The organism is Gordonia sp. OPL2, assembly GCF_003797825.1.
Classification (GTDB): Bacteria; Actinomycetota; Actinomycetes; order Mycobacteriales; family Mycobacteriaceae; genus Gordonia.
Window position 1 is genome coordinate 115,343 of sequence record NZ_RKME01000006.1, and the last position, 113,986, is coordinate 229,328.

The window sequence follows — 113,986 nt, forward strand, 5'->3', positions numbered from 1 at the left end:
ACGCGCGATCGTCGTCGGAGAGCACGGCACGCTGGCCGGGGAGACCCGGTCCCATGTAACCCATCTCGCGTCCGCCCATGGCGTTCGGTTGACCGGTCAGCGAGAACGGTCCGCTGCCCGTCCGGCAGATCGCCCCGGTCGCCAGGTGGAGATTGATGAGTGCGTTGGTGTTCCAGGTGCCATGCGTCGACTGGTTCAGTCCCATGGTCCAGCAACTCATCCAGTTGTCCGCCGTCCCGATGAGGTCGGCGGCGCGGCGGATGTCGGCGACCGGGATGCCGGTGATGTCCGCGACGAGCTCGGGCGGATACTGCGCGGCGAACTCCGGCATCTGCTCGAAGCCGTCGGTGTGGGCGTCGATGAAGTCCTCGTCGGTGTGGCCTCCGGTGACGAGCAGATGGAGCAGCCCGTTGAGCAGGGCGAGGTCGGTGCCGGGTTTGATCTGCAGGAAGAGGTCTGCCTTCTCGGCGGTGGTGGTCCGGCGTGGGTCGACGACGATGAGCTTGGCGCCGGCCTTGATGCGGTCCATCATCCGCAGATGCAGGATCGGATGGCAGTCGGCGATGTTCGATCCGATGACGAAGAAGACGTCGGCGTGGTCGAAGTCCTGGTATGAGCCGGGCGGCCCGTCGGCGCCGAGCGACTGTTTGTAGCCCGTCCCGGCACTGGCCATGCACAGTCGCGAGTTCGACTCGATCTGATTCGTCCCGATGAATCCCTTGGCGAGTTTGTTCGTGAGGTACTGGGCCTCCATCGACATCTGGCCCGAGACGTACAGGGCAACCGCGTCCGGACCGTGCTCGTCGACGATGCCACGCAGGCGGTGCGCGGTGTCGGCGATGACGTCGTCCATGTCCGCCGGCTGCGCGGGTGCACCCCGCTCCGTCCGGATCATCGGGGTCAGGAGCCGGCCGCCGCCCGCGAGCATGTCGACCGTCGTCGACCCCTTGGTGCACAGACGACCGAAGTTGGTCGGATGGTCCTTGCGGCCGGTGGTCTTGACGACCTGGCCGCCGGCATCGACGGTCAGGTCCATGCCGCACCCCACGCCGCAATAGGCGCACAGCGAATGGATGACGTCGAGGGACTTCACGCTCCCAGCGTGCGGCGGGTGTGTTTCCTGATGCGAAGCGTCCAGTTACGCGACCGTCAACTTGGCCTCACAGCCTCACCCGACCGTTGTGCGCGGACCGTTGGCCGGTGGCGTGATGGAGATCTGCGCGTCGATGCGGCTGATCCGGCAGGTCGACCGGGGGATCCGGAAGGTCTCGTCGGTGGGGGCGTCGACGATGTGTGCGCCGCCGATCACGACCGGGACGATGAACCGGTAGCGGAGCACATCGGGATCACGCGGATCGGCCGCCCGCGATGTCACCACCGGTGCTGTCATCACCGAATACTGGATGTGCAGGTCGAGGTCACGGCGCATCTGATCGCCCGAGAACCCCGTCTGCAGGCCGTTCTCGAACCGGACGGCGTCGCGAGCGAAGGGCACGTCCGACGCCTTGGTGCGATCGCCGAGAGCGGTCAGATACGCGTCGGCCGCCGCCAGCTGACGTCCGGTAGTACACGGAGTCGGCGTGGCGGACGCGGCCGGCGGGACGAGGCACACCGCGACGGCGGCCCCGGCGACGCCGGCGGTCAGGACTGCGCGGAGGAGCCGATGGCGCGAGGTGATCACCGGCGAATGGTACGTCACCGGCGCACCGGACGGGATCGGTCGCACCGCGCGCACCTGCGCAGATGTCCTCGAGACACACTGGTCGTCCTCAGACACATCTCAGCAGTTCACGATAAGACTGTAGGCATGCGCATCCTTGTGGTCGACGACGATCGGGCGGTCCGTGAGTCGCTTCGCCGGTCGCTGACCTTCAACGGGTACTCGGTCGACACCGCGGCCGACGGCCTCGAGGCCCTCGAGAAGATCGTGGCCGAGCGGCCCGACATGGCGATCCTCGACGTGATGATGCCGCGGCTGGACGGTCTGGAGGTGTGCCGGCGACTGCGGTCCGCAGGCGATGACCTGCCGATTCTCGTGCTCACCGCGCGCGACTCGGTGTCCGAGCGGGTGTCCGGACTCGACGCGGGAGCCGACGACTACCTGCCCAAGCCCTTCGCCCTCGAAGAGCTGCTCGCCCGCCTGCGGGCGCTGCTGCGGCGAGCCGCACCCGACGATGCCGCGGAGTCGGAGGCGCTGACCTTCGCCGACCTCACGCTCGACCCGGTGACCCGCGACGTGTCCCGCGGTGAGCGCAGCATCAGTCTCACCCGCACCGAGTTCGCGCTGCTGGAGATGCTGATGGCCAATCCGCGCCGCGTCCTCTCGCGCAGTCGCATCCTGGAAGAGGTCTGGGGCTACGACTTCCCGACGTCCGGGAACGCTCTCGAGGTCTACGTGGGCTATCTGCGACGCAAGACGGAGGCCGACGGTGAGTCCCGGTTGATCCACACCGTCCGTGGTGTCGGCTATGTGCTGCGGGAGACCCCGCCCTAGTGCCCGCCGACACTCCGGGGGCCGCGCCGACACCGTCGTCGCCGCGGCGTGGGTTCCTGCGTCGTCGGCGCGACGAGATCACCGAGATGCGCGCCCCGATGCCGCTGACGCGGGCGGTGTCCCTGAAGACCCGCGTCACCCTGCTGTCCGCGACGGTCGTCCTTGTCTCGGTGAGTCTGATGGCCGCCGCCGCATATTTCGTCGTCTATCGGGCGATGTACAACGAGGTCGACTCACAACTGGAGAGTCGCGCTGACGGCATGACCGCGCTGGCGCGCACCGGTCTGCTCAACGAGCGCCCCGAGTCCCTTGTCACCGGTACGGTGTTCTCCACGAACATCTCCCTGGCATTGGTGCGGCCCGACGGGCGCAGCTACCTCATCGGTGAGGTCCCGTTCGAGGACTCCGAACGCAGCATCGCGCGGTCCACCTATCGCCCGGGCAGCGTCAACCAGAGTCTGCGTACGATCCACAATCAGCGTGTGCTGGCGCGCAAACTCGACGACGGCAACACACTTGTCCTGGCGCAGAGCCTGTTACACACCGACCGGGTGCTCAAACGGTTGGCGTGGGTCCTGTTGGTCGTCGGTGGCGGCGGTGTCGCGCTGGCCGCGCTTGCCGGCACCACGGTCGCCCGCGCCGGACTGCGCCCCGTCGGCAGACTCACCCGGGCCGCTGAAAGGGTCGCGCGTACGCAGGATCTCACGCCCATTCCGGTGACCGGCAACGACGAGCTCGCGCGTCTCACCGAGAGTTTCAACACCATGCTGGCCGGTCTCGCGGAGTCTCGGGACCGACAGTCACGCCTTGTCGCCGACGCCGGCCACGAACTACGGACACCGCTGACGTCGTTGCGGACGAATCTGGAGTTGCTGATCGCGGCGAGTGAGCCGGGCGCGCCGGCGATGCCGGTGCAGGACATGGTCGAGCTGCGATCCGATGTGATGGCACAGATCGAGGAATTGTCCACGCTGGTGGGTGATCTCGTCGACCTCGCCCGCGAGGACGCGCCTGCCGTCGTGCACGAGGAGGTGGACCTGACCGAGGTGATCACGCGATCGCTCGAGCGGGTCCGTCGCCGCCGCAGCGATGTCGACTTCCACACCAACCTCACCCCGTGGTTCGTCTTCGGAGAGGAGCACGGTCTGAACCGCGCTGTGCTCAACGTGCTCGACAACGCGGCGAAGTGGAGTCCTCGGGGCCGTCCGGTGCTGGTGCGGCTCGCCCAGATCGATGCGACGACCGCCGAACTCACCGTTGCCGATGCGGGCCCGGGCATTCCGGACGAGGACCGCGAGTTGGTGTTCGAACGGTTTTATCGGTCGACGCAGTCGCGTTCGATGCCCGGGTCGGGTCTCGGCCTGGCCATCGTGCGGCAGGTGGTGTCGCGGCACGGCGGCCAGGTCCGCGCCGAACACTCGGAGCTCGGTGGGGCACTCATCCGAATGACATTGCCGGGGAGTCCCGCACCCGAGGAACCTTCGCCGCAGGTCGTTCGTCAATAGTGTGAGCAGGCCCGTGACCGGATCGGCTGGGTCGCACCTCGGCGAACACCGCCGGAGTACTCGGACCGCGACTTCGGTCATCGCGGCCGAGGGCAGGACACTAGGGTTGTTCATCAGCAGTTGTGGCCGCCCCGGTCGTGTCGGCCGCGGCAGCAGTCGGGACATTCGCCGGACAGGCGACGGTGAGAGCTAAGGAAGACGACATGACGAGTGGCGGTTCGCAGGGCGATCCGTACGGCGCCGGCCCGGGTCAGAATCCCTACGGCGCTCCCGGACAGTACGGAACGCCCGGGTACGGCGGGACTGCCGGCCAGAACCCCGGCCAGAACCCCGGGCAGAGTCCGTACGCGCCGGGTCCCGGTTCGTCGGACGCGAACACCTATGGCCACCACGCGGCGTCCACCCAGCGCTACGCCGACCCCTACGGCCCGCCTGCGTCGGCGCCCTTTCCGGCGCAGTCGCCCTATCCGGTGGGCCAGGCCGGTCCCGGTGGGCCGACCGGTGGCGGGCCGGTGTACGGCCCGGGGCCGCAGAAGAAGAGGTCCGGCGGGCTGAAGACGGCTCTCATCGTCGGTGCGGTCGTCCTGGCACTCGTGGCCGGGGCGGTCGGCGGCGTCGTCGGCGCGCAGGTCATCGACGACGATTCGTCGTCGTCGGCGCACAACGGCCCGCTCGGTGGTGACCCCACCAGCGACTCGCAGGGGCAGGTGCAGGCGCCCGCGGGATCGGTCCAGGAGGTCGCGGCGAGCGTGTTGCCGTCGGTCGTGTCGATCATCGTCCGGTCGGGCAACGCCGAGGGCGGCGGTTCGGGAGTGGTGCTGTCCGCGGACGGCGTGATCATGACCAACAACCACGTCGTGTCCGAGGCGGGGTCGGCGCGGGCCAGCCAGGTGCTGGTGATCTTCTCCGACGGGTCACGCGCCCCCGCGCGACTGCTGGGAGCCGACCCGGTGTCGGACATCGCCGTGATCAAGGTCGAGAAGACCGGCCTCACACCGATGAACGTGGGAACGTCGAAGAACCTGGCCGTCGGGCAGGACGTCATCGCGATCGGTGCGCCGCTGGGTCTCGAGGGCACGGTGACCACCGGCATCATCAGCGCGCTCAATCGTCCGGTCTCCACGTCCCGTGAATCGGGGACGACGTCGGTGATCGACGCCATCCAGACCGACGCCGCGATCAACCCGGGCAACTCCGGCGGTGCACTGGTCAACGCGCGCGGTGCCCTGATCGGGGTCAACACGGCGATCGCGACGCTGGGAGCCTCCGCCGAGCAGCAGGGCGGCAGCATCGGTCTGGGCTTCGCCATCCCGATCGATCAGGCGATCCGGGTGGCCCGGGAGCTCGAGCAGACCGGGAAGGCGACGCAGGCCGGGCTGGGGGTCTCGGTGCGCGCCAACACCGAGGTCGATCAGCCGGGTGCCTACATCTCCGACGTGACGGCCAGCGGACCTGCCGCCAAGGCGGGCATCCCGCAGGGGGCCGTGGTGACCAAGGTCGACGACCGGACCATCGCCACCGGCGATGCACTCGTGGCCGCGGTCCGGTCCCACGCGCCGGGCGATACCGTCACCATCACATACGTGGCCGGCGGGCAGACGCGGACCGCTCAGGTCACGTTGGAAACCCTCCAGGTCGGTTAGTTGCATGATCCTCGCGCATGGGAGCAGAAAGGCTTGAGAATGAGCGACCCCCGATCCACCGCCATCGATCCTGACGACGTGGTGGCCGCAGACGCGGCCGCCCGAGAGTTCGTCGCACGGCACAGCGATGACGACAGCCGCACCTCTCCGACCGGTGATGAGATCGGCCGCGCCCTCGTGGTCGTCGTCGACGACCGCGCGGCGCACGGCGAGGATCAGAGCCTGCTCGGGCCCCTCGTGGGCGAGTTGCTCGGTGAGGCCGGATTCCATGTCGACGCGACCGTCGCGGTGTCCGGCGACGAGGTGGAGATCCGCAACGCCCTGAACACCGCGGTGATCGGCGGCGTCGATCTCGTCATCTCCGTCGGCGGTGTCGGTGTCGGGGCCCGCGACGTCACACCGGAGGCCACCGAGGCTCTGCTGGACCGTCGCCTGCGCGGTATCGAGGAGGCCGTCCGCAGTTCGGGTCTGGCCGCCGGAGCCACCGACGGCGGACTGTCCCGCGGATTGGCGGGTATCTCCGGGCAGACGCTGGTCGTCAACATCGCCAACTCTCGGGCGGCGGTCCGCGATGGCATGGCCACGGTCGCACCGTTGGCCAAACACGTCATCGAGGCGATCAGCGAGTTCTGATCAGCATGCACACGATCAACCATCACCGCCGGGAGCGGTGATGGGTGAGACGTCCGACCGATCCCCGGAATCGCCGATGACCAGCGAATCCGGGGATCGGTCGCGTCCATCGAGGAATTGGCGTGCCAAACGCCGGATCGACGATGTGTTCGGCGACGACCTTCCTGAGCAGACAACCGACGATTGTGAGCAAGGTCACTCAGGGCGCTCTCAGGACTGGTACGAGGCCAACCGTCCACCGCATCACGAATAGCCCGGCACGCTGCTGACATAGCTGACGCAGCGTGTTTTCCTTCCGTTAACATTCGCACTTCGAGAGATTTCGAATGTGATCTTTGGGATGGTGAGAGGCGGCGTTGAGACACGTCGGATTGCATCTGTTGCTCGTCTCCATCTCGCTCCGATAACGTTCGCAGCGACGAACTCGGTACTTGGCGACGAGCACCGGCGGGGAGTCCTGCGATCTGTCGCGACTGACGACGCAGCAGTGACCAGGGGTCTGCGGAAGGCAACTTCCAGGGAACCGAAGCCGAAAAGGGTTCGGTTGCGGGGCGGGGGTCCGCAGCCCATGAGGGTCGACTCGGACAGCACGCGGTTGTGCTGTGCGGGATAACAACCGAATCCTGTGAGAGGGAACGAATGAGCAAGTTCAGCAAGCTTGGACTGCGTCGCGTTGTGGGCGCGAGCGCCGTCGCCGCGGTCGCGGCAGTGGGCCTGGCCACGATGGGGGCGGGGGGCGCCGCGGCAGCTCCGCTGCCCAACGGCTACAAGAACGCCACCGGTATCGATGGCGAGTCGCTGCAGACCTGGCGTACCGGTGAGTCGGCCCTGCCGGCTCCGTCGGTCGCGAACAACGGTGCAGGCCGTGCTGCTGTGGTCTCGGGTACCTACCGGGCCAAGGCCAGCGCCGGAGTCAACGGCAACATCGCGGTCAAGGTCCTCATCGGCTGCCAGATCGACATCACCGGCCTCGAGGGCGGCATCTCCGGCAGCATCACCGAGGCGCTGAGCCCCTCGCTGTCGGGTTCGTTGACCATCCCGCTGAACCCGGGTCAGGTTGCGGTCGTGGACGTGACCGACAAGGACATCAAGGACGGCGGCGTGGCCGCGATCCAGCTCGATCAGTTCGGCATCAACGTCGAGAGCTGCGGTGGCTACGCTTCGGCACGCACCATCGTCAAGACCGTGGGCGCCAAGGGCTACAACACCGATGACGGCACCGTCAACGGTGAGGGCACCTACCTGCAGTCGACCCTGTACGGCAAGCCCTTCAGCCTCAACTGAGCGGCACGCAGATAAATCCAGTCACAACTCTCTGACTTATCTGCCCCGAGCAGATTGATATTCCACGAAGGGGAATCATGAAGAAGATCAACAGCCGCGTGGCCGCCGGTGTCGGCCTCGCCGGTGCCGCGGTGATGGGCCTGACCAGCCTCGGTGCGGGTGGCGCCGTGGCCGGCCCGCTGCCCGGTGGGTTCGTGTCCAAGACCCTGGTCGACGGCACTCCGGTCACCGTTCGTCTGAGCAATGAGTTCGTCAACGTCCAGAAGGCCGTGACCAACGTCGCCACCAGCCGTGAGGTCTGGATGTCGGGCAAGGTCACCGTCACCGTCGGCGGCAAGGCCGAGGGCGGCTCGATCGCTGCCGGTTACCTGGTCGGTTGCCAGGTGAACTTCGGTGCCGGCGCCGGTGCGGGCGCGGGCGTCGAGGTTGCGCCGAACCCGGACGGTGGCGCCACCGCCACTCCGTCGGGCAACGCCGACGCCGGGTTCACCCTCGGACCGGGTGAGGCCTCCTACGTGCCGATCATCGACACCACCTCCGGCGACAGCACTGCCTACAAGGACTACAACGTCAGCGACTACACCTTCAAGGGTGCTCGCGGCGGCGTGGCCTACAGCCAGGAGAAGTTCGGCCTCGACGGCTGCGCCGGATACGCCTCAGCCAAGGCCAAGGTCAAGGTGACCGTCAGCACCGATTCGGTGAAGGGCGTCATCACGCTGTACGGCAAGCCGTTCAGCCTGGGCTGATCGGGCCGGTTCGTCTCTGACGGGCACAGCACATACCGCACGGGGCGGGATCGGATATCCGATCCCGCCCCGTTGCTTGTTGTCACCGGATTTCGCCAGTGCTGTCCCGGTCAGCTTCCGAAGAAGGGGAACGGGAAGGTCCGCGGCCGCGGGCGGGGCCGGGGCTGCGGACGAGGTGACGGGCCCGGGCGACGGTTGCTGTGGCCTCGTGGGTTCTGGTTGTGCGGCATGCTGATGCCCCCTCCGTGTCGTTCGGATCTCTGTGAGCCGGTGGAAGTCTCCATCGACCTGACCGACGCTAGGGGTGCAACCTTGCGGTTAGCTGGGGGGCGCCCTGGCAACCGGCTGGGAGTCGTTGCGCGCGCTCCGCATTCGTCCTCGCCGCCCGCACCCGGGCTCTTCGAATCCGGCAGACCGGACAGATCGGGCCACGCTCCGTGATGGAGCGTGGCCCGAAGAGGTTGTGGGTCAGCGTGAATGACGTCCGGGGGCGTCAGGGCCCTCCGGGTACTCGCCGGGGAACTGACCGGGCTGAGGATATGGACTGCCCTGGTGCTGATTTCCCTGGGGCGGATAGTTGGCGGGAGGCGGATAGCCCTGCTGCGGGTAGCTTCCGGGCGGGGGATAGGAACCCGGTGCCGGTTGTGGCGTCGGATACGGCGGGCCCGTCTGGGGTGATGGCTGCTGTGGTTGCGGCGCCGGCTGTGCCGGTGCGGGCTGACCCGTGGAGTCGCCCGGCGCGCTGAAGCGGTGCGTCACACCGGGATCCACTCCGGTGGCCGGGGCGGCAGGCTCCTGCAGGTGCGGCGGGAGATCGGCCTCCGCCGCGGCCTTGGCCTTCGACGAACCGTTGGGATCGAGGAGATCGCGGATCTCGGTCAGCAGCGCGACCTCGGTGACCTCGGCCTTCTTGGCGAAGCCACCCAGTTCGACGAGCTTGTTGTACGGCGCGATGATCAGGAAGTACACCACCGCGGCGACGATCAGGAAGTTGATCAAGGCGGTGATCACCGCACCGATGTCGACGAATGTCGACGGGTTGTCGGTGATCTGGAAGCCCAGGCCCTCGGCGGCGTCCGTCCCGACGGGGATGGCGTTGATCAGCGGCTGGATGATCTTGTCCGTGAATGCCGTGACGATGGCGGTGAAGGCCGCACCGATGATGACCGCGGTGGCCAATTCGATGACGTTGCCCTTGAGTATGAATTCCTTGAATCCCTTGAGCACGGTGTGCGGTCCTCTCGTATTCGGCTTACCGCTCTTGTCCAGGTATTCGCGAGGGCGGATGGACACAGCCCACGGAGCATCGAATTCTCTGTGTGAACACGACAACCCTATCCAGGATCGTAAACGACCGTTGCAGCGATTTCCGGAAACCGCGCCCGGGTAGCGGACACGTCAATGCATGACGACGGCCAGCGATGCGTCGAGACCTGCGGCGGCAACCCGATGTGCCGCCGATTCTTCCATCGCGAGAAGCACCGGGCGCCGGTCGGCACGGCCGCTCATCAGCGAGCCGTCGGCGGACGCGTGCACCGACAACGCCACCACGGCGGCGCGGGCGAGGACGGTCACCTCGGACCGGTCATCGTCGGCGGCGGTCAGGACGTCGACGACATCGCCCTCGCGTAACAGGGATGTCGTGGTCTCGTCCGACAGACGTACCGGCACCAGACGGGCGTCTCGACGGCCGGTCAGCTGGGCGGGGAGGCGCGGCGACAACAGTCGGGCGTCGGTCACGATCTCGCCGGCGTGTACGCGGCCGACCGTCGCGCGGCCGATCCCGTCCGCGGTCAGGCGCAATGCGCCACCCGGCACCAGGCCGCCGGTGACCTCCCGCAGCGCGAGATCGTCGGCGACGACGGCATGTCCGGGAGTCAGGTCCCGCGCTGCGACGACGACGGCCCGCGACTGTTCGCCGCGATGGCCGGTGACGGTGGTCGCGACCGCGACGATCACCAGCAGAACCGACGCGAGGCGACGGGTGATCACCGATCGGGACCACCCTGGCCGGAGCGCGTGTCGGACGCGGTCGACGACGCGGGGGGACAGGGTGTCACGGGTTATCGGGCGCATGCCGGGGACCGTAGCCGCGGGCGGGGCCGGTGTTGCGGGCCGACGACGGATCTGTGGATGACGTGCCCGGCGAGAGAACGGTGTGGATCACCGAAGCGCCGGGCCCGATTGGACCCGGCGGCGGTGATCGGGGAGAATGGGCCGCGGTGTGCCGGGAAGTCTGGTCGGCCCCCGCCCGCGGGCGGGGTCAGTGATCGCACGTGATCAAGCCATTCACGACGACCAGGAGTTCGCACATGTCGACCCCCGCCGCCCCCGATCCGACAACGACGTCCGCCGGCCATCAACCGTCCGCGAGGCAACGGTTTCGACGCTGGGTCTCCCTCGATGTCACCAGTGGTGCGCTGCTGCTCGTGGCCGCTGTAGCCGCCGTGGTGTGGGCGAACTCGCCGTGGCGTGAGGCCTACGAGTCCTTGATCTCCTTCGAGTTCGGCCCGGAATCGCTTCACCTGCATCTGTCGGTGGCGGAATGGGCGGCCGACGGCCTGCTCGCGATCTTCTTCTTCATCGTCGGTGTCGAACTCAAGCAGGAGTTCGTGGCGGGGAGTCTGCGCGATCTGAAACTCGCTGGTGTGCCGATCGTCGCCGCGATCGGCGGGATGATCGTGCCGGCACTGTGTTACGTCGCGGTCGTCGCGGTCTGGGATTCGGAGGCGTTGCGCGGCTGGGCCATTCCCACTGCCACCGACATCGCGTTCGCGTTGGCCGTATTGGCGATCTTCGGACGTGGTCTCCCGCTGGCACTTCGCACTTTTCTGCTGACGTTGGCCGTCGTCGACGATCTGCTCGGTATCACCGTGATCGCCACCTTCTACACGGAGACCATCGATTTCGTGATGTTCGGTGCGGCACTGCTGGTGATCGCGGTGTTCGGCGTGCTGGTGCGGCTCCGGCGACCGCGGCAGGCGTGGTTGATCCCCGTTGTACTGGTGCCCCTGGCGCTGGTGGCCTGGACGCTGATGCACGCGTCCGGAGTCCACGCCACGGTTGCCGGTGTCCTGCTGGGCTTCACGGTTCCCGCCATCGCCAGGTTCGGTGAGTCGAGTTCGCGGACACACCAATTCGACGTCGCGATCAGACCGACGTCGTCGGCCATCGCGTTGCCGGTGTTCGCGTTCCTGTCGGCCGGCGTGACCGTCGTCGGAGAATCCGGCATCGTGCAACCGGTCTCGATCGGCATCTTCCTCGGCCTCGTCGTCGGCAAGGTCGTCGGCGTGATGGCGGCGACGGCGGTCATGACCAGGTTCACGCCGCTGCGCCTGCCCGACTCGATCGGGGTCCGCGATCTCCTGCCGGTCGGCATGCTGACCGGCGTCGGGTTCACCGTCGCCCTGCTCATTGCCGAACTGTCCTTCGAGCACGGGTCCGACGACCACGCGTCGGCGGCCAAGGCGGCGATCCTGTTGGCCAGCGTCGTCGCCGCACTGGTCGCCGCGGCCCTGCTCCGCTGGGATGCCCGTCGGCAGCGGGACCCGGACATGAACCGCGACGGCGTGGTCGACAGCGACATCGCCGTCATCGAATAGCGCTGCTCGGCGAACGCGTCACGTGCGACTGGTGACGCGTTCCTTCTCGCCCGTCGGGTCGTAGTCCTCCCAGAACGTGGCGCCGGTGATGTCGAGTGCACGCGGATCGAACACGGGGTCCTTGCCTGCCTTCTGTTGCCGTTCGTAGTCGCGCAGCGCCTTGAACGCCGGTTGCTGCAGGATGATGATCCCGATGATGTTCAGCCAGGCCATCAGGCCGACACCGATGTCGCCGAGCGTCCACGCCTCGGTCGCCGTCGATACAGCGCCGAGCACGACCGACACCAGGATCAGCGCCTGCAGCGCCATCGTCAGATTCGAGCCGAGGGTGCTGCGGAGCGGGCGGATGTAGATCGTCGCCGACTTGCCCAGCAGGAACCGCAGATTGGTCTCGGCCATGTAGTAGTACGCGATGATCGTCGTCAGGCAGAAGAAGGCCAGCGACACCGCGACGAAGGTCGATCCGGCGCCACTCCACAGCGTGTCGAAGCCGGTCTGGACGAAGGTCGGACCGACGGCGACGTCGGCGGGCAGCACCCCACCCTCGGCGATGACGCGGCCGTCCTCCGTCTCTCCCTCGAACACCCGGTAGGCGCCGGTGGTCAGGATGAGGAAGCCGGTGGCCGAGCAGACGAACAGTGTGTCCACGTAGACGGCGAACGCCTGGACGAGACCCTGTTTGGCCGGATGGGACACCTCGGCGGCGGCCGCGGCATGCGGCCCGGTGCCCTGGCCCGCCTCATTGGAGTAGATGCCGCGTTTGACGCCCCACATGATCGCCGAGCCGACGATCGCGCCGAACGCCGCGTCCAGACCGAACGCGCTCGCGAAGATCGTGCGGATGACCCCGGGTACCTCACCGGCGTTCATCAGGACGATGACGAGGGCGAGCACGATGTAGACGACGGCCATGAACGGGACCACGATCGAGGCGAACGCGGCGATCCGCTTCACTCCGCCGATGATGACGAAGGCCAGGATGATGACGGTGCCGACGGCGACCACCCAGGTCGAGATCCCCCATGCCTCGCTCATCGCCAGCGCCATCGAGTTCGACTGCACGCTCGGCAGCAGCAGCCCACAGGCCAGGACGGTCACCGCGGCGAACACCAGACCGTAGACCTTGAAGGCGCCCGCGGCGCGCGTGTGCGCCAACGCCCGGCTCAGGTAGTACGCGGGACCGCCGCGGTACTCACCGGTGAGGCGATCCCGGGTCTTGTAGATCTGGCCCAGCGTGCATTCGACGAACGACGTCGACGCCCCGAGGAAGGCGACCGCCCACATCCAGAACATCGCGCCCGGGCCGCCGAACGCGATCGCGGTCGCGACGCCGGCGATGTTGCCGGTGCCGACCCGACCCGCGAGGGACATGGTCAGTGCCTGGAACGACGAGACACCCGACGGCGACTTCTCGCCCCGGAACATCAGTCGGATCATCTCGCCGACCTGCCGAACCTGGACGAATCGGGTGCGGATCGAGAAGTAGACACCGGCCGCGAGACACAGATAGACCAGAGCGTTGCTCCAGATGTAGCCGTTCACGGTGCTCAGGAAGTCGGACATGGCTGGCTCCTGGTGGATCGTGCGTGGACATCGTTCACGACATCGTGCATGGACGTTGCTTTACCGGAGCCTTACTTTTCCATGACCGGCGCGTGGCCGCAGGATTGTCGACGGACAGCACGGGAGAGGAGCATGGCATCGCCCTGACGAGCACGTATTGGCACTCGGAATGGTGGAGTGCCAATATCGGTTACACTCAGCAGCGATTCACTACTCTTCCGGAGGTTGTCGGTGCCCACTTACTCGTATGCATGCACGGCGTGTGACAACAAGTTCGACATCGTGCAGTCGTTCTCCGACGACGCGCTCACCGAATGCCCGCAGTGCACGGGCCGTCTGCGCAAGTTGTTCAACTCGGTCGGCATCGTCTTCAAGGGCAGCGGCTTCTACCGCAACGACTCGCGGTCGACGTCGTCGTCGAGTGAGAGTTCGTCCTCCTCGTCGTCGGACAGTTCCTCGTCGAGCAGCAGCAGCACGTCGTCGGAGAAGTCGTCGGGTACCTCGTCGTCGTCGGACAGCAAGCCCGCCGCACCCGCGGCTGCCGCGTCCTGACCCTTCGAGACGCTCGCAAGCTCGCTCCTCAGGGATCGGGTGCCGCGCCTCAGCCCAGCTGCTGAAAACCCCCATCCGGGGTGAGCGCCCAACCGACACGGACATCGTGCGGGGCGGCGGGGAGAGACTCGACCAGCTCGTCGTCGTAGATCACCGCGACCGTCTCCGCGGTCGATCCGGCCAGGGTGCGGTCGTAGTAGCCGGCACCGCGTCCCAGACGCGTACCCGACTTGTCGACGGCGTAGGCCGGCACGAAGATCACCGTGGCCGCGCGGATGGCGTCGCGGCCCAGGTGATCACCGGTCGGTTCGAGCAGTCCCCAACGTCCGCGCGCCAGCGAGTCCGAGCCGTCGTAACGCACCCAGTCCAGCGCCGTCGGTTCGCCCGCAGGTACCACCGGCACCAGCACGGTGACCCCGCGGTCGGCCAGCGCGTCCAGCAGAGCGACGGAGCCCGGCTCGGAGCCGAAGGGGACATACGCCGCGACCGTGACGTCGTATTCGAGGCGAAACGGTGCCGAGAGGATCCAGCCCGCGAGGTCGCTCGCGGCCCGCTGTCGCGCCGCGAACGGTCGCGAGACGCGACGCTCCTCGAACTCGGCCCGCAGCCGTCTCTTCATCGTCCGCACCCGTCCGTCCTCGCCTCGCCACCCGAAAGACTGAGATCTTCTCAACAGGATCTTCGCAGAAATCGCCATTAGGGTGTTCCCATGAGCACCAGTGACGCGAGCCAGACTACCGAGGCGTTCACCGAATACGAGTCCGTGCCCAACACCCCGCCGATCCCGCGTACCGCGGTGGTCCCGGCGGCGGGTCTGGGAACGCGATTCCTGCCGGCCACCAAGACAGTGCCGAAGGAACTGCTGCCCGTCGTCGACACCCCGGGCATCGAGCTCGTCGCCGAAGAGGCGAAGTCTGCAGGCGCAGAACGACTCCTGATCATCACCTCGCCTGGCAAGGACGGCGTCGTGGCGCATTTCGTCGAAGACCTGGTGCTCGAGAACACCCTCGCCAAACGCGGCAAGGCCTCGATGCTGGCGAAGGTCCGCAAGGCGCCGTCGCTGCTCGAGGTGGCCTCGGTGATCCAGGAGAAGCCACTCGGTCTCGGACATGCGGTCGGTTGCGTGGAGGACTACCTCGACGACGACGAGGATGCGGTCGCGGTACTGCTGCCCGACGACCTCGTTCTTCCCGGCGGTGTCCTCGAGGTGATGGCGCGCACCCGTCAGCGCCGCGGCGGCTCGGTGCTGTGCGCCATCGAGGTCCCCGGCGACCGCATCAGCGCCTACGGCGTCTTCGACGTCGAGGAACTACCGGACGCGAACAACCCGAACGTCAAGAAGCTGAAGGGGATGGTCGAGAAGCCGAAACCGGAGGACGCGCCGTCGAACCTCGCGGCTGCAGGACGATACATCTTGGATCGCAAGATCTTTGACGCACTCCGCCGAATCGAGCCCGGCGCCGGCGGGGAGTTGCAGCTGACCGATGCGATTGCCCTGCTCATCGACGAGGGCGAGCCCGTCCACGTCGTCGTGCACCGCGGCACGCGGCACGATCTGGGCAACCCCGGCGGATACCTGAAGGCCGCCGTCGACTTCGCCCTCGATCGTGACGACTACGGACCCGACTTGCGTGAGTGGCTCGAGAAGCGACTCGCCGACGGCTGAGTGCCCACCTCCATCGCCGATTCGACACATTTGATCGCAGCGACATCAGCGCGCCTCGGGCATCCGGCGACCTGCGGCGGCTACCGTCGAGCGGAAATCTGTCAGCCGACATGGGGCGAGAGGTGAGATGCGTTCGGTCGAAGATCATCTGACCCGGGTGACCGCCGCCGCGGTGGCCCCGCGACCCGTTCGGGTGGCGATCTCCGAAGCACAAGGCCTGATGTGCGCGGAGGAGGTCGTCACGGAGCGGCCGATGCCGGGCTTCGATCAAGCCGCGATCGACGGCTACGCGATCCGCGCGGTCGATGTCGACCTCGCGGGCACGATCGCGCCGGACGACGTGGAGGACTTCGACTCCGGAGGGGCCGACCTCGCCGAGCTCACCCCGGGCGAACCGATGATCGTGCAGCTCCCTGTCGTCGGGGAGGTCGAGCCCGGAGCCCGGACGCCCACCCGACTGCAGCCCCGCCAGGCGGTCCGCGTCGACACCGGTGCGCCGATGCCCACCCTCGCCGACGCCGTGGTGCCCGTCCGCTGGACCGACGGTGGCGAGAAAAAGGTCAAGGTCGGCCACGCCGTGGAGAGCGGGGAGTACGTCCGCCGGGTCGGCGACGACGTACAGCCCGGCGATGTCGCCGTGCGGGCCGGATCGATCATCGGACCGGCGCAGGTGGGTCTGCTCGCCGCCGTCGGACAAGCGCGGGTGATGGTGCACCCGCGACCTCGGCTGTCGGTGATCTCGATCGGCAGTGAGCTCGTCGACATCGACAGGTCACCGGGCCCCGGGCAGATCTACGACGTCAACAGTTACGCACTCGCCGCTGCCGCACGCGATGCCGGCGCCGACGTGAACCGGGTGGGCATCGCCGAGCGAGAGACCTCCCGGATGCGCGAGGTCGTCGAGGCCCAGCTCATCCGGTCCGAGATCGTCGTCATCTGCGGGGCCATCGGCGGGAAGGCGTCGAAGGCGGTCGCCGACGCGCTCAGCGACCTCGGGGAACTGGAGATCGTCCGGGTCGCCATGCACCCCGGCTCGGTCCAGGGCTTCGGCCGGCTCGGCCGAGACGAGGTCCCGACCTTTCTGCTCCCGGCCAACCCGGTCAGCGCGCTCGTCACCTTCGAGGTGATGGTGCGGCCGCTGATCCGGATCGCGCTGGGCAAACGCCAGCCGATGCGCCGTGTGATCACGGCACGCACCATCGGGCCGATCGCGTCCGTGCAAGGGCGAAAGGGGTATCTCCGCGGCCAATTGATGCGCGACGAGAGGTCGGGGGACTACCTGGTGCAGGTCATCGGCGCATCTCCGACGGGGAGTTCCCACCTCCTGGCCGAACTGGCCGAGGCGAACTGCCTGATCATCGTCGAACCCGATGTGGAGGAACTGGGCACCGGCGACGAGGTCGAGGTGGCATTCCTGGCGCAGCGGGGCTGACACCGAAATAAACTCGTCATCGTGTTGAGGTGGTTGACCGGGGCGCAGATCAATCCGGGCTGGCCCGCGACCCTGGGACCGCTGATCACCCAGGCCGGCGCGGTGACCTTGCGGCCGGTGAAGTTGCGTGACGCGAAATCGTGGAGCGAGTTGCGCATCGCGAACCAGAACACCCTGCTGCCCTGGGAACCCACGGGAATCGGCTCCTGGGCCGAGAGGCACCATCCGAGCGCCTGGCCGCCGCTCTTCTCGGTCCTGCGGTCCGAGGCCAAACGAGGGACCGTCCTGCCGTTCGTCATCGAACTCGACGGCACCTACGTCGGCCAGTTGACCGTCGGCAACATCCAGCGTGGCGCGGTCCGCAGCGCCTGGATCGGATACTGGGTCGACTCGCGACACGTCGGACAGGGAATCGCCACCGCCGCAGTCGCTCTCGGCGTGGATCATTGCTTCGGGCCGGTCGGTCTGCACCGGTTGGACGCGACCGTCCAGCCCGCCAACGTGGCGTCGCAGGCGGTGCTCACCAAGATCGGGTTCCGGCGCGAAGGGCTCCTCGAGCGGTACATGGACGTCAACAAACGCTGGCGCGACCACATTCTCTTCGCCCTGACCGCAGAGGAAGTGGTCGGCAGCGCCGCCGAGACGCTCGTGCGGGCTGGCCGGGCATCGTTCCACTGACGTCGTACCGAGGACGTATGGTCGCCTGCATGACACCGCTGGAGATCGTCGTCCGGGGACGTGCGAACCGAAAATACCGTCCCGAGAGGGCAATTCTTCACCTCACCGTGCACCTCGAGGGCGACACCAGGGAGACCGTTCACCGGGATTCGGTCGCCGTGCACGCCACACTCGTGGAGGACATCACCGGGCTGGCCGCCGCCGGCACCGTCACCACCTGGTCCAGCGATTCGGTCCGTGTCACCAGCCACCGCCCGTACGACCGGGACGGTGAGCAACGAGAAATGGTGTATGTCAGTCGTATCGGACTCGACGTCGAGTTCGGCGACTTCGACGCGCTCTCCGAGTGCACCGAGCGATGGGGTGCCCTCGACGGCGTCGACATCGGCGGCGTGCACTGGGATGTCACCGACGAAAATCGCCGGATCTACGAACGTGACCTCCGGCGAGCCGCCGTCGACGACGCGGTCGCCAAGGCCCAGGCCTACGCCGACGCCGTCGGACGAGGCGCCGTCGTCGCCACACAGCTGGCCGATCCGGGCATGCTGGCCGAGCCGAGTAACGCCTCGATGGCGGTGCGCGCCATGCCCCTTGGTGCTCCACCTCCCGGCGGCGGCCCTTCGCTCGAACTGCGCTCCGACGACATCGAGATCGGGATGTCGGTCGACGCTCGTTTCGTCGCCGAGTAGCAGCGCTCCCAGCGCCTGAGCCGAGTCGGCCCGCTCGCTGCGCTCCCGGCGCCTGAGCCGACCCTGTGAATCCCACCAATGTCACCGCGGCTCGGCGCGTCTGCACCGGCCGAGACCTGCTCGCCCCTAGATTGTGAGGTGGCCTCGTGTAACCAGAGTGAAAGAAGGGAGAGTCGCATGCCGAACTCAGTCTTGTGGGTCTGCCTTGTGGCCATATGGCTTTTCGTCCTGGTTCCGATGGTCATCAAAGGTCGCCCGCAGATGCGGAAGACGACCGACGCCGCCAAGGAGACCCGTCTCCTCCACCGCGGCGGAACCCGTGCCCGGCCGACCCGGCGTCGTGCATCCGGTGCACACCCACACGACCCGTCGTGGAAGTCCGACCGTGCCCGATCCACCCGCGCAGGCCGCACCGCCGTCCTCGACAAGGACGATGAGGGCGAGACCGACGAGGTGGAGACCGACAGGCCGACCACCACAGCGGATTCCGAGACCGACGAGACGTCGACGGTCCGGCACGCGACCGGTGAGACCGTGACCGCTCCGTCCGCCGACGACTCCGACGACGACTCCGTGGACGAGTCCACCGACACCCGCGGCGAGGATGACCTCGTCGCCACGAAGGCCGCAGATGCCCCGGCCGACGACAGCGCAGACGTTTCCGCGACCAGCGACGACGAGGTCGACGAGGAAGTGACCGTCGACGGAGAGTTCGTCGATCCGGAACACGACGACCTCGAGGACGAACTCGACGATGTCGAGGACGCCGAGATCGCCGAGGCCGACGACCTGGACGACAACACCGGTGCCGAGTCCGAGGACACGGCGGAAGTCGACTTCGATGACGAGTACGACGATGCCGATGCCGACGAGACCGACGAATACGACGACGGTGAGCGCGTCGACGACGAGTACGACGACGATCTTGAGGACGATCTCGAGGACGAGTACGACGACCTCGATGAGGATGTCGATGCGGTCGAGGACGAGTACGACGATGCGGTCGAGGCGGAGATCGACGACCCCGCCGTCGTCAGCAGGCCTGCACGGTCCACCCGTCGTCGGACCGCTTACTCACCCGACGCACGGGGCACCGAACTCCGCTACCGGGAACGCCAGCGCGTCCTGATCGCCCTCGTGATGCTGACGATTGCTGCGGCGGCGTCGGGGATCTTCCTGGGGATGATCGGCTGGGTCGTGACCGGCGTCATCGGGGTGATCATGGTGGCCTACCTCGCCTACCTGCGGCGCAGTGCTGCCACCGAAGCCCAGATCCGTGCGCAACGCGCTGCTCGGGCCCGGCGCGCCGAACGTGAACGGACCGAACGTCGTCGTCGTGCCGAAGCGGTTCCCGAGTTCGCCGCGACGCCCCCGCCGCCGCGTCTACGTCGTCCGGGCGGCGCCATCGTCCTCGAGATCGACGACGAGGACCCCGTGTTCGAGCACCTTCCGCCGTTCCAGCGCCGACGCATGATGCGCGAGGACGACGGATTGCGCCGCGTCGCAGGCTGATCCAGACGCCGAGGCAGCCGAGCTCGCAGGAGACGGAGCAGGCCGCCGGAGCCACCTCATCTGTCGGTTCTCACCTTCGCACCTACGAAGGTGAGAACCGACAGATGAGGTTTCTGTAGCGCCCGCTGACACGTGCGGTCAGGAAGTGTGAACTGCCTCTGGATGATCGGCGATCCACGCGCGGCCAAGACGCGCGGCCCGCGACAGCGCGAACCATTCGCCCACATACATGACCGGTGCGCCGACGATGGGAATGTACGCCAGCGTGCGGAGCGGGAGAGCAGGCTGTGGCCGGCGTTCGAACTCGTTCGACAGGCTGCGCAACGTCATCGCGGTCTCCCAGACCGTCCCGATCAGAGTGCGTTTGCGTGCGGAGTCCTCGATCGGCAACACCGCGTCGTCGGTGGCTCCCGCGGTGTCCGCCGACGTCTCGTCGCCGATGTCGCGGCCGCACAGCACCGATGCGAGCAGCCGCACCTGATGAGCCCTGTCGGTGACGCCGTACTCGCGCGCGACCGCCACGAGCACCATCGCCTGGTTGGCGAACCCGAGAACCGAGGCCAGAGGCAGCCGGCGAGTCCAGCCACCGAACAGGCCGGGGTAGGCGACAGCCACCGTGTTGACCGTCCCGATCCGGGAGACCCACCAATCCGCCCGACTGTTCATCGACCGCGACGACCAGCCCTTCGTCCCCGGCCAGTCCGTCAGGTTCAGTCCCTCGGCCACCAGGTGCAGTGCGTGCTGCAGTCTCGAATCATGGTGCGGATCGTCGTCGAAGGTGTGCTTCTTGAGCCCGAGCGGATCACGCTCCGAGAGCGTGTCGAGCACCGGGTTGATACCCGCGACTGCGCGGTCCAGCACTGCCGCGACCTGGGCATCGGACATCTTAGCCATGGTCTGAGGCTAGCGAACCCGCGGGCGCGACAGCGTCTGCGGTCCGCGGACGACAGGGCCCGAACGGCGGTTTGGAGGTACCGGCCGCCCAACTGCTACAGTGGCCAACGGCCGGTCACTCGTGACCGCCCGGGGCTATGGCGCAGTTGGTAGCGCGACTCGTTCGCATCGAGTAGGTCAGGGGTTCGATTCCCCTTAGCTCCACCATCGTGAGACCCCCTTCCATCTGTGACGGAGCAGGAGGAAGGGGGTTTCGTCGTCTTCCGGGACGTCGGTCCCTGCCTCTGGGCGTCACCGATCAGTGTGGGACCGGAATCCTGCATCGCCGGCCTGTGGCACGGCCGGCGGCACACAACCGTGTTTCCCCAAGAAACCCCTGTCGTCTGCTCAGCCGACACGACTGTGACCTGCGCTTCTTTTTGATGAAACGGCTGAATCGTACGCATGCGGCGTCCACCATCTATGGACGATGTTCTCTCTTCGCAGTCACGGCACGTGAGTTTCGATTACGGTCGCGAATGTTCGGCGACCGACAGACGGGTATGGACCGACAGGCGGCAAGGGAGGTGGCGATGACCGACGGTGACCGCGTCGACGACGACGCCCCCATGCCTGCGGTGACGCCGATCGGGGCTCCCGGCGACGTGTCCGAGATCGAACGTCAGCGTCGCCTCGTCGAGCGGATGCGGGCGATCTTCGACTCTCTCGAACGTGCGGTGATCGTCGTCGGCCGCGACGGTGCCGTCGAACTGGTGAATCCCTCGGCCATCGCGCTGCTCGATCTCGCCGACGACGCGGTCGCCGGACTGCGACTCACCGACCTCGCCCTCGACTTCTCCTCTCCGGAGGAGTCGCCCATCGAGGTCTGCCTGCGGACGGGTGTGGCCACCGACGACCACATGGCGACCATCGTCGCGCCGGCGGGTCGGCGCTGGATCTCCTGCAGCTGCCGTGCGATCGGTGATGGCGACGACCGCGCCGTGGTCGTGTCGATGGACGACATCACCGACCGTCATCGCGAGACGTCGCGCCTCGAGTGGGAGGCCAATCAGTACGAGTGGGAGGCGTATCACGATCAGCTGACCGGTCTGCTGAGTCGTGCGGGCATCATCCGGGCCATCGAGACCTACTCCGACCGTCTGGAGGCCCCCGAGGACTGCGTCGTCGTGCACTATCTGGACCTCGACGACTTCAAGCTCGTCAACGACGCACTCGGACACATGATCGGCGACGAGATCCTGACCGAGATCGGCAACCGCCTTCGCGAGGCCATGGGGGAGGACTCGGCGATCGGCAGGCTCGGCGGGGACGAATACGTGATCGTCCAACTCGTTCACAAGGACCATGCGACCCGCGTGGACGACCTCGTGTCCCACATTCACGAGACAGTCGGTGTCCCCATCGAACTGGCCACCCACAGCGAACGGATCAGCGTCAGCGTCGGGGTGGCCGTCGCACGCTTCGGCGACGTCCGGCCGACGCCCACCGATCTCCTCCGTGACGCCGACATCGCGCTGTATCAGGCGAAGACGATCTCGCGCGGCCGTCCCTACGTGCGGTTCCGGCCGCAGCATCGCCTGGATCTGCAACGCCGACAGCGGATCGAACGGGAGCTCCGGGAGACGATCGACTCCGATCCGGCACAGGTCTACTTCGACTACCAGCCGATCGTCGACGTCAAACGCGGCCATCAGCCGGTCGCCCTCGAGGCCCTGATGCGGTGGCGCCACCCCGAACTGGGGCTCATCTCGCCCAGCGAGTTCCTCGCCGTCGCCGACCGCAGCGACCTCATCGAACTCCTCGGTGCCCACGTGCTCGATCAGGCGGTGCGCGAGTTCATCCGGCACGACGGCACCGCCGAACTCACCCTGTGCCTGAACTTCTCCCGGCGCGAACTCGCCGACCGACACTTCATGGCGCGGCTGGAGATGACCCTCGCCGAGACCGGTCTCGCACCCGGGCGACTGTGTATCGAGATCACCGAACGCGTCCTCGCGGCCGGGGACCACGACGGTGTCGTGGCCACCCTGGCCGCGGTCCGGGCGCTCGGATGTCAGGTCGCGATCGACGACTTCGGAACGGGCGCTTCGACGTTGAGCGAGTTCTATCGGCTGCCGATCAGCATCATCAAGACGGACAAGTCCTTCGTCGACGCCCTCGACGACGGGGATCGCGCGGAGATCATGCTCTCCGGCATCGTCGCGACGGCGCACGCGACCGGTGTGCAGGTCGTCGCCGAGGGTGTGGAGACCTCCCGGCAGGCCGCGGCCATCGAACGGGTCGGATGCGACTTCGCGCAAGGCTACTTCTACGCATTTCCCCAGCGGCTGGCCAACATCCACTGAGCCGCGCGGCCGGGCCCCGTCGCGGGACCCGGCGTCGTCAGCACGTGATCCGTCGTGAGGACCCGGCGTCAGGAAGCCTGACCCAGTACGCGGTGGGCAAAGCCGCCGAGGTGATCGCGCAGCACCGCGATCCGTGACTGGCGGACCGCCTCGGGGTCGTCGCCGGCGAAGATCGCCGATGGGCGCACCCGGACGTTCGCCGAGCATTCGAATCCCGAGCAGATCAGCGTCCCGACGGTGTTGCCCTTGCGTCCTGCGGCACCGGCGACCTTCGCGCTGTAGAAGGCGACCTCGTTGGGCAACTGGACGTCCTGGCAGAACGAGCACTGGGGACGGGTCCGTGGCTGACGTCCGCCGAGACGCAGCATGATGCCGACGAGCCGGTCATCGGTGGGGATGACCATGTAGCCGGCCAGCGGAAGCTTCGGATCGCGCCAGCCGAGGAAATCGATGTCCTCCCAACGGATTCGGTCGAATCCGGAGGGGAGGGTCGCGGACTTCCGTTCGCGGACCGTCGCGTTGACGAAAGACGTGCGGATCTGTGATTCGGTGAGGGACTGCATGAGAGGTGACCTAACGGGTCGTCGTGGGCAGGGTACGTCTCGACCGACGCGGCCGCCTGCGGCGGGACACGCGTCTGTCGGGGCGGGAACCTCAGTTGTCGGCGTGCACGACGCCGACAACCTCCCCACGCCCTGCGGGCGACGACTCGACAAAGCTCACGGTAGGCATGCTCCCGTGCGGGCAGAAGCATGTCAACGTGGTTTCGCTGTCGCCCGCGACCGTGTCGTGAGACGTCCTCGTGCCGCCGACATGACGCTGGTCACCATGATTTGGCCGCCCACCCCGGCCTCGCGTACCGTAGAGACAATTGATGCACCACATGCTGGGCGTCAACGCGTCGTAGAACGCTTCTTCGACAGGCCAGTCCATTCAGCGCCTGATCATCGACTTCATACGGCGAACGAATGCGCGACAGACGCGCCTTCGCCACCGAGACCGTGTCAGAGCCCTGTGCTGTTGCGCGCGTCCACAACAGAGAGAACGGACCTTGTCCACCACATTCGCTTCCCTCGGCGTGCCCGCCGAACTCGTGAAAGTCCTTGCTGCCGAAGGCAAGACCGAACCTTTTCCCATTCAGACCGAAACCCTGGGCGACACCCTCGCCGGCAATGACGTGATCGGTTCCGGCAAGACCGGTTCCGGCAAGACGCTGGCATTCGCCCTCCCCCTCGTCGCCGGGCTGGCCGAGATGGGTGTCACCCGACGCCCGGGCCTGCCGACGGGGCTCATCCTCGCGCCGACGCGGGAACTCGCCACTCAGATCGCGGCCGTCGTCACGCCGCTGGCCCGCGCCATGGATCTCACCGTGACCACCGTGTTCGGTGGCGTGAAGCAGAGCCGCCAGGAAGAGGCCTTCCGTCGAGGCGTCGACATCGTCGTCGCGTGCCCCGGGCGCCTGGAGGACCTGATCCGTCAGGGCATCGTCAAGCTCGGCAACGTCGAGATCACCGTGCTCGACGAGGCCGACCACATGGCCGACCTCGGCTTCCTGCCCGGCGTGACCCGCATCCTCGCGGCCACCCCTGCCGACGGACAGCGGATGCTGTTCACCGCCACGCTCGACAACGGGGTCGACAAGGTCGCCAAGCGCTTCCTCGACAAGCCGACCGTGCACTCCACCGAGGAGACCTCTGCCCCGGTGCAGATGACCCACCACGTGTTCGAGGTGTCCCCGGGTGACAAGAACGCACTCGTCCAGGAACTCGCGTCGGGGCAGGGGCGTCGCATCCTGTTCACCCGCACCAAGCATCAGGCCAAGAAGCTGGCCAAGAAGCTCACCGATACCGGGATCCCGGCCGTCGACCTGCACGGCAACCTGAGCCAGGCGCAGCGTGACCGGAACCTGAAGGCGTTCGGCGGCGAGGGCGTGCGCGTGCTCGTCGCCACCGACGTCGCGGCCCGCGGCGTCCACGTCGACGGCGTCGAACTCGTCGTGCACGTCGATCCGCCGGCCGAGCACAAGGCCTATCTGCATCGCTCGGGTCGCACCGCGCGTGCCGGCAGCAGCGGTGACGTCGTCACCGTCTGTCTGCCCGACCAGCGCCGCGACCTGTCCGGTCTGCTGCGCAAGGCCAACATCAATGTGGCGCCGACCCGCGTCGACGCGTCCTCGGCCGAGGTCGACACCCTGGTCGGTCCCCGCGCCGAGTTCGTCGCCCCCCAGCCCAAGCCCGTCGCGGCTCCTGCCCGCTCCGGGTCGTCCAAGCCGCGTCGCGACGGCCGTCCGGGCGCACGCACCGGTGGGCAGCGCGGCCAGTCCGGCACGGCGCGCGGTGAGTCGTCGGGGCGCCGTCACAGCGGCGGTCGTGCCGCGTCGGCCGGGCGTTCCGGCGCCGCACAGTCCCACGCCGGCGATTCGGCCTCACGCGGCCGGCGCCCGTCGGGTCAGCAGCGCCGTCGCGGTCAGGGCGCGCAGCGCTCGGGTCACGGCGCCGCCGCCGCGACACGCTGACCTCCGAGTCCGTCGGCTCCTAGGCCACGCCGAGCGCGCGCAGTCCCGCTGCGGCGCCGGCGGCCAGGACGACGACCACGACCAGCGGCGCCTTGAACAGCGCCGCGACTACACCGACCGCCACCCCGGCCGGTCGCGCCCAGCCGACGAAATCGGGGCCGTCGTACAGTGCGCCGGTGGCGGCGACACCGACCAGCAGCACGATGGCCGCCCGGTCCATCAGCGCCGCCGCCTGCGGGCCGACCTCGTAACGACTACGCAACGCCGGTCCGGCGAATCGGATCAGATAGGTGCCCACGGCGAGGATCGCCACGCCCATTAGCAGTCCGGTGCCGGTCATCGGGCCTCCTCCAACACGGGTTCGTCGGCGCGGCGGTTCGCTTCGTCGGCATCGCGATCGACCCCGCCGGCCCGTCGACGACGGATCACCTCGACGACGACGAGCCCCAGCAGCGCCATCAGGATCGGGAGACCGGCCGGCAGGAACGGGGACGCGGCAACCGCGATGCCCCCGCCGACGACTGCCGCGGTCAGGGTCGTGCGGTCGCGCAGTGCCGGAATCGCCAGCGCGGCGAGAAGCGCGGGGAATGCTGCGTCCAGTCCGAGGGCGGCCGGACTGGCCACCACTTCGCCGATCGCCGCTCCGAGCATCGACCCGAGCGGCCAACTGATCAGCACACCGAGTCCGCACAGGAAGAACGCCGCACGCGCCCGACGCGGATCGCGCTCGGCCGCCGCCATCACCGCGGTCTCGTCGTTGATGAAATGTGCACCGATCGCGCGCGGCAGACCCCGCCCGAGGTGCCGTCCGACCGACAGGCCATATCCGAAGTTGCGGGTGTTCACCAGCAGGCCCGCCAGCGCCGCCACGATCGGTGCCCCGCCCGCGGCGATGATGCCGACGAACACGAACTCCGACGAACCGGCGAGCACCACGGTGGCAATGACCAGAATCTGCCACCACTGGAGCCCTGCGGTGTGCGCGGCGACCCCGTACGACGCGCCGATGACCAGCACCGACACACTCATCACCAGGACGGCGCGAACCGTGGTGACGTCGAGTGTTCTCCAGATGGAACGCATGACCACTATGATGAACACTATGGACAACGTTCGTCAAGATGGACGATCGTCCGGCGAATCGAACGAACCGTCCGGTGGCGCCGCGTCGATCAATCCGAAGCAGGTCGTCGCGGCCGCCCTCAAGCGTGAGCGAACCCGGGCGGGGCTCTCGATCGGTGAACTCGCACGACGGGCCGGCGTCGGCAAATCGACTCTCTCGCAACTGGAGTCAGGTGAGGGGAATCCCAGCGTCGAAACGCTGTGGGCGTTGTCGACTGCGCTCGGCGTGCAGTTCTCCGCATTCCTGGATGCGCCCGTCCAGCCCGTCGAGGTGATCCGGTTCGGTGACGGACCGGTGATCCCGGCCGCCGCTGCCGACTACTCGGCGACCCTGCTGTCGACCGCACGACCGGGAACGCGTCGAGACATGTTCCTGATCCGCGCGGAACCCGGTGAGCCGCGGATATCCGCACCTCATGCTCGTGGGGTCGTCGAGTTGGTGGTCCTCAGCGCGGGACGGGCAAAAATCGGGCCGACGGGTGCCGAGGTCGAGCTCGCCCCCGGTGACTATGTCTCGTATGCCGGCGATGTGGAACATGTCTTCGCGGCACTGGAACCGGGCACGGTGGCCGTGATGATCAGCGAGTCGACCTGACTCAGGCCGGGACGAATCGGCGGCTGAGCGAGGTGGCGAGCCAGGGGCGTGGCCCCCAGGCGAACGCCCGGCCGGTCAACATCGCCCAGGTCGGCGACATACGGCCGTACGAGGCGAACAACGCGACGGCAGGATCGGCGCTGATGTGGACATCGGCGGCGCGTGGCTGATCGGGGTCGATCTCGAGGTGGCCGTCGGTGAACTCATAGACGAATCGCTCCGAGCAGCCCCGGAGCCGGATGTCGTACGTTGCCGTGTGATGTTCGCAGCTGGCGTCGTCGACCCACGCCGGCAGGATCTGGTGGCGACCGCGGGCGATGAGCGCGGCGACTTCGGGGTCGACCTCCCAGGGTGCTCCGATGACGTGGGCGATGTCGTGACCGTGGACGACGAACTCACCGATGAGGATGCCGAGAGCGGCGTCCGAGCGGATGCGGGTGTCCCCGTCGAAATCCATCATCGGGACGCAGGCGCCGAAATGGCAGACCGTGTCCAGCAGGGTGTCGAGGTCGTCGAGGAGCCGATCGGTGAGCAGCGTGACGTCACGGGTCGCGAGGTTGGCGATCTGCTTGGCGTTGAGGTCGGGTACATCGGTCGCGCAGGCGGCCCACGTGCCCTTCCCGCGCGCGAGATCCAGATAGCGGGAGGGTGCGCAGGCGACGTGGCCCACGCAGTCGGCGACCGTCCATCCGGGCGTGTGCCGTAACCGGGTCTCCGGTTCGTCGACACCGCGCACGAGTTCGACGAACGCGGCACCGGCGGATCGTGCGGCGTCGACGTAGTCGAACCGAGAGAACATCGTCCTCACCCGTGGTCACCCCCCCCCAGAATGGCGAGGGCCTCAGGATAACCCCGCTTACGGTGCCGGTGGGGGTGATCGTGACTGAACTGTTTCCTGATGCACTGCTCTGTATTCGATTGTGATCAGGGACATTTCCCGTATCGGCGGATGTGCGACAGTGGGTCGGTCGTCCCAGCCGGTGACGGTCGAGGGCGGCACTCACGCGTTCTTGGCCGCGGCAACGGCGGCGCGCACCGCGTCGGCGCACTCCCGTCCTGCCGGTTCGGGGCCGAGACCGACGTAGAAGCTGCCGGGTCTGCCCGCGTCGCCGGGCAGACCGGTGATCGTGAAACCGGGCTCGTCGGGACCGACGCCGCCGACTGCAGGTCCGTCGCTGATCGAGGCGACCGCGAGCGGTGCCGACAACACGCTCACCCCACGCTCGGCGCCGGAGATCACCACGATCACATGCGTCGGGTGCACGATGACCGCGGTCTGATGCTCCGAATCCCTGTCGGTCGGATTGGCGCGACGCCGAAACAGCTTGCCCACCATCGTGTTCGACGGCGGATTCACGCTGCGCGTGCACCATGCCGGCAGTGCTTCGGTGAACGTGAGCTGGTGGGCGAGGCCGTAGGCGTCCAGCGACGCCCGCATGTCGGTCGGCAGGTCGTCCAGGTCGGTGGCGACGGTGGAGCGCTCGTAGAGGGGTGCCATGGCGTCAATCTACGGCGCCACGCGGCCTCCGCACACCTCTCGTCCTGCACACCATCCTGGGGTGACACCCACGGTGGTGTTCGAGATCCACGGTGCCGACTCGCTGCGCTCAGCCGACTCGCGCGGCTCAGCCCAGCCGGTCGAGCAGCCGTCGTCGTCGGGTCGTGCGTCGCACGGGGAGCAGACCGCTCTCGAAGTCGGTCAGCAGCGACGCGACGGTCTCGGCGGAATCGGTCTTGTTGGTGCCGATGAAGCCCGACGGTCCGCGCTTGATCCAGCCGGTGACGTACAAGCCCGGGATCGCCGTCTCGTCGTCGAGGACGCGTCCAGCGTCGTGCGGGATCACGCCGCGGGTGTCGTCGAACGGTAGTCCGGGCACCGCGACTCCGCGGTAACCGATCGAGGTGAGTACGAGCGAGGAGTCGATGGTCTCGGTGACACCGGTGGGCTCCATGGCTCCGGATTCCCCGACCCGGGTGTGGTCGACGACGACGCCGACAGCCCGGCCGGTCTCGTCGACTCGGATCGATGCGGGGGAGCGGTGGAAGGCCAGTCGGATACGCCGGCCGGCGGCCGTGGGACGCGCTGCGACCTCAGCGAGGAGATCGAGCTTGGCCCGGGTGGTCGGGTCGTCGATGACCATGCCGGCGGCCGACTCGAGGTCGGCGGGATCGACCACGACGTTCGCCCCGTGGTCGACGAGGCCGACCAGTTCGGGGAGCGTGAAGGCCGCGTGCACGGGGCCGCGGCGACCCAGCACGACGACCTCGTCGATGCGGGAGCGCCGCAACTCCGCCAGTGCGTGCCGAGAGATCGTGGTGGTGGCGAGTGCATCCGGATCGGAGGTGAGAATCCGGGCGACATCGAGGGCCACGTTGCCGTTGCCGATGACCACGGCCCGTTCGGTGCCGAGGTCGACCGGCAGGCGGTCGTGGTCGGGGTGATCGTTGTACCAGCCGACGAACGCCGTCGCGCTGAGAACCCCTGGCGCGGTGGCGTTGTCGACGGTCAGACGACGGTCGGTCGGTGCTCCACCCGCCCAGATCACGGCCTGATGCCGATCCCGGAGCTCGTCGAGTGTGACGTCTCGGCCGATGCGGACACCCAGCCGGATGTCGCAGCGGGGATGACCGGCGATGTCGTCGAACAGGCGCATCACCGAGCGGGTGGCGAGGTGATCGGGTGCCACTCCGTAGCGCGCGAGCCCGAACGGACGCCGCAGGCGCTCGTAGATCGTGACCGTGACCTGCGGGTGGCGGAGTAGCTCGTCGGCGGCGTACATGGCCGACGGCCCGGACCCGACGATGCCGACCGAGAGGGTTTCGGTCACCGCGAGCCGTCGGGGATTGTCGATGGGCGCCAACGGGAGTCGGTGGGCCGGGTCGACCGGGAAGCGTGCGGCACCGGTCGCGGTGACATCGAAGTGTGCGGCGTTGATGTCGGCGAACCGCGACTGCTGCTCGTCGAGACGGTGGCCGGGCACGATCGCGCCGACCGGGCACGCGCTGACACACGCGCCACAGTCGACGCAGGTCGACGGGTCGATGTAGAGCATCTCCGATGTGCCGAACCCGGGCTCTTCCGGTGTGGGATGGATGCAGTTGACCGGGCACGCGTAGACGCACGAGGCGTCGCCGCAGCACGCCTGCGTGACTACGTGGGGCATGTTCTTCGATCCGATGTGACGAGGAGCGACCGACCGTGGGGGACGGCGTCGATCAGGCTGCGGTGTAGGTCGGTTCGCTGCGGAACCGCGACGGGCGGCCGCCGATGCCGAGGATCTTCCACAGCATGCGTGACACGGGATTCATCAGGCCGCACTGGTCACCCAGCATGCGGACATCACCGAAGACGTTGCGCAGGAACTTCTTCGATTCGTCGGAGCGCCAGAAGATGTCGCGCATCACCTCGTCCGGGACGTCGAAACGCTTCTGGAAGCTCTTCGGCGGCACGACGATCGCGCCGCACAGGATGCGCATGGTGAGAGGGAACATGAGCGAGAGCAGGAAGCGCTGGAAGCGACCCTTGCGCGGGACGGTCTCCCGCAGGAGGTGATGCGCGAACGAGATGTGGCGGGCCTCCTCGGCCACGTGGAGCTGCATGACCGCCGCCATCGTCGGGTGCAGGCTCGCGCGGGTCCGGAGGAAGTCCTTCTGGATGTGGTCGATGGGTTCCTCGCCGCCGAGGACCCCGAAGAAGAAGATGGTGGGGAACAGGGTCGACGCGAGCGGGACGAACGGCGAGATCAGGCGGTAACCCACCTTCGCGCCGGGCACGTCCATGCCGGTGCGGTTGACGAACTCCTGGAACATCAGGGTGTGGTTGCACTCCTCTTTCGATTCGTGCGTGGTGTACCGGAATTCCTTGGCGCCGTTGGGCAGCTTGAAGCTGTACTGCATCAGGCCGCGGATGAGGATCGACTCGAACTGCAGGCCGACCTTGGCCACGTTCGCCTGCCGCCACATCCCGATCTCGATCTGCTTGGCCTCGGGCAGCTGCTGGTACCACGGGTGACGCCCGATCGGGTCGACCTCGTAGGACAGGATCCAGCGGGTGTCGTCGTCGGTGATCGCCATGTGCGGCGCGTCCCAGTCGATGTCGACGTAGGGGTCGAAGTTGCGATGCACCGATGCGGCGGACAGGTCGTCGAGGACCTGGGTGTAGTCGTCATCGGTCGTGGACTTCGCGTGCTCGGGAACGTAGGTGTGTCCGGTGCGCTCGAGGGCGTTCGTCATGATCGGCTGACCTTCTCGTCGGCGGCGGTGTGGGCGGTACCGGGCGGTCTGCCGGCGATGATCCGACGACGCTCCGGTGACACTCTGGTGATGTCACGAACGTAAGTCGGCGGCCGTTCATTTGTCAACACTCAATGTCACAATCCACGATGGCACTGCGTGCCGGGCCCTGACTCCGACGCGTACGTCAGGATGGTCGGCATGGAGAAAATCCTCCTCGTGATCCTCGCCGTCCTCGGTGTCGCGGCGGCCCATGTGCTGGGCCCGCGTATCCGTATCGCACCGCCGTTGTTGCTGGTGGTGGCCGGTGCGCTGATCGGCATCCTGCCGTTCGTGCCGGACATCGACATCGACCCCGAGTGGATTCTGATCGGGGTGCTGCCACCGCTGCTCTACTCGGCGGCGGTGTCGATGCCGACGATGGACTTCCGGCGCGACTTCACGGCCATCAGTGCGCTGTCGGTGGTGCTCGTGCTGGTCAGTGCGGTCGTGCTGGGTGTGTTCTTCCACTGGGTACTGCCCGACATCAGCCTGGCGACGGGCATCGCCCTCGGTGCGATCGTGTCGCCGACGGACGCGGTGGCGACGTCGATCGCCAAGCGACTCGGGGTGCCGGGCCGGGTCATCGCCGTCCTGGAGGGCGAGAGCCTGCTGAATGACGCGACCGCACTGGTGTTGTTGCGGGCCGCCGTCGCCGCAACCGCCGCGGGGATCTCGTTCGGGGTGGTCGCGCTGAGCTTCGTGTGGGCGGTCGTGGGGGCCGTCCTCCTCGGCGCGGTGATCGGCTGGTGCAACCTGTGGGTGCGCAGGCGCCTGCCCGACGCGACGGTCAACACCGCGATCTCCTTCACCGTGCCTTACCTGGCCTACCTGCCCGCGGAGGAACTGGGCGCGTCGGGTCTCGTTGCCGCGGTGACCGCGGGTCTGATCACCGGTGCCGGCGCGGTGAAGTACCTCTCGCCGCAGCATCGGCTGTCCGATACGCAGAACTGGCGCACCGTCGAGTTCCTGCTCGAGGGCGGTGTCTTCCTGCTGATGGGGCTGGAACTGTCAGCGCTCATCGAGGCGGTGCGCAACGAACACGGGGGCGTGACCACCGCCGTCTGGATCGGACTGGCCGCACTGGGGATCACGATGCTCGTCCGCGCGATCTACGTGACACCGCTGATCTGGTGGCTGGACCGGATCGCGCGGCGGGGGACAGCGATGCGGCCGTATCTGGAGAACATGGACGCGAAGATCGCGGAGAAGGTGCAGAAGGTGCCCGACCCGTCGCCGGGCGCCGCGGATCGTCGGCCTCCACGCCGCCTTCGGTTACGGCCGGGACGCAAGCGCGGCGAGCCGGGTGGTGAGCCGCACATCTCCACCGAGGCGTTCGCGGCGAACCCGGCGGCGGCGCAGCGCATTCAGGGTCGGGTGACCCGGGCCATCGCCGACATCGACTATTACACCGCCGCCCCGATGGGACCCAAAGAGGGAACGATCATCGTGTGGGCCGGCATGCGTGGCGTCGTCACGCTGGCCGCCGCCCAGACACTGCCCGACGACACCCCGTCGCGTGCCCTGCTGGTGCTCATCGCATTTGTCGTGGCGGCCGCGTCGCTGATCCTGCAGGGCGGCACTCTCGGCTGGTTGATCCGGTCGCTGCGGCTGACCGATGTGACCGACGACCGTGCCGCCGAACATGATCGGCTGCGCGCGGAGCTGAGTCGAACGGCACAGGAGGTGCTCGCCGGCTCCGATCTGGCGGCTCGCTATCCCTGGGTGCGTGAACGGATCGAACGCATGGAGGAACAGGCCGAGGAGGACGGCAGCGCCACCGGCATCAACCTGGCCTATCGGGCCGCCTTCGAGGAAGTGCGTCGCGCGACCATCACGGCTCAGCGAGAAACGCTGCTCCGGATGCGCGACAACGGCACGTACCACTCCACGCTGCTCACGCAGGAACTCGCTCAACTCGACGCCGAGGAGATCAGCCTCGACCTCCGGATCGACGACTGATCGCCGACGAGACCTGACCTCAGCGACGAGAGTCGTACGGCAGCAGCGCCATCTCGCGGGCGTTGCGGATCGCCGTGGCGACCTGGCGCTGTTGCTGCGGCGTCAGACCGGTGACCCGGCGACTGCGGATGCGGCCCTTGTCCGAGAGGAACTGGCGCAGCAGGGCCACGTCCTTGTAGTCGACGGGGCTCGTGTTGCTCACGCGAACACCGGATGCCGACAACAGGTTTCGAGCCTTCTTGGCCGGTTCCGGTGAACGGTGGCGGGTGGATCTGCGGGTCATCGGAGGCTCCTCACCAACTCGACTTGTGGATGCCGGGCAGCTCGCCACGGTGGGCCAGATCGCGGAACCGCACCCGCGACAACCCGGCCTTGCCGACGTATCCGCGCGGGCGTCCGTCGACGGCGTCTCGGTTGCGCAGGCGCGTCGGACTCGAATCCCTCGGTAGCCGCTGCAATCGGCGTTGTGCGTCGGCGCGTTGCTCCGGCGTCGACGCCGGAGCGGCGATGATCCGTTTGAGTTCGGCGCGGACCTCGGCATACCGGGCGACGACCGCCCGGCGCTGCTCGTTGCGGGCGATCTTCGATTTCTTGGCCATCAGCGGTCCTCTCGGAAATCGACGTGGCGGCGGGCGATCGGGTCATATTTGCGCAGGACCATCCGGTCGGGATCGTTGCGCCGGTTCTTGCGGGTGACATAGGTATAGCCTGTGCCGGCTGTCGACCGTAGTTTGACGATCGGCCGGATCTCGTTGCGCGCCATCAGACATTCTCCCCGCGGGCGCGGATCGTCTTCAGCACCGATTCGATGCCGTGCTTGTCGATCGTCGCGATGCCCTTGGTGCTCACGCGCAGTGTGACGTATCGACCCTCGCCGGGCACGTAGTACCGACGGCGCTGGATGTTCGGGTTCCAGCGGCGTGAGGTCCGCCGGTGGGAGTGCGACACCCGTTTGCCGAATCCGGGCTCGCGCCCGGTGACCTGGCACCGTCTGGACATCGTGGATCCTCCTCGATCTGTGGTGGTTATTGGAAACGATTGGCGTTAACGCGAGGGCCACGGTACCGTCGATCCCCAGTAAATGGAAATTGTTGCCAATAACTGGGAAGGTGGACCGTGACGGACCAACGAGCGGCGAATCCATCGTCCGGCACTGTGGGACAGGACGATCGGACGCCGATCATTTTCGTGACGGGCCTCGAACTCGCGGCGGTCACCCGGGCAGCGGACGCACTCGGGGCCGTCGAGGGCTCGGGCACGATGCAGATCCACCACGATCTGACGCACGTCGCGGATGGCCGCGTCACGCGCCGGATGAGCTGGCTCGATGGTGACGGGAGCCGGCGCGAGCGGGTCGTCGGCATCGAACTCGCGCACGGATGTGTCTCGTGCACGTTGCGTGAGGATCTGCTCCCGCTGCTGCGTCGACTGCATCGGCAGTCGGCGGTACGGCGCATCGTGCTGACGCTCGACCCCATCCTCGAACCGGAGCAGATCAGCTGGGCCATCGAGCACGTCCTGGTGGCGGACATGCCCGGCTTCGTGGACGGACCCGCGGGGCGTGACGTCCGCATCGAGGCGACCATCGCATGTGTGGCGGAACAGGAGTGGCTCGAGGCCGCGACCGGGGACATGACCCTTGCGGAGGCAGGCTTCGAGCAGGTCGACGACGACCGCACGCTGGCTCAGGTGGCCGTCGGACAGGTCTCCTTCGCCGACGCGCTCGTCGTCGCCGGCTGCGACCCGGCCATGCGCGATGCGTGGGAGTCCGCGCGCCTGACCGCCGTCCTCAAACGGCTTGCGCCACAGGCGCCGATCATGATGGAACTCCCGCAACGACAGGTCGGGCCGATACTCCTCGAGCGCCTGCTCGCCGCTGTCGGGCCGACCGCCCGCCGTGGACGCATCGACGGCCCGCACGATCCGCTGCTGTCCGACCAGCCTCCGCTGCAGCCGGATTGCGGTGTGAGCTGGGTGGAGTTCCACGCCGACGTGCCGCTCCATCCGGGCCGACTGCACGACGCGATCGACGTACTGCTGGACGGAGTCGTGTGCTCACGTGGCCGACTCTGGCTGGCGACCCAGCCCGACGAGGCCCTGTGGCTGGAATCGGCCGGGGGTGGTCTACGTGTCGCACCGGGTGGCCGCTGGCTCGCCGCGATGGACGAGACCGAGCTCGCACGAGTCGACCCCGAACGGCGCGCGATGGGGGCGTTGCGATGGGACGAGAGCGCGGGGGACCGCCACACCTCGTTGGTTGTCCTCGCCCATCGTTCCGACGCCGACGACATCCGGGACGCCCTGCGCGCCGTGTGCCTGAACGACGTCGAAGTCGCTGCCGGTCAAGAGTTCTGGTCCACCTTCGACGATCCGTTCGGGCAGTTCCACAGCGATCCCTGCGAGGATCTCGAGACCCCGGCCGAAGTGGGCGTCGAGGCGCTGCCACTCGGGGACATCACCGGCGGCATCACCGACCATCGAACCGACAATCGAGAGGGACGAGCATGAAGCGTGACATCCACCCCGACTACCACCCCGTGGTGATCCGCGACGCATCGACCGGTACCGAGTTCCTGACGCGATCGACGGCGACATCCTCCGACGTCGTCGACTGGTCCGACGGGAAGCGCTATCCGCGCATCACCGTTGATGTGACCAGCGAATCGCATCCGTTCTACACCGGGGTCGCACGCATCAGTGACGTCGCCGGGCGGGTCGAGAAATTCCGCAGGCGCTACCCGAATCTGAACCGCTGACGGTGGGTGGGGACCGTCAGGTCAGCAGGGCGGGACCGGTTCCGAACAGGAACACGATGAACATCGCGAGCATGAACCATGAGGCGCCCTGCCAGATCTGCCACCGACCGCCGGACCGCCAGCACCGATAGGTGCGCCACAGGGCGGCGAGTGCGCCGATGAGCATGATGATCGGCGCCGCGACGATCAGCGTCGTGCGCAACCCGTCGTCGGAGGCCCAGGCCACGATGAGCGCTGCCAGCGCGAAACCTATTGTCACAGCGCCATGTAGGACGGACTGACGCAGTTCGTCGGTGCTGCCGGGGGACTTGTCGGGAGTGGTCATATCTGCTTCGTGTTCGATGATCGTTCACCTCGACTCCACCCTACCCTGTGCGAAATCGGCTGTGACCGGGGACTTTCTCCTCATTGCCGGTCGGCCGTCGGCGGGGCAGGATGGGAGATGAAGGTCTGTGAGGCATACCGAGTGAGGAGATGAGACCGGACATGAGCGCGATTCTCGTCGGCGTGGATGGGTCGGATGCGTCGAATGCGGCTGTGCGATGGGCGGCCAAGGCCGCGACCATCGAGGATGTCGACCTGAAACTGGTCGGCGTCTACGACATCAGCACCAGCAACTACGCGCCGGGACTGATCATCCCGCAGGATGTCGTCGATGCGATCAAGCAGGACGCGACCGATGCGGTCCACGCGGCCGCCGAACTCGCCAAAGAGGTTGCCCCGGGGGTGTCGGTGCAGACGACCCTCGTCGAGGGTGACGCTGCCCGTGCCCTGCTGGAGCTCGGCAAGGATGCGGGCACGATCGTTCTGGGCACCCGTGGTCTGGGATCGATCAAGGGCTTGTTCCTCGGTTCGGTCAGCACCAGCGTGGCCGCCCACTTCCACGGTCGCGTCGTGGTCGTCGCGGGCTCCGGCGGAAATGGGGCGGTCGTGGTCGGCGTCGACGACTCGCCGGTCAGCGATGCGGCGGTCGCCGAGGCGTTTCGGCAGGCGTCGCTGCGCAACGCGAAACTGGTCGCAGTACACACCTGGACACCGCTCGACGTCGACGCGCTGCACGGCTACGGCATCGACCCCGACGAGATCGCGCGGATGTCGCAGGATGCGGTCGAGGCGGTCGCAGAGCGTCTCGCCGGTTACACGGCCGACTATCCCGATGTCGTCGTCGAGCGCGTGGTGATCCCCGAGGAGCCGGCGAAGGCGGTGCTCGACGCCGCGGACGATGATGCCCAACTGATCGTCGTCGGCAGTCGCGGACGCGGCGGATTCACCGGGCTGCTGCTCGGCTCGACCAGTCAGAAGATCTTGCACCAGGCGGATCGTCCGGTGATGGTCGTCCGGAGCTGACCCTTCGTGACGCTCGCAGGCTCGCTCCTCAGGGGTCGGGGGACGCTCGCGCGCTCGCTCCTGAGGGGGGCGCTCGCACGGTCGCTCCTCAGGAGCCCGCGAGGAACGAGTGAGCGTCTCCCCGACCCCTGAGGAGCCCGCGAGGAACGAGTGAGCGTCCCCCGATCCCTGAGGAGCCCGCGAGGAACGAGCGAGCGTCTCGAAGGGTGCAGCGACTTCAAGTTCACTTGAGGTCACCTAGCATGGTCGTGTGACGCTCAGGAAGCTCGAACTCTCGGTCGGGGAACTGGCGCAGCGCGCCGGTATCGCGCCGTCAGCGGTGCGGTTCTACGAAGACCAGGGACTGATCTTCAGTCGCCGCACTTCGGGCAACCAGCGTCGGTATCACCGTGCGATGCTGCGGCGCGTCGCGTTCATCCGCGCATCGCAGGCCGCGGGAATCCCTCTCGCGGTGATCGCCGACGTCCTCTCCGAGCTCGGGCACAGCGAGTCACCGCCGAAATCGATGTGGGAGTCCGCATCCAAGCGCTGGATCGACGACATCAACACCCGGATCGCCCTGCTGGAGAACATGCGCGACATGATCGGTTCCTGTGTGGGTTGCGGGTGCCTGTCGCTGGGTGAATGTCATCTGCTCAACCCCGGCGACGAGATGAACAAACTCGGTCCGGGGCCGCGCCGACTGATGCGCGACTGAGCCCGTCCGCGACGGTCGATAGCATCGATCCATGGCCCGACCCACCCGTGTTGCGCTCGCCCTCGGCAGCGGTGGGGCTCGCGGCTACGCCCACATCGGGGTGATCTCCGAACTCGCCGATCGTGGGTTCGAGGTCGTCACCGTCGCCGGGTCGTCGATGGGTGCCCTCGTCGGCGGACTGCACTGCGCAGGCAAACTCGACGAGTACGTCGACTGGACCAGCAAACTCACGCAGCTCGACGTGGTGCGCCTGATGGATGTGTCGTTGTCGAAACCCGGCGTGATCGGTGCCGAGCGCATCCTGACACGTGTGCGCGAGATCCTGGGGGACACCCGGATCGAGGATCTCGACATCCCGTTCACAGCGGTCGCCACCGACCTCAACGCCGGGCGCGCGGTGTGGTTCCAGCGCGGCAGCCTCGTCGACGCGATCCGCGCCTCGATCGCCATCCCGGGTGTGATCAGCCCGCACGAACTCGACGGTCGTCTCCTCGGCGACGGCGGCATCCTGGACCCGCTCCCGGTCGCCCCCACCTCGGCGGTGACCAGTGACGTGACCATCGGGGTCGTGCTCGGGGCCGACGGCGGCCCCGACCAGGGAGCAATGCGTGAAGCGAAGTCCAAGGGACTGCTCCGGCGCAATGTGGCCCCGATCCTCGACAGCGACTTCGTACGGTCGGTCCGCGATCGTTTCGGACTGGAACTCTCCGCCACCGATCCGGATGCGCAGGTCGGGGGCGACAACCTGCGCATGGGCCGGATCGAGGTGCTCAGTCGGTCGCTCGACATCATGCAGGAGGCGCTGACCCGCTATCAGGTGGCCGGATATCCACCGGACATCCTCATCAGGGTCCCGCGTCGCGCTGTGCGCACCCTGGACTTCCACAAGGCGTCGGAGATGATCGCCCTGGGACGTTCGCTCACCGCCGACGCCCTCGACGAGTTGCCCGAGTTGGCTTGATGAGGATCCGCGCCCTGAGAATCCACGCTGCGATCATCCCCGCCGGTAGCGTCCAGACCCTGGGAGTCGTGACGCGGTGAGACAGATTCCCCGCGGGATCTGGGTGCTGCTCGCCGCCAACGTCGTCATCGCACTCGGCTACGGTCTGATCGCGCCCGCACTGCCCGCCTTCGCCCGCAGCTTCAATGTGAGCTTCACCGCGGCCTCCGCGGTGGTGTCGGCCTTCGCAGTGATGAGGCTGCTCTTCGCGCCGGCGACCGGCCGGCTGGTCACGGTGTTCGGTGAGCGACGGATCTACCTGATCGGTCTGCTCATCGTCGCCGGCAGCACGTTCGCGTGCGCATTCGCGCAGGGATACTGGCAGCTGTTGCTGTTCCGTGCGGCGGGCGGCGTCGGCTCCACGATGTTCACCGTGTCCGCGATGGCGCTGCTGATCCGTATGTCGCCCGGTGAGATCCGCGGCCGCGTGTCCGGCTACTTCTCCGCGGGTTTCCTGATCGGCAACATCACCGGTCCGCTGATCGGCAGTGCCCTGGTCAATTTCGGCCTGCGGATGCCGTTCGTCGTCTACTCGATCGCTCTCGTCATCGCCTCGATCGTGGTGGCGACCCAGCTCCGCGACCACGGCGGCAGGCCGGATCCGACGCAGACCGTCGCGGTCGGGGTGCTGGCGTTCCGGGCTGCCCTGCGCGACAGCACCTACCGCGCGATCCTGTCGTCGAACTTCGTGCAGGGCTGGTCCTCGATGGGTGTGCGGGTGGCGGTCGTGCCGTTGTTCATCACCGACGGACTGGACGAAGGGGCCGCGATGTCGGGCGTCGCGCTCGCCGTTTTCGCCGTCGGCAACGTCGCCGCGATCGTCGTGGCGGGCCGTCTGTCGGACACCTTCGGCCGGCGTCCGGTGATGCTGCCCGGCCTGGCCGTCGCCGCGGTCGCCACCGCGGCCCTCGGGTTCGCGCCGAATCTCGCGGTGGCGCTGGCACTCTGCCTGGCCGCAGGTGCAGGCTCGGGACTGTTCGCGCCGACCCATCAGGCCGCGTTGGCCGATGTCCTGGGCAATCGTCGGCAGGGCGGCTCGGCCCTCGCCGCGTACGGGATGTCGTCCGACCTCGGCGCGGTCAGTGGACCGATCGTTGTCGGATTCGTCGCCGACAAAGCAGGTTTCGGACCCGCTTTCGTGCTCACCGGCGCGGTGACCGCGGTCGCGTTCGTCCTCTGGCTGCTCGCGGCGGAGACCGCACCGGCCGTCGTCGGCGCCGGGCCCCATCTCACCGACGTGGAGCGCGACACGGACGACTGACGCCTCTGCTCAGCCGGTCAGATGGCCGTCGACGAATTAACGTGGTCCCATGAACAGCGCGGCAGCCGACTACACGCTGGGGTCGACCTCCGAGGTGGGCAGACTGCGCGCGGTGATGCTGCACCGGCCCGGCGACGAACTGCGCCGCCTGACCCCGCGCAACAACGATCAGCTGCTGTTCGACGGACTGCCGTGGGTGGCCCGCGCGCAGGAGGAACATGACGAGTTCGCCGAGGTGCTGCGGTCGCGTGGGGTCGACGTCTACCTCCTCGGTGACCTGCTCACCCAGACGATCCAGCACAGTGGCGCCGCGCGAATCCAGGGCATCGCCGCGGCCGTCAGCCCGCGCCGGCTGGGCACTCATCTCGCCGACGACCTCGCGAGTCACCTCCGAGGACTGCCCGCACCCGAACTCGCCCACGTGCTGACGGCGGGGATGACGTTCGACGAGCTCCCGGTGACGCCAGCGGCCGCGACCCAGTCCCTCGTGCGACGGATGCACCACGGGCCCGAGTTCGCCATCGAACCGCTCCCGAATCTGCTGTTCACCCGCGACAGTTCGTTCTGGATCGGGCCACGCTTCGCGATCACCTCGCTCGCGCTCCCGGCCCGGGTGCGGGAGACGTCGCTGACCGATCTCATCTATGCCCATCACCCGCGTTTCGTCGGCGCGCGACGCGCCTACGAGTCGCAGGTGGCGCCCGTCGAGGGTGGCGACGTACTGCTGCTCGCTCCCGGGGTCGTCGCGGTCGGGGTGGGCGAGCGGACTACCCCGGCCGGTGCAGAAGCGTTGGCGCGCAGCCTCTTCGACGACGGACTCGCGCACACGGTGCTGGCGGTCCCGATCGAGCAGGCGCGGGCGTTCATGCATCTCGACACGGTCTGCACGATGGTCGACGTCGACGCCGTGGTGATGTACCCGAACATCGCGGAGTCGATGTCGGCGTTCACGTTGCGCCATACCGGGGGGAGCGTCGACATCACCGGTTCACGGCCGTTCGTGGAGGCGGCGGCCGAGGCGATGGAGATCGAGAAACTCCGGGTCATCGACACGGGGCTCGACCCGATCACCGCCGAGCGTGAGCAGTGGGACGACGGCAACAACACCCTGGCGCTGTCGCCCGGCGTCGTCGTCTCCTACAACCGCAACGTGGAGACGAACCAGCGGCTGCGCGACTCGGGGATCGAGGTCCTCGAGATCGAGGGACGCGAACTCGGGTCGGGCCGCGGTGGCCCGCGCTGCATGTCATGTCCGCTGGCCCGGGACGAACTGTGAGCGGCGGACTCTCGGTGGAGCCGGTGGATCTGGCCGCGATGCTGCGGATCGACGCCGACGGTGCCGCGCCACCGTTCGAGCAGGTGCGCGCGGGCGTCATCGACCTGATCGGTCGCGGTGACCTCATGGTCGGAGCGCGCATCCCGACCGTCCGAAAACTCGCCGCCGACCTCGACCTCGCCGCGAACACCGTGGCGCGCAGTTACCGCGAACTCGAGGCCGCGGGCATCATCGAGACCCGCGGACGGCATGGATCGTTCGTCAAGGCGGGTGCCGACGCCACTCGGGACAAGGCCCAGCGGTTGACGCTGGAACACGTGAAAGCCCTGCGTGAACTAGGTATCGATGACACCGCGATCATCACAATGGTGACACAGGCCACACGCTCGAGTTGAGACTTGTACCGACCTTTGATTGTGTGAACTGGTGACAACAGAAGAGAAAACGGACATGACGTCGCACGGCGGCGCCATCAGTACTGGGCGCGGCACGCGACGGAAGCCGACCATCGATCCCTGGGTGTTCGGGATCACTGCTCTCATCGTCATCGGTTTCGTGATCTGGGGCATCGCCGACAAGGACAGTCTCAAGACCTCCAGCGACAACGCTCTCGCCTGGATCACCGACAACCTCGGCTGGTTGTTCATCCTGTCGGCAACCGGATTCGTGGTGTTCGCGATCTTCCTCGCGGTGAGCAAGTACGGTCGCATCCCGCTCGGCCAGGACGGTGAGAAACCCGAGTTCCGCACCGTCAGCTGGATCGCGATGATGTTCAGTGCCGGCATGGGCATCGGTCTGATGTTCTTCGGTGCGTACGAGCCGCTGTACCACTTCGTCAACGCGCCGCCCGAGATGCCCGCCGAGGACGTCCGCGCCGCGATGGCGACGACCATGTTCCACTGGGGATTCCACCCGTGGGCGATGTATGCGGTGGTGGGTCTGGCGATCGCCTACAGCACCTACCGGATGGGTCGCGGCCAGTTGATGAGCGCCGTGTTCGAGCCGCTGCTCGGCAGCCGGTCGAAGGGACCCATCGGCAAGATCATCGACATCCTCGCCATCTTCGCGACGTTGTTCGGCACGGTCGCCTCGCTGGGACTCGGTGCGCTGCAGATCGGTTCGGGTCTGGTGAAGGTCGAGTGGGTGAACGAACCGTCGACGATGCTGCTGGTCGCGATCATTGCGATCCTCACGGCGTGTTTCGTCGCCTCGGCGGTCTCCGGCATCGCCCGCGGCATTCAGTGGCTGTCGAACATCAACATGGTGCTGGCGCTGATCCTCGCCGTGTTCGTATTCGTCGTCGGCCCGACGGTGTTCATCATGAATCTGCTCCCGACGACCCTCGGCGCCTACCTGAACGACCTGCCGTTCCTGTCCGCCCGGTCGGGGGCGACCGTGGACGCCGACGGCCAGTCCTGGCTTGCGTCGTGGACGATCTTCTACTGGGCGTGGTGGGTGTCGTGGACACCGTTCGTCGGTCTGTTCCTCGCCAAGATCAGTCGCGGACGCACCATCCGTGAGTTCGTCATCGGCGTGATGGTCGTGCCGACGACGGTGTCGCTGGTCTGGTTCTGTGTCTTCGGTGGCACGGCGATCCGCCAGCAGACCGACGGCGTGAGCCTGCCGCTGGACAACAGCGAGGACACACTGTTCGACGTTCTCGCGAACATGCCGTGGACCGCGATCGCATCCGCGCTCGTCATGTTGCTGGTGGCGATCTTCTTCGTCTCCGGCGCCGACTCGGCGTCGATCGTGATGGGGTCGCTGTCGCAGCGGGGAACCCACGATCCGTCCCGGTGGGTCACCATCTTCTGGGGTGTGCTGACCGGCACGGTGGCCGCACTGTTGCTCGCGATCAGCGGCGACGACGCCCTGAGCGGTCTGCAACAGATGGCCATCATCGCGGCACTGCCGTTCGTCATCGTCATGATCGCGATGTGTTTCGCGCTCTATCGCGATCTCCGACGGGACCCGTTGATCGTCGCGCGTCTCGAACTGCGCGATCAGGTCGACGAGCACATCCGTCAGCAGGCCAACGAGATCGGGACCGGCGAGTTCGTCGCGGTCGAGGTGACGCGCGACGGTTCGGCCGGCGACGACACCGTGACCGACGGGGTGCTGTCGGAATCACCCCTGGCCCAGGTTGTCAGCCCCAGCTCGGCAACCAGATCTGCTGATGCCACTGAGCCGGGGAGATCGGACTCGCGGTGAGGATCGGCCACAACCAGATGAAGTTGACCACCACGAGGCCGATGTAGATCGCCACCACCAGGATCGCGAGGGTACGTCGTTCCGGACGTGCCCTCGCGGTCGTTGCCCCCACCCGCAGCAGATCACCGCAGCACAGCGCGAGTCCCATCACGAGGAACGGCGCCATCACCGTCGCGTAGAAGAAGTACATCTGTCGGTCGAGGTCGGCGAACCAGGGGAGCAGTCCGGCCGCGTACCCGACGACCACCGCGGCGTAGCGCCAATCGCGGCGGACCAGCCATGACCACAGACCCCACGCCAGCATCGGCAGCGCCAGCCACCACAGCGCGGGCGACCCGATCAGCATCTGCGCACGGATGCATTCGCCGCCGCCACACTGATCGGGTCCGTTCTCGATCGCGTACAGCATGGGCCGCAGACTCATCGGCCACGTCCACGGCTTGGACTCCCATGGATGGTGATTGCCGGCCGAGTTCGTGAGACCGGCATGGAACTCCAGGATCCCGGACTCGTAGAACCACAGAGATCGCCAGGCCCCCGGCACCCACGCGAAGGGGCCGCCGACACCGATCTGATTGCCCACCTCATACCGGTACACGGCGGTCTCGTTGGTGAACCACGGCACGAACGTGGCGAAGTAGATGAGGACGGGCATCACCGCGAGGCTGGCGCCGGACGGCAGCACGTCGCGGCGCAGGACACCCATCCAGGGGCGCCGGACGTGGTAGGCCTTGCGCGCGGCGACGTCGAAGCCGAGTGCGAGAACAACGAAGAAGATGACGAAGTAGATGCCGGACCACTTGGTGCCGCAGCCCAATCCGAGCATGACGCCGGCGGTGAACCGATACCAGCGGAACCCGAGCCGCGGCCCGAACGGGCTGTCGGCGATCCGCCCCTCGAGGTGGACCCGATGCATACGGGCCCGCACCTGATCGCGGTCCGCGATGAGTGCGGCGAAGGCGGCGACCACGAACAGCGCCTGGAAGATGTCGAGCATGCCCATCCGCGACTGGACGAACAGCACGCCGTCGCAGATGGCGAACACCCCGGCGATGGCGCCGATCAGCGTCGACCGGGTCATCCGTCGGACACAGCAGTAGATCATCACGACGATCGCCACGCCGGCCAGTGCCGGGGTGATCCGCCAGCCGACCGGGCCATAGCCGAAGACGGCCTCACCGGCGGCCAGCAGCCACTTGCCCACCGGCGGATGCACGACGAGACCGTAGGCGGGGTTGTCCTCGATCCAGTTGCCGCCGGTCAGCACCTGCCAGCCCTGCGGCACGTAGTGCTTCTCGTCGAAGACCGGCGTGCCCTGGTCGGTCGGGCGTGCCAGACCCCACAATCGGGTGATCAGCGCGACTGCGGCGATCACCAGGCCGACGACGAGTCCGCGCCACCGATCGGGCGCGCCGAAGACGGGCGCGGGCACGGGACGGCCCGGGGTGGTGCCGAGATCCTCTGCACGGCCGTGATCGCCGTCGACGGAGAGACCGCGCTCCCCGTCGAGACGACGATCGAGGAGGGCGGGGTTGGTCACCCGTCCGATCGTAGTGGCCCCTCGTAAGCTGATCGGTGATGAACTCCCCGGAACCGGTCGACGAGACGACCGTCGACCTCACCGACCACTCCGTCGACCAGCGGCCCGCCGATCGGGACGAGCCCGCAACGCCCGACGGCGGTCGGCTCGTCCTCGCCGCGACCCCGATGGGACAGGTCGACGACGCGTCGCCGCGCTTGCGGGCCGCGCTGGAATCGGCCGACATCGTCGCCGCGGAGGACACGCGGCGCGCGCGGTCGTTGGCCGCCGCCCTGAGTGTGACCATCGGCGGAAGCCTGGTCAGCTACTACGACCAGGTGGAGGCGTCGCGGACGCCGGGTCTGCTCGAGGCGATCGCCGCCGGGTCGACGGTTCTGCTGATCACCGACGCCGGGATGCCGTCGGTCAGCGACCCCGGCTTCAAGCTCGTCGCCGCCTGCGCCGACGCCGGGCTGCGGGTGACCTGTCTGCCCGGTCCGTCGGCGGTGACCACGGCGCTCGCGGTGTCGGCGTTGCCGTCCGAACGGTTCTGCTTCGACGGTTTCGCGCCGCGCCGATCGGGGGCGCGCCGCGACTGGCTGTCCGGTCTCGTCGATCAGCCGCGCACGACCGTGTTCTTCGAGTCGCCACATCGCCTGGCCGACACCCTCGCCGAGGCCGTCGAGGTCCTCGGGGCCGATCGTCGCGCCGCGGTGTGTCGGGAACTCACCAAGACCTACGAGGAGATCCGGCGCGGGACACTGGCCGAACTAGCGGCATGGGCCACCGGTGGGGTGCGGGGCGAGATCACCGTCGTCGTCGCGGGTGGCGCCCCTCGTGTCCGCGACATGGCCGATCTCGTCGACGAGGTCGAGCAGCTCGTCGACGGCGGCATGCGGCTGAAGGACGCGTGCGCGCACGTCACGCAGGGCGGCGGTGCTTCCCGCCGAGAGGTGTATCAAGCAGTGCTTGATAGTCGAGAGGACGATCGGCCGGAGTAGTCGCACCGTCTTTCGCGATGCGCAGGGTCACGCCGGGGGCGAGCCGATAGGGGCGGCTGGCCAGCAGCGCCCCGACAGCCCGCCGAAGCCGCGACATCTCGGCGCGGACGGTGACCACGTGGCCGGTGTCGCCGAAGATGAGTCGGCTCAACCGGGCCGAGGTCAGACCCGACTCGGACGCCTCGGCCAGCAGCAGGAGGATCTGCGCGTGGCGTCGCGTGAGGACCGTGCGCCACTCCTCGCCGTCGCCGACCACGCTCAGCGACGGTTCACCGCGCAGGTCCAGCTCGGCGATGATCGGGTTGGCCGGGCCGACTCGGCGGAGCAGCCAGCCGGAGCCGACCGGGATCGCGACACAGGTGCCGATGCCGGGGACGAATTGGTGGGCACCCTCGGTCGGTGCGGCCACGGCATCCGGGGCGGTGCAGCCGCGGCTGTCGGCCACCCAACCGTCGCGGTCGACGAGCAGTGCCGGACCGCGGATGCCGGCCAGGCGGGCGTGGGCCGCACGGCGGAGCTCGACGAGCGAACGCGAATGGGCCGCGGCGATCTCGTGCTCGCCGAGTGCGGCCATGCTCGCGGCGAACGCGGTCGACGATGGCTGGAGACCCTCGATCGGGCCCGCGAGCCCGACGATGCCCGCCATCGATCCCGTGCGTGGATCGTGGATCGGGGCCGCGGCGCAGTAGAGCGCGTGCAGGGCGTGGTTGTAGTGCTCGGCGCCGACCAGTCGCGTGGGTCGATGATCGGTCATCACCAGACTCACCGCGGTGGTCGCGGTGGAGGCCTCGTCCCACCGGCTGCCCTCGACGAGCTCGAGGTGATCGGCGGCATCGAGCCAGCGAGCGGTTCCGCCGCGCCACAGCAGGACGCCGTCGGCGTCGAAGACACCCATCATGAGGTCGGAGTCGTCGGTCGTCTCGCTGAACACCTGCTGTAGCCGGCGTGCGCTCTCGCCGAGCGCGTTGTCGCGCCGACGATCGCTCACCTCGGCGGGCGCGAGGTGTCGAGGGGCGTGCCGGTCCGCTCGGAACCCGGCATCCATGACGCGTTGCCAGGAGGCGATGACATCACCCCTGGTAGTCGGCGCGGGGAGATCGACCGTCATCTCAGCGGGAGAGTGATCTCCCCGACCGTCGATCACGCGCGAATCATCCGTACTCGGCAGTATGGATCGACGCATAGTCCGATGCTACCCCAGGGATGTGACCGACATGGGTCGCGGATCCGGCAAATGGGTCAAGTGGGTGACATCAGGCGTCGAGCGTTCGATCTACCACGACAAACGTATCTGCGACGACGACTCGCCCGAGCTCATCCCGACGATGCTGGCCGCCTTGTCGAGGCATTCCTGCCACTCCCGCAGCGGATCCGAGTCGATCGTGATACCGCCGCCGACGCCCAGTGATGCCCTGCCGTCCGGGGTCAGTGCAACCGTCCGGATGGCCACGTTGAGGTCGAGGCCGCGCCCGGGGCCCGCCACGCCGACAGCGCCGCAGTACACGCCGCGCGGATGTTCCTCCCATTCCGCGAGGAGTTCGGCGGCACGCTGCTTCGGTGTGCCGGTGACGGATGCCGGGGGAAAGGTGGCGCGGAGCAGTTCGTTCGTGCCGACGGCGGGGTCGACGATCGCCTCGACCCGTGAGACGAGGTGCCAGACGCCCGGCGCGGGTACCACCGACAACAGGTCCGCGACCCGCACGGTGCCGGTCACCGCTATCCGTCCGAGATCGTTGCGCACGAGGTCGACGATCATCACGTTCTCGGCGATGTCCTTCGTCGACGCCGACAACGACTCGGGTTCGGCATCGGCGCCGACCGTGCCCTTGATCGGCGACGACGACACCAGATTCCCGGTGCGGCGTAGGAACGACTCCGGCGAGAAGCTCGCCACCGTTCCCCAATCCCCGTGCAGGTACGCCGCTTTCGCGGGTCGGGTGGCGGAGGTGACCGAACTGAAGAACTCGGCCGGGTCGCCGGTGATCTCGCCGGTGAAGCGGGTGCACACGCATGCCTGGTACACCTCGCCCGCGCGGATCGCCTCGAGGCACTCCTCGATCGCGGCCAGATGCGGTTGCCGTTCGGGGGCGACCCACGTCGCCGACCACGCGTTCTCGGCGCGGGTGGTGGTCGCGATGGCGTCGGCGATCCATGGGGCACAGGGGGTGTCGTCGACGCTCTGGTGATGCCACCGCCCGTCACGCAGGACGAGGACCTCTCCGGTCAGTCCGCCGACGGCGGTCGGGAGTGCGGATTCGGTGGCGCGCACGGGAAATCCGAGATACCCGAACCAGAACCGGTCGGGATCGTCGGGGGGCGGGAATCCCGGTCGCAACCGGATCGACGGTGCGATCACGGCGTCGGCGTCCCACCAGTCGCCGATCAGCGCGGCCGGCGGCGGCATCCCGGCCGCCCTGGTGTACGCATGCAGCGCACGCAGGACGTCGAGCGCCGGTGCGGTCACGCCTCGTAGCGGGGGAAGACCGGTGACGGCTTGGGCAGAGCGCTCCCGGGCGTGACGCGGTCGTCGACGGCGGTGAACGTGCGCTGATCGGTGTCGACGGCGAGGAGGTCGAGCAGACGATTCGTCGACTCCGGCATGATCGGCTGGGCCAACAACGCCACGACACGTACCACCTCGGCGCAGACGTACAGGACGGTCGCCGTCCGCTCGAGGTCGGTCTTGGCGAGCTTCCACGGCTCCTGCGACGAGATGTAGCGGTTGGTGTCGGCGAGCACCGACCAGAGTGACTCGATACCGAGATGAATGGCCTGTACGTCGAAGTGCTCACGCACGCGCGGGAGTAGACGCGCGGCCTTGTCGAGGAGTGCGGTGTCGTCGGCGGTCAGATCACCGGGGTTCGGCACCACACCGTCGAAGTACTTGCCGATCATCGACAGGGTGCGCTGCGCGAGATTGCCGAACTCGTTGGCGAGGTCGGCGTTGATCCGCCCGATGATCGCATCCGTCGAGTACGACCCGTCCTGACCGTAGGAGACCTCGCGCAGGAAGAAGTAGCGGACCGGGTCGAGTCCGAACTCGTCGATCAGGTTGTCCGGGTCGACGACGTTGCCGACGGACTTGCTCATCTTCTCGCCCTTGTTGAACAGGAAGCCATGTGCGAACACACGTTTGGGCAGTTCGATGCCCGCGCTCATCAGGAATGCCGGCCAGTACACGCAGTGGAACCGGATGATGTCCTTGCCGATGATGTGCAGGTCCGCTGGCCAGTAGCGGCCGAATGTGTCTGCGTCGTCGGGGAATCCGACGCCGGTCAGATAGTTCGTCAGGGCGTCGACCCACACATACATGACATGGTCGGGATGCCCGGGCACCGGCACGCCCCAGTCGAAGGTCGTCCGCGAGATCGAGAGATCGTTCAGTCCGCCCTTGACGAAGCTGACGACCTCGTTGCGGCGGACATCGGGACGCACGAACTCGGGATGGGTCTCGTAGAGCTCGAGGAGTTTGTCCTGATAGGCGGACAGACGGAAGAAGTAGGTCTGCTCCTCGGTCCAGGTCAGGACGTGGCCGGTGTCGGCGGCGACACGGTTGCCCGCGTCGTCGACCGTGGTGTCGCCCTCGGCATAGAACGTCTCGTCGCGGACGTCGTACCAGCCGGAGTAGGCGTCGAGGTAGATGTCCCCGGCGTCGAACATCCGCTGCCAGATCGCCTCGGAGGCGATCTTGTGGTCGGCGTCGCTGGTCCGGATGAACCGGTCGAAGCTCGACCCCAGCCGCTCCTGCAGTTTCTGGAACCGATCGGAGTTGCGGTTGGCCAGGTCGGCGGTCGGGATGCCCTCGGCCTCGGCCGTCTGCTGCATCTTCTGACCGTGTACGTCCGTGCCGGTGAGGAACCGGACGTCGAAGCCGTCGAGTCGCTTGAACCGGGCCAGGGCGTCGGCCGAGATGTACTCGTAGGCGTGGCCGATGTGCGGGGCGCCGTTCGGGTACGCGATCGCCGTGGTGATGTAGTACGGCTCGCCCGCACCGTGCGAGGCGCTGATCTGGTCAGAGGTCATGGTGGTGCCAGGATACTTGGTGGTCCGACGGTGCACGCCGCGCCCACTGGGCTGTCGGTCACCATCCGCGCGCCGCCGATCGCAGCCACCTCGAATTGAGAACACCACCTGGGTTCGCAACCAAGGTGGTGTTCTCTAATCGAGGTGGCTACCAGCAGGCCATCGGCCGCCGACAGCCCTCAGTCCATCCGGCGGTACGGCTCGCAGCCGGGCGGGGCCTTGGGGGCCTCGCGCCGGGCCATCTCGGGGATCGGTTTGCTCACCGGCGCGTCGTCGAGGGTGAACTTGTCGCCGTGGTGCGCGAGGTCGATCGGCGGCCCCGACAGCAGGCGGTAGGTGGCGGTGTCGCGATCGATCGCCACCACGATCTTGGACTCGCCGACCGCCATGCGGAACGACAGGTAGGTGAGCCGGCTCGGCAGACGCGGCGCGAAGGTGATCTTGCCGCCGAAGTCACGCATGCCGCCGAATCCGGCGACGCAGTCGGTCCAGGCGCCGGCCAACGCCGCGATGTGCAGGCCGCTCGACACGTTGTCGTGCAGATCGTGCAGATCGGTGAACACCGACTCGCACATGAGGTCGTAGGACAGGTCGAGGTAGCCGACCTCCGCCGCGACGACGGCCTCGCAGCACGCGGACAGCGACGAGTCGCGAACGGTCAGCGGGTAGTAGTAGTCGAAGTTGCGCAACTTCTGCTCGGGTGTGAACGCATTACCGAACATGTACATCGCGAAGACGAGGTCGGCCTGCTTGACCACCTGCTTGCGGTACAGGTCGTAGTACGGATAGTTCAGCAACAGCGGATACTTGCCCACCGACGACTCGAAATCCCATGCGCCGAGCAAGGTGAACGATTCGCACTGCTGATGGACGCCGAGCGCCTCGTCGTAGGGGATCGACATGTCGTCGGCACAGGACTCCCAGTGCGCCGCCTCCGCGACGGTGACGCCGAGTTCCCTTGCGACGTCGGGTCGTCGGTGCACGGCCGCCACTGCGTCCCGAAGATTCTGCTGCGCAGCCAGATTGGTGAACACATTGTTGTTGACGACGGCGGTGTACTCATCGGGACCGGTGACACCGTCGATACGGAACTTGCCGTTGACGTCGTGGTGGCCGAGGCCGGCGAAGAGCCGTGCGGTCTCGACCAGCAACTCGACGCCGCATTCGGTCTCGAACTGCTCATCGTCGGTGGCGCGCAGGTAGCGGGCCGTCGCGTTGGCGATGTCGGCGCTGACGTGGACGCCCGCGGTACCGGCCGGCCAGTAGCCCGAACACTCGTCTCCGTTGATGGAGCGCCAGGGGAACATGGCGCCGCGCTGTCCGAGTTCGGCGGCTCGACTCTTGGCCTTGTCCATGGTCGCGTGCCGCCAGCGCAACTCCTCGCCGGCCGCCGCGGGGACGGTGTAGGTGAGCATCGGGAGGATGAAACTCTCGGTGTCCCAGAAGGTGTGGCCGTCATAGCCGGGACCGGTGAGTCCCTTGGCAGGGATCGCGCGCGATTGCCCGCGCGCCCCGGCCTGCAGCACGTGGAACAGTGCGAACCGGACCGCCTGCTGTAGTTCCGGATCTCCGTCGAGTTCGACGTCGGCGTCGCGCCAGAAGTCCTCGAGGTAGGTGATCTGGTCGGCTTTCAGTGCGTCCCAGCCGGTTTCCATCGCCATCGCCAGGGCGGCATCGACCTGTGCACGCAGCGCGGGTACCGAACGCCGCGCCGACCATCCGTACCCCATGTACTTGGTCAGCGAGAGTTTGCTGCCCTGCGGCACATTCGCGGCGACCGTGAGGCGGGCCAGATCCGAGTCGGCACGGATGAAGGCATCGGCCTTGTCCGGGAAGTCGATCTCGTGATCCATACCGGCCGCGACGTGGAGACCGGAGGTCTTGGTGTGGTGGACGAGCATGCCCCAGTAGTTGCGGCACGCGGCGAGATCGGAGACGAGCGGCTGATCGAGCGCCGCGGCCAGACGCGGGTCATTGCCCGGCGCCGGGATCGGCTCGTTGGCCAGCAGGTCCGACTGCAGCACGAGCTTCATGTCCTCGCCGATCGGCTCCACCTCGTAGCGGATGGCCGCGATCGTACGTTTGGTGAAGGACACGAGACGTTCGGACCGGATGCGGACCGTGCGCCCGGTGGGCGACGTCCACAGCGTATGGCGGCGCAATGTCCCGGTGCGGAAATCGAGGGTGCGTTCGTGTTCGACGGTGCGCCCGTAGCGCAGGTCCATCGGCTCGTCCTCGACGAGCAGACGGATGATCTTGCCGTCGGTGACATTGACCACGGTCTGCCCGGATTCCGGGTAGCCGTAGCCACTTTCGGCGTACGGCAGTCCGCGGGTCTCGTAGAACCCGTTGAGGTAGGTGCCGGGATGGTCGACCGGCTCGCCCTCCTCGAACGTGCCGCGCAGGCCGATGTGGCCGTTCGACAACGCGAACAGCGTCTCGGTGCGGCCGAGCATGTCGACGTCGAGGCCGCGCCAGCGCAGCTGCCACGGGTGGACGTCGAAGCCGTGTTCCATCGCGCTCGGGCTCATGCGGGGAGCAATTCGTCGAGATCGTTCACGACGACGCTGGCCCCGGCGGAGCGCATCGCGTCGGCCTGGGAACCACCGACACGATCGATGGCGACGACGTAGCCGAACTCACCGGCGACGGCTGCCTCCACGCCGGAGATGGCGTCCTCGAACACCGCGGCCTGCGCGGGCGCCACGCCCATCAGTTCGGCGCCGAGCAGGAACGAGTCGGGCGCGGGTTTGCCGCGTAAACCCTGTGCGGCGACAGCCAATCCGTCGACCCGCACCTCCACGAACCTCGTGAGGTCGGCTGCGTCCAGCACGGCTGCTCCATTCTTCGACGACGTCACGACAGCGATCCGCAATCCGGCCTCGCGGGCCGCCTCGAGGTATCGCACCGAACCAGGGTAGGGATCGACTCCCTTCGTCTCCAACGTGGCGACGAACACGTCGTTCTTGCCCGCACCGATCGCGGCCATCGTCTGCTCGGGCACATCGTCGAGACCGCGGGAATGCAGGAACGCACGAACCCCGTCGTCGCGCGGACGCCCGTCCACGTAGTCGAGGTAGTCCTGTTCGGTGAACTCGACGAAGTTCTCCGGGTCGCGCTCGGAGAGGAACGCGTCGAACGCCTGTTTCCACGCCGAGCGATGAAGCACCGCTGTGGACGTCAACACGCCGTCGAGATCGAACAGTGCCACCGATGTCGTCTCTGGCAAACCCAACACGGTCGAAACGCTACCTGTCCGAGCGATGACTGGCGCGGCATGCGAGGCGATTGGCGTGTGGCCGCCGGTACACCCGAGGTCAGGGCGGCCGAGGTCGGGGTGCCCGGCGTCAGGCGGTCGCGGGGTCGGCGTCGAAGAAGTCGGTCGAGTCCAGTTGTCGGATCAGGCGATCGCGTGCGTCGTCGAACCGTGCGTGGATCTCGGCCCGGATGGCCGCGGTGTCGCCGGCGCGGAGGTGCTCGATGAGTCGACGATGGCTCGACACCGCCTCCCGTGCCCACTCCGGGTCGCGTGCGTAGAGGTCGTACGGGGTGTACTTGCTCGCCGAGAACACGAACCAGGCGAGCTTAGTGCTGTTCGCGGTGAGGTTCACCTGGCGGTGAAAGGCGAACTCGCCCCGCAGGATCGCCGTGTGGTCGCCGGCGTCGACGGCCTCCTCCAGCGAGTCGACGAGCTGGTGCATCCGGGTCAGGTGCGCGGCCAGGTCGGGATGGTGTGCAGCGTGGGTGGCCAGGCGGGCGGAGAGTTCGGCCTGCATCCAGAAGATGTCCACGATGTCGCCGCGGTCGAGTGCCTCGACGATGAACCCGCGATGCGGCGACGACCGCACCAGCCCCTCGCCGCGCAGCGTCACCAGTGCCTCGCGGACCGGGGTGACGCTGCACCCGAGCGACGACGCGGTCTCGTCGAGGCGGATGTGGTCGCCGGGTCGGAGCTCACCCGTCATGATCCGGTCGCGCAACGTGTCGGCGACCTCGTCGGTCAACTGGGTTCGTCGCAGGTGTGTCTGTTGCAGCGTCACGGCGCTCGAATCTGTGCGGTCTGTCGTCTGTGCGAAGGCAATGCGCGGACGCCACGCGGCCGCGCGTCCGGGCTGAGTTCGGATGTCGCCGACGTGCCCCTCGCACAACCACCCCGACCGCGGCTGTGAGTCACGCCGGCGACGAGACTGGACAGTATCAGATGACATATATGAAATGTGAGCGTCGCCGGCGAACAGCCGAAATCCGTTTGGCACCTCGGACCCCGGCGGCGAGGATGGACGGGTGACTCGTCGATTCGCCCAAGTTGATGTCTTCTCCGCAGTCCCCGTGGCCGGGAACCCGGTGGCCGTCGTGATCGACGCCGAGGGGCTCGACGACGACGCGATGGCCGCCTTCGCCCGCTGGACCAACCTCTCTGAGACGACGTTCCTCCTCCCCCCGACGACACCGGACGCCGACTATCGCCTACGGATCTTCACGCCGGGCGGGGAACTGCCGTTCGCCGGTCATCCGACCCTGGGATCGGCCCATGCGTGGCTGCAGGCCGGCGGCACCCCACGAGGCGACCGACTCGTCCAGGAATGCGGGGTCGGATTGGTCGCGATCCGCTCCGATGGTGATCGACTGGCCTTCGCTGCGCCCCCGCTTGCGAGGTCCGGGCCGGTCGACGAGGCGACGGTGCGGGAAGTGAGTTCCGCGCTCGGGCTCCTCGACGGCGAGGTCACCGCGGCCGAGTGGGTCGCCAACGGCCCCGGCTGGATGGCACTGATGCTGGGATCAGGCCGTCGCGTGCTCGAGATCGACCCGGACATGGCAGCACTCGGCATGCACGAGGTGGGCGTCGTCGGCCCGTACGTCGACGGACTGCCCGGCGAGCCGGAGATCGCGTTCGAGGTGCGCGCCTTCGTCCCCGGACAGGGCGTTCCCGAGGACCCGGTCACCGGGAGCCTCAACGCGGGGATCGCCGTCTGGTTGCGGCGAGAGGGCCTGGCGCCCGAGTCGTACGTCGCGGCGCAGGGCACGGCGCTCGGTCGGTCCGGTCGGGTGCACATCGACGACGACGGCACCGACATCTGGGTGGGGGGTGCGGCCACGACTGTCATCGCTGGCACAGTGGTGCTGTGAGCGAGACGTCTCCCGCCGACAGCCCGACCGAGCCCACCCCGCCCGAAACCTCCCGGCCCGAGACCGAGAGCAACAAGGCCGCACGCAAGCGTCGTCGGCGCGAACCTCCGCCGGACCCGAAGCCGCTGCCGGGCCTGGTCGACGCTCACACCCACCTCGCCGCCTGCGGCGGTCGCGATCCGGAGTCGGTCGCCGCGATTCTCGACCACGCCGAGCGCGTCGGGGTCGAACAGGTCGTCACCGTCGCCGACGACATGGTCGACGCCCGCTGGGCACTCGATGCCGCGCGTTGGGACCGACGGGCGTTCGCGGCGGTGGCCCTGCATCCCACTCACGCCGGTGAACTGGACGACGCGGCGAAGGCCGAACTCGAGTCGATGGTCGCGGACCCGAGAGTCGTCGCGGTGGGGGAGACCGGGCTCGATTACTACTGGCCGGGGAAGTCCGAATCGTGCGCGAGTCCGGAGATCCAGGCCGAGGCGTTCCGCTGGCACATCGACCTCGCCAGGCGCGTGGGGAAGCCGCTGATGATCCACAACCGGGAGGCCGACCGCGATCTCCTCGACATCCTCGCCGACGAGACGGCACCCGAGACCGTGATAATGCACTGCTTCTCCGGTGACCGAAACGTTGCACGCGAATGTGTGGAGCGCGGATACATCCTGAGTTTCGCCGGAACCGTGAGCTTCGCGAACGCCGACGAACTGCGTGCAGCGGCCGAGCTCGTGCCCGACGAGCAGATCCTGGTGGAGACCGATGCGCCGTTCCTGACCGCGCATCCCTACCGTGGCCAGCCAAATCAGTCGTATTGCCTGCCCTACACCGCGCGAGCGCTCGCCGAGGTCCGCGGCATCGACGACCTCACCATGTCGCGACTGCTGGGCGACAACGCCCGACGGGTCTACCGGTTACCTTTGCAGTAATCACCCCGGTTCGTTATCGTATTGTGATCCCGCTGCCATGGGCGGCGATTCCCGGTCAGATGGGCTGTACACAGTCCGGGGGGCCTCGGACATCGCGTGTGGTCACAGCGTGGAGACTTCTGTCCCCGACCAGGATGTAGATCTTGTCTGTTCTCGCACGCATCAACGATTCGCAGTCCACCCGTGCCCGCGTCGCCGTCGGCGCCGTGCTGGCCACCCTCACCGCGGGCGGGATCATGGGCATCGCCATGCAGAAGGACGTCAAGGTCAACGTCGACGGCCAGGTCACGACGGTCTCCACGATGGCGATGTCGGTCGATTCGGTGTTGCGTTCGCAGGGCTACGAGCCGGCGGCAGGTGACCAGGTCTCGCCATCGCTCGACTCCGGTGTCGGAGATGGGCAGACCATCACCCTCAACCGCAAGAAGACGGTGACGCTCGACGTCGACGGTCAGCGCCAGGAAATCTCCACCACCGCCGCGAATCTGCCGCAACTCCTTGCCGAACACGGCCTCAGCTCCAGCGCGAGCGATCCGAACTTCCCGCGGTCGAATTCCTTGCCCGTCGACGGTGGTGTGATCGACGTCACCACCCCCAAGCGGGTGGTGCTCACCGATGGTGTCGTGACCTACCGTCCGAGCGTCGCCGCCAAGACGGTCGGCGACGTCCTCGTCGAGACCGGCAAACCGCTCGGTGGCGACGACAAGGTGACGCCCGCCGCCAACACCCCGGTGTCGCCGAACATGAAGATCAAGGTGACCCGTATCCGCACGATGGACACGACCGTCAACGAGCCGGTCGCACCGCCGGAGGTCAAGAAAGAGGACCCGACGCTGGTCCGTGACCGTAAGGTCGTCGTGAAGGCGGGCAAGCCCGGGGAACAGCGGGTCACCTACAAGCTGACGATGGTCAATGGCAAGGTCGTCAAGCGCGACAAGATGGGTGCCGAGGTCGTCACCGAACCACTGGCCGCCACCGTCAAGGTCGGCACCAAGCCGGGTGCACCCTTCGTCGCGCCGGGTTCGGTCTGGGACGCACTGGCCCACTGCGAGGCGACCGGGGACTGGGCGATCAACACCGGCAACGGCTTCTACGGTGGTGTGCAGTTCGACCAGAACACCTGGGCGCGCTGGGGCGGCCTCGAGTATGCACCGCGCCCGGACCTGGCCACCCGCGAAGAGCAGATCGCGATCGCCAAGAAGACCCAGGCAGCCCAGGGCTGGGGCGCGTGGCCGTCCTGCTCCTCCAAGCTGGGCCTGCGCTGATCGACCGACCGCAGCTCCTCGGCCCCGCGCAGATCCGCAGGCTCGCTGCGGAACTCGATGTGCGACCGACGAAGACGTTGGGGCAGAACTTCGTCCACGACGCCAACACGGTGCGACGGATCGTCACCGCGTCGGGTGTCGGACCGGACGACATCGTCCTCGAGGTCGGCCCCGGTCTCGGATCACTCACCCTGGCATTGCTCGATGTCGCCGGTCGCGTGATCGCGGTCGAGATCGACCCGATCCTCGCCGGGCGACTGCCCGCCACCATCGCCGACCACGCACCCGCGCAGGCCGATTCCTTCGACGTGATCACCGCCGACGCGATGACCGTGTCCGCCGACGACCTGCCGGCCGCCCCGACCGCACTCGTCGCCAACCTTCCGTACAACGTCGCGGTACCGGTCCTGCTCCATCTGCTGGGCGAGTTTCCCACCATCGCAACATCGTTGGTGATGGTCCAGGCGGAGGTCGCCGACCGCCTCGCGGCCGGGCCGGGAAGCCGCGTGTACGGCGTCCCCAGCGTCAAGGCCCGCTATCACGGCATGGTCAAGCGCGCGGGGGCCGTCGGGCGCAACGTGTTCTGGCCCGAACCCAAGGTCGAGTCCGGTCTGGTCCGGGTGGACCGGACCGACACCTACCCCGACGATCCAGCCCTGCGGGCACGTGTCTTCGCGGTCATCGATGCGGCCTTCGCGCAGCGTCGCAAGACGATGCGGTCCGCGCTCGCCGGGTGGGCCGGCAGTGCGGTCGAGGCCGAACGCCGACTGCGCGCTGCGGGGATCGACCCCGGCATCCGCGGTGAGCGGCTCGACGTCGACGATTTCGTGCGGTTGGCGGCGGTGGACTGACCCTCGCGGTCTGCGCCCGGTTCCCCTACCTGTTCCCGGCTTTTCCCGAGCGTCGGCATGGGTGGGGCCGGACGGTCGACAATGGAGGCATGGCCGACATCCGGACGACGCGGCTCCACCTCCGACGACCCGACGAGAGCGACGTGGACGCGATCTTCTCTGCCTGCCAGGATTCCGACATCCAGCGTTTCACGCTCGTACCGGTTCCGTACCGCCGCGAGGATGCCGAACATTTCGTCCGGGTCGTCGCTGTGCATCCCCGGTCCTCTGTGTGGACCATCCGAACGCTGCTCGACGACACCTTCGTCGGCGTCGCCGGACTGCGCATGGCCGACGACGTCGGCACGCTCGGCTACTGGTGTGCGGCCCCACAGCGTGGTCGCGGGTACCTCGGTGAGGCGGTCGCGACGGTCGTCGACCATGGGTTCACCGTCGTCGGCGCCGGCACCATCCGGTGGAGTGCGCTGCTGGACAACGTCGCGTCCGCCCGACTGGCCGCGTCGCTCGGGTTCCGATACATCGGCCGACGGACGGAGACCGCCCATGGGCTCGACGAGCAGGTGAACACCGCCGAGCTCCTCCGGTCCGATCCGCGCGAACCCCGCGCGTGGCCGGCCGCCGTCGTGGGCCCGAACCCCTGACGGGACGCCGACGACCACGCGTTCGTCCATTACGCTGGACTCCTGTGTCTCGAGCCTCGTTGTCGGTGGTGTCCGACGCCGTCACCGTGCGCGTTCCGGCCAAGGTGAATCTGTACCTCGGCGTGGGCCCACTCCGTGCCGACGGTTACCACGACCTGGTCACCGTGTTCCAAGCGCTGTCGTTGTGCGATGACGTCCGGGTCAGTCCCTCCACCGAGCTCGGTGTGACGACCACCGGCGAGGGCGCCGCCGATGTCCCCGCCGACGGCACGAACCTCGCCGCCCGTGCGGTCACCGAGGTGGCGCGCCGGGCCGGCCGACCACCTCGGGTCGCGATCGACGTCACCAAGCGCATACCCGTTGCCGGCGGTATGGCCGGCGGATCGGCCGACGCCGCCGGCGCCCTGGTCGGTGTGATCGACCTGTGGGGACTCGACATCGATCGGGACGAACAATCCGAGATCGCCGCCGGACTGGGCAGCGACGTGCCGTTCGCGCTGCACGGGGGGACGGCTCTCGGCACGGGACGGGGAGAACAGCTGATGCCGATCCTCGCGCGCGGGGAGTTCCACTGGGTGCTGGCCATGTCGAAGTCGGGCCTGTCGACCCCGGCCGTCTATCACGAACTGGACCGGTTGCGGGAGAACAGATCTGACACCGACATCGTCACCGAACGGCCGGACGAGCTGATGGCCGCATTGACCTCGGGGGACCCGCATCGGGTCGCGCCGTTGCTGCGCAACGATCTCCAGCCCGCCGCGCTCAGTCTGCAGCCGGCCCTCCGTCGGACGCTGCGTGCGGGTATCGATGCGGGGGCACTCAACGGCATCGTGTCCGGCTCCGGCCCCACGTGTGCTTTCTTGTGCGCGGATGAGACCGCGGCGGTCAATGTCGCGGCAGAGTTGTCCGGTGCAGGCGTCGCCCGGGCCGTGCGCACCGCGAGCGGTCCGGTGCCGGGGGCCCGCGTTCTCGTCGACTGAGGAGTCTCAGCTGCCGAAGACGTTGATGGCGTTGCCGTAGGCGCGCAGCGAGGCGATCGAGCCGTTGTAGCGGTTCAGGTCGACACGCGTGGGAACACCGGGCAGCCACCCGGAACTGGTGAACTGCCAGAACTTCCACGTCCGCCAACCGCCGCGCGGCATCTCGGGTGCGCCTCGCCCGTTGTACGACGCGATCCACAACGGGTGGTCGGCGAACTCACGGGTGGCGCCCATCGCGGTGTTCCAGAAGTTCGGGTAGGTGTACAGGATCGTCTTGCGACCGGTCAGCGGCTCGAGAACGGCGAAGAACTCCCGTGTCCAGGCGGCCAGCGCCCGCGGCCCGAGTCCGCCGGAGTGCTCGAGGTCGAGGACCGGAGGGAGGTCGAGGATGCCGTTCTGTCCGAGGACGACCGCTGCGTAGAACAGCGCCTGTGGTGCGGCGGGACGACTCGGATCGGCGTAATGATAGGTGCCCCGGATGAGTCCCGCCGCACGCATCGCGAGACTGTCCTGCACGAAATACGGGTTGACGTACCACGTGGATTCGGTCGCCTTGACCATCGCGATCTGCTGCCCCGATGCCCGCACGGCGAACCAGTTGATCGATGCGCCACCCGGATGCTGATGGCTCGACACGTCCGGGCCGATCTGCGGGGCGGCTGTCGCTCCCGGTGCGATCGTCGTCGCACCGGTCAGCGCGACGGTGCCGGCGATGACGGCGGTCACGATCGATCGTCGAAGGACCACGACAGCCACGCTAGGGGAGATCGTCGTCCTTCGCAGATCATTTCGCCGGTTCGAGCGGAACCTCGTCGATCGTGCCCGGCGTCTCGTCGATCGTGCCCAGGATCTCGTCGATCGTGCCCAGGATCTCGTCGACTGTGCCTGGACCACGTCCCTGCCTGGGTCTGCTTGGGCTCACGGGGTCGTCGTGGGCACGGTCAGCGAAATTCTGGGCACAGTCGGCGGATTCTTGGGCACGATCGGCGAGATTCATCGGCGAGATTCTCGGGCACGATCGGCGCTGCCGACGGCCCGCCGACGACGCGTTGCTAGGGTCTACCGAGTGGCACCCTCGAACCCGTCCGCGCTGATCAACGCCGACCGCATCAGCAAGAGCTTCGGCATCAAGCCGTTGCTGGAGTCGGTGTCGCTCGGGGTACACGAGGGCCAGCGGATCGGTGTGGTCGGCCTCAACGGCGGCGGTAAGACGACGCTGCTCGAGATCCTCGGCGGCATCACCGAGCCCGACAGCGGCCGCGTGTCACGGGCCGGCGGTATCAAGGTCGCCACCGTCACGCAGCGAGGCGAACTCCCGGCCGGCGCAACCGTCGCCGAGGTGGTCGTCGGCGGGCCGGAGGTGGCGGTCCACGAGTGGGCGGGCGACCCACGAATCCGTGGGATTCTCAACGGGATAGGGATCGCGGGCCTGCTCGACGCGCGCGTCGACGAACTCTCCGGCGGCCAGCGACGACGCGTCGGCCTGGCCGCGGCACTCGTCTCCGACGCCGATCTGCTGATCCTCGACGAGCCGACCAACCACCTCGACGTCGAAGGTGTGCAGTGGCTGGCCGAACATCTGGTCGCCCGGCGCAGCGCGCTGATCGTCGTCACCCACGACCGATGGTTCCTCGACACCGTTGCCGGCCGCACCTGGGAGGTGCATTCCGGTCGCGTCGACGAATACGAGGGCGGTTACAACGACTGGATCTTCGCGCGTGCCGAGCGGACACGCCTCGCCGACGCGGCGGAGGAGCGGCGGCAGAACCTCGCCCGCAAGGAACTCGCGTGGCTCCGGCGGGGACCGCCTGCGCGGACGTCCAAGCCGCGCTACCGGATCGAGGCGGCCGAGCGGCTCATCGCCGACGTCCCGCCGCCGCGCGACACGGTGACCCTGTCGGCGTTCGCCAAGCGCAGACTGGGGCGGGTCGTCGTCGAGCTGGAGGACGCCCGGATCGCGACCCCGGCGGGGGACACCCTGCTCGACGATCTCACGTGGCGTCTCACGCCGGGTGAGCGGATCGGTCTCGTCGGTGTCAACGGATCCGGGAAGACCACGCTGCTCCGCGCGCTGGCCGGTGACGTCGACGTCGCACCCGGTCGTCGTAAAGAGGGCACGACGGTCTCCATCGGATGGCTCCGCCAGGAGCTCGACGACCTCGACGAGGATCAGCGCGTGCTCGACGCCGTGGAGGCGGTCGCCACGCGGATCATGGTGGGCGACAAGGAGATGTCCGCGAGCCAGCTGGCCGAGCGACTGGGTTTCACGCCCGCCAGACAGCGCACACCCGTCGGCGATCTGTCCGGCGGGGAACGGCGTCGTCTGCAGATGACCCGGGTGCTGATGGCCGAACCGAACGTCCTTCTGCTCGACGAGCCGACCAATGACCTCGACATCGACACGCTGCAGCAACTCGAGGATCTCCTCGACGGCTGGGCGGGCACGATGGTCGTCATCAGTCACGACCGCTACCTGATCGAGCGGATCTGCGACAGCACGTGGGCACTGTTCGGCGACGGCAAGCTCACCAACCTGCCGGGGGGCATCGACCAGTACCTGCAGCGCCGACGCGAACTCTCCGCGACGACCCCGCGTCGCACCGCCACGGTCCTCGAGCCGTCGGAGGCCGAGCCCCCACCCGCACCGGCCGTGTCCGCGTCGGAGCACCGCGAGGCGCGCAAGGCGATGAACCGGCTCGAGCGCCAGATCGAGCAATTGACCGCGCGAGAGGACCGACTGCACGCGGCGCTGGCCGAGGCAGCGACCGAGCCGGATCGGCTGATGACGCTGAATGCCGAACTGCGACAGGTGGTCGACGACAAGGAGACGGCGGAGGCCGCCTGGCTCGACGCGGCCGAGAAGGTCGAATGACCTTGGACGCGGCCACCTCCGACGTCGTCATCAGCTCGTCCGACGCCGCCGCCCGGGTCAGCGCGCAGGGCGGCCGCCTGACGTCGTTGACCGTCCGCGGACACGAGGTCCTCCAGCAGGGTGCACCGTACGGCTGCTTCCCGATGGTCCCGTGGTGCGGTCGCATGCGCGACGGCATCCTCGGCTTCCGCGGTGGCCGTCATGAGTTCGAACAGAACGACCCGCCACACGCGCTGCACGGGACTGCGCGCGATCATCTCTGGGAGATCGACGCCGACGACGACAGCTCCGTGCGCCTGCGGCACGGGCTGCGGCCGTGGTGGCCCTTCGACGGCGTGGTGACCCAGACGCTGGCCATCACGCCTGGTGAACTCGTGATGTCACTGCGTGTCTCGTCGGACACCGAGACCTTTCCGGCGCAGGCGGGCTGGCATCCCTGGTTCCGACGTCGGCTCACCACGACGCCGGAGAGCGCTCTGCGCGTGGACTTCCGGCCGCGGTGGCAGGAGGAGCGGGGCGTCGATTACCTGCCCACCGGTCGACGGATCACTCCACAGGAGTCGCCGTTGGACGACTGCTTCGGGATGCCCCACGGCGTCGATGTCGCCCTCGAGTGGCCTGACCTGCTCCACCTGCGGATTCGAAGCGACGCACGGTGGGTCGTGGTCTTCGATCATCGTCCGTTCGCCACGTGCGTCGAACCACAGACCGGTCCGCCCAACGGGATCAACACCGCACCCGATCTCGTCGGCCCGGGCGAGGATCTGCTGGTGACGACCACCTGGACGTGGTGAGCCGCCCACCGCGTGCTCACCGAACCCGGTGGCCGGGAAGCCCGTTCAGAGTAGATGTGCCCCCGGACCGGGACGCACGACACGGATCGTCGGCGTCGGATGACCCGCCGCCGACACGATGTCGGGCAATTCCGCGATGAGCCGCTCGGCGGAGTCCGCCGTGCACAGCGCGATCACCGAGCCGCCGAATCCTCCGCCGGTCATCCGCGCGCCGTACGCCCCGCGGAGCTGAGCCGTCTCGGCGATGAGATCGATTGTGGGCGTGGTGATCTCGAAGTCGTCCCGCATCGACTCGTGCGAGGCGTTCATGAGGGCGCCGAGAGCAGTCTCGTCGCGCTCGCGCAGCGCGGCCGATGCGGCGAGCACACGTGCATTCTCCGTGAGGATGTGACGCGCCCGCCGTCGTTCCGTGCCCTCGGGCAGTCGACGCCATGCGTCCTCGTCGGCATCTCGCAGCGAAGCCACGCCCAACGATGCGGCGGCGGCCTCGCAGGATGCGCGTCGGGCGGCGTACTCACCCGCGGCGTGCCGGTGCGGTGAGTTCGAGTCGATGACGAGGATCGTCGCGGACTCGTCGACGGGTACCCCGGTGACCTCGAGGGAACGGAAGTCGATGAGCATCGCGGTGTCGGCCCGGCCGAACAGACTCGCGAGTTGATCGAGGAGTCCGGTGGGTGCTCCGACGTAGTCGTTCTCGGCGCGTTGTGCGATGCGGGCGAGCTCATGCCCCGACAGCTCCGAGTGGGCCGTGAGAGCCAGCAGGACAGCGCATTCCAGTGCCGCCGACGACGACAACCCGGATCCGACGGGCACCGTGGACGTGATCGTCATCCGTCCAGCCGCAACCTCGTGCCCGGCGTTGCGCAACGCCCACACGCATCCGGCGATGTAGGCGCCCCATCCGCTGATCTCGCCGGGTCGGGTGCCCAGATCGATGCTGACGGTGTCGGATTCCGCGTCGGAGGATGCGATGATCACCGAGCCGTCGCCGGCGTCGTCGGCGGGGCGGAACGACACCGTCGTGCCGAGGTCGAGCGCGATCGGCAGGGCGTAGCCGAGGTTGTAGTCGGTGTGCTCGCCGATCAGATTCACCCGTCCGGGTGCGTAAGCGGTGGTCGCACAGGCGTCGGCGTCGTGGCCCGTCGTCGCGTTCATGCCAGTGCCTTCCGCAGTTCGGCTGCGACCGTCTCGGGCATCTTGTCGGTGACGAAAGCGTCTCGGCCCGACTCGGATCCGGCGAGGTACTTCAGTTTGTCCGCGCTGCGTCTGATCGAGAACAGCTCGGCGTGGAGATAGCCCTCTGTCGACCCGGCGCGGTACTGATGCCAGGATGCGATGTAGGGCAGGGGCGTGTCGTAGAGCGCGTCGTACGTCCGCAGGATCGTGAGATAGACCTGGGCGAGGTCATCGGTCTCGGCGTCGGTGAGTTCGGCGAGACGCCGAACACGCCGCTTCGGGTAGATGTGCACCTCCGCGGGCCATCGCGCGGCGTAGGGAACGAAGGCCGTCGTGTGTTCGGTGTGCACCAGGATCCGCTCACCGCAGGCGATCTCGTCGGCGACGATGGACTCGAACAGATCGGTCCCGGTCTGTGCCCGATGTTCCGCCGCGGTCCGCAGCAAGGCGGCGGTGCGCGGCGTCCGGAACGGGTAGGCGTAGATCTGGCCGTGCGGGTGCGTCAAGGTCACGCCGATCTCCTCGCCTCGGTTCTCGAAGCAGAACACCTCCTCGACTCCGTCTCGCGACAGCAGGTCCTCGGTGCGTTGAGCCCACGTGTCCACCACCAGGCGGGCACGGGCTGCGGACAGGCGGGAGAACGCGCCGTCGTGATCGCTGGTGAAGCAGACCACCTCGCATCGGCCATATCCGGCGGCCTCGATCTCGAGGTCGCCGTCGTCCCCGGGCAGGCTGAATCCGGTACCGGCGTGCGCCGTCGACAATGACGGGAATCGGTTCTCGAAAACGGCGACGTCGTAGTCCGCGGCGGGGATCTCGCTCGAGCGACCCGACGGATCCGGACACAGCGGGCACATCTGCCGCGGCGGCTTGTAGGTCCGTTCCTGGCGGGCGGGCGCCATCATCACCCAGTCGCCGGTCCGCGGGTCCCGGCGAACGTGGGTGGGTGAGGTGTTCGGCCGGGCCGGCAGGTCACGGTGATCGACGCCCGGTGCCGGCGCCTCCTCGGACGCGGAGAAGAACAGGAGCTCGCGGCCGTCGGCGAGTTCGGCGACCTGTGGTTCCGGTAGATCGCGAGCGGGCAGCGCACGATCGGTCGGTGCGGGGACGCTCGGGTCTCGGTCGGCCCCCTCCGTCTGGTGCGTGTGTCGTTCGGTGTCAGGCGAATTCATTGTGGTGTGCTTTCGGCGGTCGTGATCAGGATGACGTCGGCAAGGGTCTCGCGGTGCTCGTCGGGAAGTCCGGAGTCGGTGACGAGGCGGTCGATGCGGTCGAAGTCGGCGAACAGGTGCGCGCCGATCTCGTCGTACTTCGTGTGGTCGGCCAACACCACCGCCGAACGGGCGGTACCGAGGAGCTTTCGATTGGTCTCCGCCTCACCGAGATTCGGTGTCGTGAACCCCGCCTCCGGATCGATGCCGTGGGTGCCGACGAATGCCCGGTCGGTCCGGTATCTCTCGAGCGCGGCGTTGGCGATCGGGCCGACGAGGGCGTCGGACGGTGTGCGTTGTCCGCCCGTGAGCTGGACGAGGGAGGGGTCGAGACGATCGTCCGCGGGGTCGGTCAGCAGTTCGAAGATCGACACGGAATTGGTCACGACCGAGATGTCTCGTCCACGCAGCAGTCGCGCGAGTTCCAGCGTGGTGGTGCCGGCTCCGATCGCGACCGTCATCCCGTCCTCCACCAGCCTCAACGCCTCGGCGGCGATCGCGCGCTTGGCCGCGGGCTCGCGGGTCGCCTTCAACGACGACGGCGGTTCCAGGCCACGACCGGTCACCTCGCCGTCTGCGCGCACGGCCCCGCCGTGGACCTTGTTGAGCTCGCCCTCGGCCTCGAGCTGATCGAGGTCGCGCCGGATCGTCATCTCCGAGACACCGAGTTCGGCGGCCAGATCGGTGACCCGGACGGCACCCCGGGACACCACCGCCGTCAAAACACGTCCCCGACGCTCAGCTGCAAGCATGGCGCGATCTTAGCAACACCGAACCAAATCAAACAGAAATTCACAGTTCCCTGTTGCCTTGCTGTTGGCTTCTGTTAGTTTCTGACGGTCATTGAGATTGCTGAGCGCAACAAGGGGGTTGCCGTGCACCTGGCATCCGACTCCATCCTCAGGTTGAACACCGGAGTGATGGATTACGTACTGATCGCCATCTACTTCGTGTTCGTCCTCGGGATCGGATACCTCGCCCGAAGTCAGGTGGCCACGAGCATCGACTTCTTCCTGTCGGGGCGGCGTCTGCCCGCGTGGGTCACCGGCATCGCTTTCGTGTCGGCCAACCTGGGAGCCGTCGAGATCATGGGCATGTCGGCGAACGGCGCCCAGATCGGTCTGGCGACGATGCACTACTACTGGATCGGCGCCATCCCCGCGATGGTCTTCCTCGGCATCGTGATGATGCCCTTCTACTACGGATCGAAGGTCCGCAGCGTCCCCGAGTTCATGCGGCGACGCTTCGGAACCGGGGCACACCTCGTCAACGCGCTCAGCTTCGCGGTCGCGCAGGTCCTCATCGCCGGCGTCAACCTCTTCCTGCTCGCCACCGTCATCAACGCGGTTCTCGGCTGGCCCCAATGGATCTCGCTGATCGTCGCCGCGGCGGTGGTGCTCACCTACACCGCACTCGGCGGGTTGTCGGCGGCCATCTACAACGAGGTGCTGCAGTTCTTCGTCATCCTCGCGGCGCTGGTCCCACTCACCGTCATCGGCCTGATCAAGGTCGGCGGCTGGAGCGGACTGAAGGAGAAGGTCATCGACACCCACGCTCCCGACGGCACCGTGACCGCCACCGTCAGCGAGCAACTGTCGTCCTGGCCAGGCCAGGCGCTGAGCGGTTTCGAATCACCCGTGTGGTCGGTCATCGGCATCGTCTTCGGGCTCGGCTTCGTCCTCTCCTTCGGCTACTGGACCACCAACTTCGTCGAGGTGCAGCGCGCGATGGCGTCGGACTCGATGTCCTCGGCGCGGCGCGCACCCATCATCGGTGCCATCCCGAAGATGTTCATCCCCTTCGTCGTCGTCGTTCCGGGCATGATCTGCGCCGCCGCGATCGGAGACATGATCCACCTCAAGAACACGGGCGCCGGCGACGGCGTCACCTACAACGACGCGATGCTGCTGATGATGCGCGACATCCTGCCCAACGGACTGCTGGGCGTCGCGGTCGCCGGCCTGATCGCCTCCTTCATGGCCGGTATGGCCGCCAACGTGTCCGCGTTCAACACCGTGTTCAGCTACGACATCTGGCAGCAATACGTGGTGAAGAACCGCGAGGACCGCTACTACATCACCGTCGGCCGGGTCGCGACAGTTGCCGCGGTGATCCTGGCGATCGGCACCGCGACGATCGCATCGGGCTACTCGAACCTGATGGACTACCTGCAGACGCTGTTCGGTTTCTTCAACGCGCCGCTGTTCGCCACCTTCATCCTGGGCATGTTCTGGAAACGCATGACGCCGACCGCCGGTTGGGTCGGCCTGGTCGGCGGGACATCGGCGGCGGTCGTGGTGTTCCTCCTCCAGGAGACCGGCGTGATCAATCTGCCCGGACAGGGCATGCCGTTCATCGCGGCGTCGGCCGCCTTCGTCGTCGACATCCTTCTGTCCGTGGCGATCTCGCTGGTCACCACACCTAAGCCGGTCGCCGAGCTGAACGGATTCGTCTACTCGATGACCGACAAGTCGACGCTGTTGGGTGACGACAGCAGGCTGCCGTGGATCGCCCGGCCGGTCCCGCTGGCGGGTGTGGTCCTCACGCTCGTCGTCATCCTCAACCTCGTCTTCCACTGATCAGTGCAGGAGCTTCTCTGATGAACGACACGAAGAACAGGATCGTCGCGCGGCTGTTCGACATCCGCAACATCATCGGTGCGCTGATGGGGATCTACGGCGTGATCCTGCTGATCGCGGGCCTCGCGCCGACCGTTGCCGAGGCCGGTGCCGGCGACGCGGCGCGGTCCACCGATCCCATCGACATGTCCGCGGGCGATGGCGCCAACACGTGGGTCGGCATCATCCTTCTCGTCGTCGCGGCCGTCTTCATCGGCTGGGCCGCGTGGCGCCCGCCCCGTCGATCCTGACGGTCCCGTCGGCGGCGGGGGTCAGCGTCGGATGACGCCGTTGACCATCGCCGCAACCGCGATCGCCCCGGCTTGATTGATGTGGTACGGGTAGGCGATCCGGTTGGACAGTGCGCTCTCGTACCAGGGCGTGATCAGGTTACACGGATCATGGCCCGCCGACAGCCGGTTGGCATCGACGAACGTGCCGTCGACCTTGGCGGTGGCGCGACGCAGGGCATCGCCGGCCCGATCGAACACCCGATTCATCCAGCGCACGTCCGGATCGCTGATCGGGACCATCGGCCAGCAGCCGTGCGTGCCCATGAAACCGCCGATGCCGACGACGATGATCTGGGCGTGCGGAGCCTTGCGGCGGATCGCCCGCAGGGCCGGGGTGACCCGGTTCTCCATCCGCGCCACGCGCCATCCGACCTCGGCGGCCAGGCGGCGGTTCGACCGGCAGAACCGGTCGGTGAAGGGTGCGGTGGTGCACTGACCGAGGATCGCTCCCCATCGCATGTCGTTGCCGCCGATGCTGACGGTGATCAGCTGTGCGTCCCGCGGGACGAGATGCACCTGAGGCGGTTTCCATCCCGCGTTCGTGTGCTGACCGTTCGCATAGAGGTCGGGTGCCTGCGCGCCGGCGCACGAGGTGTCGACGAAACGGCGGGGAAGCGTCAGCGCGGCCACGATGGTGGGGTAGTTGAACGCCGAGCGCTTGCACCCGAGGAAGTAGTCGGGTGTGGGCGTGAAGAAGCCGCCCGAGGCCCGGGAATCTCCCATCGCGACGTACGGGCCGCCGGTGTAGCGCACCGGGGTGGGGGCGGGCGCGGCCTGCGCGGACGGAGCGACCGCAACCGAGATCACGGTCGTCGCCGCGAGCATCATCGTCAGGAGTGCTGTTGCCGCACTCCGTGTCCCACGCCTGATCACCAGCCACCTCACACAACGCCCACGCCCGGTGCGGCCGATACCGCACGCCACCAGGGATTGTAGGGGAGGAGTGTGTGCCCTGTGGGGCAAAGCGATCCGATCCGATCGCTCAGGTGACACACGAGGTGTCGCATCTCCGTGCGAAATCCTCGATCAGCATCGCGGTGGGTTCGGGTTGGATGAGCGGGAACAGATGGGTGGCACGCGGGACGACCCGCAGCTCGGCCCGGTCGGTGGCGGCGACGAATCGTCGCTCGTGGATGCGGAATTGGTCCCAACCGCCGTTGAGGAACTCCACCGGTCCGGGATATCGGGACAGTTCGGTGAGGGCGTCGAATCGCGACAGTTCGCCGACGACGTCGCGGATGGAGTGCAGTGCCAACCCACCCGCCTCCATGTCGCGCGCGACCCGGGTCCCGACGGCCAGCCGGGTCAGACCCTTGCTGATCGCCGCGGCCTGCGCGGGCAGAAAGCTCGTCGCGGCACCGAACGCCTGGAACGGCGCGGCGAGCAGGCTGCTGGGCTGCGCGGTCGCGCACATCGCGACCAGGCCGGCCACCTCGCCGGGATGCCTGCCGGCGGTGGCCATCGCGACGTAGCCGCCGAGCGACATACCCGCGACGATCACCGGTCCGCCGAGTTCATGCGCCGCATCGAGGACCGCCTGCACGGCGCCGTCCATGGTGAACGTCTCATCGGTGCGTCCACCGTGTCCGGGCAGGTCGGGCGTGGCCACGGCCCGGTCGGTGATACCGGCCGCGATGCGGTGCAGCGACGCCCCGCTCACCCGGAGTCCGTGGACGAGGACGACAGGGACAGGGACAGGCGACATCTCGGACGCGGCGCTCATCGGGTGTCAGTATGCCTGTCCGACGGCGGGTTGTCGCGGTCAGTCGCCCGACATCTCTACGGTTCGTTCGATGCCGATCCGATCGAGAAAACCGGTGTCGTGGGAGACCACCAGGAGCGCACCCGACCACGACCGCACCGCCGACATCAATTCCTCGGTGGTGTCGAGATCCAGATTGTTCGTCGGCTCGTCGAGGATGAGCAACTTCGGGGTCGGATTCGCGAGCAACGCGGATGCCATAGCCACACGCAGACGTTCGCCACCGGACAACTCGCGCAACGCCCGATCGGCCCGATTGCCGCGGAAGAGGAAGCGCGCGAGGTGTGCCCGCACCTCCTGGACGGGGACGTCGGGATGGGCGTCGGTCAGCGCCTCCGCGATCGTGCGGGCGTCGTCGGCGAAGGTGATTCGCTGAGGGACGTACGCATACGGGACCACGACCCGGCCTGCGCCGAGGAGATCCGCGATCAGCGTGGTCTTGCCGGATCCATTGCGGCCCACCAGGGCGACGCGTTCGGGACCGTCGATCCGCAGCCGGTCGTCGTCGATCACCTGGGCCCGGGTCGCGAGATCCGGTCGGGGCATGGTGATCCGGGCCGTCCGGTCGTCACGCACATCGTCGCGAGCCGCGTCCAGCCGTGACGATGCTGCGGTGACATCGTCGCGATGGGCATTGCGCAGCTTGCCCGCCGACACCTGAGCGGCGTCGCGACGGAGATGCGCGATGATCTTCGGTACCCGCTTCTCGCGCTCCGCGGTCGCGGCCGTACGTGCGCGGCGATCCAGTTTGATCTGCGCATCGACCATCTCGCGGCGTTGCTTGCGCAGGTCGTTGGCCGCTGTGGCGACGGTCGCCTCCGCGGCGAACTGCTCGGCGTCCACGGTCTCCCGGTAGTGCGAGTAGGGGCCGCCGAAGAGCCGGATGGCGCCCCGGTACAGCTCGAGGGTGGCATCGACCCGCTCGAGTAGCTCGAGGTCGTGACTGACCACGACGACGGCTCCCGCGAACCGGTCGATGACATCGAACAATCGTGCGCGCGAGGCGGAGTCGAGGTTGTTGGTCGGCTCGTCGAGCAGCAGGACACCGGGCCGGCGGATGAGCTGCGCGACGATCGCCAACAGGGTCGCCTCGCCGCCCGACAGGCTTCCCACCCGACGGTCCACGTCGGTGGGGAGTCCGAGCGACGACAACTCGCCGACGGCACGCTCCTCGACGTCCCAGTCATCGCCGACGGTCGCGAAGTCCTCTTCATCGACCGATCCGTCCTCGATCCGGCGGAGAGCGGAACGGATTGTGTCGATGCCGAGGACGTCGGCGATGGTCGCGTCGGGATTCTCGTACGGGTGTTGGACCACGAGACCGACGTCGCCGCGGACCGACACGCTGCCCGTCCGGGGTGCGAGATCGCCGGAGACGAGCCGCAGCAGCGTGCTCTTGCCGGCGCCGTTGGCGCCGACCAGCGAGTAGACCGCGTCGGGGACGGTGAGCGAGACGTGATCGAAGACGCCGGTGCCGTCGGGCCAGCCGAACGAGACATCCGAGAGAGTGATGGCAGGCGTGGAGGTGGTGCCGGATGAGGATACGGTCATGAGACGACTCCTGAGGTGTGCAACGGTCGCCGTGGCTGCAGGATCGCGCGCGACGGCGGTGAACCGACCTCAGATGTTCATGACTGCGACATCACTCCTTGCGACGATGGGTGCCGGACCGTGCCGGCCGACGTCCACGGTAACGCGTCCCCGGGCGGGCGCGCCACCCATTTCCTGCGGCCGCTACCGTGGCCCCATGTCGTTCCTACGGACCTCGGTCGTCAACGGCGTCGGGGAGATCGTCCTCGACCGCCCCGCAGCACTCAACGCGCTCGATCAGACGATGATCGACGACATGCACCGGACCCTCGAGGACTGGGCCGATGACGACTCGATCGAGAGCGTCCTGGTCACGAGTGCGAGCGATCGGGCGTTCTGCGCGGGTGGTGACATCCGGGCAATCCGCGAACACGCAGTGGCCGGTGACCGGCGGGCCGTCGGGCACTACTTCATGAGCGAGTACCGGCTCGATCAGCTCGTCGCGAACTATCCGAAGGCCTACATCTCGGTGATCGACGGCGCAGCGATGGGTGGCGGCCTCGGCATCAGCGTCCACGGCGAGGTGCGCATCGTCACCGAGCGGGCGCTGATCGCCATGCCGGAGACCGCGATCGGGTTCTTTCCCGACATCGGATCGACGTACTTCCTGCCGCGATTGCCCGACGGCGTGGGCATGTGGCTCGGACTGACCGGGTCCCGAATCCGCGGCGCCGATGCCGTCGAGGTCGGGATGGCGACCCATTTCGTCGCGTCCGAGTACATCGAGTCGGTCACCGAGCAGTTGCGTTCCGGCACACCGCTCGTCGAGGTACTCGGCGATTTCCGCGACCGGCCCGGAACCGGCCTGCCGCTGCGCAAGATCGGTGAGTACTTTGCCGACACGAACGTCTCGGCCATCGTCGGCGGCCTGCGTGGAGCCGTCGGCGACGATTGGGCGGCTGCGGCGGTGGACCAGATCGAGAAGGCGTCGCCGACCAGTCTGTGGGTCACCGCCGCGATGCTCGAGGCGGGTGCGCGATCGGTTCTCGACGACTGCTTCGATCGCGAACTGCATGCGGCCGAGGAGATCACCGCGACCCACGACTTCGCCGAAGGTGTCCGAGCGGTCCTCGTCGACAAGGATCGCAACCCCGCGTTCGACCCGTCGTCGATCGACGATGTCGATCCGGAGGTCGTGGCACGCATCGTCGGCGTGGCGACGGCCTAGGGCGTCGAAGTCCGAAGCCGCGTCAGGGGGTCATCTCGAAGAACCCGGTGAGCGTCACCGTCGTCGGCCGGCCGATGACCGCCGGCGACTTCGCGCCGCTCGCCGACGGTCCTGAGGGCGATGTGGACTCGGTCGACGAGTCGTCGGCGTCGTAGGGGACGTCGTCGTCGGGGGCCAGCGGATTGGCGTCGGTCCGTGTCGCGGTCGGGCAGGTGAAGGTGCCCGACGCCCGATCGGTGGACATCGAGCTGATCTTCAGGGCACACGTACCGGCTTGATAATACGAACCGGCCACGGAGACACCGACAGTCGCGTTGATCGGCTTGGTCAGCGGCCCGACGGTGGGACGGACCGATCCGATGGGCGGCAGCACACCTCCGGTGAGTTCGCCGACCAGGAACTCGATCTGGGCGCCGTCGGTCCCGGGACCGCGGAACACGAACAACAGGCTGTCCGGCGGTACCTCGGGACTCGGGTTGCCCCACTTGGTGAATCCGAAGCATGCGGAGTCGTCGTCGGCGGAGGTCGACGTGGGTATGCCGCCCGGGTTGTCGCGGGCAGTGCTCATGCCACTGCCGACGGCGACACGCATCTCGCCGGTACGGAACGTCAGTCCGTGGGCCGTGCGGTCGATCCGCCCCTGCGACGGTTCGTCGCGGCACTGCGCCGCATCCAGCCGCGCGGACTCGGTGGGCGGTGCCGACGACGCCGGCGATGACGACGATGCGTCCGGCTCCGACGAGGAGCAGGCCGCCAGCCCGGTCACCGCGACGAGAGCGACAGCCGAGGCGAGGACACGGCCCGGTGACCTGTGCACAGTGTGTCCTCAATCCGCTGTTGCGACAAGGGGTTCCAGGGTGAGATCGGGATGTTCCTTCTCCACGTACTGAAGTCGCCACTTGTCACTGAACAGCGCGAGGAGCGCGCCATCGGTCCGCGTGAAGACCTCGACGCCGCGCTGGCGACCCAGTTCGACGGCACTGTCGGCGTCGGTGCGGCGTGCCAGTGAGTATCCGAGCGGCTCGATCGTAGTGGCCACACCGAACTCGGATTTCATCCGTGCGGTGACGACCTCGAACTGCATGGGCCCGACTGCCGCGAGCACCGGAGATGCGTCGCCGCGCAGGTCGTTGCGCAGCACCTGGACGACACCCTCGCTGTCGAGTTGGTCCATCGCCTTGCGGAACTGCTTGTACTTGTCGGCCGTGTTGACCCGCAACGCCGAGAAGTGTTCGGGCGCGAACGACGGGATCGGCGGGTACTGGACCTTCGGGTCGATGAACAGGGTGTCGCCGGGGGCGAGCGCCATCGCGTTCACCAGGCCGACGACGTCTCCCGGGTAGGCGAGGTCCACGGTCGAACGATCGCGGCCGAATACGGCCTGAGCGTACTTGGTGGCGAACGGTTTTCCGGTCTGTGCATGTGTGACGACCATGCCGCGTTCGAACTCGCCGGACACGATCCGCATGTAAGCCAAGCGATCTCGATGACTGGCGTCCATTCCGGCCTGCACCTTGAACACGACCGCGCTGAACGGCTCGGTGACCTCACGGACGGTTCCGTCGACGTCGGCGCGTCCCTCGGGCGCGGGTGCGAGCTCGACAAGGGTCTCCAGCAGCTGGCGGACACCGAAGTTGAGCATCGCCGAGGCGAAGATCATCGGCGACGTCTGGCCGGCGAGGAACAGTTCCTGATCGTGGTCCTGGCCCATCTCGGTGAGCAGTTCGCTCTCCTCGAGCGCCGTCGTCCACTCGTCACCCTCACGAGCCGCCGCGGCGTCGGCATCCATGATCTCCTCGGGTGCCACCTTCGCGCCGCCTGCCGTGCGGGTGAAGTGGACGTACTCGCCGGTGCGACGATCGAGCAGACCGCGGAAGTCGCCGGCGATGCCGACGGGGAAGTAGAGCGGGGTCGGGGTGAGGCCGATCCGTTCGGTGATCTCGTCGATGAGTTCGAGCGGGGTCTGGCCGGGGCGGTCCCACTTGTTGATGACCGTGATGACGGGGATGCCCCGGTGGCGGCACACCTGGAACAGCTTGAGGGTCTGTGGCTCGAGGCCTTTGGCGGCGTCGATGAGCATGACCGCCGCATCGACCGCGGTGAGCACGCGGTAGGTGTCCTCGGAGAAGTCGGCGTGGCCGGGGGTGTCGACGAGGTTGATCACGTGCGGTGCATCGTCGGGCCCGTCGTGCTCGCTGGTGTAGTTGAACTGCAGGGCGGTCGAACTCACCGAGATCCCGCGCGCCTTCTCCATCTCCATCCAGTCGGAGACCGTCGACTTGCGTCCGGCCTTTCCGTGGATGGCGCCCGCCTCGCTGATCATCCGGGCGTGCAGGGCCAGCGCCTCGGTCATGGTCGATTTACCGGCGTCGGGGTGGCTGATGATGGCGAAGGTGCGACGCCGCTTCACCTCACGACCCACGGTGGCAGCATCAGAACTCACCCGACGAGGCTACCGGTCGGCCCGTGTACTGGGCAAAATCGTGCGGAGGTTGCCGTTTGGTCCGGTCTGCGGACCAAACGGCAACCTCACAAAGACGGTGGAACCTCGGGTGGTCGGCCGACGTCGAAGAAGCATGATCCCTGCCCAGAAGGTTCGTCAGTTCCTGGCCACTCACGACGGCGTCATCACCATGAAGGCAGCGCTCGAGGCCGGGTTGAGCAGGGCGGCGGTGAAGCGGAAGGTGGCGTCGGGGGAGTGGATTCGCGAGGCGACCGGCGTCTATCGTGCCGCCGATCATCCGCGCACGGTACGGGCCCGGGTGCGGATCGCCATCGCATCGGTGGGACCGAACGCGATACTGTCCGGCGCGATCGCGGCGTGGTGGCATGGTCTCACCGATCGGTTCCCGGAATCGATCACCGTCGCGTCCGAGACGAAGGGGCACCATCGTGGCGCCGTTGCGTGGGTACGGATTCGACATCGCACGTTCGAAGCGGCCGATGTCGTCGTGGTCGACGGGGCGAGGGTGACATCGGTTGCGCTGACGGTTCTGGACGCGGCATCGGAGACCGGGTCGTCACGGCTGGTCGACAATGCGTTGTTGCGTCAGCAGGTCACTCTGGTCGAGTTGGCGCAGGTGCACGCACGGTATCCGCGACGTGCTGGTGTCGCGGCGTCTCAACGGCTGCTCGCGGCTCTCGAATCGGGCGCGCGTTCGGAGGCGGAGCGGGTGACGGTCGCACTGTTCACTTCAGACGGGATCGCGGGATGGGTCGCGAACACCACCGTCTGCGATCACCTCGCAGACTTTGTGTTCGATGAGGAGAAGGTGATCGTGGAGATCGACGGCTTCGCATTCCATCGCGACGCAGAGACCTTCCAGCGCGACCGCACCAAGCGAAACCGCTGGATCGCCGCGGGCTATGTCACGCTCAACTTCACGTGGGACGACATCACCACGAGGCCCGAGGGTGTCGCGGCGAGCGTCAGGACCGCCCTCACGAGCAGGTTGCCGTTTGGTCCGGTAACCGGACCAAACGGCAACCTCGACTCAGAACGACCCTCTACTCGAACGGAAGCGGCGGCATCTTGACGACCTGGGACGCGTAGCTGAGGCCGGCGCCGTAGCCGAGGAGCAGGGCGGTGTCGCCGGGCTTCGCCGTTCCCGTCGACAGCAGGTCCTCCATCGCCAGCGGGATCGACGCGGCCGACGTGTTGCCGGTGTGCTCGATGTCGTTGGCGACGGGCACACCCTCGCGCAGCTTCAGGTTCTTGGCGAGCAGGTCGTTGATGCGGGTGTTGGCCTGGTGCGGCACGAAGACGTCGAGGTCCTCGGCGCCGATCTTCGCGGCGTCGAGCGCGCGCTGCGCGACCTTGCCCATCTCGAAAGCGGCCCAACGGAACACCGCGGTCCCCTCGAGGCGCAGATACGGGCGGTGGACGCGGTCGCCGTCGAGGAAGGTGACCCAGTCGATGTCCTGCCGGATGGCGTTGAACTGCGAGCCGTCGCTGCCCCAGATGACCGGGCCGAGCTGCTGATCCTCCGTCGGTCCGACGACGACCGCACCCGCGCCGTCGCCGAAGATGAAGCAGTTGGTGCGATCGGTCATGTCGAGCGCGACCGACAGCTGTTCGGCGCCGATGACCAGCACATGGGTCGCGCTGCCGCCGCGGACCATGTCCGATGCGAGTGCCATGCCGTAGCCGAAGCCCGCGCAGCCGACGGTGACGTCGAACGCGGGGACGCCGTTGGCGCCCAGCTCGGTGGCGACCTTGGTCGCGCCGGCAGGAGTCAGCAGCAGATGGGTGTTGGTCGCCAAGATGACGGCGTCGATGTCGGTGCCCGAGAGGAGGGCGTTGGCGATCGCCTTGCGTCCTGCGGCGACGGCCATCTGGGTGACATCCTCGTCGCGGCGGGCAAATCGCCTGGTCTTGATGCCGGTCCGCGTGTAGATCCACTCATCCGAGGAGTCGATGTTCTCGCAGATCTCCTCGTTGGTGACGACTCGCTCCGGTCGATAAGCACCGATGCTGAGCATGCCGATGTTGTTGATCCCGGCAGAATCCGCAATCACAGCCATGAGTGTCCCTTTCGCTATGCGACCCGCCATAGACCGTCTCACATCGCGGGCTTACTGGGAAGTAGCCTCCTGCTGAGCCCGCCGCATCGCGATCATCTCGCGATAGCGTTCGCGGTCGGCGGTCATCTGGTGACCCGGATCGTCGGCCGGCGGCGTCCACCCGTTCGACGTGATGTCGAGGCGGCCCGACCGCAGGTCGCCGACGACATCGGACAGCCACCCCAGTTCGGCGCGAGCCTCCGCGCCCCACAGAGCCATCCCGCGGATCGCGTGGGGTGGGACGTGCGGGTGGTCGGCCGGATCGGTGTCGACGGGGACCTCGGTGACCGCGGCGGCGAGGGTGGCGTGGCGCCGGTCGAGCAGCTCGACCGCCTCCTCCGGGGCGAGCAGGGGGAGCAGACCGAACGCCGCATGGAAATCGCGCCGGTCGAACACGTTGACGGTGACGATCGCGTCGGCGAGGAGGCGCCGGAACTCGCTGTGCCCGTCGTCGGTCAACTCGTACACCGCGACATCTCGCGCGCCGTCCGCGAGATCGTGCCGAACCGCGAGACCGGCGGCCACCAGCGAACCCAGCCCGTGGTAGATCGACCCCGGATTGACGTTGGCCCACCGATCGACCTGCCAGGACATCAGTTCGCGGCGGATCTGGTAGCCGTTGACCGGCTCGAACAGCGCGACCGTGCCCAGTAGGAGCAGTCGTGTGGTGTTCGCGGCCATGATTGACGACGGTAGTTCGCCGACGGGCTGCTCACCAGGACACTCGTTGACCTCAATCCGATGAATCCTGAGGACGAGGCAAGTCGGTCTCACCGTGGTGGCGTCGGATTTCGTCGTTGACTTCCGATGTATCCACTGGGAAACTCATGCAGTTGTTCAAACTTGAATAGTGTCCGGGTTCGCGCCCCCGACGACACCAAGATGGGAGACACATGATCCACGCACGTGGGCTGGTACAGACGTTCCATACCGGCCGAGGGAAACAGAAGAAGGAGGTCCGTGCCGTCGACGGTGTGGACCTCGACATCTCCGAGGGAGAGGTCGTCGGCTTCCTGGGGCCCAACGGTGCCGGGAAGACCACGACACTGCGGATGCTGACGACCTTGCTGCGCCCGACCGCTGGCACCGCGACCGTCAACGGCTACGACGTCGTCAAGGATGCGGTGATGGTGCGTCGCAGCATCGGATACGTCTCGCAGGCGGGCGGTACGTTCAGTCAGGCGCAGGCCGGCGACGAGGTCGTCGACCACGGCATGCTGTACGGGATGTCGCGGGCACAGGCGACCAAGCGGGGCAAGGAGCTGTTCACCCAGTTGCAGCTCGACGGTCTGTGGGAACGGATGCCGAAGAACATGTCCGGCGGCCAGAAGCGGCGGCTCGACATCGTGATGGGCTTGGTGCACGATCCGACCCTGGTCTTCCTCGACGAGCCGACCACCGGTCTGGATCCGCAGGCGCGGGCGAATCTCTGGGAACACATCCGGCGGTTGCGGACCCAACAGGGTGCGACGGTGTTCCTGACCACCCACTACCTCGACGAGGCCGACGAGCTCTCCGATCGCATCATCATCATCGACAACGGCAAGATCGTCGCCGCGGACACAGCCGACAATCTGAAGGCTCAGGTGTCCGGTGATCTCGTGGCACTCGAGGTCGCCGACGACGCGCACGTGTCGGTCACCGCGCGCAAGCTCGAGTCGATCGGCACCGAGGTCGACACGGACGGACGGCACGTCCGCGGACGTGTCCGCCGAGCCGGACGCGAGGTGCCGGGACTGCTGCGCGATCTCGACTCGTCCGGTGTGTCACTGGATTCCATCGAGGTCATCCGCCCCACCCTCGACGACGTCTTCCTCACCCTGACCGGCCGGTCGCTGCGCGACGCGCAGGACGAGAATCCCGCCGACGAACAGAACGTTTCCGAAGGTCTTCCTGCTCAAGGAGTTTCGCAGTCATGACATTTCTTCGAGAGAGCCACATCGTGTTCCGGCGACAGATCCGGATGAATCTCCGCAATCCGGCGTGGGTGCTGATCGGCGTCATGCAGCCGGTGCTCTACCTCCTGTTGTTCGGCCCGTTGCTCAAACCCCTGGTCGCGCAGTTCCCCGGCGGCGCCGACAACGCGTACACATTCCTCGTTCCGGGATTGTTGGTGCAGCTGGGCATCTTCGGCGCCTTCTTCGCCGGATTCAGCCTGATCGGGGAATGGCGGGAGGGCGTGATCGAGGCCGAGCGCGTCACCCCGGCCAGCCGCACGGCCCTGCTCACCGGCCGCCTCTGGCGCGATGTCCTGCAGCTGTTCGTCCAGGCGGTCATCCTCGTCGTGCTGGGCCTGATCATGGGCATGCGCGGGTCCTTCGTGGGAATCGTGGTCGGCATCCTGATCACGCTCATCGTCGGCGGCGCCTGTGCCGCGGCATCGAACGCACTGGCGCTCACCACGAAGAGCGAGGATGTCATGGCGCCCGTGATCAACATGGTGATGATGCCGGTGCTGCTGCTGTCGGGCATTCTCCTGCCGATGACACTCGGTCCGACGTGGCTTCAGCGGCTGAGCGACTTCATGCCGTTCCGCTGGATCGTCGACGGCGTCCGCGACAGCTTCGCCGGCGACATCCTGACCTCGTCGGTCGCCTGGGGACTCATCACCGCACTCATCCTGGGTGCGCTCGGAACCTGGTGGGGCACTGCAGTCTTCCGCAAGGAGAACGCCTAACGGACGGGCGTCCGTCGTTCCCTGAGGAGCGAGCGCACGAGTGTCCGTCGTTCCCTGAGGAGCGAGCCTGCGAGCGTCTCGAAGGGTCCCCCTCCCGCTGGTCGAGTAGCCGCGAGCCTGCAAGTGGCGTATCGAGACCTGCTGTGCGGGCGGTGATCTCGATACGGTGCCTCGCAGGCTCGGCGCCAACTCGATCAGCGGGGAGTCGCTCGGCGCCTACTCGATCAGCGGGGAGTCGCTCGGGGCTACTCGATCACCGGGGAACTTCAGCGCCTACCCGAGGCTGGACTCCGCCGGTGCCGGGGGCAAGGTGACGACCGCACCCGCATAGCTGAGGCCGGCGCCGAACCCGAGGAGCAGCGCGGTCTGGCCACCCTTGGCCTTCCCGCTCGCGAGCATCTCCTCCATGGCCAGCGGGATCGATGCCGCCGACGTGTTGCCGGTGTTCTCGATGTCGTTGGCCATGGGGACGTCGTCGGCCAGACCGAGGTTCTTCTTCATGAGTTCGTTGATCCGGGCATTGGCCTGATGCGGGACGAACACCTCGATCTCGTCGATGCTGACCCCGGAGGTCTCCAGCACGGTCGTCAGCGCCTTCGGCAGGGTGATGGCCGCCCAGCGGAACACGCGAGAACCCTGCATCGTCACGACCATCCGCCCGACCGGCTCGCTCTCCGGATCCTTGTGCTGCCATTCCTCGGCGCGGTCCATGTACTCGGGGATGTCGTAGTTCTGGCCGATCGCCTCGGCGTTCTCACCGTCGCTGCCCCAGACGGTCGGGGAGATGCCGTTCTCCTCGCTCGGTCCGACGACCACGGCGCCGGCGCCGTCACCGAAGATGAAGGCGGTGTTGCGGTCGGTCGGTTCCATCACCACCGACATCGTCTCCACGCCGACGACGAGAACGTACTCGGCCGACCCGGCGCGGACGGTGTCGGCGGCGATGCCGAGTCCGTAGCCGAAGCCGCCGCACCCTGCGGCGACGTCGTAGGCGGGAATCCCGTTGAGGCCGATGTCGAACGCGACGATCGGACCGCCGTGCGGGATCTTCGTCTTCCAGCTGTTCGTCGCCAGGATCAGCGCGCCGATCTTCTCCTTGGGGACGCCCGAGTTGCGGATGGCGCGTTCGGCGGCCTCGGCGGCCATCGATCGTGCGGTCTCGTCGCCGCTGATCCACCGGCGGTTGCGGATGCCACTGCGTTCGAAGATCCATTCGTCCGACGAGTCGAGGACCTCGCACACCTCGTCGTTGCTGACGAGGCGTGTGGGTCGGTAGGCGCCGATCCCGAGCATTGCGACGTTCTGATGTCCGCTCCGCGCAGCAATCGCCACCGTCGTCTCCGTTCATCGATGAAATCGTGGGCGAGTGCGATTGTAGGCGTCGCCGCATCTGACGGAGGGAGGCTTTGGTCCCGTTTCGTCCACGTCGCGTTCACCTGGGCTTTCGTTCCCGAGCCTCATCGCGTCCTCGCGCACGGCCGAGCCGTCCCCGACCGCGGCGATCAGCCGGAGAGTGGCCAGACCGCCGGGATCACCAGCAGGGCGACCAGCAGCCATCCGGCCATGATCGGTACTCCCAGTCGCCAGTAGTCGCCGAACCGGTAGCCGCCGGGCGTCATCACGATCATGTTGGCCGGTGTGGCGATCGGCGTCAGCAAGGAGGCCGCGCCCGCCACACAGACAAGCATCAGGACAGGCCGTGCGTCGACGCCGACGTCCGCCGCCGCGGCGAGCGCGATCGGGATGACGATGAGCACTGTCGCGGCGTTGGAGATGAACTGGCCGAGGACCGCGGTCAGCAGGAACAGCGTGATGAGCAGGACGTAGGGGCTGTGATCGGCCACCAGGTCGACGATCGGTCGCGCCACCAGCTCGGCGCCGCCGCTGTCGGCGATCGCCGTCGACATCGGGATCAACGCCGCGATCAGCACGAGCGTGGGCCACGCGATCGCGCGATACGCGTGATCGGTGGTGATGACCCGCGTGAGGATCATCGCCAGGGCCGCCAGCAGCGCGGCGACGACGGCGGGCACCACGCCGGTCGCGAGCAGGACGATCATCGCCACCAGGATTGCGGCGGCGCGCGGAGCGCTACGGCCCAGCGGGACGGTCTGGCGCCGGAGGAGTTCGGATGAGGCGACCACCAGCACTCGGCGGTCGGCGGCCAACGCGTCGATCGCCCGCCACGGGCCGTGGACGAGAAGGGTGTCGCCCTCCTCGAGGTCGACGACGCGCGGTCCCACGTCCTTGCTGCGACGGCGGATCGACAACACGAGTAGACCGTCGCCGCGGACCATGCCGGCGACCGCGCGATCGCCGATCCACTCGGACCGTGGCGGGATGACCACCTCGGACAGGCCTGTGTCGCGGTCGATGAGTCTGCCTGCACGCGAGCGACGGCCCGCGATGTCCTCGACGGTGACGCCGAGCCGGCGCGCGGCCTCGGTGACGGCGGTCCCGGGCCCGGAGACCACGATGACGTCGCCGACCTCGAGCGGTTGGTCCGGTTCGAGCACGGTGGCGGTGGCCTCGCGCTGTGCGGCGACGGCGACGACACCGTCGTGGTCGACGTCGATCTCGGTGAGCGACGTTCCGAGGACGGTCGAGTCGGTGCCCACGTGCAGCCGGAAGAGCCGGTCGTCGAGGCCGTAGTGATCGGTCACCGTTCCGACGTAGCCGCTGAAATCGTCTGGGAGAGAGGTTGATTCGCGCTGAGGAAGCGCACGACGACCCATCACGGCGGTGATCGCGACGGTCACCACGACGAGCGGGACGCCGACGATGCCGAACTCGAAGTACCCGAACCCATCGTCGGACAGGGTCACCATCGACTCGTCGATGATGACGTTGACCGGGCTGCCCGACAGCGTCAGCAACGATCCGGCGCTGCATCCGTAGGCGAGGGGGATCAGCACGCGCGACGGCAGCATGTCCGCGTGACGGGCGAGCGCAACCGTCACCGGCACGAGTGCCGCGGCGGCGCCGTTGACGGTGATGAGCGCGGCCAGCAGCGCAGCGAGGACCATGACGACCGTGATCACCCGGATCGGTGTGTCTCCCGCGATCCGGGTCATGGACTGCCCGACCCAGGTGGTGATCCCGGAGGCCTCGAGTCCCTCGCTGACGACGAACAGCGCGGCGATGAACACGATGACGGTGGCGCCGAGTCCGCTGGTCATCTCGTCGACGCTGACGAGCCCACAGAAATACAGCGCCAGCGCCGAGCCGATCGCGACGACCCCGACGGGCAGTCGGTTGACGATGAACAGCGCAACGGTCACGCCGAGGATGACCAGGCTCAGGGCTGCATCCGACACCGTTCGATCGTCGCATCACGGGCTCGGGCGCGCAGCGATCGACGCGGCCTGGGGCGGCGATCAGGTCACCAGGCGTGGACGAGATTCTGCGCGGACTCGAGGCCCTGGACCGCGAGCAGCTCGGTCGCGTCGACACCGTTGCGGATCAGCAGATCGACGTCGGCGCGCGCCGACGACGGGAAGGGCTTGAGCACGAAGTCGGCCGGATCCTGTCGGCCCGGCGGGCGGCCGATGCCGAGCCGGACGCGGAGATAGTCACGCGAGCCGATGGCCTGGCTGATCGAGCGCAGACCGTTGTGTCCGCCCTCGCCGCCACCTTGTTTGAGCCGCACGAGCCCGAAGTCGATGTCGAGTTCGTCGTGGAGCACGATCAGGTCGTCGGGGGCGACGTTGTAGAACTTCGCGAGCGGCCCGATCTGGCGGCCGCACTCGTTCATGTAGTTGCGCGGCTTCGCGATGAGGGCCTGCCGGCCGGCGAGGGTGATCGGGGCGACCTCGGCACCCGACTTCTTGTGCAGCTTCCACCGCTCGCCGACCGAGGCGACGAGGCCATCGGCGACCATCGCGCCGATGTTGTGCCTCGTCTTCTCGTACTTCGGACCGGGGTTGCCCAGTCCGACAATCAATTTCACTGATCAGTGGTGAGCAGTGGGTTACTCTGCGGACTCGTCCGCGGGAGCCTGCTCCTCCTCGTCGGAGCCGGGGGTCTCTGCGCCGGCCTCTTCGGCCTCTTCCTCGAGCTCGGAGGTGGTCGGGGCCTCGTTGATGGCGACGATCAGGACCTCGGGGTCGCTGATCAGGGTGACACCCTCCGGCAGGTCGAGGTCGGAGCCGTGCACGGCGTTGCCGGCCTCGACACCCTCGACGTTGACGGTGATCTGCTCGGGGATCGAGAGGGCGTCGGCCTCGATCTCGACGACGCTGGCGTCCTGCACGACCAGGGTGCCCGGCGCGGCGTCGCCCTCGACGACGATGGTGACGTCGACGGTGACCTTCTCGCCGCGGCGGATGACCAGGAGATCGACGTGCTCGATGTAATTGCGGATCGGGTGGACGTCGACCTGCTTGGTCAGTGCGAGCTGGCTCGCACCCTCGATGTCCAGGTCGATGATCGCGTTGGTGCCGTTGTTACGCAGGATGGCGGCGAGTTCGAGGGCCGGCAGGCTCAGGTGCTGCGGGTCGGTGCCGTGGCCGTAGAGGACGGCGGGGACGTTGCCGGCGCGACGGGCGCGACGCGCGGCGCCCTTGCCCTTCTCGGTGCGGGTGCTGACGGTCAGCTTGCTGGTCTGCGTTGCCATGGTGTTCTCCTCGTTGTGCGGTCCGTCCGATGAACCGCGGCGGTCTTCTCGGTCCCGACGAACGGCAACAACCGAGAACCAGCCTGGGCGGGCGCTGAGGCCCGCGGAGGAGATCTGCGATGGTCGCGCCGATAACGGTGATCACTCACCCTCGCCGAGACAACGCTGGCCAGAATAGCCGACGGTCGCCGCTGATGTCACATCGCCGCAGGCCACGGTGGCGAGAACCCGAGAAGTCCGGCGCATCGTCACTCGTCGACAAGGGTTTCCGTGACCCGTCGTCACAGGCATACTGAACCGCATGACCTCGCAGACACCCATCGATATCGTCACCTCGTTCCTCGATGCCCTGGCCCGCGACGACGTTGCCGCAGCCCTCGAGAACGTCGACGACGACATCGCGTACACGAATGTCTCGACTCCGACCGTGCACGGGAAGAAGCGGGTCGCGGGCATCTTCCGACAGGTCGAGAAGGCGTCGTGGATCGGCTTCGACTATCGGATGATCAACGTCTCGGCCGACGGTTCGGTCGTCCTCACCGAACGAGTCGACGAACTCCGCTTCGGCCGCGTCGCCATCCGATTCTGGGTGTGTGGACGATTCGAGATCGGTGACGGTCGGATCACGGTGTGGCGGGACTACTTCGACTACCTCGACATGACGAAGGGCCTGTTGCGAGGTGTCGTCGGCGCGGTGATCCCGGCGGTGCAGCGACGGATGCCGACGGAGAGGGTCACCGCCTGACGCTCTCGGCGCCGGCGATGACCCCGGATTCCGCGAGGACGCTCGGCGTCAGGCGACCTGCAGTTCCGGCGAGTACATCTCGAACCAGTGATACAGATCGAGGACACGATCCATCTGTGTCCGCACGTCGGGAGCGACGGCATGGGCATCGGCGGACACCATGTCCCGCACGCTCCGGTGATCGACGAGATCGAAGACCTGATGCCCGGACTCGGCGACGATGTCACCGAGCTGATGCTGCAGCGTCTCCGTGTACTTCACGTCCTGGGTCGACGGATACGGCGACTTCGTGCGGTCGACGACGGACTGCGGGAGCACGTGTTTCGTCGCGTGCCGCAGCAGGCTCTTCTCCCGGCCGTCGAACGTCTTGAAGGCCCACGGCGTGTTGTAGACGTACTCCACGAGTCGGTGATCACAGAACGGCACCCGGACCTCGAGTCCCACCGCCATCGACGCTCGGTCCTTGCGATCGAGCAGCATCCGCACGAACCGGGTCAGGTGGAGGTGGCAGATGACCCGCATGCGGCGTTCGTCGGCCGACTCGCCGTCGACCACCGGGATCGACGCCAGCGCGGTCCGGTACTGGTCGTCGACGTAGGTGTCGATGTCGAGGACGCGCTGCATCTCGGGTGTCAACATCGAATAGCGTGACCGGGTCAGCGCACTCCCGAACGCGAGCCACGGGAAGGTGTCCGCTCCGCGGGCCTCGTCGTCGAAGAACCATCGGTATCCGCCGAACACCTCGTCGGCGGACTCACCGGACAGCGCCACCGTCGACTCGGCGCGGATGGCCTTGAACAGCAGGTAGAGCGACGAATCCATGTCGCCCAGGCCCGCCGGGATGTCGCGGGCGCCGATCACCGCCCGACGCACATCGGGGTCGGTGAGGTCCGCCGGGTTGAGGACGACGTCGCGGTGCATCGAGCCGACATGGGAAGCGACGTCCCGTACGAAGGGCGAGTCCGGGGTGTCGCGCATCTCATCTGGCCGGAAGTTGTCCTCCTGATCGACGAAGTCGACCGAATAGCTGTGCACGCGTTGTCCTTCGGTGCCGAGGCGGGCGGCGGCCAGCCCGGTGAGTGCGCTCGAGTCCAGGCCACCCGACAGCAGGACGCACCGCGGGACGTCGGCGACGAGTTGCCGATCGACGATGTCGGTCATCAGTTCGCGCACGTGTCCCACGGTGTCGTCGAGGCCGTCGCGATGCGCATGGGCGGGAAGCGACCAGTAGGTGCGCGTTGCGCAGCCGTCCCGAGAGACCGTGATGACGGTGCCGGGTTCGACCTCCCGGATGTGCTTCCACATCGACCATCCCGGTGCCTTGGTGACCGCGAACAACTCGCGGAAGCCGTCGGCGTCGACGGTGTGCGGGATGCGAGGATTGGCGAGAATAGCCTTCGGCTCCGACCCGAAAACGACACCGTCGGATGTCTCGGAGAAGTAGAAGGGCTTGATACCCAACCGATCCCGTACCATGACCAGTTCTTCGGTACGACCGTCCCAGATCGCGAACGCGTACATGCCATTGAGTCGGTCGACCACGGCGGTTCCCCACTCGAGGTACCCGCGCAGGACGACCTCGGTGTCGCTGTCGGTGCGGAACTCGTGGCCCGCCGCGATCAGTTCGGTCCGGAGCTCATGAAAGTTGTAGGTCTCGCCGCTGTAGACGATGGCGAGATCCCCGTTGCCGGTCGGGGTCACCATCGGCTGGTGACCCAGCGGCAGATCGATGATGGCCAGCCGCCGGTGTCCCAGTCCCACATGACGGTCGACGTAGGTGCCGACATCGTCCGGCCCGCGATCGCTCATCGTCGCGGTCATCTCTTCGAGAATGCGCTTGTTGCTTGCTATTTCGCTGGTGAAACCCACCCAGCCGGTAATTCCGCACATAGAACGCCCCCACTTCAGTGATTAGCGATGCTAAATGAATCGGCAATTCCGTTGTAACACGGAACTAACCCGGGGGCGACGCGCCTTGTCGCGCTCGCGAGGAATGTCCGAAAGGTCGTGTGGCGATCGTGACCGTCGGTGTGGTCAGAGGATCTCGTCGAGGGTGTCCACCGGACGCGCGAGACGGGTTCCCTTGTCGGTCACCACGAATGGACGCTCGACGAGAATGGGGTGTTGCACCATCTGGGTCAGCACCTGGTCCTCGGGCAGTGACGCGATGTCGAGTTCCTTGTAGAGGGATTCCCGCTTGCGCACGGCGTCGTGGACGGTCACACCGGCATCGTTGATCAGCGTGGTGAGTTGTTCACGCGTATATGGCTGATCGAGATACTTCACGACGGTCGGCTCGATCCCGGCGTCGCGCAGCTTCTCGAGAGCTTTGCGCGAGGTCGAGCACTTCGGATTGTGATAGATCGTCGCGTCCACGCACGACACCCTACCCGGTGGGCGTGATGCCCGGACCCGCCCAGAATGTCGGACTACCGTGACGTCATGGGCGCGATGAGGGTGACCGGTCGGATGCGCGGGGTGCTGGGACGGGCGGCAGTCGTCATCGCAGCCGCAGTCGCCGTAGTGATGATGTCGCCGGGAAGCGCATGTGCATGCACGTGTGTCCCGCGGGAGCCGGCGGCGGTGGTCAAGGATTCGTCGGCCGTGGTGTTCGGCACGCCGGTCTCCGTCGATCGGGACGGTACGACGCTGCGTTACCGCGTCGACGTCCGGCAGAGTTACAAACAGCGCGTCCCGCAGACGATCACAGTGGTGACCTCGTCGAGTTCGGCGGCCTGCGGTGTCCCGCTCGACGTGGGCGAGGAGCGACTGCTTGTCCTCGGTGGCTCGGCGGGAGGTGCCGCGCCGTCGGAGGGGGAGTGGGGTGCCTCATTGTGTGACAACACGGCGAACCTGAGTCTGGGCGATGCAGTCCTCTACGCGGGGCCGTCGATCGAGCCCTACTCCGACTCCGACGACCGCGAGCCGCAGCCGATCGTGATCGGGGCGTTCGTGGCGATCGCCGCCCTGGTGGCGGTTCCCGGCGCGATCATGTGGTGGCGGGTGCGGCAGCGGCGGGCCGGTCCGCAGTCCGACGACTGACGTCGGTCGCAACGAAGAACGGACCCCGGCGACGCATTGTCGCGGGGGTCCGTTCACCGAGAGTCGAGAAGCTACGCGCTCCCGTCGAACAGGCTCGTCACCGAACCGTTCTCGAAGACCTCGCGGATCGTCTGTGCGAGGAGCGGCGCGATCGACAGCACGGTGAGGTTCTCGAAGCGCTTGTCCTCGGGGATCGGCAGGGTATCCGTCGCGATGACCTCCTTGGCCCCGCAGTTCGCGAGCCGCTCGGCGGCGGGATCGGAGAACACGCCGTGCGTCGTCGCGATGACGACATCGCCCGCGCCGGCGTCCTTGAGGACCTTGACCGCGCCGGCGATCGTGCCGCCGGTGTCGATCATGTCGTCGATCAGGACGCAGGTGCGCCCGTCGACGTCGCCGACCACGCGGTTGGACTTCACCTGGTTGGGCACCAGCGGGTCACGTGTCTTGTGGATGAACGCCAGCGGCGCACCGTTCAACGCGTCGGCCCACTTCTCCGCGACGCGCACACGACCCGAGTCGGGCGAGACGACGGTGACGTTGTCGGTGCCGTAGTTGGACCGGACGTAGTCGGCGAGCTGGCCCTGCGCATGCATGTGGTCGACGGGGCCGTCGAAGAAGCCCTGGATCTGGTCGGTGTGCAGATCGACGGTGATGATGCGGTCGGCGCCCGCGGTCTTCATCAGGTCGGCGATGAGGCGGGCCGAGATCGGTTCACGCCCACGGTGTTTCTTGTCCTGACGGGCATACGGGTAGAAGGGGAGGATCACGCTGATGCGCTTCGCCGACCCACGCTTGAGAGCGTCGATCATGATCAGCGACTCCATCACCCACTGATTCATCGGGTAGGGGCAGCTCTGCAGCACGAAGGCATCGGAGCCGCGGACCGATTCCTCGAAACGTACGAAGATCTCGCCGTTGGCGAAGTCGCGCGCCGTCTGCGGCGTCACCTTGATACCGAGCTCGTCGGCGACCGCTTGTGCGAGGTCGGGATGGGCGCGGCCAGAGAACAGCATCAGGTTCTTCTGGTTGTCCGTGGTCCAGGTCATGAAAACTCTTCTGCTCGATATGTGTGCGAATCAGTCGCCGGGCTGGCTGTCTGCCGGGCGGTCCGTGTGTTGGGCATCGAGAGCCGCGCGAGCGGCCTCGGTGTCCGGGCGCTTGCGCACCACCCAATTCTCGATATTCCGTTGTTGTCCCGCCGACACCGCGAGGGCCCCGGGCGGCACATCTTCCCGCAAAACCGTACCTGCTCCCGTGTAGGCGCCGTCGCCGACCTGCACGGGGGCGACAAACATGTTGTCAGACCCGGTACGGCAATGTGACCCGATCACCGTTTGGTGCTTCGCCACGCCGTCGTAATTGACGAACACGCTCGACGCACCGATGTTGGTGTGTTCGCCGATCGTCGCGTCGCCGACGTAGGTCAGGTGCGGCACCTTGCTGCCCGCGCCGATGTCGGCCTTCTTCGTCTCGACGAAGGTGCCGATCTTGCCGCGGGTGCCGAGCCGGGTGCCGGGACGAAGGTAGGCGAACGGCCCGACGGTGGCGTCGGGGCCGATCTCCGACTCGCTGCCGTGGGTCCGGATCACCGAGGCGCCCTCGCCGATCACGACGTCACGCAGCGTGGTGTCCGGGCCGACGACCGCGTCGTCGGCGATCACGGTGCGGCCCTGCAGCTGAGTCCCTGGTTCGATGCGGACGTCGATGCCGATCGTGACGTCGACGTCGATCCACGTGGAAGCGGGGTCGGTGATGGTGACGCCGTCGAGCTGGTGGCGACGCACGATCCGGCGGTTCATCTCCGCGCCGAGATCCGAGAGTTGCGCGCGATCGTTGCAGCCGGCGACGAGCACCGGGTCGTCGACGGTGAAGGCACGCACCTCGTCGCCGTCGGCGCGGGCGATCTCGATCACGTCGGTCAGGTAGTACTCGCCCTGGACGTTGTCGGTCGACAGTCGGGTCAGCGCCCGGCGCAGGATGGTGACGTCGAAGGCATAGATTCCCGCGTTGACCTCGGCGATCGCGCGTTGCTCGTCGGTCGCGTCCTTGTGTTCGACGATGGCCTGCACCAGAGAGTCGTTGGTGCGGATGATGCGTCCGTAACCGGTCGGGTCGTCGGCGAGGAAGCTGGTCAGCGTGACCGCTGCTCCGGTGCCCGCGGTGTGGGTGGCGACCAGGGCCTCGAGCGTCGGGGCGTCGAGCAACGGGACGTCGGCGGCGGTCACGACGACGGTCCCGGCGAAGTCCGCGGGCAGCGCATCGAGACCCGCACGCGCCGCATCGCCGGTGCCGAGCGGGGCGTCTTGCACGGCAATCGTCACGCCTCGGCCCAGCTGTTCGGCGATCACGCTGATCGCGGCACCGACCTGCTCGCGTTCGTGGCCGACGACGGCGACGAGATGCTCCGGATCGAGGCCGGCCGCACCGTGCAGGGCATGGCCCACCAGCGGCCGTCCGGCCAGGCTGTGCAGGATTTTCGGGGTCTTCGACTTCATCCGCGTACCGGCGCCGGCCGCGAGGACCATCACCGCGGTGGCGGGCTTGGACGTCTCCGTCATGTGGCCCGATAGTACGCAGTCGGGTGGGGCCCGACGCGGTCACCCGCCGCACGATACCGAGCGAATGTTCGGTGCTGGTAGAAACAGTGAGGACCGCAGACCACCTGCACCGACCTACGGAGGAACTTCATGAGCAGTCAGAAAGTCGCGATCGTCACCGGCTCCGCCCGGGGCATCGGCGCCGCTGTCGCCAAGCGCCTGGCCGCCGACGGCCTCGCCGTCGCCGTCCTCGACCTCAACGCCGACTCCTGCGCAGACACCGTCTCCGCGATCACGGCCGACGGTGGGAAGGCCATCGCGGTCGGCGCGGACGTCGCCGACGAGTCGTCGGTGACAGCGGCAGTCGCCAAGGTCGTCGAGGAGCTCGGCCCGCCGACCGTCGTCGTCAACAACGCCGGCGTGCTGCGCGACAACCTGCTGTTCAAGATGTCCGTCGACGACTGGGACACCGTCCTGGCCGTCCACCTCCGCGGCGCGTTCAACGTGACCAAGGCCGCCCAGAAGCACATGGTCGACGCCGGCTGGGGACGTGTCGTCAACCTGTCGAGCACCTCGGCCCTGGGCAATCGTGGCCAGGCGAACTACTCGGCCGCCAAGGCCGGCATGCAGGGCTTCACCAAGACACTGGCCATCGAGCTGGGCAAGTTCGGCGTCACCGCCAACGCCATCGCCCCGGGCTTCATCGAGACGGAGATGACCGCGGCCACCGCCGAGCGCGTCGGCGTGCCGTTCGAGGACTTCAAGAAGGCTGCCGCCTCGCAGATCCCGGTCAACCGCACCGGCGTCCCCGAGGACATCGCCCACACCGCGTCGTTCTTCGTCAGCGAGGGTGCGGGCTTCGTGTCCGGTCAGGTGGTCTACGTGGCCGGCGGTCCGAAGGACTAGATCGTTTCCGCTCATACGTCTCGTTCCCGCTCACCTGACCGGGTGAGCGGGAACGAGGATCGTGAGCGGGAAGGTGGCCCGTCCTGCGCGGGGTGCCTGTGGCACAATCGTCTGCGCAGTATTCCCCCATGGTGTAATCGGCAACACTTCTGATTTTGGTTCAGGCATTCCAGGTTCGAGTCCTGGTGGGGGAGCAGCGGTCTAGCTCTAGTCAGAGCTGGTATTCGCCACTGCTCATTTGGCCTCATCTTATGCAAATGAAGTGCGGATATGTCGTGGGAACCCTCCGGAACAAGCGACCCCGACCAGGTGCTCCAACACCCGCCCGGGTCTGCCAGGGGATCAGCCAGGATCCTCCACCGCGTTGACCAGCAATTTACCGCTCGTCGGTGTGCTGGTCTACCGCCGCCGCTGATCGCAATTCCCCTTCGCCTCACAGTCGAAGGAGGACGTCGTGTTAGGCATTCGCGGGCAGCTTTTCACTGCCGCTATTAACGATCCATGGAAGAGCCGGACTGCCTGACTGCCGTCAGTCGGCCAGCCGTCGTTCTCGCGCGCAGCCCGACGGAAACCAGCTGGCGTACGCACTGCCCACCCGCCCGATCAGTGGAGCGGCAGTTCCCCTTGATGTACCGCGTGGCCCAGCCCGGTGGTCGGCGGCGATGGTGAATTGGCGCTCACGATGGAATCAGCGGCGAGCCGTCGGGACGCCTTGTGGGGTCGGACTGCCTGCTCGGCCAGCACATGAACTAAGTAGTTCGATCGACAGTGGGCACCCAAACCGATTGTATGACAGGACGTTTAATTGCAGTCTTGACCCGATGGTGATTTCGTGTACGCCGAAAATGCAGAGGCTCTGTGGTGAGGCTCAGCCCCCGTCGCCGGAGTCGCGGACACCATGATCCAAGGTCTCGGTTTTCCGCCACGCGGCATATGCCGCATCGACCAGTCGGTTGTGGCGATTCACCGATGCCATGGGCCCCATGTCATCTACCGCGCGCAGAAGGTAGTGCCAGACTGCCGCCCCGTGCAACGCCGCTTCGTACAGACTGAGTTCAACCCATTGGTTGCGGTGATCGAGGATGCGCATCGCGGGCTCCGGCACGGGATGACCGCCAAACTCGCAATGTGCGTGGTAGTCGGTGTTCGGAAAGAGTCCGTCTGAACGTTGCCTGATCTTGCCGGGCTGCCAGCGCTGCAATCGTGTTGCGCGGTCCGACTTCAGCCATTCCCACGCATCGTCCGGGTCGTTGGTCACCGCCCATGCCAGGTACTCGATTTCAACGAGTTGGCGTATCAGCGCAGCGCTGGCGTAGGCCCAGCGTCCCTCGGCCAGGTAAGCGATGCTGGCGAGCAGCTCGCCGCCAATCGCGGCCACTAGCCCGGCGGGCAAGAGTCGGCGTGTTTGGTGCTCGGCGAGCCTCCCCTGATCGGTGAGCCTCCTGATTTCCGCTCCGAAGGAGACCAATGCGAGTGACTCCGACCGGACGAGATCGCGCCGCGATTGAGGAGGAGAGGCGTTTGCGCTGTGAGACATGGCGAAAGCCTCCCACACACTGGCCTCGACGAGGCGATCAATCCTGGGTCGTGCTGGCGCGCGGACGCGGACGAGCACCGACGTAAACAAACGTCTGCGAGAAATCCTCGGCGCTTAAGTTGGGGTCGGCTGGTCACTCCAGCCTCTGCAGGCTGTACACGGACTGATCTTCCTCGATCCGTCCGTTCATGTCTGCCAACCTGACAACCGAGTTCGGCGAAGGTCTCTGGATGAGTCAGGTCCGGAACCGTAGTCTGACAGAGCTTGTTACAGCACCGACGACGGGAATTGACTATGCGACTCCACTCGGTTTACTCAAGGTTCTATCGGTCGCTGAATTACGACTTTATTCGAGCATCCGGCGAGAAGTACGAGCCTGATCCGTGGGATGCAACGTCAGAGGGTAACTACCCGTTTGTCCGCGTCAAGCTTCGCCCGGGCATAACGACTGTTGTCGGTGCGAACGAGTCCGGGAAGTCTCAGGTTCTAAGCGCCATCGAAGCCGCGCTCACAGGCGACGGGTTCGAGCGCAGCGACTTCTGCCGATACTCCCGATTTTTCGGTGTCCAAAACGACATCGTGCTGCCGGAGTTTGGCGCCGTCTTCGCTGACGTTTCGGTCGAGGAAGTCAAACTCATCGAGAGCCTGTCTGGGCACAGCGACCTGCACGACGTCGAGCGCGTTGCGTTCTTCCGAATGAATCAGACGCCAAAGTTCCGAGTCTATGTCCGGCAGAAGGAAAATTGGACCGGCCCGGAACACGTGAAGAAGCCCTCTGCCCTCGTGGACCTCGGAGTCCCTGCACCATTCCGCATCGACGCCGACGTGCCGCTCCCCGACAGCGTCCCCTTGGAGTACCTCGTCTCGGGCAAGGAGGCAGCGCCAATAGGCCGCGACCTCCTCCGGGAGCTCTGGGAGGGGTTCCAGAAGAATGACGCCTGGTTCGAGTCAGACCAGACCATCACAACAAACGCGAGCGCAATCTCCAAACTGTTCCGACCCGTACGTCAAGCAACGGAGGCCGAGGTCGAGATGTACAAGCTCGCGGCTGACCTCATCTTCAAGGTCGCTGGCATCAACAAAGGGCTGGTCCAGGAGCTCCAGGAGCACGTCAAGAAGAAGAACGGCTATGCGAACAGCATCGTCGACACCATCAACAGTGAACTCGCGAAGGCACTCGACTTTCCCCACTGGTGGTCTCAAGACTCGCAGTTCGAACTGTTCGTATCGCTATATGAGTTCGACCTTGTCTTCATGATCCGCGACCGAACGGGACGCACCTACGGGTTCGACGAGCGCAGCGCCGGCCTGAAGTACTTCCTGTCGTACTTTGTCCAGTACCTCGCCCACGAGGTTCGCTCCGACGGACGCCCCGAGATCCTCCTCATGGACGAACCGGACCAGTTCCTCTCAGCCTCGGGCCAACAAGATCTGCTGCGGGTGTTCGAAGACTTTGCAGACCCCAAGGACGCCGGGCGCGACGCAGTTCAAGTCGTGTACGTAACGCACTCACCGTTCCTCATCGACAAGAACGAAGCCGATCGCATCCGCGTCCTCGAGAAGGGTGAGCACGACGAAGGAACACGCGTCGTCACAAGTGCCGCCGCGAACCACTACGAGCCGCTGCGATCCGCGTTCGGCAGTTTCGTCGCTGAAACCACCTTCATCGGCAACTGCAACCTTATGGTCGAAGGACCGTCCGATCAGGTTCTCATCGCGGGTGCTTCACGGTGGCTGAGGACACTCGGCGTCGCAGCTCGCGACCGACTCGACCTGAACTACATCACCATCGTGCCCGCCGGAGGCACCCGGCATATCCCTTACCTCGTCTACCTCGCACGCGGGCGCGACGTCGACAAGCCGCCCGTTGTCGTGCTCCTCGACAACGACAAGGCTGGCAACGACGCGAGGGACGACCTCGCGGCCGGCGGAGCCTACGGCGACAAGCTTATCGACGCGGACCTGATACTCCAGCTCGCACAAGGCGATCTCGCTGGACTTGCGACCGAGAACCCACTCGGCGTCGCCGGCATCGAGGACATGGTCCCGTTCAACGTCGCAGTCCTCGCCGCCACGATCTACTGTCGAGAGTTCGTCCCGACCGTGAATCCGCTTGACCTCGATCTCACCGTGGCGAGCGTCTACACGTCTCCGGTCAGTCCGGACGGCGAAAGCTCGAAGAACTGCGGCACCCTGAAGTTCCTTGAGAGGGCGATCGCTGCACAGACGGGCATTCAGACCTTTCATCTTGACAAGATTGCGTTCGCCCGTGCCACCCTCGACGCCCTGACGAATAGCTCGGGCGATCTCAGGGCCACCGAGGACGACCGACAGACGGCGGCCCATAACTTCAAGCTCCTGCTCAAGCACATCGCCCTGTGCCAGCGGAAGGCCGAGCGGGCCGAGTCCGTCCAGAAGATCTCCAGCCGCATCAACCGTGCGAAGAAGGACTTCACCCGTACTCACGAGGGACAAGCGCGTCGCGAAGATGTGGTGGCACTCATAGAGGAGATCAGTAGCCAACTTGACCGCACCCCCGAGGCCGAGGAGGTCCGCGCCGAAATGCGTGGTTGGTACGCACGATTTGAACTTGATGCAGACCCGCGCAAGTTTGTTTCCGACTTTGGCGGGCTCCTCAAGGCACTCGACGGACTTGCGTACAAGGCGGTCCGTGGTGCCGCTGTCAGTTAGAACTCGAGGGGAACACCGCCTCGATGAGGGGTGTGAATTTGTCTACCTCGGACGGACCGGACGTGAGGCCGCTCGCCGTCGACGAGCGTGGGGTCAGCCTCTTTGTAGTGAGGCCGTCATCGTCGGGGATAAGGGCGGTGGGATGGCTATAGGTGTGATCGACACTGATGGCAATGCCTGCAACGGTGGTGATGTGGGCGGAATCGTTGCCGCGCAACCAGTTATCGCGACCAGCGTCGCGACGAAGATGATCGACAGGTGTGTCAATCTGAGTCGTAGACCCCGACCCGATCATGTGGCACCGCCGCCGGTCCTGGGGATTCTCACGCGGTCGAGGCGGTGAGTCGGCTATTGCCGCGCCTGGCGGCGGCCGTCGGCGCCCTGCCGCTGCGGCCCGGCCTCCGCGTTCTCGAGATCGGTTGTGGGTCACGCGCGGCCGCCCGCGCGGTGGCAATACTCGTCGGACCGCACGGTCACGTACTCGGCTTCGACTGATTGAGACCGCGGAGGCCGCGGACTGCGCTGCCCGACCGCGATCACACCGCGAGCGTGGAATCCCGCCGCGCGCGCTGCAGCACCGGGTCCGGATACGGCACCGCGGCCACCAGCTGCTCGGTGTACGGGTCGTCGGGCGCGGTGAGAACGGAGCGCGCCGTGCCGCTCTCGACGATCCTCCCGTCGCGCAGCACCACCACCCGGTCGGCCACGTGTTCGACGACGGCGAGGTCGTGGCTGATGAAGATCGCGGCGAACCCGAACTCGCGCTGGAGATGCCCGAACAGATCGAGTACGCGCGCCTGGACGGAGACGTCGAGGGCGCTCGTCGGTTCGTCGGCGATCAGCAGGTGCGGGTCCGCCGACAACGCCCGGGCGAGTGCCACTCGTTGGCGCTGACCGCCCGACAGTTCGTGGGGCAGTCGCGCCGCGAACGAGCGAGGTAACTGCACCGCCGACAACAACTCGGTCACCCGTGCTGCGCGGTCCTGTCGCGACCCGATGGCCTGGATCTCCAACGGCTCCCGGATCGATTCGGCCACGGTGAACCGTGGGTCGAGCGATGCGGTCGGGTCCTGCGGGACGAAGGCCACCCGACGGCGCAGCGCACGAAGCCGTGACGTCGAGATCGCTGCGATGTCGTCGCCCTCGAGGAGGATGCGGCCCTCCTGAAGTGGGATGAGGCCGCCGACGGCACGTCCCAGAGTGGTCTTGCCAGAACCGGATTCGCCGACGACGCCGAGCACCTCGCCACGGTCGACATGCAGTGTGACCTCGGCGAGCGCGGTGTGCGGCCTTGTCCCGAACCGGCCGGGATGACGCACCGTGATCGACTCGACGGCGACCACCGGCTGGGCGGATTCGTCGTCGGCGGCGGGCGCGTCGGCCGTGCCGAGGTCGTCGGCCGTCGGCAGGCGCGGCACGGCGGCCAGCAGCTGGCGCGTGTACGGCTGTTGCGGTCGGGCGAAGATCTCGTAGACGTCGCCGGACTCCACGACCTCACCCAGCTGTACGACGACGACCCGGTCCGCGATGTCGGCAACGACGCCGAGATTGTGTGTGATCAAGAGGATTCCGGCAGCGGTCCGATCGCGTAGTCGCACCAGCAGATCGAGGATCTCGCGCTGGACCGACACGTCCAGGGCCGTCGTCGGCTCGTCGGCGAGGAGCAGCACGGGATCGTTCGCCAGCGCCAGTGCGATCACCACCCGTTGCTTCTGACCGCCCGACAGTTGATGAGGGTAGTAGTCGACGCGCTGCCCGGGATCGGGGATCTCGACGAGCGCGAGCAATTCGACGGCCCGTTCGCGGGCCCGCGCCCGTGACACCTTGCCGTGGGATCGAAGCGCCTGGCGCAGTTGCCATCCGACGGTCTGGACCGGGTTGAGTGCGGTCTGCGGCTCCTGGAAGATCATCGCCACCTTGTCGCCGCGGATCGTGTTCAGCAGTTGTTCCGGCTGATTCAGGACCTCGATCCCGTCGACCCGCACCGACCCGGTGGCCCGTGCTGTCTCCGGCAGCAGGCCGATGGCGGCTCGGGCGGTCACGCTCTTGCCCGAACCGGATTCGCCGACGAGCGCGAGGATCTCGCCCCGCTCGACCTGAAGGCTGATCCCGGCCACCGCCGGGCGGGGGTAGTCGAAGTCGACATGCAGGTCCTCGACGGTCAGCGCCGGTGAGCGGTCGCACGTGGATGTGGTCATCGTCCGATCCTCCGATTGTGAGAAATGGATTGGGCGATCAGGTAGAAACCGAGGACGAGCACCGACACGACGATCAACGGGCCGGCGGAGAACCAGGGATTCGTCTCCAGGTAGCCGTTGCCGGTGGCCAGGATGGATCCCAGCGACGGTGTCGGTGCGACGACGCCGACGCCCAGATAGCTCAGCGCACCCTCGATGAACACCGCGAGCGACAGCGACAGCGCGAACTGGACGGCGAGCGCCTCCAGCGAATTCGGCAGGACGTGACGCAGCAGCACCCGGGCCGTCGAGGCACCGCTCACCCGCGCGGCCTCCACATACGGCATCTCCCGGACGCGGAGAACCGATGTGCGGGTGAGCCTGCCGAAGATGGGGATCTCCGCCAGGGCGATGACGGTCCCGACGGTGAACGCTCCCGGACCGAGCACCGCGGTGAGTGTGATCCCGAGGATCAGTGCGGGGAACGCGAGGATCACGTCGAACACCCGCTGCGCCACGACATCGCTGATCGGGCTCGACACGGTCACCAGGCCGGCGAGGATGCCGATACCCGCGCCGACCGGCACGGCGACGAAGATGATCAGCAGATCGATGCGGATGCCGTAGAGCACGCGGGTGAGCAGATCACGGTTGACGTCGTCGGTGCCGAACCAGTGCTCGAAGCTCGGCGACAGCAGGTACGCGCCGTCGATCTGCTGATCCGGCCCGAACCGGGTGAAGAGCGGACCGACGAGTCCGAGGAGGATCACCGTCCCGACGAGCACGAGTCCGACCAGGCCGACACCGTGGAACAGGCTGCGCCACAACGGTGTCTGCGTGCGCCGTACTTCGCGGTCGTCGGGACTCTCCGGGAGCAGACCGGGTGCGATGTCGGGGTCGAGCGGCTCGGACGCCGACGAGTCGGTCGGGGGGAGCCCGGTTGTGCTGTATGTCATGGTCATTCACCTGCCAGCCGGATACGGGGGTCGAGCCAGGCGTGCGCGATGTCGGCGAGGAGCTGGATGATGACGAAGACCGCCACCGACAGCAGCACGAGTACCTGGACGAGGGGATAGTCGCGCGTGAAGATGCCTTCCTCGGTCAGCAGGCCGAGTCCTGGCCAGCCGAAGATGGACTCCACCAGCACCGCGCCGCCGAGGAGTGCGCCGACGGTCAGCCCGAGTGCTGTGAGAGTAGGTGGAAGGGCATTGCGCAGTGCGTGTTTGAGGACGATGTCGGTGTGCGAGATCCCCAGAGATCGCGCCGTCACCACGTACGGTTGTCGCAGTTCTGTGCGAATCGACTCGGTGAGGAAGCGGGCCAGCATCGCGCCTGCGGGCAGGCCCAGGGTGAGCGCGGGCAGGATCAGGTACTGAGCACTGATCTGCAGGCTGTCGGTGAAACCGTCCGGCGGGGTCCCGCCGGCCGGGAGCCATCGGAGTCGGACACCGAACACAAGGATCAGCGCCGTACCGACGACGAACGTAGGCAGCGCGATCGCGGCCGCGTTGACGCCGGTCAGTGCCGCGTTCAGATACTTGTTGTGGAAGATGGTCGCCGCCAGGCTGAGGGCGAAGGCCAAAGCGATCGCGATGAACAACGCGGTGATCGTCAGGATCAGCGTGTTGGTGAGTCCGTATCCGATCAGGCCCGAGATGCTGCCGCCGACCTGGTAACTCTGCCCGAGATCGAGTGTCAGCACGCCGCCGATCCAGGCGAAGTACTGCGCGATGAAACTGCGGTCCAGACCCAGGTCGTGGCGGATCGCGGCGAGCTCCTGGGGGGACGCATCGGGGCCGGCGAGTGCGGCCTCCGGCCCGCCGGGGATCAGACGCAGTATCGAGAAGATGAGCAGCGACGCGACCACCAGTACGACGATGGCGGTCGGGAGCCGACGTATCAGGTATCCGAGCATGTCTACTGCTTTCCTGCGGTGGTGAGATAGGTGTTCGCGAGGTGGAGCTGGTTGCGGCGGTCCCAGTCGACGTTGCCGACCGAACCCGCGGTCGCGACCTTGGTCAGCACGACGCCGATCTCGACCAGGAACAGGTCGTTGAGCCAGATGTCGTCGAGCCGTCGGTAGGCGTCGAGCGCTGCCGCTGACGTGCCGTCGGGTGTGGTCCAGGCGTCATTCGCCGCTGCGGCATAGGCAGGGTTGACGTAGTTCGACGAATTCTTCGCAGCGTTGAACGGATAGGCGGAGACCGCCAGCGTCGACGGGGTGAACTGTGCGAAACCGTGCTGCAGCAGCCACAGGCCGGGGAACTTCCCACCGATCAACTTGGATGCCTGCTGCGTCTGGTCGTTCGGTACGAGATCAACCGTGATCCCGATGTCTTTGAGGTTCGACTGGACGATCTCGGCGATCGTCCGGTCCACACCCTGGGTCGAGAAGTCCAGCGTCAGCGGCGGAATCGGGCCTACCTGCGCGAGCAGTGCACGCGCCTTGGGGAGATCGCGGGTATAGGTGTCGTCGGCGGCCGCCTGATGGGCGGGCGACCACCTGGGCCACGGCAGGTTCACCGTGTAACCGCTGCCGCGGTACACATCCGAGATGATGCGCTTGCGGTCGACGGCATAGGCGATGGCCCGACGTACCCGCACGTCGGCCAACACGGGGTTCTGCACGTTGATCCCGACGTACTGCTGGGACTCGCCGCCGGTGAACGTGACCTCCTTGAACCCGTACCGCGACGTGATCAGCTGCTGATCGTGGTAGCTCAGCCCGTCCGCCACATCCAGCTGTCCGGTCCGCAGCCGGGTGGCGAGCGACTGATCGTCCTTCACCACGACGAACCGGATCGCATCCAGTGGCGGTGCGCCACCCCAGTAGTGCTCGTTACGCACCAGGCGGACCGAGGAATTCGGTTGCCACGACGAGAACCTGAACGGCCCCGTCCCGTTGAACCGCTTGCCGGCCTTGAGGTCGGCCAGACTGTTCTGGTCGACGATCGGCGCCGAGTCGAGAAGATCGAAGATGTTGCTCAGCGGATGCGCGAAACCCAACACGATGCGATGCGGATCGGTGGTGTCGAACGCGGTGATGGCAGCCGCCGTGCGCTTGAACTGCGGCGTCCACGGTCCACCGAGGTACGCCTTGATCGAATTCTCCACGTCCGACGACACAAAAGGCCGTCCGTCGTGGAAGGTCACGTCGCGGCGCAGATCCAGCGTCAGCGACCGACCGTCCGGTGCGAGCTGCCAGGCCGTGGCCAGCGAAGGGCGCACTGTCAGGGACTCGCGCGAATAGCGGATCAGTGTGTCGAAGGCGTTGGCGACGACCTGCCCGTTGAGTGCTCCGGTCCCGATCTGCAGGAACGTCTTCGGCGACAGGTCGCTGAGGACGCCGACTCGCAGTTCGCCGCCGCGGGGTGCCGGCTCACCGGGGGCCAGGGATCGTACGGCCGCGTTCTGCTGCTGGGAGACCGCGGACTGGCAACCGGCCGTCGCGATCACGGAACAGAGCGCGGCGATGAGCGCGCAGCTCACCCGGACACCTCGATGTCGGAGCATTCTCGATGACGTTTCTGTGAGGTCTGCGAGATGTGGTGGTCGCAGAGTGATCTGGGCTGTCGAACAGGCCCGCACCATGGCGGGTTCGCCGCTCATTGTGGTCGCTTCGCCGTGCCGGATGCGCTGTTCGATTTCCTGCGGATGGAACCCTTGACACCCGAACGACGGTGCGGCACCGTGCCTCCTGCCCGCGTCGCCGAACGCGGACGACGACGACGAGGAGGACGGTCACCATGGCCGATCGCGCGACACCGACGATTCCCGCGGATGCACGGGGTTACGAGGGATTCGGTGGGGTGATCGGCCGGACGACATCGCAGTCGGAACCGTGGTGGCCGGCCGAGCGGCGCGCACCTGCGGGTGCTCCGAACATCGTCGTCGTCCTGATCGACGACATGGGCTATTCGGACATCGGTCCCTTCGGCGCCGAGATCGACACGCCGAACATCGATCGATTGGCGCGCAACGGGTTCCGATTGAGCAACTATCACACGACGCCGGTGTGCTCTCCGGCGCGCGCAGCGTTGCTGACCGGCCTCAACCCGCATCGCGCGGGTTATGGGAGCGTGGCCAACTCCGATCCCGGATTTCCCGGACTACGACTCGAACTCGCCGACGACGTCCTCACCCTGCCGGAGATACTGCGCGAGAGCGGCTACGCGACGTACGCGGTGGGAAAGTGGCATCTCGTGCGGGACGCGAACATGGGGCCGGGTCGCAACCGCGAATCATGGCCGATACAGCGAGGTTTCGACAGCTACTACGGTTCCCTCGAAGGGCTGAACTCATTCTTCCATCCCAATCAGCTCATCGCCGACAACTCGGTCGTCGACGTCGACGAGTATCCCGAGGACTACTACGTCACCGACGACCTGACAGATCGGGCGATCCGGCAGATCAAGTCGTTGCGCGCCGAGGACCAGACGAAGCCGTTCTTCCTCTACTTCGCGCACATCGCGATGCACGGACCGCATCAGGTCAAAGGCGCCGACCTCGCCAAGTACCGCGACCGGTACGCCGAGGGATGGGATGTCATCCGGCAGCGCCGATTCGAACGGCAAAAGGCCGACGGGCTGTTCGACCCTGACACGCCGATCGCGCCGCGGAACACCGAACCCGGGTACGACGCACCGCCGTGGGAGGACCTCGGACCCGACGAGCAGCGTCGGTATCAGCGATACCAGGAGGTCTACGCTGCCATGGTCGACAGTGTCGACCAGAGCGTCGGGCGGGTCATGGACACCTTGGAGGAGCTCGGCGAGCTCGACAACACGATCATCGTGTTCACCTCCGACAACGGCGGGACCGCCGAGGGTGGGCCGGTCGGAACCCGCTCGTACTTCAGCCAATTCGTGCACGGGCCGGTTCCGCCGGACTGGGAACGCGACGTCCCGCACGACGAGGATCTGATCGGGACATCGGAGATCGGGGTGCACTATCCGCGGGGGTGGGGCCAAGCGTCGAACACCCCGTTCCGCTTCTACAAGGGCCAGACCTTCGCCGGTGGTGTCCGCGTCCCGTTCATCCTGTCCTGGCCGCGTGGGCTGCGCCGGGACGACGGGGACAACGGCGTACGGCGACAGTTCTCCTACGTCACCGACGTCGTCCCGACGCTCTTGGAACTCGCCGGCGTCGACACCCCCGGTCGGCGTCAAGGACGCCCAGCCCAGGATCGCGACGGGGTCAGTGCCGCCGACTTTCTGCGTGACCGGCGCGCCGAGTCGCGGCACACCGAGCAGTACGCGGAGTTCGGTGGCCATCGCGGGTTCTATCGGGACGGGTGGAAACTGGTGTCACTGCACACCGACCCGTCGGCCGTCGACAATCCGGTCTGGCAGTTGTTCGACGTCACCGTCGACCCGGCCGAGACGCGTGATCTCGCTGCCGAACACCCCGATAAGGTGGTCGAACTCGCGCAGGCGTGGGACGACGCCGCCTGGCACAACACGGTGTTCCCGCTCTTCGATTCGGTTCCGGCGCAGATCCGTCGCCGGCCGGACGAAGAGCGCCTCACCGATCCCGTGCGTATCCTCGCCGGGACGCCCACGCTCGAGCGGTACCGGTCCAGCCGATTGATCGCCTACCGTGACTTCGAGATCGACATCGAACTGGCGGACTGGACCGCGCAGGACGAGGGTGTCGTCGTCGCCCACGGGGATCCGCAGGGCGGTTACCTGCTGTACGTCGAATCGGGTTCTGCCCATCTCGTGTTCAACAGTTACGGCCGACGACGAAACGCTTCCGGCCCGATCCCGCCGGGCACCACGGGGCTTGTCGTGCGTGCTGTCGCGACGCCGAATGTCCGGTGGGACTTCACCGTCGAGGCCGTGACCGACGGCCAGTCGTCGATCATCGCCAAACTCGACGACCAGTTCCAACTCGTCGGGATGGCCCCCTGGACCGGGATCTCGGTGGGACTCGACGCCCGCGGTCCGGTGGATTCCGAACTGCGACGGCGCCGTGGTGTCTTCGCCTTCGGTCCGGCGCTGCGAGCGGTCACCTATCGTCCGGGCACGGTGCGGGTACCGCTCGACGTGCGCCGTGAGATCGACGACGCGGCGGAGAACTCGGCCGACTGACCCGCGACTTCCGATCACGGTGATTGTGGACTCGTCACCGTCGCCGACCGGGTGATGTGATGAAAATGTCTGTCGTGAAACAACATTGGTGAGATCGATGAGAGGACAAGAGATGACGCTGGCGCAGATCGATGACAAGACGGAACGGGAGCGTGCCGCCGAGGAGATCTACCGGGATGCCGGGATCACCGTCCAGAAGCTCGGGGAACACATCGGCGCGCGGATCGGGCAGGTGCGCCTCGGCGGCGATCTGGCGCCGGAACAGGTGGAGGCGATCCGTCTCGCGCTGGCGATCAACAAGACCATCGCGTTCACCGGACAGGATCACCTCGACGACGACAGCCAGTACGCCTTCGCGCAGCTGCTGGGTGACCCGACCGCCCCGCACCCGACCGTCACCTCGCGTGGCACCCAGTTGCTGACGATCGAGGGTGCGGCCAACAGCTGGCACTCCGACGTCACCTTCGTCGACCGGATTCCGAAGGCGTCGATCCTGCGTGCGGTCACGTTGCCGAGCTATGGCGGCGCGACCACCTGGGCGTCGACGGTGGCGGCCTACGAGCAGTTGCCCAAGCCCCTGCGCGCGCTCACCGAGGAGCTGTGGGCCACGCATACCAATCTGTACGACTATGTCAGCCAGTCGGAGCCCACCGGCGGGGTCGACGTCAGCCGCAAGACAGATCACTACAAGGAGTTCACCAGTAGCGAGTACCAGACGTTGCATCCGGTTGTGCGCGTGCACCCGGAGACGGGGGAGCGCAGCCTGCTCCTCGGGCACTTCGCCAAGGAGTTCCGTGGGCTCAAGAGCTCGGAGTTCGCCGATCTCTATCAGCTGTTGCAGGCGCGGATCATTAAGCTGGAGAACACCTTCCGGTGGAACTGGAGCCTCGGCGACGTGGTGATCTGGGATAACCGCGCCACGCAGCATTACGGAATCGCCGACTACGGCAACCAGACCCGGGAACTGCATCGGATCACCCTGGCCGGCGACGTCCCGGTCGATGTGAACGGACAGTCCAGTCAGGTGCTCCAGGGCGACGCGTCGCACTATTCGGTGGTCGAGGTGCCCTCACGCCTCTCGGTGTTCGCGGCCTGACCCTTGGAGGCCCTGGTATTCGGGGACCCTTCGAGGCTTCGTCGCTGCGCTCCTCGCACCTCAGGGATCGGTGGGTGGATTGTGCGCTCCTCGCATCTCGGGGATCGGGGGGAGGAGGGAGCTTGCGAGTCGTCTCCTGATCCCTGAGAAGGGAGCTTGCGAGTTGTCTCCCGATCCCTGAGGAGGGAGCTTGCGACCGTCTCGAAGGGTCCCCGAGTTTCGCGATCACGAATCATCGCCGTGCTAGCGTTACCCCACCGTGACTGTCGGACGCTGTGTCCGCAGCGATCTCGAGGGGGAGTCATGCGGACAAGGGTTGCTGTGGCCGTGCTGCTCTCGGCGTTGACGATCGGGGCCGCGCCCGCGGTGAGCGCGCAGGCGGCCACCCCGATGGTGCGGTCGGGCATGGCGATCGAGGTCGACGACACGATCGTGACGAGCGCCCGGTGCACGCTCGGGGCCGTGCTGTCGCGAACGAAGGCGATCACCGCCGGACACTGCGGAGATGTGGGCCAGGGTGTGTTCGACGGGAGCGGCACCCGCATCGGCACGATCAGCGCCAATCAGATCACGCGACGTCTCGACATCGCCGTGATCCGGTTGGCACCGCGCAGCCGCGTGGTCGTCGACACGGTCAATTGGACGTCCGGCTTCTGGCGTGGGCAGAAGGTCACCAAGCGCGGCGTCACCACCGGTTTCGGAAGCGGAGTCATCACCGATCCGCGTCCGACGGTGCGCACGGCGCAGGGGTTCTCGTTCGCGCCACCGTTCCTGATCCGACAGGCCACCGTCTCCGTCCGGTCGACCCTCGTCTCGCAGTCCGGGGACAGCGGCGCGGGAGTTCGCGATGCCGCCGGTCGAGTGGTCGGCATCCTCTCTGCCGGCAGCGGGAGTGACACGCTCGTCGCGCCGGTCTCGGCCCTCCCGGCCAGTCTGCGTTGACGGGCCCCTGACGACGATGACAACGGTGGCCGCCGCCCCCTGATGGGGAGCGGCGGCCACAGTCTGTCGGATGTCGTGCTCGGACTCAGTGAGCCATCGCCGGTGCACCGTCGGGGGCGGCGGGCAGCTTGCCGCTGCGCACCACGAGCCCGGCGATGACGCCACCCGCGGCGAACACCGCTGCCGCGACCCAGAACGCGGTCGTGTAGGAGTGCACGGCGGCCAGCTGAGCCAGCACGGTCGGGTTGACCACGTGCGAGGCGTGTTCGGTCAGATATCCCGTGGCGGAACTGGCGGCGATGGTGCTCAGCAAGGCGGTGCCCACGGAACCGCCGACCTGCTGCATCGTGTTCACGGTCGCCGATGCCACGCCCGCGTCGTCGGACGAGACGCCCGACACGGCTCCCTGCATGGCCGGTGCCATGGAGGCGCCCAGGCCCACACCCATGATGATCAGCGCGGGCAGGATGTCCGTCGCATACGAGCTCGTCTCGGTGATCTGGGTCAGGTAGACCATGCCGCCGGCGGCGATCAGCATGCCAGCGCTCATCAGCCAACGCGGACCGAATCGCGGCAACAGGACGCCGGTCGAGGTGGTCGCGGTGACGATCAGCACGCCGATCATCGGAAGGAAAGCGAGCCCGGTGCGGATGGGACTGAACCCGAGGTTCTGCTGCAGGTAGTAGGTCAGGAACAGGAAGATGCCGAACATGCCGATGCCGGCGATGAAGACGACCAGGTAGGAGCCGCCACGGGTGCGGTCGAGCACCACGCGCAGCGGCAGCAGGGCGTGATCGGTCCGCGACTGCAGCCAGACGAATGTGGCCAGCAGCACCGCGCCCGCGATCAGCCAGGTGATCGTTGCCCAGTCACCCCAACCGTTGGTCTCCGCATTGGAGAAGCCGTAGACGATGGAGAACAGCGCCAGCGAGACGGTGACGACGCCGGGGATGTCCAGCCGCGGACGATGCTCGGCCTTGTGCGATCCGACGAACAGCACGGCACCCACGAGCGCGATGGCCGCGATGACGAGATTCACGTAGAGGCACCAGCGCCAGTCCGCCCACTCGGTGAGCATGCCTCCGAGCAGCAGTCCGAGTGCGCCACCGCCACCGGCGATCGCACCGAAGATGCCGAACGCACGACCGCGCTCCGCGGGATCGGTGAACGTCGTGGTCAGCAAAGACAGTGCGGCAGGTGCGAGAAGTGCGCCGAAGACTCCCTGTCCGGCACGTGCGGCGACCAGCATCTCGAAGTTGACCGCGGCGCCTCCGACCGCGGACATCACGGCGAAACCGACCAGGCCGATGATCAAGGTGACCTTGCGGCCCCACAGATCGGACAGTCGACCGCCGAGCAGCAACAGGCTGCCGAAGGCCAGGGCATAGGCGGTGACGATCCACTGCCGGTCCGCGTTGTCGAAACCGAGCGACGCCTGGGCGTGCGGCAGGGCGATGTTCACGATGGTCGCGTCCAGGACGACCATCAGCTGGGCCAGCGCCAGCACGCCCAGAACGACCCAGCGCAGACGGTGATGCCGTTCCTGCTGGGATTCCTTCTCGGCGACCGGTGCGTCGGCCGTGTCGTACGTGGTACTCATTCGGGCCTCCGTCTGATGCGGAGGTATCTCCTCCGCTTACTGGGTGACAACGACCCCATAACCGGAGAAGATTCCTCCGGTTATAGAATGTGATCATGCCCACGTCGTCGAAACCGGAAGTCGAACCCGATGGGGTCGAACCCAGCGAGTCCGAACCCAGAGAGGTCGAACCCCGTCAGCTGCGGGCGGATGCCGAGCGCAACCGCCTGCGGATCATCGAGGCCGCCCGCGACCTGTTCGCCGAGCGTGGCCTCGAGGTGTCCATGGACGAGGTGGCCGAACGTGCGGGGGTCGGTGTCGGCACCGTCTATCGGCGGTTCGCGAACCGCGACGACCTCATCACCGCCATCTTCGCCGAGCACCTCAAAGAGGTCGTGGCGCATGCGCACGACGCACTCGACGACCCCGATCCGTGGGCGGCGGTTGTCGATCTGTTGACGTGGTTCTGCAGCGTGCTGGCGGCCGATCGTGGATTGGCGGCCATCGTCATGCGTATCGACCATTCGCATCCGGACATCGAGTCGACCAAGTCGCAGCTGACCCGACACATGGAAGAGATCTTCGATCGTGCGATGACGGCGGGCGTCCTGCGGTCTGATGTCTCAAGCACCGATTTCTTCGGTATCTTCACGATGATCTCGGCGTTCGCCGACCTCACCGAGGCGACCGTCCCGGGCGCCTGGCGACGCTACGTCGAGCTCTTCCTCCGCGGCATCCACGCGGACCCGGACGGCGGCGACATACCCACTCCACCACTCACCGAGACGCAGATCCGTGCGATCCAGCAGCGGCGTATGGACCGCGACTGACCGACCTGCGCCGAGCGGGTCCCCAATCTCGCCGGCCGTGTCCCGGATGTCGCCGAGCGTGTCCGGCTGTGCGCGTCAGGTGATCAGGCCCTCGCTCTTGAGCCAGTTGTAGGCGACGTCGGAGGGATCCTCGCCGTCGATGTCGACCTGGCCGTTGAGTTCCTGCATGACCTCGTCGGTGAGCCGCTCGGAGAGTGTGTCCATCAGCGGTTGGATCTGCGGGTACTCGTAGAGGGTCTCCTTGCGCACCACCACGGTTCCGCTGTAGGGCAGGAAGTACTTCTTGTCGTCCTCGAGCACGGTCAGCTGGAGGTTCTTGATGCGACCGTCGGTGGTGTAGACCATGCCGAAGTTGCAGGGCGCACTGTTCGCCGTCGACGTGTAGACGACGCCGGAGTCCATCTGGGTCACGTTGCCGGCCGGTACACCGTTAGGGGTGTTGTAGGGGATGCCGTAGGTCTCCAGCATCGGCAGGAAACCGTCGGGGCGGCTGAAGAACTCGTCATTGATGCAGAAGGTGCGTTCGTTGACGGGCAGCTTGGCGATGTCCGACATGGTCTTCACGTTGAGGCGTTTCGCTGTCGGGCCCGACACGGCGAACGCGTAGGTGTCGTTGAAGTTCGCCGGCGGCAGCCACACCAGATTGTTCTGCTCGAGCTCGGCGTCGTGCACCTTCTGCCACAGTTCCTGCGGGTCGGGGATCACCTCGGTCTCGTGCAGGTAGGTCACCCAGGCGGTTCCGGTGTACTCCCACAACAGATCCGCGTCGCCGTTGAGCTGGGCCTGCCGCGACGACGCCGAACCCGGCGCGTTGGTGAGGTCGACGACTTCGGCGCCGGCCGCTGCCAGGTAGGTGGCCGCGATCTTGCCGAGTAGCACGCTCTCGGTGAAGTTCTTCGACGTGACGGTGATCTTGGCACCCTCCAACGGTTTCTGCCCGTCGGGAAGTGAGGCTGCTTTGAACGTGCCGGACGAACTCACCAGTCCGCAGCCGGCCAGGAGAAGGACGACCGATACGAGCATCAGCGTCGTCCGGAGGAACCCGCGTCGTCGGGCCGGGCGGTTCATGAGAGTCCTCGGGGGGTTGCGACGAGTTCGAAGAGTCGGCCGAGCCAATCGATGGTCAGCGCCAGCAGGCCGACCAGGACCGCGCCTGACACAAGCAGTTTCGGCAGGAAGAGCGTGACACCGGTGGTGATCAGGGTGCCCAGGCTCGTCGCGCCGATGAAGGTGCTCAGCGTGGCGGTGCCGACGAGGATGACCAGGGCGGTCCGGACTCCGTTGAGGATCACCGGCACCGCCAGCGGCAGCTCGACCTGGATGAGGGTGCGTGCCCCCGAGTAGCCGATACCGCGGGAGGCTTCGACGGTCCGCTGGTCCACCTGCCGCAGCCCGACGATGGTGTTCTGCAGGATGGGCAGGATCGCGTAGACAACGAGACCGATCACCGCTGTCTTGAATCCTGTTCCGAGCCAGAAGGTGAAGAGCACGAGCAGACCGACGGCGGGGGCGGCCTGGCCCACGTTCGCGATGTTCACCGCGATCGGGTTGAGCCACTTCATCGACGGCCGGGTCAACAGGATGCCGAGGGGGATCGCGATGACGATGACGATCACCGTCGCCGTGACGGTCAGCTTGATGTGATCGAAGATGGTGATGCGCAGGTTGTCCCAGCCGAGGGCTGCGGCCTCGGTCTCGGTCAGGGTCGTGTTCTGGTACCAGATGATGTATCCGGCGAGGAGCACGACGATGAGCAGCGGCTCCAGCCACACATCGATCGGGAGGTTGCGGATTCGTCTCATGCCGGCTCGTCGGGTTCGTCCGCCGCAACGATGACCGGCATCTCGCCGGTGTGGGTGCCCTCCGGGTGCTCGACGTAGTTCGTGTGTTCTTCCTCCGGCCGCGCCTCGGACAGCTGGCCCCGGATGATCTCCATGACCGTGGCGATGGTCAGCTTTCCGATCGCTGCACCGCGACCATCGGTGACGAGCGCGCCGCCCTGGCTGGCTGCGAGCATCGAGTCGAGGGCGTCGTTCAGGGTCGAGGACCGCGCCACGACGGGGAGGCGTCGGTCGATGTAGTCCGACACCTGCGGTTTGGCCGCCACCTCGGCCAGTGACGGCCAGGCGCGCGGGTGACCCTGGTTGTCCACCACGACAACCCACTCGTCGTCGGCGGCCCGCGCACGCCCGATCACCGTCGACGACGGTTCGCCGACCAGCGCCGTCGTGATGGGTTCGGGCGGTACGTCGCGGACCCGGGAGAGGGTGAGGTGGGCCAGCGTGGCGCCGGAGCCGATGAAGTCCTCGACGAACTTGGAAGCCGGGTTGGCGAGGATCTCCTCGGGCGCCGCGTACTGCTCGATGTGGCCACCCTCGGAGAGGATGAGGACCTTGTCGCCCAGTTTGGTCGCCTCCTCGAAGTCGTGGGTGACCACCACGATCGTCTTGGCCAACTCGTGCTGGATGGCGATCAGGCTGTCCTGCAAACGGACTCGGGTGATCGGGTCGACCGCGCCGAACGGTTCGTCCATCAGCAGGATCGGTGGGTCCGCGGCGAGCGCCCGGGCGACGCCGACGCGCTGCTGCTGGCCGCCGGACATGTCCTTGGGCAGTCGGTCGGCGAAGGTGGGTCCGTCGAGTCCGACGAGATCGAGCAGGTACTCGGTGCGTTCGGCGATGCGCTTCTTGTCCCAGCCGAGCACTCGCGGGATGGCGCCGATGTTCTTCGACACCGGCCAGTGGGGGAAGAGACCGCCGGACTGGATGACGTAACCGATGCCCTGCCGCAGCTTGTCCGGGTTCTCGTGGGTGACGTCGCGACCGTCGATGAGGATGCGACCCTCGGTGGGCTCGATGAGCCGGTTGATCATCTTGAGCGTGGTGGTCTTGCCGCACCCCGACGGCCCCACGAAGGCGACGATGTGACCTGCCTCGATCTCCAGGTCGAGCGCGGCGACCGCCGGCTTCTCCTGCCCGCGATAGCGTTTCATCACCCCGTCGAGATGGATCGACGCTCCGGTGACGGTCCGGTCGTTGTTCGAGGGCGCAGTGGACAATTCGGTCATTGCAGTCCTTTGGAGATGGTGAGCCGTCCGAGGAGGACGAGCAGTCCGTCGAAGATGAGCGCGATGATGACGATGAGAATCGTTCCGGTGAGAGCCATCTCGAGAGCGTTGGCTCCGCCGAGTCGGGACAGGCCGCTGAAGATGAGGGACCCGAGACCGGGGCCGAGGACGTACGCGACGATCGCGGCGATGCCGACGATCATCTGCGTGGAGACCCGGATGCCGGTCAGGATCACCGGCCAGGCGATCGGCAGTTCCACCGACATCAGGATGCGCCAGCGCGACAGGCCGATTCCCTTGGCGGCCTCGACGACCGACGGTGGCACCGAGCGCAGGCCGACGATGGCGTTACCGATGACCGGCATAGTCGCGAAGAAGGCGAGCATGATGAACGACGGCACGACGCCGAGGCCGAACGGCACGATCAGCAATGCCAGCAGCGCCAGGGAGGGGATCGTCAGGGCGACACGGCTGCTGGTCAAGGTGAATGCGGAGAAGAACGGTAGCCGGTACACCGCGACCGCGATCACCACCGCGACCAGTGTTCCCACCAGCACGGTCTGAAAGGCCAACGATGCATGCTGATACGTGAGAAAGGTCAGGGTGCTCGCGTGCCCCTCCACGTAATCCCACAGCTGCAAACCGAACCCCCTCGTCGTCGGCCCCGACGGTGCTCAGTCGTCGACCGGTGGCCGGAATCCGGAGCTGAACCGAATTGCAGCTTATAGCCGAAAGTCCGGTCGGCGAAGGTTTTGCGCGATATCCCCTTTCGCAATCGAGCCTCTCGCGGTGGCGCAGACATGCTCTGATCTGTGGCTTTG

Annotated in this window: 106 protein-coding genes and 2 tRNA genes (1 of these 108 only partly in view); 52 read left to right on the forward strand and 56 right to left on the reverse strand. The window is 67.2% G+C overall.

Features of this window, described 5'->3' with window-relative positions:
* Together EEB19_RS08590 and EEB19_RS08595 are read right to left on the reverse strand one after the other, a co-directional pair.
* Positions 1 to 1,093, reverse strand: partial view of a bifunctional nitrate reductase/sulfite reductase flavoprotein subunit alpha gene (locus EEB19_RS08590; RefSeq protein ID WP_187585136.1) — the start only. Its footprint begins 3,044 nt before the window's first position; 1,093 of the gene's 4,137 nt are visible here — the first part of the coding sequence; the start codon lies at positions 1,091 to 1,093; its stop codon lies beyond the left edge, outside the window.
* 75 nt (positions 1,094 to 1,168) lie between these two features.
* The gene (locus EEB19_RS08595; RefSeq protein ID WP_187585138.1) at positions 1,169 to 1,681 is read right to left on the reverse strand and encodes a hypothetical protein; all 513 of its coding nucleotides are present in this window, start codon (positions 1,679 to 1,681) and stop codon (positions 1,169 to 1,171) included.
* A 126-nt stretch (positions 1,682 to 1,807) separates the two neighbouring features.
* Here EEB19_RS08595 and EEB19_RS08600 point away from each other — a divergent pair, with 126 nt between their 5' ends.
* The 6 genes from EEB19_RS08600 to EEB19_RS08625 all read left to right on the forward strand — a co-directional run bounded on the left by EEB19_RS08600 (position 1,808) and on the right by EEB19_RS08625 (position 8,305).
* Positions 1,808 to 2,494 (forward strand): response regulator transcription factor, encoded by a 687-nt coding sequence (locus tag EEB19_RS08600; RefSeq protein WP_187585140.1) that lies wholly within the window; start codon positions 1,808 to 1,810, stop codon positions 2,492 to 2,494.
* Between the two features lie 86 nt (positions 2,495 to 2,580).
* The gene (locus EEB19_RS08605) at positions 2,581 to 3,999 is read left to right on the forward strand and encodes a HAMP domain-containing sensor histidine kinase (RefSeq protein ID WP_187585404.1); all 1,419 of its coding nucleotides are present in this window, start codon (positions 2,581 to 2,583) and stop codon (positions 3,997 to 3,999) included.
* 203 nt (positions 4,000 to 4,202) lie between these two features.
* A complete protein-coding gene (locus EEB19_RS08610) occupies positions 4,203 to 5,642 on the forward strand; it encodes a S1C family serine protease (RefSeq protein ID WP_187585142.1) in 1,440 nt (479 codons plus the stop codon).
* Positions 5,643 to 5,681: 39 nt separating this feature from the next.
* The gene (locus EEB19_RS08615) at positions 5,682 to 6,275 is read left to right on the forward strand and encodes a molybdenum cofactor biosynthesis protein B (RefSeq protein WP_187585144.1); all 594 of its coding nucleotides are present in this window, start codon (positions 5,682 to 5,684) and stop codon (positions 6,273 to 6,275) included.
* Positions 6,276 to 6,914: 639 nt separating this feature from the next.
* A complete protein-coding gene (locus EEB19_RS08620; protein WP_187585146.1) occupies positions 6,915 to 7,559 on the forward strand; it encodes an MspA family porin in 645 nt (214 codons plus the stop codon).
* A gap of 77 nt (positions 7,560 to 7,636) precedes the next feature.
* On the forward strand, positions 7,637 to 8,305 hold the full coding sequence (locus tag EEB19_RS08625) for an MspA family porin (protein WP_187585147.1): 669 nt from the start codon (positions 7,637 to 7,639) through the stop codon (positions 8,303 to 8,305).
* A 468-nt stretch (positions 8,306 to 8,773) separates the two neighbouring features.
* Here the strand turns inward: EEB19_RS08625 and mscL are convergent, their stop codons facing one another.
* A complete protein-coding gene (mscL, locus tag EEB19_RS08630; protein ID WP_187585406.1) occupies positions 8,774 to 9,532 on the reverse strand; it encodes a large conductance mechanosensitive channel protein MscL in 759 nt (252 codons plus the stop codon).
* 171 nt (positions 9,533 to 9,703) lie between these two features.
* Positions 9,704 to 10,381 (reverse strand): SAF domain-containing protein, encoded by a 678-nt coding sequence (locus EEB19_RS08635; protein WP_187585149.1) that lies wholly within the window; start codon positions 10,379 to 10,381, stop codon positions 9,704 to 9,706.
* Between the two features lie 236 nt (positions 10,382 to 10,617).
* Here EEB19_RS08635 and nhaA point away from each other — a divergent pair, with 236 nt between their 5' ends.
* Positions 10,618 to 11,907 (forward strand): Na+/H+ antiporter NhaA, encoded by a 1,290-nt coding sequence (nhaA, locus tag EEB19_RS08640; protein WP_187585151.1) that lies wholly within the window; start codon positions 10,618 to 10,620, stop codon positions 11,905 to 11,907.
* 18 nt (positions 11,908 to 11,925) lie between these two features.
* On the opposite strand, the gene EEB19_RS08645 is transcribed toward nhaA, so the two are convergent.
* Complete coding sequence (locus tag EEB19_RS08645) at positions 11,926 to 13,470, reverse strand: sodium:alanine symporter family protein (protein ID WP_187585153.1); 1,545 nt, start codon at positions 13,468 to 13,470, stop codon at positions 11,926 to 11,928.
* A 231-nt stretch (positions 13,471 to 13,701) separates the two neighbouring features.
* Here EEB19_RS08645 and EEB19_RS08650 point away from each other — a divergent pair, with 231 nt between their 5' ends.
* On the forward strand, positions 13,702 to 14,022 hold the full coding sequence (locus EEB19_RS08650; protein ID WP_187585155.1) for an FmdB family zinc ribbon protein: 321 nt from the start codon (positions 13,702 to 13,704) through the stop codon (positions 14,020 to 14,022).
* A 49-nt stretch (positions 14,023 to 14,071) separates the two neighbouring features.
* Here the strand turns inward: EEB19_RS08650 and EEB19_RS08655 are convergent, their stop codons facing one another.
* Entirely contained in the window at positions 14,072 to 14,650 is a 579-nt protein-coding gene (locus EEB19_RS08655; RefSeq protein ID WP_187585157.1) for a 5-formyltetrahydrofolate cyclo-ligase, read from the reverse strand.
* Positions 14,651 to 14,731: 81 nt separating this feature from the next.
* On the opposite strand from EEB19_RS08655, the gene EEB19_RS08660 reads away from it, so the two are divergent.
* From EEB19_RS08660 to glpR, 5 genes are all read left to right on the forward strand, one after another.
* Positions 14,732 to 15,688, forward strand: a complete 957-nt coding sequence (locus tag EEB19_RS08660) for a UTP--glucose-1-phosphate uridylyltransferase (RefSeq protein WP_187585159.1) — start codon at positions 14,732 to 14,734, stop codon at positions 15,686 to 15,688.
* Between the two features lie 127 nt (positions 15,689 to 15,815).
* Complete coding sequence (gene glp / locus EEB19_RS08665; protein ID WP_187585161.1) at positions 15,816 to 17,120, forward strand: gephyrin-like molybdotransferase Glp; 1,305 nt, start codon at positions 15,816 to 15,818, stop codon at positions 17,118 to 17,120.
* A 21-nt stretch (positions 17,121 to 17,141) separates the two neighbouring features.
* Positions 17,142 to 17,798 (forward strand): GNAT family N-acetyltransferase, encoded by a 657-nt coding sequence (locus tag EEB19_RS08670; protein ID WP_187585163.1) that lies wholly within the window; start codon positions 17,142 to 17,144, stop codon positions 17,796 to 17,798.
* 29 nt (positions 17,799 to 17,827) lie between these two features.
* Positions 17,828 to 18,487, forward strand: a complete 660-nt coding sequence (locus EEB19_RS08675) for an SIMPL domain-containing protein (RefSeq protein ID WP_187585165.1) — start codon at positions 17,828 to 17,830, stop codon at positions 18,485 to 18,487.
* A gap of 177 nt (positions 18,488 to 18,664) precedes the next feature.
* Positions 18,665 to 19,999: a gephyrin-like molybdotransferase receptor GlpR gene (gene glpR, locus EEB19_RS08680; RefSeq protein WP_187585167.1), complete on the forward strand. Its 1,335-nt coding sequence runs from the start codon at positions 18,665 to 18,667 to the stop codon at positions 19,997 to 19,999.
* Between the two features lie 138 nt (positions 20,000 to 20,137).
* Here the strand turns inward: glpR and EEB19_RS08685 are convergent, their stop codons facing one another.
* Positions 20,138 to 20,893 carry a hypothetical protein gene (locus EEB19_RS08685; RefSeq protein WP_187585169.1) on the reverse strand — a complete coding sequence of 252 codons (756 nt, stop codon included), beginning with the start codon at positions 20,891 to 20,893 and terminating at the stop codon, positions 20,138 to 20,140.
* 131 nt (positions 20,894 to 21,024) lie between these two features.
* Between EEB19_RS08685 and EEB19_RS08690 the strand changes: the two genes are divergently transcribed.
* Together EEB19_RS08690 and EEB19_RS08695 are read left to right on the forward strand one after the other, a co-directional pair.
* Positions 21,025 to 21,100 (forward strand) — tRNA-Ala (locus EEB19_RS08690).
* A gap of 365 nt (positions 21,101 to 21,465) precedes the next feature.
* Positions 21,466 to 23,238, forward strand: a complete 1,773-nt coding sequence (locus EEB19_RS08695; protein ID WP_187585171.1) for a bifunctional diguanylate cyclase/phosphodiesterase — start codon at positions 21,466 to 21,468, stop codon at positions 23,236 to 23,238.
* A 68-nt stretch (positions 23,239 to 23,306) separates the two neighbouring features.
* On the opposite strand, the gene EEB19_RS08700 is transcribed toward EEB19_RS08695, so the two are convergent.
* The gene (locus EEB19_RS08700; RefSeq protein WP_187585173.1) at positions 23,307 to 23,801 is read right to left on the reverse strand and encodes an FBP domain-containing protein; all 495 of its coding nucleotides are present in this window, start codon (positions 23,799 to 23,801) and stop codon (positions 23,307 to 23,309) included.
* Positions 23,802 to 24,289: 488 nt separating this feature from the next.
* Between EEB19_RS08700 and EEB19_RS08705 the strand changes: the two genes are divergently transcribed.
* Positions 24,290 to 25,753 (forward strand): DEAD/DEAH box helicase, encoded by a 1,464-nt coding sequence (locus EEB19_RS08705; protein WP_187585175.1) that lies wholly within the window; start codon positions 24,290 to 24,292, stop codon positions 25,751 to 25,753.
* Positions 25,754 to 25,772: 19 nt separating this feature from the next.
* Here the strand turns inward: EEB19_RS08705 and EEB19_RS08710 are convergent, their stop codons facing one another.
* Together EEB19_RS08710 and EEB19_RS08715 are read right to left on the reverse strand one after the other, a co-directional pair.
* Entirely contained in the window at positions 25,773 to 26,093 is a 321-nt protein-coding gene (locus tag EEB19_RS08710) for an AzlD domain-containing protein (protein ID WP_187585177.1), read from the reverse strand.
* A complete protein-coding gene (locus EEB19_RS08715; protein ID WP_187585179.1) occupies positions 26,090 to 26,836 on the reverse strand; it encodes an AzlC family ABC transporter permease in 747 nt (248 codons plus the stop codon). Before EEB19_RS08715 ends, EEB19_RS08710 begins: the two co-directional genes overlap by 4 nt.
* A 19-nt stretch (positions 26,837 to 26,855) precedes the next feature.
* Here EEB19_RS08715 and EEB19_RS08720 point away from each other — a divergent pair, with 19 nt between their 5' ends.
* Positions 26,856 to 27,470 (forward strand): helix-turn-helix domain-containing protein, encoded by a 615-nt coding sequence (locus EEB19_RS08720; protein ID WP_187585181.1) that lies wholly within the window; start codon positions 26,856 to 26,858, stop codon positions 27,468 to 27,470.
* Position 27,471: 1 nt separating this feature from the next.
* Here the strand turns inward: EEB19_RS08720 and EEB19_RS08725 are convergent, their stop codons facing one another.
* From EEB19_RS08725 to EEB19_RS08740, 4 genes are all read right to left on the reverse strand, one after another.
* Entirely contained in the window at positions 27,472 to 28,269 is a 798-nt protein-coding gene (locus tag EEB19_RS08725) for a maleylpyruvate isomerase N-terminal domain-containing protein (protein WP_187585183.1), read from the reverse strand.
* A gap of 201 nt (positions 28,270 to 28,470) precedes the next feature.
* The gene (locus EEB19_RS08730; RefSeq protein WP_187585185.1) at positions 28,471 to 28,968 is read right to left on the reverse strand and encodes a hypothetical protein; all 498 of its coding nucleotides are present in this window, start codon (positions 28,966 to 28,968) and stop codon (positions 28,471 to 28,473) included.
* Positions 28,969 to 29,095: 127 nt separating this feature from the next.
* Positions 29,096 to 30,634, reverse strand: coding sequence for a 4Fe-4S binding protein (locus tag EEB19_RS08735; RefSeq protein WP_187585186.1), 1,539 nt, complete (start codon positions 30,632 to 30,634; stop codon positions 29,096 to 29,098).
* 52 nt (positions 30,635 to 30,686) lie between these two features.
* Positions 30,687 to 31,703: a diiron oxygenase gene (locus EEB19_RS08740; protein WP_187585188.1), complete on the reverse strand. Its 1,017-nt coding sequence runs from the start codon at positions 31,701 to 31,703 to the stop codon at positions 30,687 to 30,689.
* A 201-nt stretch (positions 31,704 to 31,904) separates the two neighbouring features.
* Here EEB19_RS08740 and EEB19_RS08745 point away from each other — a divergent pair, with 201 nt between their 5' ends.
* Positions 31,905 to 33,704, forward strand: coding sequence for a sodium:proton antiporter (locus EEB19_RS08745; protein WP_187585190.1), 1,800 nt, complete (start codon positions 31,905 to 31,907; stop codon positions 33,702 to 33,704).
* Between the two features lie 19 nt (positions 33,705 to 33,723).
* Here the strand turns inward: EEB19_RS08745 and rpsR are convergent, their stop codons facing one another.
* The 4 genes from rpsR to rpmB are packed head-to-tail and all read right to left on the reverse strand — an operon-like array spanning position 33,724 to position 34,703.
* The gene (rpsR, locus tag EEB19_RS08750) at positions 33,724 to 33,987 is read right to left on the reverse strand and encodes a 30S ribosomal protein S18 (protein ID WP_187585192.1); all 264 of its coding nucleotides are present in this window, start codon (positions 33,985 to 33,987) and stop codon (positions 33,724 to 33,726) included.
* A 10-nt stretch (positions 33,988 to 33,997) separates the two neighbouring features.
* Positions 33,998 to 34,303 (reverse strand): 30S ribosomal protein S14, encoded by a 306-nt coding sequence (rpsN, locus tag EEB19_RS08755; protein WP_187585194.1) that lies wholly within the window; start codon positions 34,301 to 34,303, stop codon positions 33,998 to 34,000.
* The gene (gene rpmG / locus EEB19_RS08760; RefSeq protein WP_124707939.1) at positions 34,303 to 34,467 is read right to left on the reverse strand and encodes a 50S ribosomal protein L33; all 165 of its coding nucleotides are present in this window, start codon (positions 34,465 to 34,467) and stop codon (positions 34,303 to 34,305) included. Before rpmG ends, rpsN begins: the two co-directional genes overlap by 1 nt.
* Positions 34,467 to 34,703 carry a 50S ribosomal protein L28 gene (rpmB, locus tag EEB19_RS08765; RefSeq protein ID WP_187585196.1) on the reverse strand — a complete coding sequence of 79 codons (237 nt, stop codon included), beginning with the start codon at positions 34,701 to 34,703 and terminating at the stop codon, positions 34,467 to 34,469. The genes rpmG and rpmB overlap by 1 nt, the downstream gene beginning before the upstream one ends.
* 117 nt (positions 34,704 to 34,820) lie before the next feature.
* Here rpmB and EEB19_RS08770 point away from each other — a divergent pair, with 117 nt between their 5' ends.
* Positions 34,821 to 36,212 carry a GTP-binding protein gene (locus EEB19_RS08770; protein ID WP_262365526.1) on the forward strand — a complete coding sequence of 464 codons (1,392 nt, stop codon included), beginning with the start codon at positions 34,821 to 34,823 and terminating at the stop codon, positions 36,210 to 36,212.
* The gene (locus tag EEB19_RS08775; RefSeq protein WP_187585198.1) at positions 36,209 to 36,460 is read left to right on the forward strand and encodes a type B 50S ribosomal protein L31; all 252 of its coding nucleotides are present in this window, start codon (positions 36,209 to 36,211) and stop codon (positions 36,458 to 36,460) included. Before EEB19_RS08770 ends, EEB19_RS08775 begins: the two co-directional genes overlap by 4 nt.
* A 16-nt stretch (positions 36,461 to 36,476) precedes the next feature.
* Here the strand turns inward: EEB19_RS08775 and EEB19_RS08780 are convergent, their stop codons facing one another.
* Complete coding sequence (locus tag EEB19_RS08780) at positions 36,477 to 36,785, reverse strand: hypothetical protein (RefSeq protein ID WP_187585200.1); 309 nt, start codon at positions 36,783 to 36,785, stop codon at positions 36,477 to 36,479.
* Between the two features lie 161 nt (positions 36,786 to 36,946).
* Between EEB19_RS08780 and EEB19_RS08785 the strand changes: the two genes are divergently transcribed.
* From EEB19_RS08785 to EEB19_RS08815, 7 genes are all read left to right on the forward strand, one after another.
* Positions 36,947 to 37,807 (forward strand): universal stress protein, encoded by an 861-nt coding sequence (locus EEB19_RS08785; RefSeq protein ID WP_187585202.1) that lies wholly within the window; start codon positions 36,947 to 36,949, stop codon positions 37,805 to 37,807.
* 250 nt (positions 37,808 to 38,057) lie between these two features.
* Positions 38,058 to 38,504 (forward strand): redox-sensitive transcriptional activator SoxR, encoded by a 447-nt coding sequence (gene soxR, locus EEB19_RS08790; RefSeq protein ID WP_187585204.1) that lies wholly within the window; start codon positions 38,058 to 38,060, stop codon positions 38,502 to 38,504.
* 31 nt (positions 38,505 to 38,535) lie between these two features.
* Positions 38,536 to 39,465 carry a patatin-like phospholipase family protein gene (locus EEB19_RS08795; protein WP_187585206.1) on the forward strand — a complete coding sequence of 310 codons (930 nt, stop codon included), beginning with the start codon at positions 38,536 to 38,538 and terminating at the stop codon, positions 39,463 to 39,465.
* A gap of 76 nt (positions 39,466 to 39,541) precedes the next feature.
* Positions 39,542 to 40,765: an MFS transporter gene (locus EEB19_RS08800; RefSeq protein ID WP_187585208.1), complete on the forward strand. Its 1,224-nt coding sequence runs from the start codon at positions 39,542 to 39,544 to the stop codon at positions 40,763 to 40,765.
* Between the two features lie 49 nt (positions 40,766 to 40,814).
* A complete protein-coding gene (locus tag EEB19_RS08805) occupies positions 40,815 to 42,041 on the forward strand; it encodes an arginine deiminase (protein ID WP_187585210.1) in 1,227 nt (408 codons plus the stop codon).
* Entirely contained in the window at positions 42,014 to 42,436 is a 423-nt protein-coding gene (locus EEB19_RS08810) for a GntR family transcriptional regulator (RefSeq protein WP_187585212.1), read from the forward strand. The genes EEB19_RS08805 and EEB19_RS08810 overlap by 28 nt, the downstream gene beginning before the upstream one ends.
* Positions 42,437 to 42,491: 55 nt before the next feature.
* Positions 42,492 to 44,252 carry a BCCT family transporter gene (locus EEB19_RS08815; protein ID WP_187585214.1) on the forward strand — a complete coding sequence of 587 codons (1,761 nt, stop codon included), beginning with the start codon at positions 42,492 to 42,494 and terminating at the stop codon, positions 44,250 to 44,252.
* On the opposite strand, the gene EEB19_RS08820 is transcribed toward EEB19_RS08815, so the two are convergent.
* On the reverse strand, positions 44,188 to 45,792 hold the full coding sequence (locus EEB19_RS08820) for a dolichyl-phosphate-mannose--protein mannosyltransferase (protein ID WP_187585216.1): 1,605 nt from the start codon (positions 45,790 to 45,792) through the stop codon (positions 44,188 to 44,190). The genes EEB19_RS08815 and EEB19_RS08820 overlap by 65 nt on opposite strands.
* Positions 45,793 to 45,830: 38 nt before the next feature.
* Between EEB19_RS08820 and rsmI the strand changes: the two genes are divergently transcribed.
* On the forward strand, positions 45,831 to 46,772 hold the full coding sequence (gene rsmI, locus EEB19_RS08825) for a 16S rRNA (cytidine(1402)-2'-O)-methyltransferase (protein ID WP_187585218.1): 942 nt from the start codon (positions 45,831 to 45,833) through the stop codon (positions 46,770 to 46,772).
* Here the strand turns inward: rsmI and EEB19_RS08830 are convergent.
* From EEB19_RS08830 to EEB19_RS08855, 6 genes are all read right to left on the reverse strand, one after another.
* A complete protein-coding gene (locus EEB19_RS08830; RefSeq protein ID WP_187585220.1) occupies positions 46,693 to 47,880 on the reverse strand; it encodes a helix-turn-helix domain-containing protein in 1,188 nt (395 codons plus the stop codon). The genes rsmI and EEB19_RS08830 overlap by 80 nt on opposite strands.
* Positions 47,881 to 48,045: 165 nt before the next feature.
* Entirely contained in the window at positions 48,046 to 49,236 is a 1,191-nt protein-coding gene (locus EEB19_RS08835; RefSeq protein ID WP_187585222.1) for an aminodeoxychorismate synthase component I, read from the reverse strand.
* Positions 49,233 to 50,795: a methionine--tRNA ligase gene (metG, locus tag EEB19_RS08840; protein WP_187585224.1), complete on the reverse strand. Its 1,563-nt coding sequence runs from the start codon at positions 50,793 to 50,795 to the stop codon at positions 49,233 to 49,235. The genes EEB19_RS08835 and metG overlap by 4 nt, the downstream gene beginning before the upstream one ends.
* 179 nt (positions 50,796 to 50,974) lie before the next feature.
* Positions 50,975 to 53,326 (reverse strand): glycoside hydrolase family 65 protein, encoded by a 2,352-nt coding sequence (locus EEB19_RS08845; protein WP_187585226.1) that lies wholly within the window; start codon positions 53,324 to 53,326, stop codon positions 50,975 to 50,977.
* Positions 53,323 to 54,033, reverse strand: coding sequence for an HAD family phosphatase (locus EEB19_RS08850; protein ID WP_187585228.1), 711 nt, complete (start codon positions 54,031 to 54,033; stop codon positions 53,323 to 53,325). Before EEB19_RS08850 ends, EEB19_RS08845 begins: the two co-directional genes overlap by 4 nt.
* A 109-nt stretch (positions 54,034 to 54,142) precedes the next feature.
* The gene (locus EEB19_RS08855; protein WP_262365534.1) at positions 54,143 to 54,829 is read right to left on the reverse strand and encodes a GntR family transcriptional regulator; all 687 of its coding nucleotides are present in this window, start codon (positions 54,827 to 54,829) and stop codon (positions 54,143 to 54,145) included.
* A 250-nt stretch (positions 54,830 to 55,079) separates the two neighbouring features.
* Here EEB19_RS08855 and EEB19_RS08860 point away from each other — a divergent pair, with 250 nt between their 5' ends.
* The 6 genes from EEB19_RS08860 (at position 55,080) to EEB19_RS08885 (ending at position 60,582) form a co-directional block, all read left to right on the forward strand.
* Complete coding sequence (locus tag EEB19_RS08860; RefSeq protein WP_187585232.1) at positions 55,080 to 55,922, forward strand: PhzF family phenazine biosynthesis protein; 843 nt, start codon at positions 55,080 to 55,082, stop codon at positions 55,920 to 55,922.
* Positions 55,919 to 56,845: a TatD family hydrolase gene (locus EEB19_RS08865; protein ID WP_187585234.1), complete on the forward strand. Its 927-nt coding sequence runs from the start codon at positions 55,919 to 55,921 to the stop codon at positions 56,843 to 56,845. The genes EEB19_RS08860 and EEB19_RS08865 overlap by 4 nt, the downstream gene beginning before the upstream one ends.
* Positions 56,846 to 56,988: 143 nt before the next feature.
* A complete protein-coding gene (locus EEB19_RS08870; RefSeq protein ID WP_262365527.1) occupies positions 56,989 to 58,110 on the forward strand; it encodes a resuscitation-promoting factor in 1,122 nt (373 codons plus the stop codon).
* Positions 58,074 to 58,961 (forward strand): 16S rRNA (adenine(1518)-N(6)/adenine(1519)-N(6))-dimethyltransferase RsmA, encoded by an 888-nt coding sequence (rsmA, locus tag EEB19_RS08875; protein WP_187585236.1) that lies wholly within the window; start codon positions 58,074 to 58,076, stop codon positions 58,959 to 58,961. The genes EEB19_RS08870 and rsmA overlap by 37 nt, the downstream gene beginning before the upstream one ends.
* A gap of 89 nt (positions 58,962 to 59,050) precedes the next feature.
* Positions 59,051 to 59,602 carry a GNAT family N-acetyltransferase gene (locus tag EEB19_RS08880; RefSeq protein ID WP_187585238.1) on the forward strand — a complete coding sequence of 184 codons (552 nt, stop codon included), beginning with the start codon at positions 59,051 to 59,053 and terminating at the stop codon, positions 59,600 to 59,602.
* A 44-nt stretch (positions 59,603 to 59,646) separates the two neighbouring features.
* Positions 59,647 to 60,582 carry a 4-(cytidine 5'-diphospho)-2-C-methyl-D-erythritol kinase gene (locus EEB19_RS08885; RefSeq protein ID WP_187585240.1) on the forward strand — a complete coding sequence of 312 codons (936 nt, stop codon included), beginning with the start codon at positions 59,647 to 59,649 and terminating at the stop codon, positions 60,580 to 60,582.
* Between the two features lie 6 nt (positions 60,583 to 60,588).
* Here EEB19_RS08885 and EEB19_RS08890 read toward each other — a convergent pair whose 3' ends face one another.
* Positions 60,589 to 61,308, reverse strand: coding sequence for a glycoside hydrolase family 25 protein (locus tag EEB19_RS08890; protein WP_187585242.1), 720 nt, complete (start codon positions 61,306 to 61,308; stop codon positions 60,589 to 60,591).
* A 58-nt stretch (positions 61,309 to 61,366) separates the two neighbouring features.
* Complete coding sequence (locus EEB19_RS08895; protein WP_187585244.1) at positions 61,367 to 61,579, reverse strand: hypothetical protein; 213 nt, start codon at positions 61,577 to 61,579, stop codon at positions 61,367 to 61,369.
* Positions 61,580 to 61,648: 69 nt separating this feature from the next.
* Between EEB19_RS08895 and EEB19_RS08900 the strand changes: the two genes are divergently transcribed.
* A complete protein-coding gene (locus EEB19_RS08900) occupies positions 61,649 to 63,454 on the forward strand; it encodes an ABC-F family ATP-binding cassette domain-containing protein (RefSeq protein ID WP_187585246.1) in 1,806 nt (601 codons plus the stop codon).
* Positions 63,451 to 64,248, forward strand: coding sequence for an aldose 1-epimerase (locus tag EEB19_RS08905; RefSeq protein WP_187585248.1), 798 nt, complete (start codon positions 63,451 to 63,453; stop codon positions 64,246 to 64,248). Before EEB19_RS08900 ends, EEB19_RS08905 begins: the two co-directional genes overlap by 4 nt.
* Before the next feature lie 45 nt (positions 64,249 to 64,293).
* Here the strand turns inward: EEB19_RS08905 and galK are convergent, their stop codons facing one another.
* Genes galK through EEB19_RS08920 form a run of 3 tightly spaced genes read right to left on the reverse strand, consistent with a single transcriptional unit; the run spans position 64,294 to position 67,387 of the window.
* Entirely contained in the window at positions 64,294 to 65,403 is a 1,110-nt protein-coding gene (gene galK, locus EEB19_RS08910) for a galactokinase (RefSeq protein WP_187585250.1), read from the reverse strand.
* Positions 65,400 to 66,596 (reverse strand): galactose-1-phosphate uridylyltransferase, encoded by a 1,197-nt coding sequence (gene galT / locus EEB19_RS08915; RefSeq protein WP_187585252.1) that lies wholly within the window; start codon positions 66,594 to 66,596, stop codon positions 65,400 to 65,402. Before galT ends, galK begins: the two co-directional genes overlap by 4 nt.
* Positions 66,593 to 67,387 carry a DeoR/GlpR family DNA-binding transcription regulator gene (locus EEB19_RS08920; protein ID WP_187585254.1) on the reverse strand — a complete coding sequence of 265 codons (795 nt, stop codon included), beginning with the start codon at positions 67,385 to 67,387 and terminating at the stop codon, positions 66,593 to 66,595. Before EEB19_RS08920 ends, galT begins: the two co-directional genes overlap by 4 nt.
* Positions 67,388 to 67,555: 168 nt before the next feature.
* On the opposite strand from EEB19_RS08920, the gene EEB19_RS08925 reads away from it, so the two are divergent.
* Positions 67,556 to 69,214 carry a sodium:solute symporter family protein gene (locus EEB19_RS08925; RefSeq protein ID WP_187585256.1) on the forward strand — a complete coding sequence of 553 codons (1,659 nt, stop codon included), beginning with the start codon at positions 67,556 to 67,558 and terminating at the stop codon, positions 69,212 to 69,214.
* 20 nt (positions 69,215 to 69,234) lie between these two features.
* Positions 69,235 to 69,504, forward strand: coding sequence for a hypothetical protein (locus EEB19_RS08930; protein ID WP_187585258.1), 270 nt, complete (start codon positions 69,235 to 69,237; stop codon positions 69,502 to 69,504).
* A gap of 21 nt (positions 69,505 to 69,525) precedes the next feature.
* On the opposite strand, the gene EEB19_RS08935 is transcribed toward EEB19_RS08930, so the two are convergent.
* From EEB19_RS08935 to EEB19_RS08945, 3 genes are all read right to left on the reverse strand, one after another.
* A complete protein-coding gene (locus EEB19_RS08935; RefSeq protein ID WP_187585413.1) occupies positions 69,526 to 70,374 on the reverse strand; it encodes an SGNH/GDSL hydrolase family protein in 849 nt (282 codons plus the stop codon).
* A 154-nt stretch (positions 70,375 to 70,528) separates the two neighbouring features.
* Complete coding sequence (locus tag EEB19_RS08940) at positions 70,529 to 71,269, reverse strand: alpha/beta fold hydrolase (RefSeq protein ID WP_187585260.1); 741 nt, start codon at positions 71,267 to 71,269, stop codon at positions 70,529 to 70,531.
* A gap of 39 nt (positions 71,270 to 71,308) precedes the next feature.
* Complete coding sequence (locus tag EEB19_RS08945; protein ID WP_187585262.1) at positions 71,309 to 72,859, reverse strand: ABC-F family ATP-binding cassette domain-containing protein; 1,551 nt, start codon at positions 72,857 to 72,859, stop codon at positions 71,309 to 71,311.
* A 196-nt stretch (positions 72,860 to 73,055) separates the two neighbouring features.
* On the opposite strand from EEB19_RS08945, the gene EEB19_RS08950 reads away from it, so the two are divergent.
* Positions 73,056 to 74,066, forward strand: a complete 1,011-nt coding sequence (locus EEB19_RS08950) for an enoyl-CoA hydratase/isomerase family protein (protein ID WP_187585264.1) — start codon at positions 73,056 to 73,058, stop codon at positions 74,064 to 74,066.
* 22 nt (positions 74,067 to 74,088) lie between these two features.
* Here EEB19_RS08950 and EEB19_RS08955 read toward each other — a convergent pair whose 3' ends face one another.
* Both EEB19_RS08955 and EEB19_RS08960 read right to left on the reverse strand, forming a co-directional pair.
* Positions 74,089 to 74,883: a hypothetical protein gene (locus EEB19_RS08955; protein ID WP_187585265.1), complete on the reverse strand. Its 795-nt coding sequence runs from the start codon at positions 74,881 to 74,883 to the stop codon at positions 74,089 to 74,091.
* Between the two features lie 9 nt (positions 74,884 to 74,892).
* The gene (locus EEB19_RS08960) at positions 74,893 to 76,509 is read right to left on the reverse strand and encodes a peptide chain release factor 3 (RefSeq protein WP_187585267.1); all 1,617 of its coding nucleotides are present in this window, start codon (positions 76,507 to 76,509) and stop codon (positions 74,893 to 74,895) included.
* Positions 76,510 to 76,642: 133 nt separating this feature from the next.
* On the opposite strand from EEB19_RS08960, the gene EEB19_RS08965 reads away from it, so the two are divergent.
* Entirely contained in the window at positions 76,643 to 77,602 is a 960-nt protein-coding gene (locus EEB19_RS08965; protein WP_187585269.1) for a type IV toxin-antitoxin system AbiEi family antitoxin domain-containing protein, read from the forward strand.
* Here EEB19_RS08965 and EEB19_RS08970 read toward each other — a convergent pair.
* Positions 77,574 to 78,590: a beta-ketoacyl-ACP synthase III gene (locus tag EEB19_RS08970; RefSeq protein WP_187585271.1), complete on the reverse strand. Its 1,017-nt coding sequence runs from the start codon at positions 78,588 to 78,590 to the stop codon at positions 77,574 to 77,576. The two genes, EEB19_RS08965 and EEB19_RS08970, sit on opposite strands and share 29 nt — an antisense overlap.
* A 51-nt stretch (positions 78,591 to 78,641) precedes the next feature.
* A complete protein-coding gene (locus EEB19_RS08975) occupies positions 78,642 to 79,310 on the reverse strand; it encodes a PadR family transcriptional regulator (RefSeq protein WP_187585273.1) in 669 nt (222 codons plus the stop codon).
* A 212-nt stretch (positions 79,311 to 79,522) separates the two neighbouring features.
* Here EEB19_RS08975 and EEB19_RS08980 point away from each other — a divergent pair, with 212 nt between their 5' ends.
* Together EEB19_RS08980 and EEB19_RS08985 are read left to right on the forward strand one after the other, a co-directional pair.
* Positions 79,523 to 80,548, forward strand: a complete 1,026-nt coding sequence (locus EEB19_RS08980) for an ATP-binding cassette domain-containing protein (RefSeq protein ID WP_187585274.1) — start codon at positions 79,523 to 79,525, stop codon at positions 80,546 to 80,548.
* Positions 80,545 to 81,306: an ABC transporter permease gene (locus EEB19_RS08985; protein WP_187585276.1), complete on the forward strand. Its 762-nt coding sequence runs from the start codon at positions 80,545 to 80,547 to the stop codon at positions 81,304 to 81,306. The genes EEB19_RS08980 and EEB19_RS08985 overlap by 4 nt, the downstream gene beginning before the upstream one ends.
* 273 nt (positions 81,307 to 81,579) lie before the next feature.
* Here the strand turns inward: EEB19_RS08985 and EEB19_RS08990 are convergent, their stop codons facing one another.
* The 4 genes from EEB19_RS08990 to EEB19_RS09005 all read right to left on the reverse strand — a co-directional run bounded on the left by EEB19_RS08990 (position 81,580) and on the right by EEB19_RS09005 (position 85,921).
* Positions 81,580 to 82,599, reverse strand: coding sequence for a beta-ketoacyl-ACP synthase 3 (locus tag EEB19_RS08990; protein ID WP_187585415.1), 1,020 nt, complete (start codon positions 82,597 to 82,599; stop codon positions 81,580 to 81,582).
* Positions 82,600 to 82,808: 209 nt separating this feature from the next.
* Positions 82,809 to 84,623: an SLC13 family permease gene (locus tag EEB19_RS08995; protein ID WP_187585278.1), complete on the reverse strand. Its 1,815-nt coding sequence runs from the start codon at positions 84,621 to 84,623 to the stop codon at positions 82,809 to 82,811.
* A 65-nt stretch (positions 84,624 to 84,688) separates the two neighbouring features.
* Complete coding sequence (pth, locus tag EEB19_RS09000; protein WP_187585280.1) at positions 84,689 to 85,255, reverse strand: aminoacyl-tRNA hydrolase; 567 nt, start codon at positions 85,253 to 85,255, stop codon at positions 84,689 to 84,691.
* 21 nt (positions 85,256 to 85,276) lie between these two features.
* Positions 85,277 to 85,921 carry a 50S ribosomal protein L25/general stress protein Ctc gene (locus EEB19_RS09005; protein WP_187585282.1) on the reverse strand — a complete coding sequence of 215 codons (645 nt, stop codon included), beginning with the start codon at positions 85,919 to 85,921 and terminating at the stop codon, positions 85,277 to 85,279.
* 301 nt (positions 85,922 to 86,222) lie between these two features.
* On the opposite strand from EEB19_RS09005, the gene EEB19_RS09010 reads away from it, so the two are divergent.
* Positions 86,223 to 86,666, forward strand: coding sequence for a limonene-1,2-epoxide hydrolase family protein (locus tag EEB19_RS09010; RefSeq protein WP_187585284.1), 444 nt, complete (start codon positions 86,223 to 86,225; stop codon positions 86,664 to 86,666).
* A gap of 48 nt (positions 86,667 to 86,714) precedes the next feature.
* On the opposite strand, the gene asnB is transcribed toward EEB19_RS09010, so the two are convergent.
* The gene (asnB, locus tag EEB19_RS09015; protein ID WP_187585286.1) at positions 86,715 to 88,556 is read right to left on the reverse strand and encodes an asparagine synthase (glutamine-hydrolyzing); all 1,842 of its coding nucleotides are present in this window, start codon (positions 88,554 to 88,556) and stop codon (positions 86,715 to 86,717) included.
* A 144-nt stretch (positions 88,557 to 88,700) separates the two neighbouring features.
* A complete protein-coding gene (gene arsC / locus EEB19_RS09020; RefSeq protein ID WP_187585288.1) occupies positions 88,701 to 89,042 on the reverse strand; it encodes an arsenate reductase (glutaredoxin) in 342 nt (113 codons plus the stop codon).
* A 66-nt stretch (positions 89,043 to 89,108) separates the two neighbouring features.
* Between arsC and EEB19_RS09025 the strand changes: the two genes are divergently transcribed.
* On the forward strand, positions 89,109 to 89,708 hold the full coding sequence (locus EEB19_RS09025; RefSeq protein WP_187585290.1) for a hypothetical protein: 600 nt from the start codon (positions 89,109 to 89,111) through the stop codon (positions 89,706 to 89,708).
* Between the two features lie 71 nt (positions 89,709 to 89,779).
* Here EEB19_RS09025 and EEB19_RS09030 read toward each other — a convergent pair whose 3' ends face one another.
* Both EEB19_RS09030 and glmU read right to left on the reverse strand, forming a co-directional pair.
* Positions 89,780 to 90,757, reverse strand: a complete 978-nt coding sequence (locus EEB19_RS09030; RefSeq protein WP_187585292.1) for a ribose-phosphate diphosphokinase — start codon at positions 90,755 to 90,757, stop codon at positions 89,780 to 89,782.
* A 30-nt stretch (positions 90,758 to 90,787) separates the two neighbouring features.
* Positions 90,788 to 92,269 (reverse strand): bifunctional UDP-N-acetylglucosamine diphosphorylase/glucosamine-1-phosphate N-acetyltransferase GlmU, encoded by a 1,482-nt coding sequence (gene glmU, locus EEB19_RS09035; RefSeq protein WP_187585294.1) that lies wholly within the window; start codon positions 92,267 to 92,269, stop codon positions 90,788 to 90,790.
* Between the two features lie 129 nt (positions 92,270 to 92,398).
* On the opposite strand from glmU, the gene EEB19_RS09040 reads away from it, so the two are divergent.
* Positions 92,399 to 93,154 (forward strand): SDR family oxidoreductase, encoded by a 756-nt coding sequence (locus tag EEB19_RS09040; RefSeq protein ID WP_187585296.1) that lies wholly within the window; start codon positions 92,399 to 92,401, stop codon positions 93,152 to 93,154.
* A 122-nt stretch (positions 93,155 to 93,276) separates the two neighbouring features.
* A tRNA-Gln gene (locus EEB19_RS09045) sits at positions 93,277 to 93,348 on the forward strand.
* Between the two features lie 674 nt (positions 93,349 to 94,022).
* Here the strand turns inward: EEB19_RS09045 and EEB19_RS09050 are convergent.
* A complete protein-coding gene (locus tag EEB19_RS09050; RefSeq protein ID WP_187585298.1) occupies positions 94,023 to 94,691 on the reverse strand; it encodes a hypothetical protein in 669 nt (222 codons plus the stop codon).
* Positions 94,692 to 94,985: 294 nt separating this feature from the next.
* Here EEB19_RS09050 and EEB19_RS09055 point away from each other — a divergent pair, with 294 nt between their 5' ends.
* Together EEB19_RS09055 and EEB19_RS09060 are read left to right on the forward strand one after the other, a co-directional pair.
* On the forward strand, positions 94,986 to 97,382 hold the full coding sequence (locus EEB19_RS09055) for a TOPRIM nucleotidyl transferase/hydrolase domain-containing protein (RefSeq protein WP_187585300.1): 2,397 nt from the start codon (positions 94,986 to 94,988) through the stop codon (positions 97,380 to 97,382).
* Between the two features lie 339 nt (positions 97,383 to 97,721).
* A complete protein-coding gene (locus EEB19_RS09060) occupies positions 97,722 to 97,877 on the forward strand; it encodes a hypothetical protein (protein WP_187585302.1) in 156 nt (51 codons plus the stop codon).
* 41 nt (positions 97,878 to 97,918) lie between these two features.
* Here EEB19_RS09060 and EEB19_RS09065 read toward each other — a convergent pair whose 3' ends face one another.
* From EEB19_RS09065 to EEB19_RS09080, 4 genes are read right to left on the reverse strand one after another with little or no spacing between them, the layout of a single operon-like run.
* A complete protein-coding gene (locus EEB19_RS09065) occupies positions 97,919 to 99,580 on the reverse strand; it encodes an ABC transporter ATP-binding protein (RefSeq protein ID WP_187585304.1) in 1,662 nt (553 codons plus the stop codon).
* Positions 99,577 to 100,515: an ABC transporter permease gene (locus EEB19_RS09070; protein WP_187585306.1), complete on the reverse strand. Its 939-nt coding sequence runs from the start codon at positions 100,513 to 100,515 to the stop codon at positions 99,577 to 99,579. Before EEB19_RS09070 ends, EEB19_RS09065 begins: the two co-directional genes overlap by 4 nt.
* A gap of 2 nt (positions 100,516 to 100,517) precedes the next feature.
* A complete protein-coding gene (locus EEB19_RS09075; RefSeq protein ID WP_187585308.1) occupies positions 100,518 to 101,474 on the reverse strand; it encodes an ABC transporter permease in 957 nt (318 codons plus the stop codon).
* Between the two features lie 2 nt (positions 101,475 to 101,476).
* Positions 101,477 to 103,072 (reverse strand): ABC transporter substrate-binding protein, encoded by a 1,596-nt coding sequence (locus EEB19_RS09080; RefSeq protein ID WP_187585310.1) that lies wholly within the window; start codon positions 103,070 to 103,072, stop codon positions 101,477 to 101,479.
* A 233-nt stretch (positions 103,073 to 103,305) separates the two neighbouring features.
* Here EEB19_RS09080 and EEB19_RS09085 point away from each other — a divergent pair, with 233 nt between their 5' ends.
* The 3 genes from EEB19_RS09085 to EEB19_RS09095 all read left to right on the forward strand — a co-directional run bounded on the left by EEB19_RS09085 (position 103,306) and on the right by EEB19_RS09095 (position 107,689).
* A complete protein-coding gene (locus EEB19_RS09085) occupies positions 103,306 to 105,651 on the forward strand; it encodes an arylsulfatase (RefSeq protein ID WP_187585312.1) in 2,346 nt (781 codons plus the stop codon).
* 112 nt (positions 105,652 to 105,763) lie between these two features.
* On the forward strand, positions 105,764 to 106,747 hold the full coding sequence (locus EEB19_RS09090) for a TauD/TfdA family dioxygenase (RefSeq protein WP_187585417.1): 984 nt from the start codon (positions 105,764 to 105,766) through the stop codon (positions 106,745 to 106,747).
* A gap of 321 nt (positions 106,748 to 107,068) precedes the next feature.
* Positions 107,069 to 107,689, forward strand: coding sequence for a hypothetical protein (locus tag EEB19_RS09095; RefSeq protein ID WP_316245465.1), 621 nt, complete (start codon positions 107,069 to 107,071; stop codon positions 107,687 to 107,689).
* An 85-nt stretch (positions 107,690 to 107,774) separates the two neighbouring features.
* On the opposite strand, the gene EEB19_RS09100 is transcribed toward EEB19_RS09095, so the two are convergent.
* The gene (locus tag EEB19_RS09100; RefSeq protein WP_187585316.1) at positions 107,775 to 109,289 is read right to left on the reverse strand and encodes a DHA2 family efflux MFS transporter permease subunit; all 1,515 of its coding nucleotides are present in this window, start codon (positions 109,287 to 109,289) and stop codon (positions 107,775 to 107,777) included.
* A gap of 95 nt (positions 109,290 to 109,384) precedes the next feature.
* Between EEB19_RS09100 and EEB19_RS09105 the strand changes: the two genes are divergently transcribed.
* Positions 109,385 to 110,098 carry a TetR/AcrR family transcriptional regulator gene (locus tag EEB19_RS09105; protein ID WP_187585318.1) on the forward strand — a complete coding sequence of 238 codons (714 nt, stop codon included), beginning with the start codon at positions 109,385 to 109,387 and terminating at the stop codon, positions 110,096 to 110,098.
* A gap of 75 nt (positions 110,099 to 110,173) precedes the next feature.
* Here the strand turns inward: EEB19_RS09105 and EEB19_RS09110 are convergent, their stop codons facing one another.
* Genes EEB19_RS09110 through EEB19_RS09125 form a run of 4 tightly spaced genes read right to left on the reverse strand, consistent with a single transcriptional unit; the run spans position 110,174 to position 113,806 of the window.
* Positions 110,174 to 111,166 (reverse strand): glycine betaine ABC transporter substrate-binding protein, encoded by a 993-nt coding sequence (locus EEB19_RS09110; protein WP_187585320.1) that lies wholly within the window; start codon positions 111,164 to 111,166, stop codon positions 110,174 to 110,176.
* A complete protein-coding gene (locus tag EEB19_RS09115; RefSeq protein ID WP_187585322.1) occupies positions 111,163 to 111,900 on the reverse strand; it encodes an ABC transporter permease in 738 nt (245 codons plus the stop codon). The genes EEB19_RS09110 and EEB19_RS09115 overlap by 4 nt, the downstream gene beginning before the upstream one ends.
* Positions 111,897 to 113,165 carry an ATP-binding cassette domain-containing protein gene (locus tag EEB19_RS09120; RefSeq protein WP_187585324.1) on the reverse strand — a complete coding sequence of 423 codons (1,269 nt, stop codon included), beginning with the start codon at positions 113,163 to 113,165 and terminating at the stop codon, positions 111,897 to 111,899. Before EEB19_RS09120 ends, EEB19_RS09115 begins: the two co-directional genes overlap by 4 nt.
* Complete coding sequence (locus tag EEB19_RS09125; RefSeq protein WP_187585326.1) at positions 113,162 to 113,806, reverse strand: ABC transporter permease; 645 nt, start codon at positions 113,804 to 113,806, stop codon at positions 113,162 to 113,164. Before EEB19_RS09125 ends, EEB19_RS09120 begins: the two co-directional genes overlap by 4 nt.
* Between the last annotated feature and the right edge of the window lie 180 nt (positions 113,807 to 113,986).

Bases quoted from the DNA above. Each gene is read 5' to 3' on its own strand.
- EEB19_RS08600 (WP_187585140.1), top strand. From the start codon at position 1,808: ATGCGCATCCTTGTGGTCGACGACGATCGGGCGGTCCGTGAGTCGCTT.
- EEB19_RS08605 (WP_187585404.1), top strand. From the start codon at position 2,581: ATGCGCGCCCCGATGCCGCTGACGCGGGCGGTGTCCCTGAAGACCCGC.
- EEB19_RS08610 (WP_187585142.1), top strand. From the start codon at position 4,203: ATGACGAGTGGCGGTTCGCAGGGCGATCCGTACGGCGCCGGCCCGGGT.
- EEB19_RS08615 (WP_187585144.1), top strand. From the start codon at position 5,682: ATGAGCGACCCCCGATCCACCGCCATCGATCCTGACGACGTGGTGGCC.
- EEB19_RS08620 (WP_187585146.1), top strand. From the start codon at position 6,915: ATGAGCAAGTTCAGCAAGCTTGGACTGCGTCGCGTTGTGGGCGCGAGC.
- EEB19_RS08625 (WP_187585147.1), top strand. From the start codon at position 7,637: ATGAAGAAGATCAACAGCCGCGTGGCCGCCGGTGTCGGCCTCGCCGGT.
- EEB19_RS08635 (WP_187585149.1), bottom strand. From the start codon at position 10,381: ATGCGCCCGATAACCCGTGACACCCTGTCCCCCCGCGTCGTCGACCGC.
- nhaA (WP_187585151.1), top strand. From the start codon at position 10,618: ATGTCGACCCCCGCCGCCCCCGATCCGACAACGACGTCCGCCGGCCAT.
- EEB19_RS08645 (WP_187585153.1), bottom strand. From the start codon at position 13,470: ATGTCCGACTTCCTGAGCACCGTGAACGGCTACATCTGGAGCAACGCT.
- EEB19_RS08660 (WP_187585159.1), top strand. From the start codon at position 14,732: ATGAGCACCAGTGACGCGAGCCAGACTACCGAGGCGTTCACCGAATAC.
- glp (WP_187585161.1), top strand. From the start codon at position 15,816: ATGCGTTCGGTCGAAGATCATCTGACCCGGGTGACCGCCGCCGCGGTG.
- EEB19_RS08675 (WP_187585165.1), top strand. From the start codon at position 17,828: ATGACACCGCTGGAGATCGTCGTCCGGGGACGTGCGAACCGAAAATAC.
- glpR (WP_187585167.1), top strand. From the start codon at position 18,665: ATGCCGAACTCAGTCTTGTGGGTCTGCCTTGTGGCCATATGGCTTTTC.
- EEB19_RS08685 (WP_187585169.1), bottom strand. From the start codon at position 20,893: ATGGCTAAGATGTCCGATGCCCAGGTCGCGGCAGTGCTGGACCGCGCA.
- EEB19_RS08695 (WP_187585171.1), top strand. From the start codon at position 21,466: ATGACCGACGGTGACCGCGTCGACGACGACGCCCCCATGCCTGCGGTG.
- EEB19_RS08700 (WP_187585173.1), bottom strand. From the start codon at position 23,801: ATGCAGTCCCTCACCGAATCACAGATCCGCACGTCTTTCGTCAACGCG.
- EEB19_RS08710 (WP_187585177.1), bottom strand. From the start codon at position 26,093: ATGACCGGCACCGGACTGCTAATGGGCGTGGCGATCCTCGCCGTGGGC.
- EEB19_RS08715 (WP_187585179.1), bottom strand. From the start codon at position 26,836: ATGCGTTCCATCTGGAGAACACTCGACGTCACCACGGTTCGCGCCGTC.
- EEB19_RS08720 (WP_187585181.1), top strand. From the start codon at position 26,856: ATGGACAACGTTCGTCAAGATGGACGATCGTCCGGCGAATCGAACGAA.
- EEB19_RS08725 (WP_187585183.1), bottom strand. From the start codon at position 28,269: ATGTTCTCTCGGTTCGACTACGTCGACGCCGCACGATCCGCCGGTGCC.
- EEB19_RS08730 (WP_187585185.1), bottom strand. From the start codon at position 28,968: ATGGCACCCCTCTACGAGCGCTCCACCGTCGCCACCGACCTGGACGAC.
- EEB19_RS08735 (WP_187585186.1), bottom strand. From the start codon at position 30,634: ATGCCCCACGTAGTCACGCAGGCGTGCTGCGGCGACGCCTCGTGCGTC.
- EEB19_RS08740 (WP_187585188.1), bottom strand. From the start codon at position 31,703: ATGACGAACGCCCTCGAGCGCACCGGACACACCTACGTTCCCGAGCAC.
- EEB19_RS08745 (WP_187585190.1), top strand. From the start codon at position 31,905: ATGGAGAAAATCCTCCTCGTGATCCTCGCCGTCCTCGGTGTCGCGGCG.
- rpsR (WP_187585192.1), bottom strand. From the start codon at position 33,987: ATGACCCGCAGATCCACCCGCCACCGTTCACCGGAACCGGCCAAGAAG.
- rpsN (WP_187585194.1), bottom strand. From the start codon at position 34,303: ATGGCCAAGAAATCGAAGATCGCCCGCAACGAGCAGCGCCGGGCGGTC.
- rpmG (WP_124707939.1), bottom strand. From the start codon at position 34,467: ATGGCGCGCAACGAGATCCGGCCGATCGTCAAACTACGGTCGACAGCC.
- rpmB (WP_187585196.1), bottom strand. From the start codon at position 34,703: ATGTCCAGACGGTGCCAGGTCACCGGGCGCGAGCCCGGATTCGGCAAA.
- EEB19_RS08775 (WP_187585198.1), top strand. From the start codon at position 36,209: ATGAAGCGTGACATCCACCCCGACTACCACCCCGTGGTGATCCGCGAC.
- EEB19_RS08780 (WP_187585200.1), bottom strand. From the start codon at position 36,785: ATGACCACTCCCGACAAGTCCCCCGGCAGCACCGACGAACTGCGTCAG.
- EEB19_RS08785 (WP_187585202.1), top strand. From the start codon at position 36,947: ATGAGCGCGATTCTCGTCGGCGTGGATGGGTCGGATGCGTCGAATGCG.
- EEB19_RS08795 (WP_187585206.1), top strand. From the start codon at position 38,536: ATGGCCCGACCCACCCGTGTTGCGCTCGCCCTCGGCAGCGGTGGGGCT.
- EEB19_RS08805 (WP_187585210.1), top strand. From the start codon at position 40,815: ATGAACAGCGCGGCAGCCGACTACACGCTGGGGTCGACCTCCGAGGTG.
- EEB19_RS08810 (WP_187585212.1), top strand. From the start codon at position 42,014: ATGTCCGCTGGCCCGGGACGAACTGTGAGCGGCGGACTCTCGGTGGAG.
- EEB19_RS08815 (WP_187585214.1), top strand. From the start codon at position 42,492: ATGACGTCGCACGGCGGCGCCATCAGTACTGGGCGCGGCACGCGACGG.
- rsmI (WP_187585218.1), top strand. From the start codon at position 45,831: ATGAACTCCCCGGAACCGGTCGACGAGACGACCGTCGACCTCACCGAC.
- EEB19_RS08830 (WP_187585220.1), bottom strand. From the start codon at position 47,880: ATGACGGTCGATCTCCCCGCGCCGACTACCAGGGGTGATGTCATCGCC.
- metG (WP_187585224.1), bottom strand. From the start codon at position 50,795: ATGACCTCTGACCAGATCAGCGCCTCGCACGGTGCGGGCGAGCCGTAC.
- EEB19_RS08845 (WP_187585226.1), bottom strand. From the start codon at position 53,326: ATGAGCCCGAGCGCGATGGAACACGGCTTCGACGTCCACCCGTGGCAG.
- EEB19_RS08880 (WP_187585238.1), top strand. From the start codon at position 59,051: ATGGCCGACATCCGGACGACGCGGCTCCACCTCCGACGACCCGACGAG.
- EEB19_RS08895 (WP_187585244.1), bottom strand. From the start codon at position 61,579: ATGAATCTCGCCGATCGTGCCCAAGAATCCGCCGACTGTGCCCAGAAT.
- EEB19_RS08905 (WP_187585248.1), top strand. From the start codon at position 63,451: ATGACCTTGGACGCGGCCACCTCCGACGTCGTCATCAGCTCGTCCGAC.
- galK (WP_187585250.1), bottom strand. From the start codon at position 65,403: ATGAACGCGACGACGGGCCACGACGCCGACGCCTGTGCGACCACCGCT.
- galT (WP_187585252.1), bottom strand. From the start codon at position 66,596: ATGAATTCGCCTGACACCGAACGACACACGCACCAGACGGAGGGGGCC.
- EEB19_RS08920 (WP_187585254.1), bottom strand. From the start codon at position 67,387: ATGCTTGCAGCTGAGCGTCGGGGACGTGTTTTGACGGCGGTGGTGTCC.
- EEB19_RS08925 (WP_187585256.1), top strand. From the start codon at position 67,556: ATGGATTACGTACTGATCGCCATCTACTTCGTGTTCGTCCTCGGGATC.
- EEB19_RS08930 (WP_187585258.1), top strand. From the start codon at position 69,235: ATGAACGACACGAAGAACAGGATCGTCGCGCGGCTGTTCGACATCCGC.
- EEB19_RS08935 (WP_187585413.1), bottom strand. From the start codon at position 70,374: ATGATGCTCGCGGCGACGACCGTGATCTCGGTTGCGGTCGCTCCGTCC.
- EEB19_RS08940 (WP_187585260.1), bottom strand. From the start codon at position 71,269: ATGAGCGCCGCGTCCGAGATGTCGCCTGTCCCTGTCCCTGTCGTCCTC.
- EEB19_RS08945 (WP_187585262.1), bottom strand. From the start codon at position 72,859: ATGACCGTATCCTCATCCGGCACCACCTCCACGCCTGCCATCACTCTC.
- EEB19_RS08950 (WP_187585264.1), top strand. From the start codon at position 73,056: ATGTCGTTCCTACGGACCTCGGTCGTCAACGGCGTCGGGGAGATCGTC.
- EEB19_RS08965 (WP_187585269.1), top strand. From the start codon at position 76,643: ATGATCCCTGCCCAGAAGGTTCGTCAGTTCCTGGCCACTCACGACGGC.
- EEB19_RS08970 (WP_187585271.1), bottom strand. From the start codon at position 78,590: ATGGCTGTGATTGCGGATTCTGCCGGGATCAACAACATCGGCATGCTC.
- EEB19_RS08975 (WP_187585273.1), bottom strand. From the start codon at position 79,310: ATGGCCGCGAACACCACACGACTGCTCCTACTGGGCACGGTCGCGCTG.
- EEB19_RS08980 (WP_187585274.1), top strand. From the start codon at position 79,523: ATGATCCACGCACGTGGGCTGGTACAGACGTTCCATACCGGCCGAGGG.
- EEB19_RS08985 (WP_187585276.1), top strand. From the start codon at position 80,545: ATGACATTTCTTCGAGAGAGCCACATCGTGTTCCGGCGACAGATCCGG.
- EEB19_RS08990 (WP_187585415.1), bottom strand. From the start codon at position 82,599: ATGCTCGGGATCGGCGCCTACCGACCCACACGCCTCGTCAGCAACGAC.
- EEB19_RS09005 (WP_187585282.1), bottom strand. From the start codon at position 85,921: ATGGCAACGCAGACCAGCAAGCTGACCGTCAGCACCCGCACCGAGAAG.
- EEB19_RS09010 (WP_187585284.1), top strand. From the start codon at position 86,223: ATGACCTCGCAGACACCCATCGATATCGTCACCTCGTTCCTCGATGCC.
- asnB (WP_187585286.1), bottom strand. From the start codon at position 88,556: ATGTGCGGAATTACCGGCTGGGTGGGTTTCACCAGCGAAATAGCAAGC.
- EEB19_RS09025 (WP_187585290.1), top strand. From the start codon at position 89,109: ATGGGCGCGATGAGGGTGACCGGTCGGATGCGCGGGGTGCTGGGACGG.
- EEB19_RS09030 (WP_187585292.1), bottom strand. From the start codon at position 90,757: ATGACCTGGACCACGGACAACCAGAAGAACCTGATGCTGTTCTCTGGC.
- glmU (WP_187585294.1), bottom strand. From the start codon at position 92,269: ATGACGGAGACGTCCAAGCCCGCCACCGCGGTGATGGTCCTCGCGGCC.
- EEB19_RS09040 (WP_187585296.1), top strand. From the start codon at position 92,399: ATGAGCAGTCAGAAAGTCGCGATCGTCACCGGCTCCGCCCGGGGCATC.
- EEB19_RS09050 (WP_187585298.1), bottom strand. From the start codon at position 94,691: ATGTCTCACAGCGCAAACGCCTCTCCTCCTCAATCGCGGCGCGATCTC.
- EEB19_RS09055 (WP_187585300.1), top strand. From the start codon at position 94,986: ATGCGACTCCACTCGGTTTACTCAAGGTTCTATCGGTCGCTGAATTAC.
- EEB19_RS09065 (WP_187585304.1), bottom strand. From the start codon at position 99,580: ATGACCACATCCACGTGCGACCGCTCACCGGCGCTGACCGTCGAGGAC.
- EEB19_RS09070 (WP_187585306.1), bottom strand. From the start codon at position 100,515: ATGACATACAGCACAACCGGGCTCCCCCCGACCGACTCGTCGGCGTCC.
- EEB19_RS09075 (WP_187585308.1), bottom strand. From the start codon at position 101,474: ATGCTCGGATACCTGATACGTCGGCTCCCGACCGCCATCGTCGTACTG.
- EEB19_RS09080 (WP_187585310.1), bottom strand. From the start codon at position 103,072: ATGCTCCGACATCGAGGTGTCCGGGTGAGCTGCGCGCTCATCGCCGCG.
- EEB19_RS09085 (WP_187585312.1), top strand. From the start codon at position 103,306: ATGGCCGATCGCGCGACACCGACGATTCCCGCGGATGCACGGGGTTAC.
- EEB19_RS09090 (WP_187585417.1), top strand. From the start codon at position 105,764: ATGACGCTGGCGCAGATCGATGACAAGACGGAACGGGAGCGTGCCGCC.
- EEB19_RS09100 (WP_187585316.1), bottom strand. From the start codon at position 109,289: ATGAGTACCACGTACGACACGGCCGACGCACCGGTCGCCGAGAAGGAA.
- EEB19_RS09105 (WP_187585318.1), top strand. From the start codon at position 109,385: ATGCCCACGTCGTCGAAACCGGAAGTCGAACCCGATGGGGTCGAACCC.
- EEB19_RS09110 (WP_187585320.1), bottom strand. From the start codon at position 111,166: ATGAACCGCCCGGCCCGACGACGCGGGTTCCTCCGGACGACGCTGATG.
- EEB19_RS09115 (WP_187585322.1), bottom strand. From the start codon at position 111,900: ATGAGACGAATCCGCAACCTCCCGATCGATGTGTGGCTGGAGCCGCTG.
- EEB19_RS09120 (WP_187585324.1), bottom strand. From the start codon at position 113,165: ATGACCGAATTGTCCACTGCGCCCTCGAACAACGACCGGACCGTCACC.